The sequence below is a fragment of the Bacillus sp. MN7755 genome (assembly GCF_054771475.1).
This window is the reverse complement of the sequence record NZ_BTRL01000012.1, coordinates 425,803-535,516: the sequence shown is the minus strand read 5'-3', so window position 1 is coordinate 535,516 and position 109,714 is coordinate 425,803. Positions and strand designations below refer to the sequence as shown.

Sequence of the window (109,714 nt, the reverse complement as noted above, 5' to 3'; positions counted from 1 at the left end):
ACAATTGGGGTGCAGTTCAGTAACGCTCTTTTTAGACAGTATCTCGCTCAATTAAATGGAATGAAAGTTCTTTTGCGTTCCCGCTAATTTGCTCACTTTGGATTTGTTTATGGAATAAAGAAAACGCATGTGAGCCCATTGCGAGACCAGGATGTTCAATTGTTGAAATTTCTAACGCCTTTGAAATTTCATGATTATCAAATCCAAGGATAGCAAGGTCTTCTGGTACTCGAATGCCGTGTTTTTTTGCCTCAGTTAATAAACCAGTTGCAACTTGATCATTTGCCGTGAAAATAGCGGTTGGACGATTTTTCATATTTAAAATGCGATGGAGTATTTGTGCTCCGTCCTGCATTGTATAGCATTGATGAAAAATCCATTCGGGATGTAACGTTTTCCCTTCGTTACGAAGTGTATCAGCAAATGCCTTTTCGCGCTCCATAGAATTTGCGCTCGTTTTTCTTGCTAAACAGATTCCGATTTTTTCATGGCCCTTACTTAGTAAATATGTAGTGCCGAGACGGAAGCCTTCATAGTGATCTACGTAGACGGATGAAATGAGGGGATGCTTCATTTTTTCACATGAAATAATGGGGGCAAATTTTGCGAAAGCTTCAATTTGTTTCCACGAACTCGTTCGAGAGCAAATAATCATTCCGTCGAATTGTTTCATTTTCATCATTTCAAGAACGCGAATTTCTTCAATGCTATCGTAATTTGTTTGACATAAATTAATGTGATATCCAGCTGCTAACGCTTCGTTTCCAATTCCTTCAATAATGGTACTGAAGTATGGAAGGTTAATGAAAGGGAGCATAACACCGATTGTATATGTTTTTCCCTTTATTAAATGAATAGCATTTATATTTTTTGCATAGTTCAATTCTTCAACAGCATCTAGAACACGCTTACGTTTTTCTTCTTTTACGTAAGGGTGATTATTAAGGACGCGGGAAACAGTTGATATGGATACACCAGCGGTTTTTGCAATTTGTTTTATATTGGCCATATGTATCACCTCTTACCCTTATTATAAAGGGAAAATAATAAGAATGAAAAAATCTTGACCTGAAAAGCTTTTCACAAACTATGTTATAAATAAGGCTTCCTTTTATTCGCGTAACCTTTTTATTTGGGCGTGAGAATAACAGGAGTCTTTTTTGCGTCTATAAATGAAGTTTTGTCAAAATGTATGAGAATAACGTGGAAATTTTTCAAAGGAGGAGTTTGGTGACAAAGCGAATATGAAGAGCATATAAACGCTTTATTCGTTAAGAAAGCGGTATGAAAGGACGGAAACAAATTGAAAAAAAGAATCATTTGTTTCGTGTTTTCTAGTCTAGTGCTAAGTTCGTGTTCGTTTCAGCAAACGATACAAGAAGAAAAAAACTTTGTGGGAACAACAGGGGGAGCTATGGATCATGTTACGGATCCTATTCCGCTTAAGGAAATCCCGAAATATTTTTCAGTGAAGTTTAAAGTTCCGGCGTTTTTACCGTATGACATTACGAGTGATGTAAAGGGTGAAGTAAGAACGATTGGGAAAAAGAATGCTGTCTTAACGATTAAATATAAACAGCAGGAGCCAGGTAGAAATGAGTATATTGAGTTAAATGTTGCGAACTTTCCTTATAGTTTTCCGAATATCGTGGAAGAGAAGCGATTTCAAGAACAAATGAAATTGAATAATGGAGCATTGGCTTATTTTAAAAATAAGGATGACTTCGAGCGAGGAGAAGAATTTGCTACGCTTATTTGGAAGGAAAAGGAGATTGAATATCAACTGTTGTATCGTAATGTACAAGAGAATGATGAGGATGTCATTAAGCAAAATTTATTATACATTGCCAACAATATGAAATGAAAAAACTAGCTGAATGATTCAGCTAGTTTTTGTATGTTATTATTTCTTTTTAATTTTTCCAGTCCACGTTTTGAATCCACCTTGTAATTGGTAGAAATCTTTGTAGCCTTGTTTCTTTAAGTATTGAGCTGCACGACCTGTACGGAATCCGCTTTGGCAGTATAAGTAAACAGGTTGATCTTGACGAAGTTCTTTATGGCGAAGGCGAATTTGTGATAATGGAATGTTACGTGCGCCTAAAATATGCCCTGCGTTATATTCGTCTGCTTCGCGAATATCGATAAGCTGAGCTTTACGGTAGCCAGCGCGAAATTCTTCTTCTGTAAGAGTTTTAATTAATTTTTTCTGATAGAAATACATCCATACAGTGTAGCCGATGAACGCTACGATTACGGCTAATAAAATAATCCAAGTTGTTGACACGATTCTATCGCTCCCTTTTTTCTTATCCTACTTTCAATATTATAATGCCCATATGTATTTATGCAACAGATTCATTTGCATAATAAGAAGAAATTTCGTATTCTTTCACAAATTTTGTCGAATTTGGTAGACTAGAGAATGTGAAAAATAATTGGTTATATGAGGTGCAGGATGGGAAAAGAAAAATGGTGTTATATTAACTCTGGTCAATGTTCACCGGCATTTAATATGGCGTTAGATGAATGTTTATTAAATTGGCAAAGTGAAAAGAAAATGCCGCCAACCATTCGCTTTTATGAATGGGAAGTACCAACATTAACAGTCGGGTATTTCCAGCGTGTTGAAAAAGATATTAATATGGACGTAGTTAACGAAAAAAAATATGGATTCGTTCGTCGTCAAACTGGCGGCAGGGGTGTATTACACGATAAAGAATTAACGTACAGTGTTATTGTGTCTGAAGATCATCCAAATATGCCAAAAACAGTTACAGAAGCGTATCGTGTTATTTCGCAAGGTTTACTAGATGGTTTTAAAGCATTAGGGTTAGAAGCGTATTATGCAGTTCCAAAAACAGAAGCAGATCGTGAAAATTTAAAAAATCCACGTTCAGGCGTATGCTTTGATGCACCGTCTTGGTATGAAATTGTAGTAGAAGGAAGAAAAATCGCAGGTAGTGCGCAAACACGTCAAAAAGGTGTTATTTTACAGCACGGATCGATTCCATTAGAAATAGATTTAGATGAATTATACGATTTGTTTTTATTCCCGAATGAACGTGTAAAAGAGCGTATGAAGAGTATGTTTTCTTCTAAAGCAGTAGCGATTAATGAATTAACAGACCGCACGTTTACAATTGAGCAGTTAATTAAAGCGTTTGAGGTTGGGTTTGAAAAAGGATTAGATGTAGAGCTTGTTCCGTATGAATTAACGGAAGAACAGTTACATGAAGTGCAAACATTAGCAAAAGAGAAGTATGAAAGTAAGGAATGGAATTATAAAAAATAAAAGGTGGCAATTGCCACCTCTTATTTTTTTATAGTAAATTAAGTACTTTTTCTACTTTGATTCCTTTATCTTGTAAAGAACGAAGGCGATTGACAACGTCCATAATTTCTTTGTCAAATGTAACGCTAATACCTTGGCTTTGTAGCTCTTTTTTTAATCCTTCAATAGAATCATCTATGTCGATGCCAAGCTCGTAATCTTGACAAACTTCAATTGTCTTTTTCACGAGTTTCACATAATTTTCTTGTAGTTTTGAATTTGTTTCAGTCATAGCAGGTTGCTTCGGTTTTGCAGGAGCGACCGGTGCTGTCTCTTGCTTTGTAACTGGAGTTGGTACTGCTTTTTTCACAGGTGCTGGAGTAGATAATTCCACAGCTGCTTCTACACTTACTGGCTTCGGTGTCGATACCGGAGTAGGCTTAGGTGTAAGAGCAGGTGTTTCCACACGTGTAACAGGCTTTGGAGCAGGTGCAACTGCTTTTGGAGCTTCTACAACTACTTCTTTTTTCGGAGTAGCTTCTACAACTGTTTCTTCTTGTTCAGCAGCCTCTTTATTTTCTTTACTCCACATAACGCGTTCTATCTCTAGAGAAACATTATTTTTGTTCATCGCTGTTAATGTAACTTTACCAACTTCAGCGTTTCCAGTGAAATCGACAATTTTATAAATAACACTCTTGTTCCAATCCACGTTTCCGCTCAAAAATAATTCTTCGTTACATTTCGGCGTTAAGCCCTCGATTTTAATTTCTGCGTTTACACCGTTTTCACTATATACCATAATTAGCGAAGCATTTACATCTTCGTCTGCTAACATTAGTTCACGTACCATTTTGCCGGTGCGTACTTGCGTTTTCTTCTTAACTGACATCTAATTTCTCCTCTCAAAAATTCAGTAATAATAAAAAAATCGTATAACGAAAAATAATTGCTCACGAAGATTTATGATACCGATAATAAAAGCATCACGTCAACAATTAACTTTAATTATTTTGCATTTTTCTTATTTTCTTTATGAAATTTTTCAATTTGTAAAATTAGACAGAAGAAAAACAGCCTTTTGAAGGGCTGTTAAAATTTAGATGTTTTATATAAAAATTTGTACAGAATATAAAAAGAAATTGTAATAAGAGCACCTTGCCAAATAGACAAATTATAAAATAAGTATGGTCGTGTTTTGAAAAATACGTTTGCAAAAACTGATAAGACAAAAGGTATAAATACTGATAATAAGAGGAGTGCTTTTTGTTTCCAGGAAACTAAGATTGTAAAAGAGAAACGTCTAAATAAAGAAAAAGTTATGAAAGCACCAATTGTTAAAACGGTAGCAGATACTATTGTTCCAGGAATACTAAATGGAATTCTTGAAGTGTTTGTATCTGAAAATAGTTTTTGTATAAGAGTAGTGAGTGTATCGAATCCAATCTGAATAGCTAATAATAAACTAACTGCAAACCCAATAACAGCAGCTTGTTGGAAAGAATTTTGATGCTCTGAAGAGTTAATTAATTCATCGCAGTAAGCTTTTAAATCCTCTCCGAAAATATCATGTGCATTTTTACCGTATTCTTGTGCTTCTAAAAGATGATCCAATATTTCTAAAAGTAATTCTTCCATTTGCTTTTGTGGAACGTTAGTAAGGCGTAAATATATAAGCATATCACCATAAGTAGCTTCGTTTTCGGCTGTTAATAAATTTCTCTTTTCATTGTTTAACTTAACCATTTCTTTTTCAGTCATCATATCGTTACTCCTTTTTGAAGTCTAAATATTCTTTTTTGTAGAAGAGTTTATATAGTGCATAACAAGAGATGGCCAGTAAAGTGCCGATCCAAGGTGAGATTTGTAATGATGTAGTATAGGGCTGTTTAATAAAGAAAAAGGAAATACCGATTAATAGTATCCATAGGCTATGGTGTATTAAAAAACTTCCTAGTTGCCTCCAAATAGTTGTTTTATTTTTAAATAAATCAGTGTTAATAAAGTCGAAAATAAAACGTATGATGAGATGTATGGACAGTATAAATGCAAGTAGATAAATGAAATCAATGTGTACAAATATAAAACGTGTTTCATTTGAAAATAAGGGGAATACCAATGCAGTTACGGAAGAAATAGCAAAGTATATTGCTAACAAATAACTAGTTATAAATAAAGGGATTGATAATTGTTCCCATAAACTTGGCTTCGGTAGGGCAGCAATTAGTTCGTCACAGTATGCCTGTAAGTCGTCGCCAAAAATATCATAAGCAGTTTTTTCTTCTTGCTGCGCTTCAATAAGGTGATCTAGAATTTCAATTAGCAGTTCTTCCGCATGGTATTCTGGCACTTTAGCCAAGCGGATGTATATTAACATGTCACTATAGGCGGTTTCATTTTCTGTAGTTAATAATTTACGCTTTTGGTTATTTAGTTCGATTAAATCTTTCGCTTTCATTCCTATCACTCCCCTTGTAATAAGTTGTTTACGGTCGTTGAAACCATTCCCCAGCTTTGTTTAAATTCTTCAAGCTGCTCTAATCCTTTATCGGTTACGTGATAATATTTTCGCTTTGGACCGAGTGAGGAGGCTTTTAATGTTCCTTCAATCAATTTTTCTTTTTGCATACGTAACAATAACGGATATATGCTTCCTTCGCTTACGAATGTAAATCCGTGCTTATTTAATTTTGTGCTCAGTTCATATCCGTACACTTCTTCTTGTGAAATGATGTATAGGATGCAACCTTCGAGTACACCTTTTAACATTTGGCTGTGCATGATTTCACCACCTTTTACTCAGCTAACTTGCGTTGCAAGGTAATTGTTATCCAAATTATAACATTCAGTAACTTGCAACGCAAGTTACTGAAGTGGAAAACTTTAATGCGTGTTAATTTTTCAATGTTTCCCATACTAACGAGAGGAGGGAAGCCTATGAAACCGTTTATGCCAAAACTCGTTTACTTTGAACCGAAGGCACTCGAATATCCACTTGGAAAAGAGCTGTATGAGAAGTTTACGAAGATGGGATTAGAAATTCGTGAAACGACATCCCATAATCAAATTAGAAATTTGCCAGGTGAAAATGATCTGCAAAAGTATCGTAATGCAAAGGCGACACTTGTTGTTGGAGTGAGGAAGACATTAAAGTTTGATACGTCAAAACCGTCAGCTGAATATGCAATTCCGCTTGCAACAGGGTGTATGGGACATTGTCATTATTGCTATTTGCAAACGACACTTGGGAGTAAGCCTTACGTTCGCGTGTATGTGAATCTTGATGAAATATTTGAGAAGGCAAAGCAATATATGGATGAAAGAGCACCTGAAATAACAAGGTTTGAAGCGGCTTGTACATCAGATATCGTTGGAATTGATCATTTAACACATGCATTAAAGCAGGCAATTGAATTCATTGGAGAAAGTGAGCATGGGCGTTTACGTTTCGTTACGAAATATTCGCACGTTGATCATTTATTGGATGCAAAACATAATGGGAAAACTCGTTTCCGGTTTAGTATTAATTCTCGTTATGTGATTAAAAATTTTGAGCCAGGGACATCACCGTTTGAAGATCGAATTGAGGCTGCTCGTAAAGTAGCGGGGGCTAACTATCCGCTCGGGTTTATAGTAGCGCCAATTTACATGCATGAGGGATGGGAAGACGGATACCGTGAGTTATTTGAAAGATTGTACAATGCATTGAAGGATATGACGATACCAAATTTATCGTTTGAATTAATTCAGCATCGCTTTACAAAACCAGCAAAAAAGGTTATTCAAGAGCGTTATCCGAATACGAAGCTTGAAATGGATGAAGAGAAGCGAAAATATAAATGGGGACGATATGGCATTGGAAAATACGTATATAAAAAAGATGACGCAGAAGTATTGGAAGAAACGATTAGAGGATATATTCAGCACTTTTTTCCGAACGCAGAAATTCAATATTTTACGTAAAAGGAACTTGTATTTGAAAGCAAGTTCTTTTCTCTTTTGCAGATTTAGGCTCGTTTCTACCTTGTCACGTTATTCTTTCTGGTGTATCATTTTATTGATTGCTTCGTACGGAATGAGCAAAATGAAATTGGATGGAGGAAACCGATGCCTACCCCTAGTATGGAAGATTATATTGAACAAATTTATTTGTTGATTGATGAAAAGGGTTATGCCCGTGTATCTGATATTGCTGAAGCGCTTAGTGTACATCCATCCTCTGTAACGAAAATGGTACAAAAATTAGACAAAGACGAATATCTAATTTATGAAAAATATAGAGGGCTTGTATTAACATCAAAAGGTAAAAAAATCGGAGAACGTCTCGTATATCGTCATGAATTGTTAGAGCAGTTTATGCGCATTATTGGTGTGGATGAAAGTAAAATTTATAATGATGTAGAAGGAATTGAACATCATTTAAGTTGGGAATCAATTGACCGTATCGGTGATTTAGTGCAATACTTTGAACAAGATGAAGTTAGAGTGGAAACACTTCGCGGTGTTCAAAAAGCAAATGAAGAGAAAAGTAATTAAGGGGAACGTATGGCGTTTCCTTTTTTATTTCAATCGAAAAGGATGGGAGAATCATGAAAGCAATTATTTTTGATTTTGATGGATTAATTGTGGACACAGAAACAATATGGTTTCACTCTTTCAGAGAGGCTGTTCGTGAGTACGGCGGAGAGTTACCTTTAGAGGAATTTGCAAAATGTATTGGAACGACAGACGATGTACTGTATACATATTTGAATGAGCAATTAAAAGAGAAGTTTAACAAGCATGCATTAAAAGAGAAAGTTAAAACTTTACATAAAGAGAAAATGAAAATACCAGAAGCTCGTGACGGGGTAAAAGAATATTTAGCGGAAGCGAAAGAGATGGGATTGAAAATTGCATTAGCTTCCAGTTCATCTAGAGAATGGATTATTCCTTTTTTGGAAGAGCTACAAATTCGAGATTATTTTGAAGTCATTAAAACGAGAGAAGATGTTGTGAAGGTAAAACCGGATCCAGCACTTTACCGGGTAGCGATAGACGATTTAGGGATTGACCCGTCTGAAGCTGTTGTATTTGAAGACTCGTTAAACGGATTGAAAGCCGCGATTGCAGCAGGGTTAACATGCGTCGTTGTGCCTAATGATGTGACAAGAAATTTACAGTTCGAAAATCATCACCTTCGAATTGAAAGTATGAGAGATAAAAGTTTGAAAGAAGTGCTTCAAAGTATAAAAAAAGACCGTATTTCCTAAAAGGAAGCACGGTCTTTCTTTTTGTTTTTTTTACCTTCAATGACAGTTAAATGAGATTGTTTTCTTTTTCGTTTCAACGATGGAGAATTACCCTTTTTTCCCTTGTCATCAGAAGCGTTTCGTTTCAAGAAAGAATTGCTTAGGGGTGCTACATTTTGTTTCCCGTGTTTGCGGTTCGATTGTTTTGCAGCACGCTTATATGAGCTTTGCGAATTTGCAGAACCACTAGAGTTTGTAAACATTTTGTAGAGTAAATAAAAGATACCAACGACAGCCAACATGATACCAATATTTCTTAACACTCCCATTGGATCTGTAATAACAGATGAAACAAGGCCGAATATTGCTAATCCGATAATAAGCACAAATATAGCGAATGTAAACGAACGACCGTTCATAAGGGACACCTCCTAAAAACATATATTAAAATTAGTATATTAACGATGAGGAAAGGAGTTGAACACCATTTTTAAATAATTATTGTTTGTTTTCTAAACGTAATAATTCTTCAAACGATGCAACGGCTACTTCCACTTGATCATCTGTTGGTTCTTTCGTTGTTAATAGTTGCAGCCATAATCCGGGATATCCAAGTATACGTAATACTGGAATATCGCGTAATCGATTTGTAAATTGTAACACTTCAAAAGAAATGCCGAGAACGACTGGAATTAATAAAATTCGGTTTACCACTCTGGCCCAAAGTGGATCTGTAGGGACAAGGAAATAAACAAACATACCAATAATGACTGTAAATATAATAAAGCTACTGCCACAGCGATAATGAAGGCGCGTTTGTTTGTGAACATTTTCTACAGTCAGTGAAAGATTATTCTCATAAGCATTGATTACTTTATGCTCCGCACCGTGGTACTGAAATACCCGCTTAATAAGTGGGGTTAAAGAAATAAAGTATATATAGCTCAATAATAGCATGAGCTTAATGACACTTTCGACAATGATTTGCCCTGTATGAGATGGGAAAATCGGTCTCGTTAATTCAGCTAGTAGTGCAGGAACTGCTGTGAAAATGACTTTACCGAATATGAAAGATAAAACGCCGACTGCTGCAACTCCTAATACCATCGTTAATTTCGATTGTTCTTCTTTTTTATTTGCAATTTGTTCGTCTTCTTCTGGATGGACATCAAATCGTTCTGAAGCAAAGTTTAAATGTTTTGCTCCGTTTGCACTTGCGTCCACAATAGCGGCAATCCCTCGTAAAAATGGAATTTTTTTTAGGATAGATAATGCTTTATTACGAACGCGTGGTAATCGATAAAATTCAATCGATTTATCTTTACGACGAACCGCTGTAACAGTATATTCTCTACCGCCAAACATAACTCCTTCTATGACTGCTTGCCCGCCATATATTTGTTTTGACTCTTCTGCCATGTTAACACCAACCTGTATTTGTTTCTCTCTTATGTAGAAAAAGAGGCAATTGTCATACTGGGTTCTGTCATTTTGAAATAAGACAATCACCGAGTTTCTTTTATTTTATCGACAAATACAAGTAGATGACAAGGGAAAATATTACGAGAGTCGGACATTTCCTATTCTTTTTATAGACAAATTTCGCAGTATTTAAACATGGTACAAAATAGTTTCGGGCATACTAGTGAGCGGAGGTGTCGATGTGAGTCAAGAACAATTAGGAACAAGGAATTTTGTACAAATTGGTTTATTTGGTGGAATCTTTTGGGGGGGAATATGGTATTTCCTTCATATATTTTCATTTACGGAAGCGGGACCGAATTATTTCCTATTACCATTTGCCTTTGGAAGCTGGAAAGAAGGGGTATGGGGCAATGTGTCAGGAATTGTTTGTATGGGACTAATTTCGATTTTAATTGCTTTTTTGTATAAAGCATTTTTGGCAAAGTTTGAAGGGATTCTTCCAGGGATGATTTATGGTCTATTTTGGTGGGCGTTACTATTTTTCGGAATAGGGTTACTAGCGCCTACTATTAAAAGTGCACTCCATTTACCAAAAGAAACAATTGTGACGACGATATGCATTTTTATATTGTATGGTGTGTTTATAGCGTATTCTGTTTCCTATGCAGTAAATACGAATAAAGCTGAGCGAGAAGCGGAGGAGAAGACAAACTATTCAAATAAGTAACTCCTATGTTAAAATGTTGTATAGATATTTAATATTAAGGAGTTTTAAGCATATGAAAAAGGTACTCCTCGTAAACGGTCCTAACCTAAATCGCCTCGGTGTTCGTGAGGTAAATGTATATGGAAAGGGCACGCTAGCGACACTTGAAGCAGATATGAAGCAAGAAGCAGAAACAATGGGAGTGGAGTTAGAATGTTTCCAATCGAATCATGAAGGTGCGATTATCGATCGTCTTCATGAGGCGGAAGATATATATGAAGGAATCATTTTAAATCCTGGAGCATTTACGCATTATAGCTATGCGATTCGAGATGCAATTGCGAGCATTTCGATTCCTGTTATTGAAGTACATATTTCTAACATTCACCAGCGTGAGTCGTTCCGTCACGAATCTGTGACGGCAGCTGTTTGTGCGGGACAAATTGTTGGATTTGGTTTTTATGGCTATAAGTTAGCGTTATTTGCATTAATGGAGAAATTTAGGGAGGCATAAAGTAATGGAGAAAATCGAAAGATTAAGAAGTGCATTTGATGAGGCTGGTATTGACGGTATATTGTTAACAAATGAACATAGTCGTAGATATATGGCTAACTTCACAGGAACAGCTGGTGTTGTACTGATTTCGAAAAAACGTGCTCAATTTATTACAGATTTCCGTTACGTAGAGCAGGCTAGTAAACAAGCTGTTGGATATGAGATTGTACAGCATGCAGGATTAATTATTGATGAAGTTGCAAAGCAAGTGAAGGAACTAGGAATTCAAAAGCTTGGCTTTGAGCAAGATACTCTTACATATAGTTCTTATTCAGCTCATAAAGAAGTGATCGATGCTGAATTTATCCCAACTTCTGGGCTTGTAGAAAAGTTACGCTTGATAAAGACTGATTCAGAGATTAAGATATTAAAGGAAGCTGCACAGATTGCAGATGCTGCCTTTGAACATATTCTATCATTCATTCGCCCGGGAGTATCTGAAATTGAAGTGTCAAATGAACTTGAATTTTTCATGAGAAAACAAGGAGCAACATCTTCTTCGTTTGATATTATCGTTGCTTCAGGTCTTCGTTCGGCATTACCGCACGGCGTGGCATCTGAAAAAGTGATAGAAACAGGAGATTTCGTTACATTAGACTTCGGCGCTTATTACAAAGGATATTGCTCTGATATTACTCGTACGATTGCAGTTGGTGAACCATCTGATAAATTGAAAGAAATTTATAATATCGTTTTAGAAGCACAACTACATGGTGTGAACGGTATTAAAGCTGGTTTAACTGGCCGCGAGGCGGATGCGTTAACGCGTGATTACATAACGGAAAAAGGATACGGTGAATACTTCGGACACTCTACTGGTCATGGAATCGGTCTTGAAATCCATGAAGCACCAGGTTTAGCGTTCCGTTCTGATACAGTACTTGAACCAGGTATGGCTGTAACAGTAGAACCAGGTATTTATATTCCAGGTATTGGCGGCGTACGTATTGAAGATGATATCATTGTAACAAGTGAAGGTAATGAAGTAATTACGAAATCACCAAAAGAACTTATTATTTTGTAATACACAGGAGGATTTTTTTACATGATTTCAGTAAACGATTTTCGTACAGGTTTAACAATTTCAGTGGACAACGCCCTTTGGCAAGTACTTGATTTCCAACACGTAAAGCCAGGTAAAGGTGCTGCATTCGTTCGTTCTAAACTACGTAACCTTCGCACAGGTTCTGTTCAAGAGAAAACATTCCGTGCTGGTGAGAAAGTAGAAAAAGCACACATTGAAAACCGTCGTATGCAATACTTATACGCGAGCGGTGAGGCTCACGTATTTATGGATAATGGAACTTATGAGCAAATCGAACTTGGCGAAAAACAAATCGAGCGCGAGCTTAAATTCCTAAAAGAAAACATGGAAGTATCTATCATGACTTACCAAGGCGAAGTACTTGGTGTTGAACTTCCAAACACAGTTGAATTACAAGTTACAGAAACAGAGCCAGGTATTAAAGGAGATACAGCTTCTAACGTAACAAAACCAGCTACATTAGAAACAGGTCTTGTTGTACAAGTACCAATCTTCATTAACGAAGGCGAAATGCTTATCATCAACACTGGTGAAGGTAAATACGTTTCTCGTGCATAGTAGAAAAGCACTCGTGATTATCACGAGTGCTTTTTTTTATAGAAAATAGGGCAAATAATAAATCGCTGTTATAACAAAACTAACTAAGACAAGTGAAAGGGTGCCCATAATATATGGAGTCAAAACAATTTGAAATGGTTTTATCTCGCCAGTCTCAACGCCAGTTAATGTTTTATTTATTGCGTGATCCGTAATGTTGTTTCTATGATTACTCATAATAATGAACCACGTAATTGCAAATATCGCTAAACTACCAAGAAAAAAGGACTCCATAAATGACCAACCGACCAATAATGAAAAAAGATAAATAAGAGCTAATTCTACTACAATAGTTAAACTAATTTTCAATACCTTCATATTTTCTCCCCGCCCTTTTTAATGAATATACCATAAAATACCAATAAAAATAAGGATATTCAAATTAATTGTACATGGTAGAGAAAAAATATGTTTTTACTTCTGAAATAGACAACCTCTGCATATGGTTGTACAAATAAATTCTTTTTTGGAGTGCAGCACTAGTAACCGTTATGGGAGAAGGTGGGAGAATGAAACAGTGGCTAGCGGCAATGGAAACATCCGTGCTTGTGATGGGGTTACTTCGGTTGTTTTCAGGTAGCGCGGAAATATTCGCCGCTTTGCTTATGCTCTATGTGAATGATGCGAAGAAAGCATTGTTTATAAATGGTATGTTGGCGTTTGTTGGACCGACCGTATTAATTTTAACAATGACAATAGGTATAGCAAGTGTGGCAAGTGAGATTTCCTTTTTGAAACTCTTTTTTCTAGCGCTTGGAATTGGCTGTATTTTTATCGCGTTGTTGAAATAGTAAGTCGAGTATAGTGGGGAGAAGCTGATGAAAGAAGTATTAGAAGTTTTACCGAAAACGATGAAGCAGTTAGTGGAAAGTTGTAAGTGGTGCGATGCCCTAGAGGAAATCCGTGTTCGAATTGGAAGACCGCTAGAGTGTATTGCTCATGGTGAAGTGTTTTTTTATGACTATATCGTTACAGCAGAGGATGCTATTTACTTATTGAATAAATTAAGTCAATTCTCAATTTATACGATGGAAGAGGAATTAAAACGTGGGTATGTGACACTGCGAGGAGGACATAGAATCGGCTTAGCTGGAAAAGTCATTACAGAAAAAAGCGCAGTGAAAATGATTCGAGATGTCTCTTCCTTTAATATTCGTATTGCTCGTCAAAAAATAGGAATTGCTGAACCACTTTTGCCGTATTTGTATGAAACACGATGGTTAAACACGATGGTAATAGGTCCGCCGCAAACGGGAAAAACAACACTTTTAAGAGATGTAGCACGCTGCATGAGTCAAGGTGTAAGTGCTTCGAAAATTCCTTCTTGTAAAGTTGGGATTGTTGATGAGCGCTCAGAAATTGCTGGCTGCGTGAAAGGTATCCCGCAATATGACTTTGGCACACGAGTAGATGTGTTAGACGCATGTCCAAAAGCTGAAGGAATGATGATGATGATTCGTTCTATGAGCCCAGATATATTAATTGTGGATGAAATTGGTCGTAAAGAAGATAGTGAAGCAATTATGGAGGCAGTACATGCAGGGGTTCAGCTTTTTATAAGCGCACATGGATTTTCTTATGATGATGTTGTGAAACGTCCATCACTAAAGGCAGTGCTGGAACTCGGTGTATTTGATAGGTTTGTGGAATTGTCAAAAGCAAGAGGGCCAGGAACAGTAATGCAAGTGAAAGATAAAGATGGAAAATCGGTATTGCCTCATAGAAAGGTGCAAGGTGTATGGTGAAAATATTTGGTGCAGTGTTAATCGTTGCGGTCAGCACCTTTTTCGGGTTTTCATACGCTAAAAGGTACAGTGAGAGGCCGAGGCAACTTAGATTATTAAAAGCGGCACTTCAATCACTAGAAGCAGAAATTATGTACGGGCATACACCTTTATCAGAAGCTGCCGAGCGATTAGTGAAACAAATGCCGAAGCCGTTAAATTGGATATTTCAAAGTTTCGCTAGAAGGTTAGAAAGCGGAGAACAAACAGTTAGAGAAGCTTGGATAGATAGTTTGAAAGAAAATTGGAAGTTAACGGCATTTCAACAAACTGAGTACGAGATTTTGCAACAGTTTGGTGAAACGCTTGGACAACATGATCGTGAATCACAACAAAAACATATTCGCTTATGTATTACACATTTAGAGAGAGAAGAAGAAGAAGCGAAAGCATTACAACTGCAATATGAAAAGATGATTAAGAGCTTAGGGGTACTAGCGGGGCTACTTATCGTAATTTTACTGCTATAGGAGGGAGAAAGGCGATGTCCATTGATGTTGGATTAATATTTCAAATCGCCGGAATCGGCATTGTTTTAGCTTTTATTCATACCGTACTAAAAGAATTAAAGCGTGAGGATATTGCAAATTGGGTTATCCTCGTCGGTTTTGTCGTTATTTTATTTCATGTCGCATTTTTAATTAATACGTTATTCGACAAGATTAAAAGTGTCTTTCTCTTCCAGTAAAGGAGGCGGTTCGAATCGAAATTATACAAATTGTCGGATTAGGCCTCGTTGCTACGTTTTTAGCAGCTGTATTGAATCAGCATAAATCTAGCATTACGTCATTATTCATTGTGTTCGTAGGTAGCGTGATGTTCCTTCTTTTGATCGATCAAATTCACGCTATTTTACAAATGATTGAAAGAGTAGCGAGTGAAGCAAAAGTTAGCAACGTATATGTAGAAACGTTGCTAAAAATTATTGGGATTGCTTATATCGCTGAGTTTGGAGCGCAAATTACAAAGGATGCTGGTCAAGGTGCAATCGCTTCGAAAATTGAATTAGCTGGAAAGATTTTAATTCTCGTTATGGCGATTCCTATATTGACGGTTGTAATTGAAACTATTCTCGGATTTTTACCGACGGGATAAGGGGGAGTGAATGTTGAGGGGCTTTGGAGCTAAGCTGCTATTTGCTTGCTTCCTTTTCTTTTCTTTACCGGTTGTTGTACAAGCTTCTCCTGTAGAAACAAACGTCGTTGATCAACAATTGGATAAGCTCGGAATTGAAGATGTGAAGCAATTTTGGGACGGGCTTGTTACAAAATATGGGGGTTACTTACCAGAGAGTCAAAAAGGTAGCTTTATGGAGTTTGTAAAGGGAGAAAAAGAGATTTCTGTAAAAGAGTGGATGCTTGGTTTATTAAAGTATTTATTTCACGAGCTTGTTGCAAATGGGAAGCTACTTGGAACGCTCATTATGCTCACAATTTTTAGTGCATTGTTGCAATCACTGCAATCGGCATTTTCAAAGAGTAGCGTAAGTAAAATTGCTGATGCGGTTGTATATATGGTACTTATTATTTTCGCTTTAAATAGTTTTTATGTCGTCATGACATATGCAAGAGAAACGATACAAACAATGGTAGATTTCATATTAGCGCTATTGCCAATCTTGCTTGCACTCATAGCAACTGGAGGCGGTGTTGTATCTGTAGCGTTTTTTCATCCGATTATCATCTTCTTAATGAATACAAGTGGGCTTCTAATGAATTATATTGTTCTACCACTTTTATTACTTGCAACGATATTAAGTATTGTAAGTACGATGAGTGATCAATATAAAGTTACAAAATTGTCCAAGCTTCTGCAAAACGTTAGCGTTGGGATTATCGGTATCTTTTTAACAATTTTTTTAGGGGTATTATCTGTACAAGGAACAGCGACAGCTGTTGCTGATGGGATCGCTGTGAAAACTGCTAAATTTGTAACAGGGAACTTTATTCCCGTAGTAGGAAGAATGTTTACAGAGGCGGCTGATACTGTTATTAGTGCGTCTGGATTATTAAAAAATACAGTCGGAATTATCGGGCTCGTCATTTTATGTTTAATTGTCGCTTTTCCAGCGATTCAAATTTTTTGTATCGCGTTTATTTATAAGTTCGCAGCAGCAGTATTACAGCCAGTTGGTGGCGGAGCAATTATTCAATGTTTAGATATCATTGGACGGAGCATCATTTATGTATTTGCTTGCTTAGCTATCGTATCGTTTATGTTCTTTTTAAGTATCACAATTATTATTGCTGCGGGGAACATTACACTTATGATGCGGTAGGAGGTGGAGGGTATGCAATTTGTTACAGAGTGGATTAGAAATATTATCGTATTTTTACTCTTAGCGACAATGCTTCATCTTATTCTTCCGAATTCTAATTTGCAAAAGTACGTTAAATTCGTTGTAAGTCTATTATTAGTTGTATTAATTTTAACTCCTCTTTTTAAACTATTGCAAACAGATGTAAATGAAGTAATCGCGAATTTTAATGAAGAGAAGTATTTAGCAGAAGGATCTGTAAAAAATTCAATAGATTCGAAGAAAAAAGAAATACAAGCTCTAACACGTGCATATAGTTTAGAAGAGATGGCTACCAAAATGAAAAAAGAAGTAGGAAAAGAGTTCGAGAAAAAGTATGGTATGACAGTCTCTGAAATACAAATAGTCGCAGCGGAAAGTACAGCGGAAGTAAAGTCAGCGAAAGATATTCAATCTGTTGTTGTGACGTTGAAAGAAAAAGAACCTAGTAAAAATGATGCAATCGAAACAGTAAAGCCGGTTGAAATTAATACGAAAGAACCTCCGAAAAAAGTAGAAGAAACGAATGTAGAAATGAAAGATTTCTTTTCAAGCAGGTGGCAACTAGAGAATAAACAAATCCAAGTTCAAATGGAAGGGAGGACAGGTTGAGTAAATGGACAATAAAGATAAAAATTCTAAGTTCTCATTTTTTCGAAACTTATTGAATGGGGATGAAAAAGAAAGCAATGAGAAGGGGAAAAAGGTAACACCTAAGTTTTTACTTGTCCTACTCATACTTGGAATTTTGCTTATGTTTTCTAGTAGTCTCTTTTCAGGTAAAAAAGAAGAAGTACCTGTATTTAAAGAACAAAAAACTCAAAACCAAGAAAAAGACGTACCAACTTTTGGACAAAAAAATAATAATAATATGTCGAATCTAGAAAAATATGAAAAAGCGTATGAACAAGAATTAAAAGCAGCCTTAGAAGAAATGGCAGGAGTAAAAGATGTAACGATTAAAGTGAATTTAGATTCATCAGAAGAAAAAATATTAGAAAAAAATACAGTGAAACGTTCACAAACAACAGGTGAAACAGATAAAACAGGCGGTCAGAGGAAAGTAGAAGACGAGTCTCTTGATGAAAAGACAGTCATTATACGTGAAGGGGATAAAGAAACTCCCGTTGTTTTACGAACAGAAAAACCGAAAGTGCGAGGTGTTCTTGTCGTAGCAAAGGGAGTGGATAATATACAAGTTAAAGCGATGGTAAAAGAAGCTGTAATACGGCTGCTAGATGTACCAGCTCATCGCGTTTCAGTATCACCGAAAAATTGATAGGGAGGAAATAAAGTGTTAAAAAAACAAACAGTTTGGTTATTAACGATGTTAAGTTTAGTTGTTGTACTATCTGTGTATTACGTAACAACTCCTGACAAAATGAATACAGCATCGCCGGCGACAGGTGAAAAGATTGGACAAGAAAAACAAGGTACTGATAAAGCAGTAACAAACGAAGCACCTAAAGAAACGCCAAAAAAAGAAACTACAAGCAAGGAAACATCAAATAAAGAAACAAATAAAGAAACAGACAAAAAAGAGAGCGCTACAAAAGAAACAAGTAAGAAAGATGCTAACGTAACAGTTCAATCAAGTGATGAAAATTTCACAGCATTACGTATGCAAATGGAAGATCAGCGAAGTGAACAAAAAGCAAAATTACAAGAAGTGATGAATTCAGCAAAATCTTCAGCAACAGAAAAGAGTAAAGCAAAAGATAATTTTGATGCAATCACTACAATGGAAACGAAACAAGAATTACTTGAGACAGTAATTAAGTCTCAAGGAGGATATAAAGATGCCCTTGTAAGAGCTGATGGGACTGACATTAGAGTAACTGTAAAAGCAGCAAAACATTCACAAAAAGAAGCCAATAAAATTATACAACTTGTAAGAAGTGAAGGCGGATCAAAAGATGTAGGTGTGAAATTTGATCCACCAACAAAATAAAAACTAATAATCCGCGGGGAAATCCTCCGCGGATTATTAGTTTTTACGAATCCGAGTGTTTGAAGATAGTTAGATAAAAATAATAATAGAAAAAAGCTATCATTTTCGATAGCTTTTTTCTGTTTCGTCTTTGTAGTTGTTTTTACTATGCTCAACTCGGAACGGAGAAATGCGTTGTGAGTAAAAGATTAGCGGTTCATGGTAGCGATGATTACTTTTTCCGGATTTGACATGGATGAAGAGAACGAATGCCCAGACTATTACGGCAGGTAAGAAGAGAATGAGCCATATCATATGTCCACACCTCAATACGATATATTTTCTATACTTTGAACATACTATTCTTATATGAAGGAATGATGAACGACGTGTAAACAAAAAAATAATATTTGGTAAAAATATGTTATTGACTATGTATGAGGTGAAGAGTGAAACGGTAATTATATGTTTACTCTGTAGCGTTTTGAAAAAGTAAGGAATGTTTTTTAGTAAGTGGTCTTGCCAATTTTGTGTGAAACTTGGTATTATTACTAGGTAATAAATTTTTATTGGAATAATATTTTTACAGGAGTTTCGATTTATTATAAAGAAATATAAATTGGAATGTTTAAAAAATTTATCGTAAGATGGAAATAGTAACTATTTCTATTAGTGAATGAAATGCATTTTCTAATAGAGTACATCGTATTTTTACAGTCAATCTAGTTTTAATGACGATAATCTGTAAAAACGGGACAAACAAGAGTATGGGAGTGGATTTTACATGTTTAAAATTCAAGAAGTTCGTGAATTAATTAAATTAATTGATAGCTCTAATATTGATGAATTTGAATACAAAAAAGATGGTACGACAATCAAAATGAAAAAGCGTGGTAATGAAGTTGTTGCGGTGCAAGCACCTGTAGCAAAACAAGCCGTTCAACCAGTGGCACCTGTTGAAGTTGAAACAGCAGTAGCGGCAGCGCAAGTGGAAGTGCCAAAACAAGAAGAGAAAAAAGCTGTTCAAAATGAAAACCTACATAAAATTACATCGCCGATGGTAGGTACATTCTATTCTTCTTCTTCGCCTGATACACCTCCATATATAAGTGTTGGAGATAGAGTATCAAAAGATTCTATCGTATGTATTGTTGAGGCTATGAAGTTATTTAACGAAATTGATGCTGATGTAGAAGGCGAAATTGTTGAGATTCTTGTTAATAACGGACAGCTTGTTGAGTATGGACAACCGCTATTTCTTGTGAAAGCGTAATAAGGGAGTCTTTGTGATGATAAAAAAAGTATTAATAGCTAATCGTGGGGAAATTGCCGTACGAATTATTCGTGCTTGTAAAGAAATGGATATTGAAACAGTCGCAATTTATTCAGAAGCAGATAAAGAGTCACTTCACGTACAAATTGCAGATGAGGCGTATTGTGTAGGGCCAACCGTTTCGAAAGAAAGCTATTTAAATTTAACGAACATTATTAGTGTTGCGAAGTTAACAGGTTGCGATGCTATTCATCCGGGATACGGATTTTTAGCAGAGAATGCAGATTTCGCAGAGTTATGCCGTGAATGTAACTTAATTTTTATCGGCCCAAGTCCAGAAGCTATTTCAAAGATGGGCACAAAAGACGTTGCTCGTGATACAATGAAAGAAGCAGGGGTTCCGATTGTACCAGGTTCACAAGGGATTATTAAAAATACCGAAGAAGCGATCGAACTTGCTAATCAAATTGGATATCCAGTTATTATTAAAGCGACTGCAGGTGGCGGTGGAAAAGGTATTCGTGTTGCACGCCATGAAGAAGAGCTTGTAAAAGGAATTCAAATTACACAGCAAGAAGCTAGTACCGCTTTTGGGAACCCTGGTGTATACTTAGAAAAGTACGTTGAAGATTTCCGCCATGTTGAGATTCAAATAATGGCAGATACACACGGAAATGCCATTCATTTAGGAGAGCGTGATTGTACAATTCAGCGCCGCTTGCAAAAACTACTAGAAGAAAGCCCATCACCTGCACTTGATGAAAATGTGCGCAAGCAGATGGGTGAGGCGGCAGTAAAAGCGGCGGTAGCGGTTGATTATACAGGTGCTGGTACGGTTGAGTTTATTTATGAATATAAAACGAAAACCTTTTATTTCATGGAGATGAATACGAGAATTCAAGTTGAGCATCCGGTTACTGAAATGGTAACAGGGATGGATTTAATTAAAGAACAAATTCGTGTTGCTTCTGGAGAAAAGTTATCGTTACAGCAAGAAGAAGTACAATTTAATGGTTGGGCAATTGAATGCCGAATTAATGCGGAAAACCCTGCCAAAAAATTTATGCCATCTCCGGGGAAAGTAGAAATGTACTTGCCACCAGGCGGATTTGGTATTCGCGTCGATTCAGCTGTATATCCGGGATATTCAATCCCACCTTTCTATGATTCGATGATTGCTAAATTAATTGTTCACGGAAAAACACGTGAAGAGGCAATTGCAAAAATGAAGCGTGCACTCAGTGAGTTTGTCATTGAAGGCGTACATACAACAATCCCGTTCCATTTGCAATTGCTAGATCATCCTGATTTTGTAAAAGGTGAGTTTAATACGAAATTTTTGGAAGAGCATGAACTTGTGACGCAGTGATACATTAAAGGAGGTTTTTTTTCATGGCTGAACATATGTTAGATATGGGTCAAGATACAACTCTTGGTAAAGTAGAAATTGCACCAGAAGTAATTGAAGTAATCGCAGGTATTGCAGCTGCTGAGGTAGAAGGTGTAGCGGCAATGCGTGGTAATTTTGCTACAGATGTTGTTGAGAAGTTAGGTAAGAAGAATCATGGTAAAGGTGTAAAGGTTGAATTAGCAAACGAAGATATTATCGTTGACCTTTATGTTGTGATGTATTTTGGCGTAGCAATTCCAGTTGTTGCACAAAAGATTCAAGACAACATTCGCCAAGCGCTCTTTACAATGACAGGGCTTGAGCCAAAAGAAGTGAATGTTCACATCGTTGGCGTAACATTCGAAACACAAAAAACAGAAATTGAACCAGTGTAAGAATGGAAAAGGTGCCTAGTAACATAGGCATCTTTTTTATCGTTTCATTTCTTCACAAATTAAAACCCTCTAATTATTATACTATTTCAAAAAAAAAGAAATTTAAAAGAAAATGTTTCGTTTTTCCAAAAAACGTACATTGTGATAAGATATGGAACTTGAAGTTAATCTTTTTATTATTTTTCAGCCTTGTAACCCGTGTATGAAACGATAAATTGTGTTATTATCATTGTATTATAAGGTTGGAAAATCAATGAAAACTGTAAGGGTAAGTGAATTGACGGCTTATAAATTATAATAATATAACAAAGCATAAGGAAAGACTTGAAGCATAAAGGAGAGTTACAATGAAACGTAGGACGGCTAGAGAAAGAGCTATGCAAGCATTATATCAAATGGATATTACAGGTGAATTAGAACCGAAAATAGCGGTGGAAAACACGCTAGATGAAGGTGAAGAAACAAATGAGTTTTTAGAATCACTTGTAGTAGGTTTTGTAGAAAATAAAGAAGTAATTGATGAAGCGATTCGTCAAAACTTAAAAAAATGGAAACTTGAGCGTATTAGTATTGTTGATCGCAGTATTTTACGTCTAGCTGTGTATGAAATGAAATACATGGAAGAAGTTCCACACAACGTAACAATTAACGAGGCAATTGAAATTGCTAAAACATTTGGGGATGAGGAATCTCGTCGTTTTATTAACGGCGTTTTATCTAATATAAAAGATACACTGTAATTTCTTTAAGGGGGAATCTTAAAATGGTAGCAGTAATCATCAAAGGAAATGAAGTTGCGGAGAAAAAACGAACACAATTAACAGAAGAAGTTGTGAAGTTGAAAGAGCAAGGGATTGTACCAGGGTTAGCAGTTATTCTAGTTGGAGAAGATCCAGCATCTCGTTCTTATGTAAAAGGAAAAGAAAAGGGCTGTGAACAAGTAGGAATCTATTCAGAGCTAATTGAATTTCCTGAAACAATTACGGAGGAGCGTTTACTTGCTGAAATCGATCGCTTAAATGGCGATGACCGTATTAATGGCATATTAGTGCAATTACCTTTACCAAAACATATTGAAGAAAAAGCTATCATTGAAAGAATTTCACCAGAAAAAGATGTAGATGGATTTCACCCAATTAGCGTGGGACGTATGATGACGGGACAAGATACATTCCTTCCATGTACACCGCACGGTATTGTAGAATTGGTAAAAGAAACCAATCTCGATATCTCGGGAAAACATGTTGTAGTAATTGGAAGAAGTAATATTGTCGGCAAGCCAGTGGGACAATTGTTCTTAAATGAAAATGCAACTGTCACATACTGTCATTCTAAGACGCAAAATATGAAAGAGTTAACGAAGTTAGCTGATATTTTAATCGTAGCAGTAGGACGACCTAAAATGGTAACAGCTGATTATATTAAAGAAGGAGCGGTTGTAATCGACGTTGGTGTAAACCGTTTAGAAACAGGTAAACTTTGTGGCGATGTTGACTTTGACAACGTGTTAGATGTTGCAGGTTACATTACACCTGTGCCAAAGGGTGTTGGTCCAATGACGATCACAATGCTTCTTCATAATACTGTTGAATCTGCTAAACGTGCAGGTGTTGTTTGTAAATAATTTGATTCGGCTATGAGGAGAGAGAAATGGAGAAACAATATTTAACCGTTACAGCGTTAACGCGCTATATAAAAACAAAAATAGAATATGACCCGCATTTGCAGTCTGTTTGGTTAAAAGGTGAAATTTCCAACTTTAAAAATCATAGCCGTGGTCACATGTATTTTACATTGAAAGATGAAAATGCAAGAATCGCAGCGGTTATGTTTGCGGGTCATAATCGTAATATTAAATTCAGACCTGAAAATGGGATGAAGGTACTCGTGAAAGGGAAAATCTCTGTTTACGAGGCGAGTGGTTCTTATCAAATTTATATTCAAGACATGCAGCCTGACGGAATCGGAAACTTGCATTTAGCTTACGAACAATTAAAGGTTCGTTTAGAGGAAGAAGGTTTGTTTTCTCAAGTTTATAAAAAAACAATTCCTCCTTATGCTAAAACAATAGGTGTGATTACGTCACCAACAGGGGCAGCGATTCGTGACATTATAACAACGATTAAACGTCGTTATCCAATCGGAAACGTTATTGTATTTCCAGTACTTGTACAGGGGGAGTCAGCAGCTCCCTCAATTGTACAAGCGATTCGTACAGCGAATGAAATGGGAGAGATAGATGTCCTAATCGTCGGGCGCGGTGGAGGCTCTATTGAGGAATTATGGGCGTTTAATGAAGAAACGGTTGCAAGAGCCATTTTCAAGAGTGAAATCCCTATTATTTCAGCAGTAGGCCATGAAACAGACTTTACAATTGCGGATTTTGTTGCCGATTTACGAGCGCCAACACCGACTGCAGCCGCTGAGCTGGCAGCGCCTAACATTATAGAGTTACAAGAAAAGGTATTACAAAGAACTTTAAGATTGCAAAGAGCAATGAGAGAGTTAGTACATAAAAAAGAAGAAAAACTACAAGTATTGCAAAAATCTTATGCGTTCCGTTATCCAAGACAAGTATATGAGCAAAAAGAAGAGCAATTGGATAGAGCGTTAGAACAGCTTGTTTTAGCGAAAGAGCGCTATATTGATAAAAAGGTAAATCAGTTAAAACAGCTTTCATTTTATTTAGAGAAGCACCACCCATCTCAAAAAATTATGCAAACGAAGGTAGCAGTTGAAACGTTGCAAAAGCAATTGCAACGTGAAATGCAAACATTACTTCAAACGAAAGAATTTGCCTTTGTAAGAGCTGCTCAAAAACTTGAAGCGTTAAGTCCGCTTAAAGTAATGATGAGAGGGTACGGGCTTGTATATGATGAAGAGAAGCAAGTGTTAAAAAGTGTGAAAGATGTCAGCCTTGGAGATGCTGTTTCAGTTCAATTACAAGATGGAATACTAGATTGTAGCGTATCAGGCATAGAGGAGCGTGAATTGAATAATGGAAAATAAATTAAGCTTTGAAGAGGCAATTTCGCAACTTGAGCATCTCGTTTCTAAGCTAGAGCAAGGTGACGTACCTCTAGAAGAAGCGATTTCTTATTTTAAAGAGGGTATGGAATTATCTAAGCTTTGTGATGAGAAGTTGAAGAACGTACAAGAACAAATGGCAGTTATTCTTGGGGAAGATGGACAGCTTGAACCGTTTACTGCTTTAGGAGATGAAGCATAGTGACAATTGCTTTTGATACTTTTTTGAAAGAAAGTAAAACTTTTGTAGAAGAGAAGCTTGTAAGCTATGCAAATGAATTACAATGTCCAAATGTACTTCGTGAAGCGATGGCATATTCTTTGGAAGCGGGTGGGAAGCGTCTCCGCCCGTTACTTGTATTTGCAACATTACAAGCGTTTGGGAAAGAAAGAAATCTTGGAGTAGGTGCAGCTTGTGCTCTTGAAATGATACATACATACTCGTTAGTTCATGATGATTTACCTTGTATGGATGATGATGATTTAAGAAGAGGGAAGCCCACAAATCATAAAGTATTTGGTGAAGCGATGGCAGTTTTAGCAGGTGATGGTTTATTGACGTATGCTTTTCAAGTTATTATGGCATATGAACAAAAGGAAATCTCTGCTGAGAAAAAAGTAAGACTTGTACTTGAGCTTGCAAAAGCCGCAGGGCCAGAAGGAATGGTTGGCGGACAAGTGGCAGATATGGAAGCTGAAGGGAAACAGCTTACGCTTGATGAGTTGGAGTATATTCATAAACATAAGACCGGGAAACTACTTGAATTCGCTGTACTTGCAGGATCGATACTTTCTGATGCCACAGAAGAACAGGAAGAAAAGTTACTTACGTTTGCAAAATATATCGGCCTAGCTTTTCAAATTCGAGATGATATTTTAGATGTAGAAGGAACCGAAGAAGCGATTGGAAAACCGATTGGTAGTGATGTTTCCAACGAAAAGAGCACATATACGACATTATTTACTGTAGATAGAGCAAAGGACATTTTAGAAGAAACAATTGCAAAAGCAAAAGATGCTATTGGTTCCTTGCAATTACAAGATGAATATTTACTATCTATTTGCGATTTGATTGCAAAACGTAATAACTAATATAACAGCGTTTTCATTTGTTGAGTCATTCATCATTTTATGATATAAATGTAGGAAAAGGTTTTTCTTTTCTTGTTATTGGCAAAAATATATGTAGATTACATTGCCGTTATCACTTCGTGTTAGCGGCTATTTTTTTCATCGCCTCAAGAAATATGGTTTATAATAGGATTAGTGCGCAATAGACTGGTTAATAGCAGGACAAGGTGAAACATAAAAAAAGAGAATTTCTTGTTTTGTGTAAATGTTTTTTATAATATTTGACATGTTGACAGATTATGAAATGAAAGTGAGTGATCCATGTGGATCTAACGCAAATTCAAAACCCTAGTTTTTTGAAAGATATGTCTATCAGTGAACTAGAGGGATTGAGTGAGGATATTCGTAAGTTTTTAATTGAAGAGCTCTCTCAAACAGGTGGACATATTGCACCTAATTTAGGTGTAGTAGAACTCACAATTGCTCTGCATAAATTATTTGATAGTCCGAAAGATAAATTTTTATGGGACGTAGGACATCAATCCTATGTACATAAAATTTTAACAGGACGTGCAAAAGAATTCGGCACATTAAGGCAATATCAAGGTCTATGTGGTTTCCCAAAACGTTGCGAGAGTGAGCACGATGTATGGGAAACTGGTCATAGCTCGACATCATTATCTGCTGCAATGGGAATGGCTCTAGCACGTGATTTAAAGAAAACGAAAGAATATGTTATACCAATCATTGGAGATGGTGCTTTAACAGGCGGAATGGCTTTAGAGGCATTGAACCATATTGGACATGAGAAAACAGACATGACTGTTATTTTGAATGACAATGAAATGTCAATTGCACCAAACGTTGGTGCGCTTCACAATGTGCTTGGACGTCTACGTACCGCAGGAAAATACCATTGGGTAAAAGACGAACTAGAGTATATATTGAAGAAAATCCCAGCAGTCGGTGGGAAAGTTGCTGCGACAGCAGAGAAAATAAAAGACAGTCTTAAATATTTACTAGTATCCGGTGTCTTTTTCGAAGAATTAGGCTTTACATATTTAGGCCCAGTCGATGGGCACGATTATGAAAAGCTATTCGAAACGTTGCAATATGCAAAGAAAACAAAAGGCCCAGTGCTTGTTCATGTTATTACGAAAAAAGGAAAAGGTTATAAACCAGCTGAGAGTGATGTTATTGGAACTTGGCATGGAACTGGACCTTATAAAATTGAATCAGGTGACTTCGTTAAACCGAAAGAAGTTGCACCGGCATGGAGTGCTGTTGTTAGTGAAACAGTACTTAAGCTAGCAAGAACGGACGAGCGTATCGTTGCAATTACACCTGCAATGCCTGTTGGATCAAAACTTGAGAAATTCCAAAAAGAATTCCCGGATCGTATGATTGATGTAGGTATTGCAGAACAGCATGCTACAACAATGGCAGCGGGTATGGCAACGCAAGGTATGAAGCCATTCTTAGCGATTTATTCAACATTTTTACAAAGAGCATATGACCAAGTTGTTCATGATATATGCCGCCAAAATTTAAATGTTTTCATCGGAATCGATCGTTCTGGTTTAGTAGGAGCAGATGGTGAAACGCATCAAGGCGTATTTGACATCTCATTCTTACGCCACTTGCCGAATATGGTACTTATGATGCCAAAAGATGAAAATGAAGGGCAACATTTAGTATATACGGCGATGCAATATGAAGATGGGCCAATCGCATTACGTTATGCGCGTGGTAATGGACTTGGTGTTCATATGGATGAAGAATTAAAGGCGATTCCAATCGGTTCATGGGAAACGTTAAAAGAAGGTACACAAGCGGCTATTTTAACATTTGGTACGACGATACCAATGGCAATGGAAGCAGCTGAGCGTCTTGAAAAGGCTGGAGTTTCAGTGAAAGTAGTGAATGCTCGCTTTATTAAACCGATGGATGAAGCATATTTACATGATCTCTTAGGAAAAAATATACCGATTTTAACGATTGAAGAAGCGTGCTTAATCGGTGGTTTTGGAACGGGAGTAGTTGAATTTGCGTCTGAGAACGGGTACCATAGGGCGTTAATTGAACGAATGGGTATTCCAGACCGTTTCATAGAGCACGGTAGTGTAACAAAATTATTAGAAGAAATTGGTTTAACGACAGATGCTGTTGTAGACCGTATTCATACAATGATTCCATCAAAACAAAAAAGGGCGTAACAAATGAGTGCAAAAAAAGAAAGAGTAGACGTACTATTAGTAGAGCGAGGACTTATAGAAACACGTGAGAAAGCAAAACGCGCCATTATGGCCGGACTTGTATATGCGAATGAGATGAGACTTGATAAACCAGGAGAGAAAATCCCACAAGATACAGAGATTACGGTGAAGGGACAAGTTATGCCGTATGTAAGCCGTGGTGGTTATAAACTTGAAAAGGCATTAGAGACATTTCATCTGGATTTACAAGATAAAGTTATGATAGATATTGGTTCATCAACTGGTGGCTTTACAGATTGTGCGCTTCAAAATGGAGCGAAATTATCTTATGCATTAGATGTAGGATATAATCAACTTGCGTGGAAATTACGTCAAGATGAGCGTGTTGTCGTAATGGAACGAACAAACTTCCGTTACGTAACACCAGCAGACTTAGAACGTGGTTTACCGCAATTTGCTAGTATCGATGTTTCATTTATATCGTTAAAGCTTATATTGCCAGTTTTAAAAACAATGCTTATGCCGAATGGGGATGTAGCAGCGTTAATTAAACCACAGTTTGAAGCTGGAAGAGAGCAAGTTGGGAAAAAAGGTATCGTTCGGGATCGAAAAGTACATGAGGCTGTCGTGGAAATGATTGTCGACTTTGCTTTAAAAGAAGGATACGACGTAGAAGGTTTAACATTCTCACCAATTACGGGTGGGGATGGTAATATTGAATTTTTAATCCATCTGAAATGGCATGGTGAACGTGAGAATGGCGAAAATCATTCTCCAGTTTCTGTTGAGCAAGTAGTTACAGAGGCGCATGATGTCCTAAAACAAAAAGGGAAAGGGGAATAACATATGTTGTTCCTCTTTTTGTTGTAATTGTATAATGATTGTAAAAACAATTGTGTACAAGTAACGAATTATAAGTTAACATAAATAAGTGAAGTATACCAATGTTTAAACTATGGTAAGAGATAGTGTGAGGTGCAAATGTATGAATAAAGGTCAGCGCCATATTAAAATCAGGGAAATTATTGCGAACAAAGAAATTGAAACACAAGATGAATTAGTTGATATTTTACGTAATGAGGGATTTAATGTAACGCAAGCAACAGTATCTCGCGATATTAAAGAACTGCACTTAGTGAAAGTGCCATTACATGATGGTCGCTATAAATATAGCTTGCCAGCAGATCAACGATTTAACCCGTTACAAAAATTAAAACGCAATCTAGTGGATTCATTTGTAAAATTAGACACGGCAGGACATATGCTTGTGCTAAAAACATTGCCTGGTAACGCTCATTCACTTGGGGCACTTATTGATCATTTAGAGTGGGATGAGATCATCGGAACCATCTGTGGTGATGATACTTGCTTAATTATTTGCCGTACACCTGAAGATACAGGTGTTGTCTCTGATCGTTTCTTAAATATGCTGTAACAAAAAAATCTTGTTTGCTTTCCTCTGTAAAGTGGAAAGTGAACAGGATATTTTTATGGGTTAAAAACGTGAATTCTTAATTGTAATATAATATTTTCTTTGAATAAAATTAGAAAATAGGTGGATTGACCCGTAAAACAAATGTTTGGTACAATGGAGCGGTTAGAAAAGTAATTTATACATACAAACATATAGTATGACTATTTGAATAAATAACTGAGAAAAGCCCTTAATAGGGGATTAGTTTATAACGAGGTGAATGGGGCATTGTTATCGGAATTATCGATTAGAAACTTTGCTATTATTGAGGCATTAAATATTTCTTTTCAAAAAGGATTAACGGTTTTAAGTGGTGAAACAGGAGCCGGGAAATCGATTATTATCGATGCGATTAGTTTACTTGTAGGTGGCCGTGGTTCAGCGGAATTTGTTCGATATGGAACAGAAAAAGCTGAGATAGAGGGGCTATTTTATGTAGAAGATGATAAGCATCCATGTATTGAAAAGGCAGAAGAGTTGGATATAGAAATTGAAGACGGCATGATTATTTTGAAGCGTGATATCGCTGCAAACGGAAAGAGTGTATGTCGTGTAAATGGGAAACTGGTTACTCTTAGTGTATTAAAAGAAATTGGAAAAACACTTGTTGATATTCATGGGCAGCATGAAACGCAAGATTTAATGAATGAAGAGCGTCATCTATTTATGCTCGATCATTTTGATGGAGATCGTATCGTTAAACAATTGGATATATATCGAAACGTATACGCTGATTATGAGAAGTTGAAAAAACAGTTAAAATCATTAAGTGAAAATGAACAACAAATGGCACATCGCTTAGATTTAATTCAATTTCAGCATGAAGAAATCCGTAAGGCGGATTTAAAGATGGATGAAGAAAATGACTTAACTGAAGAACGATTGCAAATTTCTAATTTCGAAAAAATTTACAAAGCATTAGGCGATGCATATCGTTCGTTAAGCGCTGATGGACAAGGATTAGACAATGTGCGAAGCGCAATGGGACAAATGGAGAGTATTACACATTTAGATGAAATGTATCAAGAAAATCATGATTCCATTGCAAATAGCTATTACTTATTAGAAGAAGTTGCGTATCAACTGAGAGAAAAGCTCGATATGATGGAATATGATCCGAATCGTTTAGACGAAATTGAAACGCGTTTAAATGAAATTCGTATGCTAAAGAGAAAATATGGAAATACTGTAGAAGAGATTTTAGCGTATGCTGATAAAATTGAACAAGAAATTTTTACGATTGAAAATAAAGACGTTCATATTGAAACGACGAAGAAGCAGTTAAAGGAATTAGAAAGTGTTATTCTGAAAGAAGCAACGTTGTTAAGTAATATGCGTCATGAGCTTGCAGAGCATCTTACAAATGCCATTCATCAGGAATTAAAAGAATTATACATGGAAAAAACAAAATTTGAAGTGAGAATTATGAAGCGAGAAGGAAATGCTGAAGAGCCTCTTGTGGAGGGAGCGCCGGTAAGACTTACGGCGGATGGCTACGATCATGTGGAATTTTATATTTCAACAAATCCAGGTGAGCCGCTAAAACCACTTTCAAAAGTCGCTTCTGGCGGAGAGCTATCTCGTATTATTTTAGCTTTAAAAAGCATTTTTTCTAAGCATCAAGGTGTTGCATCTGTTATTTTTGATGAAGTGGATACGGGTGTAAGTGGTCGGGTCGCACAGGCTATTGCAGAAAAAATTTATCGAGTATCAGTAAACTCGCAAGTACTTTGTATTACGCACTTACCTCAAGTAGCTTCAATGGCGGATTCGCATTTATTTATTCGAAAACAAGTAGCGAATGATCGAACAATTACGTCAGTTACCGTTTTAACTATGGAGGATAAAGTAACAGAAATAGCTCGAATGATTTCGGGTGTGGAAATTACAGATTTAACGACAGAACATGCGAAAGAATTACTTACGCAAGCGCATCATTTTAAACAGACAGCAGAGGCTATCCAGTAATGGATAGCTTTTTTTCTCAAATGATGATTTCTTAATTCTTCCGGTTATAAATAAAGCACTGCAAGGAGAGATTAAAAAGTGAAGCCAAGAGGCTGAATGTGGGGTAGGAGCGAGGAGAGTGAACAAATTGAAATTAGAAAGATTTCGCAAAATAATAGGTATTTTTCTCCTTGTTTCTTTAGTTTTTATAGGGTGTTTTAAACCGCTTCGGACGTTTATTTCATCCCCAAAGCAACTTGTTGTTTTTGAAGGACAACAATCAGAAATAGCTTCATTACCAGTATTTAAAGCTGCATCAACAGATCGTCATGTGTTTACAGTAAGTTCAAATGAACAAAAACAAGGACTTATGGTAAATTCTCATCAAAATGGTGAAGCAGATATGGTGTTTCAACTTGCTGGTTTTCCAGTGAAAAAAGTAAATGTGAAAGTATTAAAAGATTTCAAAGTTATTCCAGGTGGACAATCAATTGGTGTGAAGTTAAACACAAAAGGGGTACTTGTTGTAGGCCATCATTTAATTCAAACTGAAAAAGGGAAAGTATCTCCTGGTGAAACAGCTGGTGTACAAATTGGAGATATGATTACTGAAATTAATGGTAAAACAATTGAAAGAATGAGTGATGTAGCACCATTTATTCATAATAGTGGTGAAACAGGTGAACCACTTAATCTTGTTTTGTTAAGAGATGGAAAACATATCCGCACTAAGTTAACACCACAAAAAGACAGTGGAGAATCGTCTTATCGTATTGGTTTATATATTCGTGATTCGGCAGCTGGAATCGGAACAATGACATTTGTTCATCCAGATTCTATGAAGTATGGGGCACTTGGTCACGTCATTTCTGATAACGATACGAAAAAGCCGATTCAAGTCGAAGATGGACAAATTATGCGTTCGACAGTTACATCAATTGAAAGAGGTAGTCATGGGAATCCAGGAGAGAAATTAGCGAGATTCTCACCAGATCGTGAAGTGATTGGTAATATTACAATAAATAGTCCATTTGGTATTTTTGGCAAATTGAATACAAATATGACAAATGGCGTAATGGATAAAGCAATGCCTATTGCACTATCTCATCAAGTAAAAGAGGGACCTGCAAAAATATTAACAGTTATTGCTCAAGATAAAGTGGAAGCGTTTGATATTGAAGTTGTTAGTACAGTGCCGCAAAAGTTTCCGGCGACAAAAGGCATGGTAATAAAAGTGACAGACAAACGTTTATTAGCAAAAACGGGTGGTATCGTACAAGGGATGAGTGGAAGCCCAATTGTACAAAACGGGAAAGTAATTGGTGCTGTTACACATGTATTTGTAAATGATCCAACATCCGGGTATGGTGTTCATATTGAATGGATGTTACATGAGGCTGGAATTAACATTTATGATCAAGAAAGAAAAGCGAGCTAATTAATAATTAGCTCGCTTTTCTATTGAAAAATTCGTTGAAATTTTGTAAAAGCTCCGCAAGAGGTGTTTTTTGTTGTAAAATAAAAGAAAAGGGTTGAACGTTTCGTTGTATTTCTATGATGGAATGTGTTGCGAAAGGGAATAAATGAACGATAAACATATTTTTTTGTGATTTTATCGGAAAGTAACAAACTTTAAAAGGGAATTTTCACACAATTGTCGAACAATTCATGTAGCCTAGAAGGATACACATGTCGGAGAATCGATTCGGTAAGGGAGGAAAAGCTGTGGAGAAAATTAAAGTATGTCTTGTGGATGATAATAAAGAATTAGTATCAATGTTAGAGAGTTATGTAGCTGCTCAAGATGATATGGAAGTAATCGGTACTGCTTATAATGGTCAAGAGTGTTTAAATTTATTAAAAGATAAGCAGCCGGATGTACTTGTTTTAGATATTATTATGCCACATTTAGATGGTTTAGCTGTACTAGAGAAAATGCGACATATTGAAAGGTTAAGACAGCCTAGCGTAATTATGTTGACAGCATTTGGACAAGAAGATGTGACGAAAAAAGCAGTTGATTTAGGTGCTTCCTATTTCATATTAAAACCATTTGATATGGAGAATTTAACGAGTCATATTCGTCAAGTAAGCGGTAAGGCAAACGCTACTATTAAACGTCCACTTCCATCTTTCCGTTCAGCAACGACAATAGATGGAAAGCCGAAAAACTTAGATGCGAGCATTACGAGTATCATTCATGAAATTGGTGTGCCTGCTCATATTAAAGGATATATGTACTTAAGGGAAGCAATCTCTATGGTGTATAACGATATAGAATTACTTGGATCTATTACGAAAGTATTGTATCCAGATATCGCGAAAAAATATAATACAACAGCAAGCCGTGTCGAGCGCGCAATCCGTCACGCAATTGAAGTAGCATGGAGTCGTGGGAATATTGATTCTATTTCGTCCTTATTCGGTTATACAGTATCCATGTCAAAAGCAAAACCTACGAATTCTGAATTTATCGCAATGGTTGCGGATAAGCTGAGACTTGAACATAAAGCTTCGTAAACGCTGTAGTATCAAGGTGTTAAGCGTATTTCATAATAAAATTTAATAACCAACGAATTACGTATGTAGGCAATAAAGTACATAGGTAATTGGCGGTTAATTTAAAAACCTCTTAATTATTGGGATTTTAATTCCGATAATTAAGAGGTTTTTTGTTGATAAAAAGCACGCAATTATCATATCGAGATTTAGGTGATTTATCCCGCATTAACGGGCGATAAGACTCCTATCTTAAAATTCGGCGGGAAAGGTCTTGATAAGGCTTCTAAACTTGCTAGAGGAGTAGGTATGTACAAAGTAACTGAAGCTTTTCCACCACGTTTACAGCCTGTTTTTGCAGGTGGTGGTCTAACTGGTGAAACAATACTTAATACATTACCACCATCGGGACACTGGGGTAATTATTTAAGTGGTTATTCTATGTTTGCTAGACCATCTTGGAGACAGTCAGAACTTGACGTAGGTAAGGAATATCCTGATTATGACGACCAAGTTGCTTTTAAAGATAGAGAAGAAGTTTCAAAGGTTACAAAAGGTAGTACAAGACCTGATTTTTACACAGAGGGTCACAGCTTAGAAGTGAAAAATTACGACTTGTCTACCTTGTCAAAAAGAAGTAACCTAGTTAGAGTGATTGTTAAACAAGTTAATGATAGGGTTGATAATTTACCTATAGATACAAAGCAAACCGTCATTATTAATATACGAGGGCAAACTGTTCCTGAAGATGCTTTATTTGATATTGTAAGAAAAATAAGAGAAAAGTCTAAAGAAACACCAGAGGTAATATTTAAGCGAGAGGATTGATATTAATGGCAGTAGGATTTAAAGTAGATATATTTTTCTATGAAACAGGACACCCTGATTTTTTACATAGTTTTTTTTCAACAATGTCATATCATACAGAACCTGAAGGTTGGGGCACTAAATACCCAATATTAATGAAGAATTTATATTTTGACAAGTTAAGTTGGGAAGACACAGAGGAAGCACTTCAAAATGTAGAGGAGATAAGAGAAGTTTTAAGTACATTACCTCCAGCGGAAGTCATTTGGGATATTGAGGACGTGGAAAGACAGCCACCTTGGGGGAATAAAATTCCTGATAAAATAACTAGTTTGGCAAATTATCATGCTACTCCAACAGGTACAACTTTCTTAGATTTACTAAGCAATGCTTTAAACGTTGCAAAAAGAAACAAAATTGATGTAACAGTTTCAAATCTAGGTAAATAAATCGTGCTGAATATTTTAGAGTTTTCTTTGAGGGATTTTATAAAAAGAGAGTTTCTGGCTTACGTGATTTTGAAGAAGAATAATCAATTATGAATAAGTTATTTCATAAATATACTAACGAATTAGATTTACACCTACATCATTAGAGGATATCACTTCAATTGAATCTAACGGCGGTAGTAAAAGTTATGTTTGATTTTTTGAAAAAGTGTGTTGCAGCTGATGAAAGTATAAAATCTGACCAAACACCTATTTTCTATCCTTTAAAAAGTGAAGAGATAGAGGAAGTAGAAGATTTATTAAAAATGAAATTTCCTAAAGAATTGAAAAATTTTTATGAAGAAATTGGTTATGGTTTTTTAGAGGCATCAAGTAAGTTCTTTTTTAACAGATTTATGGATCCCTTTTCTGTTGTAGATTTTCGTTTGAGACAAGATATCTATGAATATAACCCTAATATAGATGGTGTAGACGATGAAGAATCATTAGTGTTTTTTGAAGTGACAGAACTTAGCTTTTTAACAATTAAATTTAAAGAGGAAAATGAATTAGGTCAATGTCCTATATATTATAGTTCAACGAAAATAGCGGATTCTTTAGAAGAATTTTTAATGAAAATGGAAGAAAATCCTGATTATTATATTTAATAGATATCAATTCTATTTCTGTAGAGTGGTGCATTATTGGTTCATCCTTTTAAGAGTTGTTTTCTAGCTTATGTGATTGCGAAGACGAATAATAATTAATTATGAATAAAAAAAGTAAGACTTATGTGAATTACGCATAAGTCTTTTTAATATATAATTAGCCTACAGTTAAGAGAACGTCTATTGAATGGTGAATTAAAATTAAATAAACCGAAGAAAGAATAATCTTATAATAGAAAAATAACAAAGGAGAGTAAAAATGAAAATTTGGGAATCAAAGAGTTCATCTGATAACTATGAGTCTTTCCAACTATTAAATTATAAAAAGAATAAGAAATATTTTGAAGGGAAATTCAACTCCACTACAATTTTACTAGATTCATGGGGAGAAATATTTATTGAATGTCTAGAAGAAGGAAATCATAGTGATTTTCCTCATTTTTGGGGAGAAACTGGTGCACCAATGGTTAGCGAACAAGCGAAAAAATTATTAGAACCTTTAATAGGTGCTAATGTTGAGTTTCTTCCACTTATTAATAATACAACAGGTGAAGTATATTATGTAGTTCATGTTTTAAATGTATTAGATGCAATTGATAGTGATAAAGCAATTTTTAAAAAACTAATTACAGGTTTAATAATAGGTTGTGAAAAATTTGCATTTACTCCTAATGTTATTCAAAATGAAATGATTTTTAAATTATATATAAATAAAAGGATTCATCCTACTGCTGTTTTTGTATCAGATGAACTTAGAAATGCAGTGTTAGAAAGTGATTTAAAAGGTTTTGAATTTGTAGAGGTATGGGATTCAGAAGCGAATATGTAAAAGAAAGCCTTAAAATAACTGATAGGAGTTAATAGCATGGACGAAAAGGTTTTAGAAATGCTTGCATATCAACGTTTAAAGCTTTCGGTTATACAGTATCCATGTCAAAAGAAAAACCTACGAATTCTGAGTTCATTGCAATGGTTGCGGATAAGCTGAGACTTGAACATAAGGCTAGCTGAGAGTAAAAGTAGTAAAGGATTTAAGTTTTAGTAAAGTTTAATAATTCTTGAAATTGATGCTCTATATCAAATTTAAAACCAAAGAACTTTTTATTTAAAGACCAATGAATTTTAGAATTCGTTGTTTTTTTTATTTTGTTGAGAAAAAGAAGGAGAAGTAATATTGATTTTATCCCGCTATTTGTAGTCGAATTGTCCGTAACAGCCTGATTGGTGAGGGGGAATAATCAGTCGGAATGAAGAAAATTCTCACTGATTAAAGTTTCACTTTATCAAAATTGTTTGGGTAAATGAAAAGAGGTTACTTAGTTTCATGGAAAATAAACCCTATTTTTAGTAATATTACATATAAGAGAGTTTTTTATAAGACAATTAAATAGGTATAGATAGGGAGAAGAGGAATGAAAAATAAAATATCAACTTGGCTAGGAATAGTAGCAACTATGGGAGTTCTTGTTGTTGCGGTTACATTTGGAATGTTAGAGCTTGCCGATAATCCAGTAGATAAAGAAGTGAGTGCTCAAATAGATAAAAAAGAAGATCTAACGATAATAGGTAGAGAAGTAGATGGAGTCTTTGTTGATGTGTATGTTACGGAAAATTCTACTGAAAGCGAAGTCATTACAGCGATGCATCACATGACTCATCAAAAAGTAGTGGTGGAACGAAAATCGGGGTCTATCCCAATGATTCAAAATAACGCTGAAAAATTAAAAAAAATCATAAATAAGAGTAGTTTTGCGAAGAAAAATGAGCTGTTAGTAATTGCTGATAGATGGGCAAAAAAAGACTTTAGTAAAATTGTAGAAGATCACAATTTTATCTCGGATGCTCAAGAAGGTAACGTTTGTAAAGCCGCTAGAGCGATGGATGCGGTAGAAGAGCAACATTATATTTTAACTACATTCGGGGAGGAAAAAGCGAAAGAATTATACGAATCAGGGGATGCTCCGCATGTTCAATAAAAAATAATATAAAGTGCTTTTAGTTTTTTTGATTATCTTAATTTAGGGGGAATAGGGACTTATAAATAAATACTCTGCTTTCTCAATGATTTGTAACAAAAAAAGAAATATGTAATTCATTATTAGATGATGCAGGACCGGCTAAATCGAATCGTAGCACATCTGTTAAAGGATTTTAGCAGGGAAGTCATCCATGATATAATAGAAAATAATAAAAAGTCCTGGAAAACAGGACTGTATTATTCTTCGTCTTTATTTTGTTTTTCTAATTCAACTAACTTTTGAATTAAAATGTGCTGCGGCATATGCATAAGTTGTTCAAGTGGAACACCTAGTGCTTTTGATAGGCGGACTGCAGTGTCTGGAGAAATTTGTAATGGTCTCATAGAAGTACCTCCTTTTTCGTATAGTATAGCATAAGATTGGGGGAGTGAGGATGACTCTTATATTTGCACATCGTGGTGCAGCAGGAACATACCCAGAAAATACAATGATTTCATTTGAAGTGGCGGAGTCTTTTAGAGCGGATGGAATTGAGCTTGATGTTCAATTAACGAAAGACGGAAAAGTTGTCGTCATTCATGATGAAACGGTGAACCGGACAACAAATGGAAAAGGTGCGGTTCGAAATTATTTATATGAGGATTTATGTAACTTAGATGCGAGTTATAAATTTGGTGATAAAGTAGGGTTTTGTAAAATACCTCTTTTAGAAGAGGTATTAGAATGGATTGAAAAAACACAGTTACTACTTAATATTGAACTTAAAAATAATAAAATTCCATACAGAGGTTTAGAGGAAGAAGTCATAACGCTTGTACGGAAATTTAATCTAGAAGATCGTGTTATATTTTCTTCATTTAATCACTACAGTATGAAAAGGTGTCATATGATGGCACCAGATATTCAAACAGCGATTTTATATCGCGAAGGTTTGCATAGTCCGTGGGCATATGCAAAAAAAATGGGGGCTACAGCAGTGCACCCTAATTATCGTTATCTTCAAGATGCCGTTGCTGAACTAACGATGGAAAGTGATGTAGAGGTTCGGCCCTATACAATTAATGAAGAAACACTTATGTTGAAATATTTTGAGATGAATATATCGGCGATTATTACGGATTATCCTGAAACGGCAAGAACGTTATTGCAAATAAAAAAATGAGACCGCGTGTAACGGTCTCATTTTTTTATTTGTAAATAGTAGGGCTTTCCTATCTTCTAAAGCGAGCTTGTACTTTATTTCGTTTACGATCTCGGTGTAAGACGAAGCCACCAAAAATATAAAACCCGAGCGCGAAGCAGAGAGCGCCGATTAAAAATTGTAACCATAGTATAGAGAGTGGAGGAAATAGAATCCCGAACACAGTATCTCTCATTAACTTAATGCCAAACACAGCTAATGAAATAGGGATGAGTGCTAATAATAGAGCAAGGTAACGCTGCATATAAACGCTCCTTTTCAGATTATTTTGTTTATTTTAATGATGTTATATGAAAAGGGGGTTTGTCAAGAGGGGGCTGAACGAGTAAGATAAGGGTGTGAAAAATTTTGCAGAGATACTTCGAGAGGAAGTGTAATATATGAAACAAAAAGTTTTAATTGTTGGTGCAGGTGAAGGTGGCAGTACACTGCTGAATCTGTTGCAAAGTTCGAATATATTTCAAATTATAGGGATTATTGATATAAATCCGATAGCAAAAGGATTGCAAATGGCTAAGGAATACGGGGTTACAATTGGAGAGAGTGTAACGCCGTTTCTTTCTATGCGCATTGATGTAATGTTTGATATGACAGGTGATGATGATTTACATAAAGAGTTATTAAAGAAAAAGCATAAAGATACTCTTCTTATACCAGGTGATATTGCGAAAATTGTTACGAGATTAGCACATGAGAAGGAAGATTTAATTGGAAAGTTAGAAGAACAGACGCAGCAAGGGGATTTAATTTTAAATTCTACGCATGACGGTATGATTGTGATCGATCGAGAGGGACAAGTTCGCCTATTTAATAAAAGTGCAGAGCGTATTATCGGGTATAAAAAGGAAGATGCGGTGGGGAAATATATTTTAGAAGTTATTCCGACTAGTAAGTTGCTTCGTATTATACGTACGAAACAAATAGAAGTGAATTATGAACTGACGTTAGAAAATGAAAAGAAAATTATTACAACCCGTATTCCGATATTAAAAGAGGGAGGCGAGGTGCAAGGGGCATTTGCGATTTTTAAAGATATAACAGAAGTGGTAGACCTTGCAGAAGAAGTTACGGATTTAAAAGAGATTCAAACGTTACTTGAGGCGATTATCAACTCCTCTGAGGAAGCAATTTCGGTCGTGGATGAAAAAGGAAGAGGGTTAGTAATTAATCCTGCTTATACGAAATTAACAGGTTTAACAGAAGAAGACATTATTGGGAAACCAGCTACAACCGATATTGTAGAAGGTGAAAGTATGCATATGAAAGTACTTCGAACACGTAGGGCGGTACGCGGCATACATATGAAGATTGGGCAGAAAAAGCGAGATGTAATTGTAAACGTAGCGCCAGTTATTGTTGATGGAATATTGAAAGGAAGCGTCGGTGTAATTCGTGACGTATCAGAAATTCAAAAGTTAACAAATGAATTGAATAGAGCAAGGCAAATTATTCGAACGTTAGAAGCGAAATATTCATTTGAGGATATTGTCGGAAATTCAGATGAAACAACGGCTGCTATTGAACAGGCGAAACTTGGGGCGAATACACCAGCAACAGTATTACTACGCGGAGAGTCAGGGACAGGTAAAGAATTATTTGCGCATGCCATCCATAATGGAAGTAATCGAAAATATAATAAGTTCGTTCGTGTAAACTGTGCGGCTATTTCGGAGACGTTGTTAGAAAGTGAATTATTCGGTTATGAGGAAGGTGCATTTTCTGGAGCGAAAAGAGGCGGGAAGCGTGGATTCTTTGAGGAAGCGAACAACGGCAGTATCTTTTTAGATGAAATAGGAGAATTGTCTGCAAATACACAAGCGAAACTCCTTCGCGTGTTGCAAGAAAAAGAGATTGTAAAAGTTGGTGGGACGAAAGCAATCCCGATAAATGTTAGGGTAATTGCGGCGACACATGTGAATTTAGAAAAGGCCATTCTAGAAGGAGAGTTTAGGGAGGATTTATATTATCGGTTAAATAAAATTCCAATTCAAATTCCATCTCTTCGTCAGCGTAAAGGGGATATACCGGCAATCGCAGAAAGATTAATTCAAAAAATAAACCAAGATTATGGCCGAAATATAGAGGGGCTCACTGATTCGGCTATTTCATATTTACAATCATATGAATGGCCAGGGAATGTGAGGGAACTTGAAAATATTTTGGGGAGAGCTATTATCTTTATGAATTATAACGAGACCTATATTGATGTACACCATTTACCACCATTACATAACGAAGAGCAGGTGGAGTCAAAGCAAACTCATTTATTACCTGAGTTAGAAGAAAAGCCACTAGAACATTTAGTAACAGAGTTTGAAGGGAATATCATTCATGAATATTTAGAGAGGTTTGGTGGAAATAAAACGCAAACTGCAAGAGCGTTAGGAATTTCGGTTCGAAATTTATATTACAAACTGGAAAAGTATGAGTGTGCAAAAAATAGCGTGCAATAAATTGCGTACCGTGCAATTTATTGCATGGTATACAAAAAGTGACAAAATAAGACAGAATCTTTTGTTATTTTCCAAAGTATTGATTTTACTGCATTTTGAATGCGTTTTCATTATTGGTAAGACCACTTTTAAAAGTTGGCACGGTATTTGCTTTATAAAAAGACGAGGGACGACGGAAAGGGTTGATTACAAAATATGAAGTTAGAACACTTAATTGATCAAGCGGCAGGCCAGCCTAAAAAAACGGTGGCTGTAGCAGTAGCTGAAGATCATGAAGTAATTGAAGCTGTAGCGAAGGCAATTACATTACAGCTAGCTCAATTTCGTCTATATGGAAATCAAGAGAAAATAATGGGGATGCTACAAGAACATGGTTTACAAACTTCAGAACATATTGAAGTGATTGCAGCAGCATCAAGTGCTGAGGCTGCAGAACTTTCTGTTAAAGCTGTAAGAAATGGCGAAGCAGATGTGCTTATGAAGGGGAACATCCCAACAGCAAATATTTTGAAAGCTGTATTAAATAAAGAGTGGGGACTTCGTAAAGGTAGTGTACTTTCACACGTTGCAGCATTTGAAGTTCCAAATTACAATCGTCTGATTTTTGTTACAGATGCAGCGATGAACATTGCACCTGATGTAACACAAAAAGCTGCTATTATACAGAATACTGTAGAAGTTGCCCGGGCAATAGGAATGGATTTGCCAAAGGTAGCGCCAATTGCAGCGGTAGAGGTTGTGAATCCTGCGATGCAAGCAACAATTGATGCAGCGATGTTAACTCAAATGAATCGTCGCGGACAAATTAAAAATTGTGTCGTTGATGGACCACTTGCTTTAGATAATGCAGTATCACAAATTGCAGCAGAACATAAAGGCATAGTAAGTGATGTAGCAGGTAAGGCAGACATTTTACTCGTCCCAACGATTGAAGCTGGAAATGTGCTATACAAATCACTCGTATACTTTGCGGATGCAAAAGTAGGAGCAATGATTGCTGGCGCAAAAGCACCGATTGTTTTAACATCTCGTGCTGATTCAGCAGAAACAAAAGTATATTCATTAGCATTGGCAGTTGCGACTGCTTCAAAATAAACCAAAAAGGGTAAAACATTAGGGGGAAACGACAATGACATTAGAAATCTTCGAATACTTAGAAAAATATGATTATGAGCAAGTAGTATTTTGTCAAGATAAAGAATCTGGTTTAAAAGCAATTATTGCAATTCATGATACAACACTTGGACCAGCTCTTGGTGGAACAAGAATGTGGACATATGATTCTGAAGAAGCGGCGATTGAAGATGCATTGCGTCTTGCAAAAGGGATGACATACAAAAACGCAGCAGCTGGTCTAAACTTAGGTGGTGCGAAAACAGTAATTATCGGTGACCCACGTAAAGATAAGAGCGAAGCGATGTTCCGTGCATTAGGACGCTATATTCAAGGGCTAAACGGACGTTATATTACAGCTGAAGATGTTGGTACAACAGTAGATGATATGGATATTATCCACGAAGAAACTGACTTTGTAACAGGTATTTCACCATCATTCGGTTCTTCTGGTAACCCATCTCCAGTAACTGCATACGGTGTTTACCGTGGTATGAAAGCAGCTGCGAAAGAGGCTTTCGGTACTGATAATTTAGAAGGAAAAGTAATTGCTGTTCAAGGTGTTGGTAATGTAGCATACCACCTATGCAAACATTTACACGCTGAAGGAGCAAAATTAATCGTTACAGATATAAATAAAGAAGCTGTACAACGTGCAGTAGAAGAGTTTGGTGCGGCAGCAGTTGAACCAAATGAAATTTACGGTGTTGAATGTGATATTTACGCACCATGTGCATTAGGTGCAACAGTTAATGATGAAACTATTTCACAACTTAAAGCAAAAGTAATCGCAGGTTCTGCAAATAACCAATTAAAAGAAGATCGTCACGGTGACATCATTCATGAAATGGGTATTGTATACGCACCAGACTATGTTATTAATGCAGGTGGCGTAATTAACGTAGCAGACGAATTATATGGATACAATAGAGAACGTGCACTAAAACGTGTTGAGTCTATCTATGACACAATTGCAAAAGTAATCGAAATTTCAAAACGTGATGGCATACCAACTTATGTAGCAGCAGATCGTCTAGCTGAAGAGCGCATTGCAAGCTTGAAAAACTCTCGTAGCACATACTTACGCAACGGTCATGACATTATTAGCCGTCGCTAATCATTCATATATAACTTTTACAAAAGGTGTGGTTACCTCTTATGAGGTTTCCACTTCCTTTTAAATTTATTAGTGGAGGTAGCAACATTGTCTGTAAATCGAATTCTTGTTATTAACCCAGGTAGTACATCCACAAAAATTGGTGTTTTTGATAATGAAAGACCTGTTCTAGAAGAAACGATTCGTCATGACGTAGAACAGATTGGAAAATATAAGCGAATTATTGACCAATATGAGTTTCGTAAAGAAACGATTTTAGAAGTTCTACATTCTCATGGTATTAACATTTCAAAATTAAACGCTGTTTGTGGGCGTGGTGGATTACTTCGTCCAATCGAAGGCGGTACGTATACAGTAAACGATGCGATGTTAGAAGATTTGAAAAATGGGTTTAGTGGTCATCACGCTTCAAACCTAGGAGGCATTTTAGCCTATGAAATTGCTTCTGGATTAAATATTCCTGCATTCATTGTGGACCCTGTCGTTGTAGATGAGATGGAGCCAATTGCTCGTATCAGCGGTATTGCTGGTATGGAACGCAAAAGTATCTTCCATGCATTAAATCAAAAAGCGGTTGCTCGTAAAGTAGCTGATCAATTAAATCACAAATACGAGGATTTAAATTTATTAGTTACACATATGGGCGGCGGTATTACAGTTGGTGCTCATAAAAAAGGAAAAGTTATCGATGTAAATAATGGCTTAAACGGAGAAGGACCATTTAGCCCAGAGCGTGCTGGTACAGTACCAGTAGGACAGCTAGTTGAAATGTGTTTCTCTGGTGAGTATTACCGAGACGAAATGGTGAAACAGCTTGTCGGACAAGGTGGACTTGTAAGTCTAATCGGTACAAATGATGCGATTAAAGTAGAACAAATGGTTGAAAAAGGTGATCCTGAAGCAACTCTTATTTATAAAGCAATGGCATATCAAGTTGCGAAAGAAATTGGCGGAGCTAGTGCTGTGCTTCACGGGAAAATCGATGCAATCGTATTAACTGGTGGACTTGCGTACAGTAAAATTCTTGTTGATGAAATAAAAGAACGAGTGGACTGGATTGCAGATGTTATCGTACATCCAGGGGAAGATGAGTTAGAAGCGTTAGCAGAAGGGGCACTTCGTGTATTACGTGAAGAAGAAGCGCCGAAAGAGTATGTTGTAAGAGAAAAACAAACAGTAGCTAGGGGTTGAGATAATGGCAAGAGAATATGATTTAGTCATCGTTGGCGGTGGTACAGGTGGATATGTTGCTGCTATTCGCGCATCACAACTAGGATTAAAAACAGCACTTGTTGAAAAAGAAAATCTTGGTGGTACTTGTTTACACAAAGGATGTATTCCTAGTAAAGCTCTTTTACGTAGTGCAGAAGTATACGCAACTGCTAAAAAAGGAGAAGAGTTCGGAGTTATTGCAAGTAATGTAGAACTAAACTTTGCTAAAGTACAAGAGCGCAAAGAAAAGATTGTAACGCAGCTTCATAAAGGCGTTCAGCATTTAATGAAACAAGGTAAAATTGATGTGTTTGAAGGTATTGGCCGTATTCTTGGCCCATCTATTTTCTCTCCAATGCCAGGTACAATTTCAGTTGAACTTGCAAGTGGAGAAGAAAATGAAATGTTAATTCCAAAAAATGTACTTGTTGCAACAGGTTCTCGTCCAAATTCATTACCAGGTTTAGAGTTAGACGGAGAGTACGTAATGTCTTCCGATCACGCTCTAAAAATGGAAACGCTTCCTAGTTCGATTATTATCGTTGGTGGCGGTGTAATCGGTATTGAGTGGGCGTCTATGCTTGCTGACTTCGGTGTAGAAGTTACAGTGTTAGAGTATGCGAAAACGATATTACCACTAGAGGATCAGGACGTTTCAAAAGAAATGCAACGTCTATTCAAGAAAAAAGGTATTAAAGTGGTAACTGGTGCAAAAGTATTACCAGAAACATTGGTAAAAGATAATGGAGTAACAATTCAAGCTGAACATAACGGTGAGAATAAAGAATTTAAAGCAGAAAAAATGCTTGTATCTGTAGGAAGACAAGCTAATACGCAAAATATTGGTTTAGAGAATACAGATATCGTTGTGGAAAAAGGATACATTCAAACAAATGAGTTTTATCAAACGAAAGAATCTCATATTTACGCAATTGGAGATGTAATCGGTGGCTTACAGCTTGCTCACGTTGCTTCTCATGAAGGAATTGTTGCAGTAGAACATATTGCTGGTAAAGAAGTTACACCAATCGATTATTCTATGGTATCAAAATGCGTATATAGCAGTCCAGAAGTTGCTTCTGTTGGTTTAACAGAACAAGAAGCGAAAGAAAAAGGCTATAAGTTAAAAGTAGGTAAGTTCTCATTCCGTGCAATCGGAAAAGCACTTGTATACGGAGAATCTGATGGATTTGTAAAACTTGTAGTTGATGAAGAAACAAATGACATTCTTGGTGTTCATATGATTGGACCACATGTAACAGATATGATTTCTGAAGCTGGTCTTGCAAGAGTACTTGATGCAACACCTTGGGAAGTAGCACATACAATTCATCCGCATCCATCATTATCTGAGGCGATTGGTGAAGCAGCATTAGCTGTAGATGGAAAAGCGTTACACGCATAAAAATGTGGATTTAGGAGGTTATGAAAAATGGCAGAAGTAAAAGAAAAGCGCCATGAAGAGCTTGGCTTAAGTGATGAGCAAGTATTAGAAATGTTCCGTACGATGTTACTTGCACGTAAAATTGACGAACGTATGTGGTTATTAAACCGTGCTGGTAAAATTCCATTCGTAATTTCTTGTCAAGGACAAGAGGCTGCACAAGTTGGGGCAGCGTTCGCTCTTGATAGAGAAAAAGATTATGCATTACCATACTACCGTGATATGGGTGTTGTACTAGCGTTTGGTATGACAGCTAAAGAACTTATGTTGTCTGCTTTCGCGAAAGCTGGAGATCCAAACTCTGGTGGTCGTCAAATGCCTGGTCACTTCGGTCAAAAGAAAAATCGTATTGTTACAGGTTCATCTCCAGTAACAACGCAAGTACCACATGCAGTTGGTATTGCACTAGCTGGAAAAATGGAGAAGAAAGATTTAGTAACGTTTGTTACATTCGGAGAAGGTTCTTCAAACCAAGGTGACTTCCATGAAGGAGCAAACTTTGCTGGTGTACACAAACTACCTGTTATTTTCATGTGTGAAAATAATAAATATGCAATCTCTATTCCGGTTGAAAAACAATTAGCATGTAAAAACGTAGCAGATCGTGCAATTGGTTACGGTATGCCTGGATATACAATAGACGGAAACGATCCGCTTGCAGTGTATAAAGCTGTGAAAGAAGCGGCAGATCGCGGTCGTCGTGGTGAAGGCCCGACTTTAATTGAAACAGTATCATATCGTTTAACAGCACATTCTAGTGACGATGATGATCGTGTTTATCGTGATAAAGAAGAAGTAGAAGAAGCGAAGAAAAAAGATTCAATTATAACATTTGCAGCTTATTTAAAAGAAGCTGGTGTGTTAACTGAGGAATCTGAAAAACAAATGTTAGACGAAATTATGCATATCGTAAATGAAGCAACAGAATATGCAGAAAATGCTCCGTATGCAGCACCTGAAGATGCATTGAAGCACGTATACGCAGAATAGGGGGGAACGTTTCATGGCTGTAATGTCTTATATTGATGCTATTACATTAGCAATGCGCGAAGAAATGGAACGCGATGAGAAAGTATTCGTTTTAGGAGAAGATGTTGGTAAAAAAGGTGGCGTGTTTAAAGCGACACACGGTTTGTATGATCAATTTGGTGAAGATCGTGCGCTTGATGCACCGCTTGCAGAATCTGCAATCGCTGGGGTAGCAATTGGTGCTGCAATGTATGGTATGCGTCCAATCGCTGAAATGCAGTTTGCTGATTTTATCATGCCAGCAGTAAACCAAATTGTTTCTGAGGCAGCAAAAATTCGTTATCGTTCTAACAACGATTGGACTTGTCCAGTTACAATTCGTGCACCATTTGGCGGAGGCGTTCACGGTGCATTGTATCATTCACAATCTGTAGAAGCGATGTTTGCAAACCAACCAGGTTTAAAAATTGTTATCCCTTCTACACCATATGATGCAAAAGGCTTACTAAAAGCTGCCATTCGTGATGAAGATCCAGTATTATTCTTTGAACATAAACGTGCATATCGCTTAATTAAAGGTGAAGTACCAGAAGATGACTACGTATTACCAATCGGAAAAGCAGATGTAAAACGCGAAGGTGATGATATTACTGTTATCACATACGGATTATGTGTTCATTTTGCTCTTCAAGCAGCTGAAAAGTTAGCACAGGACGGCATCTCTGCACACATTCTTGATTTACGTACTGTATATCCATTAGATAAAGAAGCAATCATTGAAGCTGCTTCTAAAACAGGTAAAGTTCTTCTTGTAACAGAAGACAATAAAGAAGGAAGTATTATAAGTGAAGTGGCAGCAATTATTGCTGAAAACTGTCTGTTTGATTTAGATGCGCCAATCGCACGTCTTGCAGGTCCAGACGTTCCAGCAATGCCATATGCACCAACAATGGAAAAATTCTTTATGGTAAATCCAGATAAAGTTGAAAAAGCAATGCGTGAACTTGCGGAATTTTAATCGGGGGGACTATACATGGCTGTAGAAAATATTACAATGCCTCAGCTCGGGGAGAGCGTTACAGAGGGTACAATTAGTAAATGGCTCGTTAATGTTGGCGATCACGTAAATAAGTATGATCCGCTTGCAGAAGTAATGACTGATAAAGTAAATGCTGAAGTACCATCTTCTTTTACTGGTATTGTGAAAGAGTTAATCGCTGGTGAAGGTGATACGTTAGCTGTAGGTGAAGTAGTTTGTGTGATTCAAGTAGAAGGCGCAGATGAAGTAGCAGCAACAGCTGTTGAGGAAAAAACGAAAGAAGAACCAAAGGCAGAAGTAGCTACGCCTGAAAAAGCACCGAAAGCAAAACAACCAACTGATGGAAAACCACGTTTTTCACCAGCTGTGTTAAAACTTGCGGGTGAGCATAATGTGGATTTAGATTTAGTAGAAGGTACGGGAGCAAATGGCCGTATCACTCGTAAAGATATTTTAAAGCTAGTGGAATCTGGAAATATTCCGCAAGCAGGTGCAAAGAAAGAGGAAGCGGTAGCGGCAGTAGTAGAAGCGCGTCCAGAAGCACCAAAAGCAGCGCCGGTAGCACAAAAAGTAGAAGCTGCAAAACCAGTTTCTGTACCGACAATGCCTGGCGATATCGAAATTCCAGTAACAGGTGTGCGTAAAGCAATTGCAGCGAACATGTTACGTAGTAAACACGAAGCGCCACATGCTTGGATGATGATTGAAGTAGATGTGACAAACCTTGTGTCATACCGTAATTCAATTAAAGGGGATTTCAAGAAGCGTGAAGGCTTTAACTTAACGTTCTTTGCTTTCTTCGTAAAAGCAGTGGCACAAGCGTTAAAAGAATATCCTCAAATTAATTCAATGTGGGCTGGCGATAAAATCGTTCAGAAGAAAGATATTAACCTTTCTATCGCTGTTGCAACAGAGGATGAACTATTTGTACCAGTAATTAAACACGCGGACGAGAAGACGATTAAAGGTATCGCTCGTGAAATTACAGAACTTGCAGGAAAAGTACGTACGAAATCGTTAAAAGCGGACGAAATGCAAGGCGGAACATTTACAATTAATAACACTGGATCATTCGGTTCTGTTCAATCTATGGGTATTATTAATTACCCACAAGCGGCTATTTTACAAGTTGAATCAATTGTAAAACGTCCAGTAATTATGGATAATGGTATGTTCGGTGCTCGCGATATGGTTAACTTATGTTTATCACTTGATCACCGTGTATTAGATGGCTTAATTTGTGGTAAATTCTTAGGACGTGTAAAAGAAATTTTAGAAAATACGTCAGAAAATAATACATCTGTATATTAATAAAAAGCTCGCTTATGCGAGCTTTTTATCATCTCATTTCTTCATTTGCATCCTACTATATGTACAACACTTTTCCCGGTAATCTTACAATGAACGAGAATGTATTAGGAATTTACGAAAATACATTGCTGATATATGGTATATAGATATAAAATAAGGAAAGAATAATTTTTTTGGCAAATCTTACTGATGAAACTGTAGTATAATATATTGTATTGTATGAAAAAGAGAGTTATTCTATATAAGTGTTTTATAGATAATGTGTAATCAGTCGTCAAAACATGAAGAATGTTGACTCCTGGTTTTTTATTTTGCCGTAACAATGTTTCAGGAGGATGTCATGAAAAGAAGTACCGAGTTTCTAAAAAGTTTAGATGTAAAATTAATTTTAATTTTGTTTGCACTATGTGTTACGAGTATAGCTGCTATATATAGCAGTCAGCAAACCGGACAGTATGGAGATGCAAACTTTGCTATGAAACAAGGTGTTAACTACATAATTGGGGTTGTATTGTTACTTCTTGTTGCAAGCATAGACTTAGATCAATTACAAAAATTGTCTTGGCCACTTTATATTGCTGGATTTGGCTCACTTATTCTTTTGAAAATATTACCGGTTTCCACTTTCACACCTGAAAAATTAGGTGCAAAAAGGTGGTTTGTTTTTCCAGTAGCTGGACAAATTCAGCCGTCTGAGTTTTTCAAAATTTCATTGCTTCTCATAGTAGCAAGTATAGCAGTGAAACATAATGCACAGTATATGGCAAGGACATTCCAAACGGATTTGAAATTAGTAGGTAAAATTATGCTAGTGTCACTTCCACCTATGGCTGTTGTATATAGCCAACCAGATACAGGTATGGTGTTCTTATATGCTGCTGCTATTGCATGTATTTTATTTATGTCAGGTATTCAGAAAAAATTGATAGCGTTATGTACAGTTATTCCGGTGACCATATTATCTGCGTTAATATTCATTTACGTAAGATATGAGGATTTCTTCTTTAACAATTTAGTTACTTTACTAAAACCTCACCAACAATCACGTATTTTAGGTTGGTTAGATCCATTTGAACATACAGATCAAGGTTATCAAACACAGCAATCGATTTTAGCTGTAGGTAGTGGAGGAATGGAAGGTAAAGGGTTTGGTGAAGGAAGCGTCTATATCCCAGAGAAGCATACGGACTTTATTTTCGCTACTATTGCCGAAGAAGGTGGATTTATCGTAGCAGCGCTAGTTGTCTTCTTGTTCCTATTACTACTATATCGAACAATTATTATCGGTTATTCTGCTGATAATTTATTTGGTACATTATTATGTGCTGGATCTATCGGTATATTGACAGTTCAAATATTCCAAAACATCGGTATGATTGTTGGACTAATGCCTGTAAAAGGGATTGCATTACCTTTCTTATCATATGGGGGAAGTTCCTTATTCTCAAATATGATTATGATGGGTCTTATATTATCGGTACGAAAAACGTATAAAAAGTATATGTTTTCTGTTAAGTAAAAAAGCTGGTTCGTGTAAAAACGAACCAGCTTTTTTACTTATATGTTAGCTACAGTAGATGAAGCACATAAAATAAATATTTTGTTAAAAAAATGAAAAATATACGCATTTTGTCGTTTCATACATATGATACAATAGTGTAGACAACGAACAAGGAGGCGATACGATGGGATATGTAGAAGAATTACGAAAAATAGTTGGTCATCGCCCTTTAATTTTAGTTGGTGCTGTTGTACTCGTTATAAATGAAAGTGGATATGTTTTATTACAGCAACGGACAGAGCCGTACGGAAAATGGGGGCTGCCTGGCGGGCTCATGGAGCTTGGTGAATCACCAGAAGAAACAGCTTACCGCGAAGTATATGAAGAGACAGGAATAGAAGTAAAGAACCTACGATTAATCAATGTATTTTCTGGAGCGAACTATTTTACAAAATTAGCAAACGGTGATGAATTTCAATCTGTAACGACCGCTTATTATACGGATGAATACGAAGGGGATTTTGTTATGAATAAAGAAGAAGCAGTTCAGCTTAAATTTTTCCAAGTAACAGAACTACCTGAATATATTGTAGGATCTCATAAAAAAATGATTGGTGAATATATGAAGATTATGGAAAAAAAGATATAATAATAGTGAAAGAAATACAAAAACACAGTTCTGGTTGGTAGTCCAGACGCATGATTTCATGTCAGTAACCTTCCCCCTCCGGGATGTCCCGTATTTCTAATTTTTTTAAAGGAGGGGCTGTCAATGGATTTGACAGTATATCACGATGGACAATTTTTTGTAGGAATTATTACATCTAAAGAAAAAGGGAAATTGTATGGAGCGAGGTATATTTTTGGAACGGAACCTTCAGACGAAGAAGTGCTTATATTTGTGAACGGTTCAATGTTAGCGTATTTTCAGCACTTTGCAAAATGTGGTGTGGAAGTGAAAGAAAAACAGCGTCCCAAAAATATAAAGCGAATCATACGACAAGCAGCAAAAGAAGTAAATGTAAACCGTTTTACTAAGGCGCAAGAGGCAATTAGCTTATCTTATGAACTGCATAAACAAGAAAAGAAAGTGCAATCTAAAGAGGAGCGAGAAGCTGAAAAACAAAGAATGCGTTTAATCAAATTACAAAAAGCAAAGCAAAAACATCGTGGTCATTAAAAAAAAGGTGTTAGAGTCCTGCTCTAACACCTTTTCTATACCTAAATACAAGTAAACTTACTTGTATTTCATAAACATTAACTGGTAAGATACAAATAGATAGTTTTAGAGGAGGGAAAAGATTGATTAATTTTAACTTTTTTATGAATGATGTTGTCCGCCAAGCGCGTGAAGAGATTGTCTCTGCTGGATATACAGAATTAACGACGCCGGAAGCAGTAGAAGAAGCGTTTAAAAGAAATGGAACAACACTTGTAATGGTAAACTCTGTATGTGGTTGTGCAGGTGGCATCGCTCGTCCTGCTGCTGCGCATTCCGTACATTATGATAAACGTCCTAACCATCTTGTAACGGTGTTTGCAGGTCAAGATAAAGAAGCAACAGCAAGAGCTCGTGAATATTTCGAAGGGTATCCACCTTCTTCTCCATCATTTGCGTTATTAAAAGATGGAAAAATTGTAACGATGGTAGAGCGTCATGAAATTGAAGGTCATGAACCAATGCAAGTCATTGCGAAACTACAATCTTATTTCGAAGAGAATTGCGAAGAACTATAAATAATTGAAAAGGCGCTATGCTCACAATTAAGTGGGGGTAGCGCCTTTTTTATTTATTATTCAAAACGATAGGATATACATTAGTTGGTTAATTTATGCATTTTTTTATGCATAATAAACATTGATTTAAATGATTTTTTATTTATTTTTATTTTATATATTGCATAAAAATTAAAGTGCTGATACAATACAAGCATCGAATAAATATTCTATTAAACTTTTAAATATACATTATTAGGGGGAAGAAAGATGAAGAAGTTAGTATCAATATCGTTTGCACTTATTTTAATTGTAAGTATGTTCAGTGCTTGTAGTAATGGGGAAGAAAAGGATACGGGAAAAAATAAAAAAGTACTGGTTATGGGGACTTCAGCAGATTATAAACCATATGAATACGTGGAAGCTTCAAAAAGTGATGAAATTATCGGCTTTGATGTTGATGTTGCTAAATATATCGGAAAAGAACTTGGTTATGAAGTGAAAGTGAAAGATATGGATTTTGGTGGTTTATTAGCATCTCTTAGCTCAGGAAAAGTTGATTTCGTAATGGCAGGAATGACACCAACTGCAGAGCGTAAAAATAATGTTGATTTCACAGATATTTATTTTGTTGCGAAAAACATGGTCGTTTCTAAAAAGGATTCTAACATTAAATCTGTAGAGGATTTAAAAGGGAAAAAAGTAGGGGTACAAACAGGATCTATTCAAGAAGAGAAAGCAGCAGAATTTAAAAAACAAGTAGATTTCAAAGTTGAGGGACGTGACCGTATACCAGAAATCGTACAAGAAATTAAAGCAGGTCGTTTTGATGCTGCAATTATAGAAGACACAGTTGCTAAAAATTATTTAGAGAAAATGAAAGATTTACAAGGAATTGAAATTAAAGAAGCGCCAGAAGAAGTAGGAGCAGCAATTGCCCTTCCGAAAAATAGTGATAAAACAGCTGAATTTAATAAAGTAATTAAAAAAATGCAAGAAAATGGAGAAATGGATAAATTAGTGAAGAAATGGTTTGGCAGCGAAAAATAAGCTGCCTTTCACTTTTCTGTGAGGGGAATGAAAAGAATGAACTTAGATTTTTCGGCGATTACGCCTTCGATACCGTATATATTAAAAGGTCTAGAAGTTACTTTGAAAATTGTAGCAGTGTCAGCTTTAGCGGGATTTATTTTAGGAACGTTATTAGCGCTTTGTAAAATTGCTAGAATACGAGCATTAAATATAGCGGCAGATCTTTATACATCAATTTTCCGTGGTACACCACTTGTATTGCAATTAATGATTATTTATTTCGGTGTACCGCAAATAATTGGTTATGAAATACCGGCCTTTTTAGCGGCTGTACTAGCATTTAGTTTGAATTCAGGTGCATACATGTCAGAAGTAATCCGTGCCGGCATTCAAGCAGTTGATAAAGGACAAACAGAAGCAGCAATGGCTTTAGGGATTCCTTACGGGAAAATGATGCGAAATATCATTTTTCCTCAAGCATTAAAAAATATATTACCAGCGCTTGTGAACGAGTTTGCGACACTTACGAAAGAATCGGCTGTAGTAACAGTAATAGGAGCAACGGATTTAATGCGCCGTGCTTACATTGTAGGCGGTGAGACGTTTAAATATCTGGAACCATTACTTTTTGTTGGACTCATTTATTATATGCTAGTCATTATTCTTACATTAGTCGGGAAGGCAATTGAAGGGAGAATGAAGAAAAGTGATTAAAATTGAAAACCTTCATAAATCATTTGGAAAAAACGAAGTATTAAAAGGAATTACAACAACGATTGAAAAAGGGGAAGTAGTAGCAATCATTGGACCGTCTGGATCAGGGAAATCAACATTTTTACGTTGTATGAATGTGTTAGAAGCACCGACAAATGGTCACATTTGGATTGGAACGGAAGAAGTAACGAATCCGAAAACGAATATTATGCACGTTCGTGAAAATGTCGGAATGGTATTTCAGCATTTCCACCTATTTCCTCATATGACTGTATTAGAAAATATTACGTATGCTCCTATCAATGTAAAAGGAGTAACGAAACAAGAAGCTGAAAAGAAAGCCGAAAAACTTTTAGAAAAGGTCGGTTTATTAGATAAAAAAGATACGTATCCGAATCGTCTTTCGGGAGGACAAAAGCAACGTGTAGCAATTGCGAGAGCGTTAGCGATGGAACCAGAAGTAATGTTATTTGATGAACCGACATCAGCACTAGATCCAGAAATGGTAAAAGAAGTGTTAGAAGTTATGAAATCATTAGTTACGACAGGAATGACAATGGCGATTGTTACACATGAAATGGGATTTGCAAAAGAAGTAGCAGATCGTGTTCTCTTTTTAGATGGTGGAAAACTTGTAGAAGATAGTGCGCCAGCAGAATTTTTTGCAGCACCGAAAAGCGAGCGTGCGCAACAATTTTTACAAAAAATATTGTAATATGTAAAGGTTAAGTGAATAATAAGTAGAAAAGGATGACATTGTGTCATCCTTTTTTTATACTAACTGTAAATAAGTTTATACATATAGGAGCAATGCTATGTTCAAAATTGGATACCGTACAGTAAAAACAGCAATAGGGACAGGCGCAGCAGTTTTTATTGCTCAGTTATTAGGGTTAGAATTTTATAGTTCAGCGGGTATTTTAGTTATATTATGTGTACAAAATACGAAACGTAAATCACTTCAAGTGTCGTTACATCGTTTTTTAGCTTGTGTACTATCAATGGTATTCGCGTTTTGTATATTTGAAACAATTGGTTATACACCACTTGCAATTAGTGTATTATTACTTACATTTATTCCGACTGCAGTTATGCTTAAAATTCAAGAAGGTATTGTCACGAGTTCAGTTATTGTTATGCACCTGTATTCATTGAAACAAATTACATGGCTTATTGTTGGGAACGAAATTGCGATATTAACGATAGGGATTAGCGTGGCTTTATTAGTGAATATGTATATGCCAAGTAGTGAAAATAAACTAAAAGAGTATCAGGATAAAATAGAAAGTAATTTTAAAACAATTTTGTTTGAAATGGTTGTGTATTTACGAAACAGGGAAAGTAGCTGGAGCGGGGCAGAACTTATTGAAACTGAAAATATGTTAAATGAAGCAAGGGATTTATCGTTTAAGAAACTTGAGAATGCATTTATGCGAGAAGATAGTTATTACTACCGCTATTTTAATATGCGTATGCAACAATTCGAAATTTTAGAGCGAATGATACCATTAGCTGCTTCTTTATCATGGACATATGAACAAGCTGACATGATTGCGGATGTGGTTGAAAACATTGGAAATGCCATTAGCCCGGAGAGTACTGGGGTTATTTCCTTAAGACAGCTTCAAGAAATGCGAGAGTTATTTAGAGACATGCCATTACCAGTTACACGTGAAGAATTTGAGATACGTGCGAAACTTGTTCAACTTGTGTATGAAATGGAGCAATATTTACTCATTAAAAGCCGCTTTAAGGGAAAGGATAATATAAAAGAACTTATATAGAAGGTAGGAATTGTTTATGCCGTATCTTCTCTCTTTCATATTATGCCTTTCTTTATCGCCTATTTGGCCTCTTGGTGATAATCCACGTGCCGGAGATCCTTTCATTATTGTAAATAAAGCGACAAATAAATTAGCTTATATTGACGATGGGAAAATTCAGAAGGTTTTTCCAGTAGCGACAGGGAAAACAAACGAACTAACTCCAGAGGGAACTTTTGATATTGTAATGAAAGCGAAGGACCCATATTATATTGCGAAAAATATTCCAGGTGGATCACCAAAAAATCCACTTGGATCTAGGTGGATGGGATTTAATGCCAGAGGAACTGATGGGAGTAAATATGGAATACATGGTACAAACCAACCTAGTTCAATTGGAAAGTATATTTCACAAGGGTGTATAAGAATGAAGAAAAACGATGTGGAATATTTATTTGATCGCATTCCAATTGGAACGAAAGTATGGATTGTAAAATCGAAAAAATCATTTCAGCAATTGGCAAAAGAAAAAGGAGCCATTGCATATGAAAAAGCCAACGAAAAGGTTGGCTTTTTCTATTGTAATAAGTTGTCTTGACATGTGTACATAACCATGCGTTAATGAGAGTATAGAAAGGTAAAGTGAAACTTTAATCAGTGGGAGGTTATTACCCGCTCATTATTAGCCCACACCAATCGGAGTAAAATTAGATAAAGGGGTTGCTCATATGTACTTGAATCCAAAACTTTCGTATATGCAGTTTTTTATGGGATTTCTATTTGTTATTACATTCATATTGGCAACTTTTAATATATGTTCTTATCTTGTAGCGATTGTATGTATGGCATTACTCAATCTTACTTTTGTTATTGGGGCATTTCAGCAGAAACAATATACAAGTTTTGTAATAGCGCTTGTAATGTCATTTTCCTTTAGTATTGTAGCGATTGTGCTTTATACAAAATAAACCATCTCGATTTCGAGATGGTTTATTTTTATTGTGTGTAAAAGTAAAAAAAGGACGAACACATCGTCCTTTTTACCAAAACATACTTGCGCCAGCAAGTAATGTTGTTACAAGCATAGAAATTAGCATTACATAAATCATAACTTTTTGAGCTTTTTTATGCATCGTTATACCTCCTTGCAAATCAGTACAATATCATTGTAACGAGAAATGATATTGTGGACAAGAGGAGAGAAATGACAAAATTCGAGAAGTGTGTGTAAAGTATAACAGGAAATTTGTATGTAGGTAGAGAATATATAAAATGATGGAGTATAAGTTTTTTGTTATGCAAGCTGGAGAATGGAGATACGATGATGAAAATATACGAAACAAATCGTTTGCATTTAAGAGAAATTGATGAGTCGTATGCTGAAAAAGTTCTTCAATATTACGACAGAAATCGTGAATTTTTAAAAGCTTGGGAAGAGTATAGACCGGATGATTTTTTTACGTTAGATTATCAAAAGAAAAAGTTACAAAAGGATAGAAGAGAGTTCGCAGAAGGTAAAATCATTAGGCTTTGGATTTTTAAAAAGGGTGATGATACGAAAATAATTGGGTGTATTTCATTTAATTTAATTGTTCGTGGAATTTATCAATCTTGTGTACTCAGTTATAAATTAGATAAAGCAGAGTTAAACAAAGGTTATACGACAGAAGCGCTTAGAAAAGCTATTCAAGTTGCTTTTGAAGAATTTCAATTACATCGTATAGAAGCACCTATTATGCCGCGAAACTTAGCATCTATACAAGTAGTGACGAAGATAGGCTTTCAATATGAGGGCGTGTCTAGAAAGATGTTAATGGTTAATGGAGTGTGGGAAGATCATATGCGCTGGGTATTGTTAAATGAGTAATAGAAAGCAGATGGTTATCTAGACATATAAACCGTCTGTTTTTTGTCTTGTATTTCGAAACTTTTGCGAAATTCTGTTATAATTAATAGTGTTACATACATAATGGTAGTGCAGGAGGCGCAGTCTTATGATTAATCAAGAACGTTTAGTAAATGAATTCATGGAATTAGTACAAGTAGATTCTGAAACGAAATTTGAAGCAGAAATTTGCAAAGTATTAACAAAGAAATTTACAGATTTAGGTGTAGAAGTATTTGAAGATGACACAATGGCTGTTACTGGGCATGGTGCAGGTAACTTAATTTGTACATTACCAGCAACAAAAGATGGTGTTGATACAATTTACTTTACTTCTCATATGGATACAGTAGTTCCTGGTAATGGAATTAAGCCTTCTATTAAAGATGGATATATCGTATCAGATGGTACTACGATTTTAGGTGCGGATGATAAAGCCGGATTAGCATCAATGTTCGAAGCAATCCGTGTTTTAAAAGAAAAAAATATCCCTCATGGTACAATTGAATTTATTATTACAGTTGGAGAAGAATCTGGTCTTGTTGGTGCAAAAGCATTAGATCGTGAGCGTATTACAGCGAAATACGGTTATGCATTAGATAGCGATGGAAAAGTTGGTGAAATCGTTGTTGCAGCTCCAACACAAGCGAAAGTGAATGCAATTATTCGCGGAAAAACAGCTCACGCTGGTGTAGCACCAGAAAAAGGTGTATCTGCAATTACTATCGCAGCGAAAGCAATTGCGAAGATGCCACTTGGTCGTATTGATTCTGAAACAACTGCAAATATTGGACGTTTTGAAGGTGGTACACAAACGAATATCGTTTGCGATCATGTACAAATCTTTGCAGAAGCGCGTTCTTTAATCAATGAAAAAATGGAAGTACAAGTTGCGAAAATGAAAGAAGCATTTGAAACAACTGCAAAAGAAATGGGCGGTCAAGCAGACGTTGAAGTAAACGTTATGTATCCAGGATTTAAATTTGCTGATGGAGATCACGTTGTAGAGGTTGCAAAACGTGCAGCTGAAACAATTGGTCGTACACCTTCTCTTCACCAAAGTGGTGGCGGAAGTGATGCAAATGTAATTGCAGGACACGGTATTCCAACAGTTAACTTAGCGGTTGGTTATGAAGAAATTCATACAACAAACGAAAAGATTCCTGTTGAAGAATTAGCGAAAACAGCAGAATTAGTTGTTGCAATTATTGAAGAAGTAGCGAAGTAATGTAATAGAAAAAGCGTGTAAATCAATTGTGATTTACACGCTTTTTATTTTGATTCGATTGCTTTTACAAGGCGGATAAGCCAATACAAGAAAATCCATGGCAGTATGTAAGTTGTTACTACATGGATTAGGCGAGGAAGGAAACCAGCTATGTTCATATCAAAAATAGGAAGAAGTAAATAATTGATTGCGACGATTAGTATAATTACGAGGAACGTATAGTTGAGTTTATCAGTAGATCTCATAGTAATCACTCCTAATTACAAATATATCCACTTTATTTAAATTATAGCAATAAACATGATAGAAAAGAACAAGTAATTATTATAATTATTGTGCAAAATTTGATATAATAAAAGAACGAACGTTCTGATTAGGGAGTGAGTACTATGCGAGAAATGTATCCGAAAAAGGGTCGTGTTATTTTACATGTAGATATGAATTGTTTTTTCGCATCTGTTGAAATTGCTCATGACTCATCATTACAAGGAAAGCCGTTAGCGGTTGCTGGAAATGAAAAAGAAAGAAAAGGAATTATCATAACATGTAGTTATGAGGCGAGAGAATATGGAATACGTACAACGATGCCTCTTTGGGAAGCGAAACGGTTATGCCCACAATTAGTTATAAGACGTCCTAATTTTACATTATATCGCGAAGCTTCATTTCAAATGTTTCAAATTCTTTCCCGTTTTACAGAAAAAATACAACCAGTCTCAATAGATGAAGGGTATTTAGATATTACAGATTGCTACGCACTTGGTTCACCTCTTGAAATAGCAAAGATGATTCAGCAAGCGTTATTAACAGAGTTACAGTTGCCGTGTAGCATCGGAATTGCTCCAAACCTTTTCCTAGCAAAAACAGCTTCTGATATGAAAAAGCCTCTCGGTATTACGGTGCTTCGAAAACGAGATATTCCAGAAATGATTTGGCCACTTCCAGTTGGAGCGATGCATGGAATTGGAGAAAAAACAGCTGAAAAATTAAATGCTATTCATATACAAACCATTGAGCAGTTAGCAAAGGGAAACGAACATATCATTCGCGCTAAAATTGGAAAGCACGGTGTTGATTTACAAAAGCGGGCAAAAGGTATGGATGATAGGGAAGTTGATCCGAGTCAAATGGGACAACATAAAAGCGTTGGTAACTCGATGACTTTTTCAAAGGATATGGATGAAGAGAAAGAATTACTTGATATGTTAGAACGGCTATCAAAATCAGTGAGTAAAAGGTTACAAAAGCGAACTCTTGTCAGCTATAATATTCAAATTATGATTAAATATCATGATAGGCGAACAGTAACGCGGAGTAAGCAATTGAAAAATGCCATTTGGGAAGAACGAGATATTTTTCAAGCAGCTTCTCGTTTATGGAAGCAACATTGGGATGGTGATTCCGTTCGTTTGCTAGGTGTTACAGCTACTGAAATAGAGTGGAAGACAGAATCGGTGAAACAATTAGATTTGTTTTCATTTGAAGAAGATGCGAAAGAAGAACCATTACTTGCTGTCATTGATCAAATTAATGATAAGTATGGAATGCCAATTTTACAACGAGGTAGTCAACTACTACGTAAGCAAGAAAAGTCTTTTCAGCAAAAATTAGAAAATAAGTTTATGTAGAAGGTGTCATGAAGCAGTACATATCATGACCCTTTTTATTATAAAGTTTTTATAGAAAACCAATTGTCTCTTTTGCACTACAAGCAAAAGAATTATTTAATAACTCAAGTGAAAAGATAATTTTAGATGAGTTTGATCAAAGTATGTATACAAATTTGGGACGGAATATGCCGATTTGCTATATAAGTATAAATAAAAAAGCACTGTAACCAGTGCTTTTTATGATAGATTAAGAGATTGTATGATTTTCAAAAATAACAATTTCTGAACTGTTTGTTGTTGAAACACGTTGTGCATAATATGTGAAAGCTGAAGAAATATATGTTGGTAACGAATCATTTGTATGTGTTGTTGTATATTCATGGATTAACTCTTTCAAAGTCGTCCATTCTAATTGTGCTGGGTGATCAGACACGAAAGAACTTACCCAGCGATCAAATGAAGATGAAAAATCAGTTTGTAAACGAAATGCTTCTTTCATAATAAAACGCTCCCTTAAAATGTAGTATAATCATTTTAGCATAAAACACGAACGATTGCTAAGTTTTTCGAGTATAACGTTCGTGATATATAGTCGTCTAGATGATTGGTTATGTAAAATCGATTTGCCATTTGAAATAACATTCCGTAAGATGGAAGGTAGATTATATAAAGAGCTGGAGGAAAGAAAGTGGAATTTGTATTTTTAGGAACTGGTGCAGGTGTTCCTTCGAAAGGAAGGAACGTTTCGGCAATTGCTTTGCAATTGTTAGAAGAACGAGGACAGACTTGGTTATTTGATTGTGGCGAGGCGACGCAACATCAAATATTACATACGTCAGTACGTCCACGCCGCATTGAAAAAATATTTATTACGCATTTACATGGTGATCATATTTTTGGATTGCCTGGTTTATTAGGAAGCCGTTCGTTTCAAGGAGGGACTACACCTTTAACAGTGTATGGACCAAAAGGAATTAAACAATTTATTGAAGTGGCATTATCAGTAAGTACGACACATGTAAAATACCCACTTGAAATTGTTGAGATAACAGAAGAAGGTACTGTGTTTGAAGATAATGAATTTCACGTGGAAACGAAAAGGTTGTCACATGGTATTGAATGTTTTGGGTATCGTATTATAGAGAAAGATATACAAGGTGCTCTTTTAGTCGATAAATTGCTGGAGATGGGCGTGAAACCAGGTCCACTCTTTAAACGTTTAAAAGATGGAGAAGTAGTTGAATTAGAAAATGGTACGATACTAAATGGAAAAGATTTTATCGGTCCGCCTCAAAAGGGAAGAATTATTACCATTTTAGGTGATACGAGATATTGTGAAGCGAGTAGAGAGCTGGCACAAGACGCTGACGTACTTGTTCATGAAGCAACTTTTGCGGCAGAAGATGAACAACAAGCGTATGATTATTTTCATTCTACATCTAAGCAAGCTGCAAGTATTGCACTTCAGGCAAATGCAAAACGATTAATATTGACTCATATTAGTTCTCGTTATCAAGGAGATACATATAAGGAATTATTGAAAGAGGCAAGAGAGCTATTTTCTAATACAGAAATAGCTACAGATTTGAAATCATTTCCAGTGGAAAGATAATAATGTTATGAAAAAATGGTGACGAAAGGTTGCCATTTTTTTATTTCTAAAAAAAATTTAAAATAAAGCTGTTATCATTTTATGCTTATATTGGATGAAACAGAAAGTTTTAATGATGTGAAGATATAGGATGAAACTACATAGTATCGATTATTTAGAAAAACTGTTATATAAGTCAGACGACATACGAGTGATACAAATAGCAAAAACGGATTTTTATTCAGAACTTTTAAAATTCAATAAAAGTAAGCGTTTTATTAAAAACAAGCTATAATGAGGACAGATTATAATTTACTGTAGGCTACATGTGTTTGATTCATTTATCATAACAAGTGAAGTTGAATAAATCGTGAGAGAGCAACATGGAAATTATAATAGGAAGGATATTACTATTATTTGTATTAAGTCTTTTTCACTTTTTAGCTTTAAGGCATCAAAAGGTATGAAATCAATGGGTGTTTCACTTGTTTGTGCTATGCTTGTAAGGGGTTCTGTGTTAAACTTTGGATTGCTACAAGACTTTACCGTAGATTATCTTATATTATTTTTAAATGAAGGTAATGCTAAGTTTCTTATTTAATATTATAACTGGTATTATTTCAGGATATATTGCTTCACTGTTATTCAAAAACAATCCAATTCGTACAGCGGAACAAATTCGTAATACAACTGGAAAAGCAACCGATTTGGTAGCTTAATAGAATAGTAAAAATTTTTTTCATAGAGGTTTAGGGGGAGTTATGATGAAGTATCGCTCAGTATTTGATATTATTGGTCCAGTTATGATTGGTCCATCAAGTTCACATACAGCAGGGGCAGCAAGAATGGGGCAAGTTGCTCGCCAGCTGTTTCGTCATGAACCAGAAAGAGTAAGCATTTCATTATATGGATCATTTGCAAAGACGTATCGAGGGCATGGTACGGATGTAGCGTTAATTGGTGGAATATTAGGATTTGAAACAGATGACTTACGTATTCCAGAAGCGCTAGATATAGCAAAAGAGCGCGAAATTGAAGTGGAATTCATTGAAGAGGATGCAAATGCACCTCACCCAAATACAGCGAGAATTCGTTTGTATAAAGGTGAAGAAGAAATTGAAGTTGTAGCTTGCTCAATTGGTGGCGGTAAAATTGAAGTTGTAGAATTAAACGGATTCGATCTTCAATTATCAGGCACGAGTCCAGCACTACTTATTGTAAATAACGATCGCTTCGGTGCTATTGCAGCAGTAGCTTCAATCCTTGCGAAACATGAGATTAACATTAGTACAATGAGTGTTTCTCGTAAAGAAAAAGGAAGAAGAGCGCTGATGGTTATCGAAACAGATGAATTATTAGCAAATGAAGTGATTGAAGAAATAAAAGCGCAACAAAATATTTGTCAAGTAACTATTATGGAATAATTGCAGGGGGGACACACCATGTTTCGGAACGCAGCGGAACTAGTGGCGCAAGCTAAAGAACAAAATGTAAAAATCGCAGAAATTATGATTCAATGTGAAATGGAAACAAGAAGTATTTCACGTGAAGAAGTAATTGCGGGTATGGAAAAGAATTTAGTCGTGATGGAGCAAGCAGTAGAACGTGGTATTCGCGGTGTGAAATCACCAACTGGTTTAACTGGCGGAGATGCTGTAAAAGTTCAGGCGTATATGGAGAGCGGAAAAGGCTTATCTGGAGATACGATTTTGGATGCAGTGAGTAAAGCTGTTGCAACAAATGAAGTAAACGCAGCGATGGGAATTATTTGTGCAACACCAACGGCAGGGTCTGCTGGAACAGTGCCAGGTGTACTATTTGCACTAAGAGAAAAATTGCAGCCTACACGTGAAGAAATGATTGAATTTTTATTTACAGCAGGAGCTTTTGGTATGGTTGTTGCGAATAACGCTTGTATTTCTGGTGCGGCAGGAGGATGCCAAGCTGAAGTTGGTTCAGCAAGTGGAATGGCAGCTGCAGCTGCAGTTGAGATGGCTGGTGGAACACAAGATCAAGCAGCTACAGCGATGGCAATTTCATTAAAGAACATGCTTGGTTTAGTATGCGATCCTGTTGCAGGACTTGTAGAAGTACCTTGTGTAAAACGTAATGCAGCAGGAGCTGCAAATGCGATGATTTCAGCTGATTTAGCATTAGCTGGTGTAACGAGTACAATTCCATGTGATGAAGTAATTGAGGCAATGTTTAGAATCGGACAAACAATGCCAGTAGCACTTCGTGAAACAGCTGAAGGTGGACTTGCAGCAACACCGACTGGTCGCCGTCTGCAAGAAGAGATTTTTGGAAAGACTAATAACTAAAAAATATATGTTTATAAAAAAATGGAGCTCAAGTAAGATTGAGCTCCATTTCTTATTTTTCTTTTGTTAGTTGTTCTAATGTTTCCCCGAGATTATGTGATCGTTGTGTAGCCTGTGTAATACAAGAAATAAGGGCTTGTTGAAATTGATGTTCTTGTAATACTTCAATGCCAGCTTCGGTCGTTCCACCAGGAGAAGTAATTTCCTTTCGCAAAATAGAAGGGTGTTTTTCACTTGCTTTTAGCATTTCAGCAGCACCAATCATCGTCTGAAGAATAAGTGACTTTGCAACATCTTCTTTTAAACCGATTTTTTTTGCGGCTTCTTCCATCGCCTCTACTACGTAATAAATATAAGCAGGGCCACTTCCGGATAATGCAGTGACAGCATGCATATCTTCTTCCTCTACAACAGAGACGAGACCAATCGTTTCAAATAAAGCTGTTGCAGTCTGAATATGTTCCGCTTTTGCATGTTTTGAAGGCGAGATAGCAGTAGCTGATTTTAAAATAGCAGCAGATGTATTTGGCATGGCGCGAATAATCGGAACATCTTTTTGAAGTAGGTTTCTAATCGAGTGAGTAGAAACACCTGCTAATAACGAAATAATAAGCAGGTTATTATGTATATATTCTTTAAAAGGGATAAGCGCTTCTGCAACATCCTTTGGTTTCATCGCTAGAAAAAGAATATTTGTATCAGTAAGTAGTTCTTTTTTATTATGTGTACCTTTGACACCGTATTTTTTATGTAGCTCCTGTAACCTTGTCTCGTTAGAACGATTACTTACGGTAATTTGTTCGGCTTTCACAACATTTGCATGTAACAAGCCACCAATAATAGCTTCAGCAATAGAGCCTGCACCGAGAAAGGAAATGTTTTGAATAGACATGATGTTCCTCCTTTAAATTTGGTAGAAATTCTTATAAATGTACATACATTCGTTTTTAAATAGGAAACACCTCTTTTTATCTGAAAATAATGACAAATATATATAGAAGTTGTAAACTGAAGAAGTATTCATTTTTGAACCGGAAAGAGACAGGGGGGCTAAGCATGACGGCGATTCACCGAATGGAGATTCCTGTGCCATTTGCAGTTGAAACTGTGAATGTGTTTTTAGTTGAGGGGGAGACATTAACATTAATTGATACAGGGACGAATACAGAAGAGGCAAGAAATGCGTTAGAAAGTCAGTTAGGTGCATTAGGATATACGATAGAAGATATTGAAACAGTAGTCATTACGCATCATCATGCGGATCATTGTGGGCTTTTAAATATATTTTCTGAGAAAACAAGCATTATTGGACACCCTTGGAATGAGCCTTGGATTACGCAAAATCCAGAATTTTTAAAGCGGTATCATGAGTTTTTTAGAGAGACAGCTTTGCAATTTGGTGTTCCAGCAGCATTTTTGAAAGACGAGGCGTTATTAACGACAAGAACACTTAAATATTCTTGTAATAGATCGTTAACGCATACTGTGAGAGAGGGAGATCGTATTGATTCCTTACCTGGGTTTACAGTAATCGAAACACCAGGTCATGCTTCCACTCATATTTCATTATATAGAGAATCTGATGGAATATTAATTGGCGGTGATGCTCTCATTAGTAATATTTCTTCGAATCCAATATTAGAACCACCATATGAAGGACAAACAGAAAGGGCACGCCCGTTATTACAATATAATCAAACGTTAAAGCGTTTAAGTGAAATGAATATTTCACGCATTTTATCAGGACATGGAGCAGATGTCCTAAATGTGAAACAACTTATTGAAACGAGATTACAAAAGCAAGAAACACGTGCGTTTAAAGTGCTTGAGTTATTAAAGGAAAAACCAATGACAGCATTTGAAGTATGTGTAAAACTATTTCCGGTATTATATAAAGAGCAATTACCACTTACTATTTCAGAAACGGTTGGACAATTAGACTTTTTAGCATATAATCAACAAGTGATGATTGATGAATCTTCGCAACAATTGATTTATTATGCAAAGTAGGTGACAGCAATGACGGGACGTTTACAAAATAAAGTAATCGTCATTACAGGTGCTTCTAGTGGAATTGGAGAGCAAGTTGCAATGCAAGTTGCAGAGCAAGGGGCGACTCCAGTATTAATGGCTAGAACAGAAGAGAAATTAAAAGTGTTAGCAGAAAAAATTAAAGAAACTTATAATACGCCTTGCCATTATTATGTATTAGATGTAAGTGAAGAGACGGAGGTACAATCTGTTTTTTCAAAGGTATTACAAGAAGTGGGACGTATTGATATATTAGTAAACAATGCGGGATTTGGTATTTTTAAAACGTTTGAAGATGCGTCAATGGATGAAGTGAAAGATATGTTCCAAGTAAATGTATTTGGATTAGTAGCTTGTACGAAAGCGGTACTACCTTATATGGTAAACAGAAACGAAGGACATATTATTAATATTGCTTCACTTGCTGGGAAAATTGCGACTCCAAAATCAAGCGCATATGCAGCGACGAAACATGCCGTATTAGGGTTTACGAATAGTTTACGCATGGAGTTGTCTAGTACGAACGTTTTTGTAACAGCGATTAATCCAGGTCCGATAGATACGAAGTTTTTTGAAATAGCTGATCAATCCGGTACATATGTGAAAAATATGGGACGATACATGTTAAAGCCAACTTATGTAGCAGAACAAATTGTAAAATCAATGAAAACGAAAAAGCGTGAAGTAAACTTACCGAAGTGGATGGGCATGGGGCCGAAACTTTATGCTCTATTCCCAGGTTTATTTGAGCGTGTTGCAGGCAAATCATTAAGCAAAAAATAGGAGATTTCCATATGGAAATCTCCTATTTTTTTTATTTTCCAGTCACATAATCGTAAACAATATCCTCAACTGCTTCGTATACATCAATTTCAGTATTTGAATGAATTATCGTTTGAATCTGTTTAATTAGCATCTCCTGATCCTCATTTGACATAGGATTACATTGGTATTGTTGAAAACTTTTTATAATCATTTTCTCAATTAATTTTTCATTCATGTTTTCCCCGCCTGTATGTACGTATGTATTGTTTTATTGTACTTGAAGTGAAATGAAAAAACTACTATACATTATTTGTGTATAAAAATTCGGGTGTGTATATTATTTTTCTAGTAAAATTAAAGTTTTTTAAGTTTAAAAAATTATAAATATTTAATTGACTCTATAAATATACAATATTATAATCATACTTAATTTAAAGAATCGATATGAGGAGGAGCGTATGAAAGTCGCGATTATTGGAGCAACTGGGTATGGAGGTATTGAATTAATTCGGTTATTAGAGCAACATCCATATTTTTCGATAGCATCTCTCCATTCTTTTTCACAAGTTGGCGAGTGCATAACAAATGTATATCCGCATCTTCGAAATATTCTTGTTCATACGTTACAAGAAATTGATGCGGAGGAAATAGAGAAGGAAGCAGACATTGTATTTTTAGCAACCCCAGCAGGAGTATCGGCAGAGTTAACTCCCAAATTATTAGCAGTAGGTTTAAAAGTAATTGACCTATCTGGAGACTTTCGTATGAAAGATCCTTCGACATATGAACAGTGGTATAAAAGGGCAGCTGCAAAAGAAGAAGTTCTTAGTGAAGCTGTATATGGGTTAAGTGAATGGAAAAGGTCCGAGATTCAAAATGCAAATTTAATTGCAAACCCAGGATGTTTTGCTACAGCTGCATTATTAGCGATATTGCCGTTAGTACGTAGCGGCATGATTGAAGAAGATTCAATTATTATTGATGCAAAATCAGGAGTATCTGGAGCAGGCAAAACACCAACAACGATGACGCACTTTCCTGAGTTATACGATAACTTGCGTATTTATAAAGTAAATGAGCATCAACACGTTCCTGAGATTGAGCAAATGCTTGCAGAGTGGGATAGGGAAACGAAGCCAATCACGTTTAGTACACATTTAATACCGATATCACGAGGGATTATGGTTACACTGTATGCGAAAGTAAAACGAGAAATGGAAATAGAACAACTTCAAAAGTTATATGAAGAAACGTATGAACAATCGGCTTTTATTCGAATTCGCACGCAAGGAGAGTTTCCGAGTCCGAAAGAAGTGAGGGGCTCAAATTATTGTGATATGGGGATAGCTTACGATGAAAGAACAGGAAGAGTGACAGTCGTTTCTGTTATAGACAATATGATGAAAGGCGCGGCTGGGCAAGCGATTCAAAATGCAAATATAGTAGCGGGACTAGAAGAAACTACAGGTTTACAATATATGCCGCTTTATCTATAAGGGGGACATGATGATTAAAGTAGCGTCTATTACAAAAGTAGAAAATGGTTCGATTGTAACTCCGAAAGGTTTCTCGGCCATTGGTACTGCAATTGGTCTGAAAAAGGAGAAAAAGGATTTAGGGGCAATCGTTTGTGATGTACCGGCACCATGTGCTGCTGTTTATACAACAAATCAAATACAAGCAGCCCCCTTGCAAGTAACAAAAGATAGTATAGCGGCTGAGGAGAAATTACAAGCTATTATCGTCAATAGTGGAAATGCAAATGCTTGTACAGGAATGAAAGGATTACAAGATGCTTACGAGATGCGAGTATTAGGAGCGGAACATTTTGGATTGAAAGAAAATTATGTTGCAGTAGCTTCGACAGGTGTAATTGGTGTTCCTTTACCGATGGATATAATTCGAAAGGGAGTTGCAACTCTTATACCGACGAAGGAAGAAAGTGAAGCGCGTTCTTTTTCTGAAGCGATTTTAACGACGGATCTTATAACGAAAGAAACTTGCTATGAAATGATTATTGATGGGAAAAAAGTGACGATTGCTGGTGTTGCTAAGGGCTCAGGGATGATTCATCCGAATATGGCAACGATGCTGAGCTTTATTACGACAGACGCTCATATAGAGCATGACGTATTGCAAACAGCATTATCGCAAATAACGAATCATACATTTAATCAAATTACGGTGGATGGAGATACTTCTACGAATGATATGGTCATCGTTATGGCAAGTGGATTATCAGAAACGAAACCAATTCATATGGAACATCCGGATTGGGAAACTTTCGTATTTGCTTTACAGAAGGTATGTGAAGATTTAGCCAAAAAAATTGCACAAGATGGTGAAGGTGCTACGAAGTTAATAGAAGTAAATGTGCTAGGAGCGAAAGCGAGTGAAGAGGCAAAGAAAATTGCAAAGCAAATAGTCGGTTCAAGTCTTGTGAAAACAGCAATACACGGTGAAGATCCAAATTGGGGGCGAATTATTAGCGGCATTGGACAAAGTGAAGTAGTGATTAATCCAAATACAATTGATATTACTCTTCAATCTATCGTTGTGCTAAAAAATAGTGAACCTCAAATGTTTTCTGAAGAGGAAATGAAAAAGAGATTACAAGAACATGAAATTATGATTGATGTGTATTTACATTTAGGAGAAGAAGCAGGATCAGCTTGGGGCTGTGACTTAAGCTATGAATATGTGAAAATAAACGCTTGTTATCGTACATAAGGAGAGGGAAGATGAGCGATTATATTGTAGTGAAATGCGGCGGTAGTATGTTGGAGCAATTAAATGATGTGTTTTTTGATTGTATAAAGAAATTGCAGCAGAAGTATAAGGTAGTGATTGTCCATGGTGGTGGTCCAGAAATTGATACCAACTTAAAAAATTGTAATATCAAAGTAGAAAAAAGAGATGGATTACGAGTGACACCAAAAGAAGTTATGGATATTGTTCAAATGGTGCTATGCGGGAGTACGAATAAAAAGTTTGTAATGAATTTGCAAAGGCATAATTTACTTGCGGTAGGTTGTTCAGGGTGTGACGGCAAATTACTTCAAGTTCAACCTGTCAGCGAGGAGATAGGATATGTGGGAGAAGTAAGCTATGTAGAAACAGCCTTACTAAAAGGATTAATAAATATGAATTATATTCCTGTTATCGCTCCAATCGGGATCCATGATAATGAGATTTATAACATAAATGCGGATACCGCTGCAGCTGGGATTGCGGCCGCACTATCCGCAAAAGAACTCATTTTTATTACGGATGTAGATGGGATATTACATGAAGGGAAATTGGTAAAGAAAACAGATGAGTCTGAAATTGCAACTCTTATAGAAAAAGGAGTTATTACAGGCGGAATGATTCCGAAAGTACAGGCGGCACTAGCTTCATTAAAAATGGGAGTGCACAAGATAAGTATCGTAAATGGTACAAAAGATTTTACTAAAGATACAGGAGAATGTATCGGAACGACGGTAACGAGAGGAGTGAGTATCGTATGACAACTCATCTTTTTCAAACATATGGGAGAAGAACTGTTGAGTTTGTAAAGGGAAAGGGAACGAAAGTTATTGATAATAACAGTAAACAATACTTAGATTTTACGTCAGGAATTGGCGTATGTAATTTGGGACATAGTCACCCTACAGTTATGAAAGCTGTACAAGAACAACTTGATGATATATGGCATATATCTAACCTATTTACAAACAGTTTACAAGAAGAAGTCGCGTCATTATTAACAGAAAATATAGCATTAGATTATGTGTTTTTCTGTAATAGCGGAGCAGAGGCGAATGAAGCAGCTTTGAAGCTAGCTCGTAAGCATACTGGAAAATCTCTCGTCGTAACATGTCTGCAATCTTTTCACGGTAGAACATTCGGAACGATGAGTGCGACGGGGCAAAATAAAGTGAAAGAAGGATTTGGTCCACTCCTTCCGTCTTTTTTACATATCCCCTTTAACGATATAAAAGCATTAGAGGAAGTAATGAATGAAGAAATTGCGGCGGTAATGGTAGAAGTTGTTCAAGGAGAGGGAGGAGTCATACCTGCTGATCTATCTTTTTTGCAAGCGATTGAAGCATTATGTAATAAGTTCGGTTCCTTATTTATTATAGATGAAGTACAAACAGGGATCGGAAGAACAGGTACATTATTTGCTTACGAACAAATGGGAATAAAACCTGATATCGTTACCGTCGCAAAGGCACTTGGAAACGGGATTCCTGTCGGAGCGATGATTGGCCGGAAAGAACTTGGAACATCGTTTACTGCAGGATCACACGGTTCAACGTTTGGTGGAAATTATATTGCGATGGCTGCAGCGAAAGAAGTATTGCAAGTAAGCAAAAGACCATCGTTTTTAAAAGAAGTACAAGAAAAGGGCGAGTATGTATTACAGAAGTTGCAAGAGGAATTACAACATGTCGAATGTATTCAAAATATACGTGGTAAGGGGCTTATGATTGGAATTGAATGTACGCATGAAGTTACAAGTTTTATAGAACAACTAGAAAAAGAGGGACTTCTCGTATTACAAGCAGGGCCTAATGTTATAAGGCTATTACCGCCACTTATTGTAACGAATGAAGAGTTAGAACAGGCAGTATATATGATAAAAAAAGTAGTTTGTACAAAAAACGTATCGATCATATAAGGGGGAAATTTCATGTCAACTGTACAAGTACCGAAATTAAATACGAAAGATCTTTTAACACTAGAAGAATTAACGCAAGAAGAAATTATTTCTTTAATTGAGTTCGCTATATATTTAAAAAAGAATAAGCAGGAGCCTTTATTACAAGGCAAAATATTAGGGCTTATCTTTGATAAACATTCAACTCGTACTCGTGTATCTTTTGAAGCGGGAATGGTACAGCTCGGGGGACATGGTATGTTTTTAAGTGGGAAAGAGATGCAAATGGGAAGAGGAGAAACCGTTTCAGATACTGCGAAAGTATTATCGCAGTATATTGACGGGATCATGATACGTACATTCTCACATGCGGATGTAGAAGAGCTTGCAAAAGAATCGAGCATACCTGTAATTAACGGTTTAACGGATGATCATCATCCTTGTCAAGCATTGGCAGACCTAATGACAATATATGAAGAAACAAATACATTTAAAGGAATAAAATTGGCTTACATAGGTGACGGAAATAATGTATGTCATTCATTGTTGTTAGCGAGTGCGAAAGTCGGAATGCATATGACTGTTGCAACGCCTGTAGGGTATGAACCGAATGAAGAGATTGTAAAAAAAGCGTTAGCGATTGCCAAGGAAACAGGAGCTGAAATTGAAATTTTGCATAACCCTGAATTAGCGGTGAATGAAGCAGATTTCATTTATACTGACGTTTGGATGAGCATGGGGCAAGAGGGCGAAGAAGAGAAATATACTTTATTTCAACCATATCAAATCAATAACAAACTTGTTAAGCATGCGAAGCAAACATATCGTTTCTTACACTGCTTACCTGCCCATCGTGAAGAAGAAGTAACAGGCGAGATTATAGATGGACCACAGTCTATTGTCTTTGAGCAAGCTGGTAATCGATTGCATGCGCAAAAAGCCTTATTAGTAAGTTTATTTAAAAATGTAGAAGAGCCTTCCTAAATAATGTACATCTCCAGTTGTTAGACACGAATAACAATTGGAGGTGTATTTTTTTATGTCTAAACTCTTACTAGAAGAAAAGGTAAATGAAAAAAGGTATTCCCTTCAGTATAAAATGAAAGTGCTTAATTATATGGATAGACAAGGGACATCTAATAGAGAAACAGTTGGTTAATTTTTTGTCTAACTTTTTGGGTCCAGTTCACTAAGAAGGTTCTTTCCTTTACTTCACATACACATAGGCTTTATTTGCTGTTAAGCAGTTTTTATGTTATATAAAGATTTTTAGATTTCCTGAAATTTCTATATTTACATTTTTTCCTTTTATCTCATAATTTTAATTGGGAGAGGGAGGAAAAAAATGGTTCAAATTGAAGTAACACCTGAAATGCTAGAAGAAGTTGCGAATCGTGCAAGTAATACCCGAATCGCGTTGATGTGTTAAAAGGTATTGATGAAGCCTATCAAAATAAAATACAGGTAGGTTCATACAAGTATAAAGGCGTAACATCATCAGGAATTAAAATAGAAATGTACTTGAATACAGATGGTTCAATAGCTACGGCATATCCATTATATAAAAAATAATATAGAAGGTGATTAAGGTATATGAGATATTCATATGAATTTAAGGAAGACCCATTTGGTGATTTAGGGATAGTTTTGCCAGAAGAAATAAGTATTTTCTCGGATTTTATTCAAGATATTTCAACAGAAGAAGAAGTGGATGAGTACATAGGATACATTAAGAAAGTTTTAGAAGGGGGATATGAAGACTTTGAAATTACATTGAATACTACGAGTGTAAAAATCAAGAAGGATGTGACAATAGCTGAACATCATTATCGGATTGATGAACCTTCTGAAAATAAAATTGAAACGGAGGAGTTTATAGAGCTGTTGTTAATATGGAGAGAGAAGATTACAGAAATATTCAAAGGTTGAATAGGGAGTAACATAGTTGTACATGCGTTATTAAGTAGTTAGTTGTTACTGAGATGCTTACAGTTTTGGCTATGACTTATTTTATACACAAATAAGCACATGCACAGGTAATTAAAAAGCATATGTAAAGTGGATAGAAAAAATAATAGGCTGTTTGAAAATATATACTCCATGATGGTTGTACCATCATGAAGTACTGTGTGCAATGATAGAATAGAAAACAAGGTACGGGCTTAGGTGAGAGGGGCAATTCCAAAAGGAAAATGCTCTTTTTTTATCTAGATGTGTAGAAAGTATGTAGTTTTTTTATGAAGATTTATGTTTGAGAACAGGTGGAATATCATAATTAAAGTAAATAGTTTTACAATAGGTTTATCAAATCAGAAGAAAAACCTAATAAAATTAGAAAAGTAGTATAGTTAAAGATACGAGAAAAATAGGTTTTTATTTAAAGAAGGATTACAAAGAAATCAATCTTTTTTATAAAAGAATAATTCGATTAAATACTATAAAAGCATGTTTTGATTAATCTTTTTTCAAAACATGCTCTTTTCTTTCGTTCTTTTATCACGGTTAATAGCATTAAATGGTACGAAAGGTATCAACTATACGACTCAATTCCCTGATGGGAAATTGGCTAAAATAAAAAATAGTACAATATTTCCAGATAGTTGGAGTGATACAAAGTTTTTAGGTAGTATAATTGATATAGGTAACTCTTTCCCGTTAAGTATTAGAGGAAGGGATGGAGCAACTTTTCATAGGGAAAGTATTGACGGCCTAGAAATTGATGTCATAAAAATAGGTGACAATGTGGTTAGTGGATAGCCAACAGGTCAAATTAATGCACTATTATCAGGTGGAGTTATCAAATAGAGGAGGGACATAAATGTATGAAAAAGTAGATGCAGTATTATCTGGAAATAGCTCAGATAATTACTTCTATGATGATGAATTTATGTATGTACAAAAATTGATAAGTGAATTTACTGAAAATGATTGGGATAAATTGCTTCAACAATTAAAGAATAGAGATGACAAATATAAAATTAGATTAGTATATTGTATAGATGAAGATACTGGGATGAATGGATTCAATTTATTACTAGATTTACTGAATGTGAATGATGAAATAGCTGAATATGTAATAGATTCTTTGCGTTCTTTTAACAATGAAGAATATAAAAAAATAATCGCTTCCAACAAGCGAATAATGGATAAAGCAGAGAGTCTACTGAAAAGATCGAGTCTGCCAGTTAAGAGAATTTTAGAAGCATTTTTACAACAAAATACACAGTCTTAGTATGTATATCTTTAGAAACAGAATTGTTTAAACTAAATATAAAGGAACTCTATTATTCGATTGGCGTCAAATAATAGAGGAGTGACTAGTAAGAATCAACTGCCTCCATTAGTCGGTGGTTGGTAGAGTATGGCCAAAATTCCAAACTTATTAAGTAAGAGAGGATAACGAATTAAATGATTAAGCCTTTATATGCAGAAAATATTATAGTGGGTGTAAAATATAAAAATAAGTTCAATTGGTATATAACTGAACCGGATTTATGGTATTTAGATTATGATCAAGCTGGGTACGCTCCTAGTGAATATCCAGAAGAAAGAAAAGGCATTCGTATTTTAAACGAGACTACAATATCTGATTTTTTAGAAAGAATAGAAGAATATGAAAGGTTTACAGAAGATATTAGATTAGAATTTTTAAGGGAACTAAGAACTAATAGAGAAGAAGTCTATTATGATTATAACCCATGTTTTTTGATAGATTTTGATCGTTTAATTTTTTATTCTAATTATCCGGAATCAATATCTTTTGAAGAATATATTCCGAATAACTGGGAAGGTTATTTACAGCGATTTGATGAACAAGTACTCTATGAGTATAGATACTGGGAAGGTAAGAATAAAAGCCATTTAGTTCGAGAGGATTAAGTTATGCAAGAAAATAAATGAACTACGCTAAAAGAAACATTTTAAAATGAAGAAACTGGTGGGAGACATCGTGAAATGTATATGGTCTATCAAGAGAAAATCAAAGGAGTATTTAAACTTTAGCTCATAATAGTTTGGATGCTCGAAGAATTTATATAAAAGATGGTTTATATACTGGAGAGATAAGAGAAGGTTTACGAGGAGTTATAAAAAGAAACAAAGAGCTGTATCAGCATTTATTTGATAAATAAAACATGGAAAGGACGATCATCTTTGGATATAAAGAGCCATTTAAAAAGGTTATACGATAATCGTTTATTAGAAAGTGAGAATGAGATACGAGATTTTAATGAGTCATTAATGGAAGTAATAGCGTATAACGACGTCTCTGTTATTACAGATTTATGTTTAGTTCTGGATGATGAGACTGAGCAATTTGAGGTTATGTTTGATTTGATTCATGGAATAGAGAGCTTGTATAAAAATAATATAGAAGAAGGACTTGTATGTATTGCTAAAGCTTTTCTGAAGATGATTAACGCAGCTAAAGAATGGGTAGAAATTTTACATTATAGAATTCTTAATCACCCTCAAGTAAGATTAGCATATGGAAAAGTTCTTTCGGGATTTGATCCATCAATTACGATTAGTATTAAAGAATTATTGATTGATATAAAAAATGAAGACCCTGATATGTTTAGTGAATCTGTTAATGAGGTAATTAAGAGCATCTAATGTTTAAAGTTGAAAGGACATATAAGTAAATAAGGTCAAGCTAACAGAAAAGAATTTATTATTGGAGTGGAAAGAATAAGCTACTAAAAAATACATACCTCATGATGGTTGTACCATCATGGAGTACAATGTGCAATGATAGAATAGAAAAAGAAGTACGGGTTTAGGCGAAATGATATTTTACGTGGCGATGAATATAAACCATGGAATGTATATTAAATTAACGAACTCGTAAGTTTTAACGTAGTAGTTGTCACGACATATAAAGGCTGTCAAACTGTTACTACAAAACTTAAAAATAGATGAACTTAAAGCGCTGGGTTGTAGACTAAAGGCAACGAGTGCTTTTTTGGTTTTAGCGTAGAAATAAGTTGATACACGTATAATTTTATAAGTGTATGAAGTGTTGCATTTTATAGACTGTAATTTATGGCAATGTTCAAGGTAGCGATAGTAAAGAGCTAATTTTAGTTGATAATGATGGTGTAATTTCTTTAAATAGTAAATTGAGGGGGAGAATAGCCTAAATGTATCTACTGGAAAAGGTCACTCTACATATTTCAAAAATAAAAGATAAGACTCATAAATATTGTGGGATTTGAAGTAATATAAGTATATAGATAAATTGATTAAAGAAAGTGGGAAGAGCTAATTTAATGAAAGTAGGTGCATTTATGGGAGAAACAAGAAATTTAATGAATAGTAAATGGTTTGGAGAAAAAACGACGTTAGCTCAATCGGAAATTAAAGAAAAAATTTTAAAATCTGTAACAGAAACGGAAGTTTTATTTAACTTAATAGAATTATTTAAAACAGGGGATTTTACGCAAAAACCACTATTCGTTCAATTAATGAATCAGACTAAAGATGAAGCGGTTCTGAATTTATGTATTAGAGTATTTTTATCTGTCGCAACACATGAAGACTTAAGGGATTCAAATAATCTCCGTTTTCTTAGTGAGGTAACTGAAGAAACAGTAGACACTTTTGCATCAGCAGCCACAACCTCACTTTCTCTTGAGGTAATTCCATATTTATTGGCTTTACTTGAAGAGTGGGAGGAATTCAGTGATACAGCTACTATTATAAGAGACTCTATTGATTCTTTTATTAATTTTGAAGAGCAAATTGGTGAAGATGCAACTATTGATGAAATTGGAAGTTTTTGTTTTATATATTGTCAGGAAAAGGATACAGATAGATATTATTTCCAACAGAATTTAGCTTTTCCAGGAGACTTATCTAAAAAAATGATTCAGCGTGTTATGATTGCTGCAAATAATAACGAACCATTAAAAATGGAATTAATACCATCTTTATTATCAATTTGGACTGGTGAAAGAGTGCCTGCGGGTTACACCACTATTATTAGTGCAAGCAATTATAAAGATTTTATTGACTATATAAATGAACTTTCAAGTGAAAACTGGGAAAAGGGACAAAAATATTTTTATGGATATAAGCTTTGACTATAGTATATGACCTTAAAGTACTTACTTGCCCACAAAAGGAAACAAGTGCTTTTTTCGTCTTGACATAAAAACAAATGACATGGGACAAACATTAGGAGAATAAATAAGAAACAAGCCGCCCAACTAAAGTGCACCTCAAATTGTTAGACACAAATAACAATTTGAGGTGCACTTTTTTATATTGAAATGTCATATGTATATTTAGTTAACCATTTTGATATCATCTATAATAAAAGAGAAATTGAAATTTGTTTTTCGGAGTGTGTAAGGGCATACTAGGTATAAAAATATAGTTAAAGAGATGATGAGAGTGAAAACAACTAAGAAAACATATTCGTTTTTTCAGCGGATGTGGAGAATATTAAAGTTTCAATATTATAAGTTACTTCGATCGCCAGAAGGAGCAAAGAAAGTATCGCTAGGTTTTGCTATAGGATTTGGTTTAGAAATGTTAGTCATTTATACGGCATCGCTCGTATATGTAATATTTTATCCGATTGTTCGATTAGCAAGGGGATCTTTTCCTGCTGCGGTTATTGGCAATATTATTGGGAAGATTTCGTTTCTTCCAGTAGTTTTATTCCCACTTGCTTATGCATTAGGGAAAATGATTTATCCATTTCATGTACAGAAAATACATCATGAACCATTTACAATATCTGATTTGTTTTCGAGTCATATTTTTACGATATTGAAGGGGTTATTACAGAGTGAAGTGTATGTATTAATTGGAATGACCCTTTTAGGAGTTGTATTTGGTGTAGTTTCATATTTCGTTGTGCATTATTTATATGAAAAGAACCGTAAGTTACGCCTGAAGAATAGAAAGAAACGAGTGAGAGAACCACTCATGCAAATATAAAGAGTGTCACATTCATTTTCTCCTTTGAATATGTTTAAGAAAAAGGGGGAGAGAATGAATGTATTATTATTACGTACCGCAAGTATATCCATATGTAAATTATCATCCGGTTTATGATATGAATAGACAATACGAATTATATCGACAACAACAATTACAGCAATTACCACAAATACCATCACAACAACCTACGCAAGATCAAAAACCATATTTAACGACATGGCCGTATTCAAATGTATACTATGGTAATTATTACGAATCATAAAGCTGCTTCTATTTAGAAGCAGCTTTATGCGTTTGTTTTCAAAATTAAATTTTGAATGGTTTGAAGAGAATGGATGAGCTTCTCACGCTCTTCCTCAGATAATGTTTGGAAATTTTCTTTTAATTTGTCTAAAATGAATTGTTGATACTGATTTACTAACAATTTCCCTTCACTTGTTAGGGAAATTAAAATGACCCGTCGATCTTTTTCGCTATAATGACGCTCTATTAGTTCTTCTTGAATCAGTTTGTTTAATAGAGGTGTCATGTTAGGCCTTGAAATCGCTAGCCGCTTGCCGATTTCGGAAACTGCTAATGTGCCATTCTCATGCAGAAGCAGTAATACTTGTGTATGTGATGGCGGCATATGTCTTTGAGAAGAAAATTCTCCAGGAAGCATAAATTTGCGATAAAAAAGAGGCACTAGCGAAAGAAGATGATCAACAATACGTTCCCACTCGCGTGATTCCATATAAAGGCCCCCTTCCACTCTCATTGTAACAAAAAAGACATGTTATAAAAATAGAATTGTTTCATGGAAACTTTAATATTTGTAGGCTAACACTTTTTTTGTAAATGAATCGGCAATAATCGTATAGCCTTTATCATTTGGGTGTACTTGGTCAAAGAGTAATTCTTTTTTATCATTCGATATTAATTTACGAATTGGTAAAACGATAGATGGTTGATTTGCTTTTGAAATGGAATAAACGGATTCATTCCAGCCATCTAAAAACATATCTGCATAACTTGCGATAGAGTCATCGAGTTGTAACGGGTTATAGAGTTCGGAAAGAATGAGTAAAGCATCCGGATTTTGATCTCGAACTGTCTTTACAATATTTTTTACATCCGCTTCAAAATGAGCTTTTTCTTTATTTAACATTTTAATACCATCTATAACACCGACATCACGATTTAAGCGAAATAAATTATTTCCCCCAATATTAATCGTAATTATATTTGCTGCTCTAATTTTTTGCTTTACATCTTCTGATTGAACCTTTTTAGCGAGACGATCTGTTGTAAGACCGTTTATCCCAAGGTTTTCTACAGTAATTGGTTTATGAATTTGTGCTTCTATTTGTCTAGAGGCTAATTCAGCAAATCCCCCTTGTGTCGATCCATATCCTTTGGCGAGCGAATCACCTAGTACGAGATGATAAAAGGAATCGTTTGTTTGCTTATCAATCCAACTTGGAGTAGATGTTTTTTCTGTTTTTTCTTCGGGTTCATTTTGTTTTGTCTCATCGTTCTTTTCAAAATAAGAATAAGAAATGATTAGAAGGAGGAGACAAACAATTGTTAAGATGACTTTTTTCATAATTCATCCTCCTTGTAATTGGTAATTGTATCATATTCAGCAGTATTAGCAATGTAAGGGCATATTATATGTTTATGAAAAGTTTACAATAACTTTACAGAAAATTTGTAGAAGTATGTCAAAAAATATTGACGATATGAAAGGACATTATATATGATAATGTCAGATAAGGTAAAATTCTACATAGTGGGAGCTTTATCTCCCGTTAATTGCTAGTCTCCATCAATTGATCGTTTAAGGAGACTACTCGTTAGCGCAGGATGAAATGAAAATCGTGTATCTACTAGAAGAAAAAAGGTATGTGGTTAGAGACTAATAGAAATTCATTTCATTATTCTTTGGTAATTGTATAAGGGGGATTTTTTGTGAAAAAGTCAAAAAAAATGCTAGCTGGAGCAACTCTTGCTATTGGCGTAATAGCGCCGCAAGTATTGCCAACAACAGCTCATGCGGATGAGAAAGCTGGGGAGAGTACAGTTAACTTACGAATTCTAGAAACATCAGATATTCACGTTAACTTAATGAATTACGATTATTATCAAACGAAAACAGATAATAAAGTAGGTCTCGTGCAAACGGCAACACTTGTTAATAAAGCACGTGAAGAAGCGAAGAACTCTGTCCTATTTGATGATGGGGATGCATTACAAGGGACACCGCTTGGAGATTATGTAGCGAATAAAATAAACGATCCGAAAAATCCTGTGGATCCTAGTTATACACATCCATTATATCGTTTAATGAATTTAATGAAGTATGACGTCATCTCTCTTGGGAATCATGAATTTAACTACGGTTTAGATTATTTAAACAAAGTAATTAGTAAAACAGAGTTCCCGGTTATTAACTCGAACGTCTATAAAGATGATAAAGATAATAATGAAGAGAACGACCAAAATTACTTTAAACCATATCATGTTTTTGAAAAAGAAGTAGAAGATGAATTAGGTCAAAAACAAAAGGTGAAAATTGGCGTAATGGGATTTGTTCCACCTCAAGTTATGAACTGGGATAAAGCAAATTTAGAAGGAAAAGTTAAAGCGAAAGATATAGTTGAAACAGCGAAGAAAATGGTGCCAAAAATGAAGGCAGAAGGTGCAGATGTTATCGTTGCACTAGCGCATTCCGGCGTTGATAAGAGTGGATACAACGTTGGCATGGAAAACGCGTCGTATTATTTAACAGAAGTTCCTGGTGTAGATGCAGTATTAATGGGACATTCACATACTGAAATGAAAGATGTATTTAATGGTGTTCCAGTTGTAATGCCTGGTGTCTTTGGAAGTAACTTAGGTATTATTGATATGCAATTGAAAAAGGTAAACGGAAAATGGGAAGTACAAAAAGAGCAATCGAAGCCGCAACTTCGTCCAATTGCTGATAGTAAAGGAAACCCACTAGTAAAATCCGATGAAAAATTAGTTAATGAAATTAAAGATGATCATCAAGCGACAATTGATTATGTGAATACAGCTGTAGGAAAAACGACAGCGCCAATTAATAGTTATTTCTCATTAGTACAAGATGATCCTTCTGTACAACTTGTGACAAATGCACAAAAATGGTATGTAGAAAAGTTATTTGCTGAAAATGGACAGTATAGCAAATATAAAGGAATTCCAGTTTTATCTGCAGGTGCACCATTTAAAGCAGGTGGACGAAACGGTGCTACATATTATACGGATATTCCAGCTGGAACGTTAGCAATTAAAAACGTTGCAGATTTATATGTATATCCAAATACGTTATATGCTGTAAAAGTAAATGGGGCACAAGTGAAAGAATGGCTTGAAATGTCTGCAGGTCAGTTTAATCAAATAGATCCAAAGAAAACAGAAGAACAGCCGTTAGTAAATATAGGCTATCCTACATATAACTTCGATATTTTAGATGGCTTAAAATACGAAATTGATGTAACACAACCGGCGAAATACGATAAGGATGGAAAAGTTGTAAATGCAAATACGAATCGTATTATAAATATGACATATGAAGGTAAACCAGTAGCTGACAATCAAGAGTTTATCGTCGCTACAAATAACTATCGTGGAAGTAGCCAAACGTTCCCAGGTGTAAGTAAAGGGGAAGTTGTATATCAATCACAAGATGAAACACGTCAAATCATTGTGAAGTATATGCAAGAAACACCAGTTATTGACCCAGCAGCAGATAAAAATTGGACGTTTAAACCAATTGTTGCAGATAAATTAAATACAACATTTGATTCTTCACCAAATGCACAAAAGTATATAAAGAAAGATGGGAAAATATCGTACGTTGGACCATCTGAAAATGAATTTGCTAAATATGCAATTGATATAACGAAGAAGAATGATGATAAGGAAACTGGTGGAGAGAATCCAACAACACCGCCAACAGGTGAAGGAAACAATGGAGAGAATCCAACAACACCGCCAACAGGTGAAGGAAATAATGGAGGAAATCCAACGACACCGCCAACAGGTGAAGGAAATAATGGAGGAAATCCAACGACACCACCAACAGATGAAGGTAAAAATACAGGATCTGGACAAACTACAACTGACAATCAAAACGCAAAAGAAACAACAACTGTGAGTGAAAATAAAGAAGAACGTGATTTACCGAAAACAGGTACAAGTGTTGTTTCTACAATTGGAGCAGGTTTGGCATTTGTTGGAGCGGGATTACTTCTGTTATTTAGAAGAAAAAAAGCAAATAGATAGTCGAGAAATATAAAAAGGATTACCGATTAAGGTAATCCTTTTTATTATATTATGAAATTGTTACTGCTTTTTCTTTCTTCCATGAAAGACCAAATCCAGTAAAGCCGACGATAATCGTTAAGACTGGACAAGCTAAACAGAAGATAGCGTATGGCAGGTAATCAAATGTTGGAACGCTAAGGACGTTTGTTAAGAATACACCACTTACTCCCCATGGTACGAGCGGGTTAATAACTGTACCTGCATCTTCTAATACGCGTGATAAATTACGACGTTCTAAACCGACTTCATCGTATTTCTTAGCAAATGCTTGTCCTGTTAAAACGATGGATAAGTACTGCTCACCAAGTAAGAAGTTTACACCAATTGCAGTTGAAGCAGTAGAAATAATTAAGCGTGTGCTATTTTTTACGAAGCTAGAGATGATATTCATCAGCTGCGCTATAATACCCATTCCTTGTAATAAACCTCCCATACAAAGAGCTAGGAAAATAAGGGCAATCGACATCATCATACTTTGTAGACCACCGCGAGATAGTAAGCTATCAATGTCTTTAATGCCAGTTTTAGAAACGTAGCCATCTTGCATAATTTTCATTAAATCAGCTAAAGAAGTGCTAGGTTTAAAAATAAAGAGAATAATAATTCCTACCACAATTCCTGCGAGTAATGTTGGAACTGCTGGAACTTTTTTAAATGCGAATAGGAACAGTAATAAAATTGGAATAAGTGTAACGATAGAAATCGTTGCATTTTTCTCTAATGTGCTAATAAAGTTTGTGAAGTCAACGTTTCCACCAGTACCGCTTCCTAAAATGAAAAATGCGATAAAAGCAATAATGAAAGCAGGGACTGTTGTCCAAAGCATGTTACGAATATGCTCAAATAAATCTACACCCGTTACAGCAGGAGCTAAGTTTGTTGTATCAGATAAAGGAGACATTTTATCTCCAAAGAATGCACCAGAAATAATTGCACCAGCGATTAGAGCCGGATCGTATCCGAGAGCACTACCCATGCCCATAAAGGCAAGTCCTACAGTTGCAGCAGTTGTAAAGGCACTACCGATACTTGTTCCAACAATTGCACAAACAACAAAAACAGTTGGAATGAAAATTTTTGGAGATACAAGCTGGAAGCCGTATACCATTAAAGTTGGAATTGTTCCAGCAGCGATCCAAACACTAATTAATACGCCTACAAGTAAGAAAATAAAAATAGATGGAATACCAGCTGAAATACTACTTATCATTCCTTTTTCCATAGTAGACCAAGAGATTTTTTTCATAAATCCAAATGCTAATAAAAGAACGATACCGAATAAAATCGGGATGTGTGGTGAAACTTCTAATTTGATAACACTAAAGCCAATGCAGAAAAAGATAAAAATTGTTAAAAGAACAGATTCAATTTTTGAAACCATTGTTTTTCCCTCCTAAGTAATCTAAAATAGCTCTTTTTTATATAAAATTCGCCAATATTGTTTATTTCCTTCTAAAATTTAGAATTTTGTGACAAATTACCGGTAATTGTCCATATCTCAATATGATGCGGAAATAATTGGATAAAAAAACGTCCCTGCATATAATTATGCAGGGACGAAGAAATCGCGGTACCACCCTAGCTTGTGAAATGAATGTATCACAAAATAAAGGGTCGTATGATATGCGTTAATAAAATAAAAAACGCCCCTGCAATATATGCAGGGACGAAAAATTCGCGGTACCACCCTAAATTGTGAAACAGTTTCGTTTCACCACTCTTTAGACATAACGGTCTATAACCGTCTTTCACTACTCCTTACGTTTCGCAAAAGAAGCTCCAGGGGGTAATTCATAATTCGCTCTGTACTGGTTCGCACCGACCACCAGCTCTCTGAAATCAGAAATCGAAATACTACTAAATCCTATCAACGCCGATTCATATGATGTTAGTTAAATTTTTATCATATATTCGTCTTACATGTCAATAAAAATGTTCAATAATTTTTTTAGGAAAATAAAGGAGAAAGATTTTCATACTGTGAAAATGTGCGTTATAATGAATTCGAAAGGGGAGGAAAGAGTGAAGAAAAAAATAATTCTTTTTACCACCTTACTAGTCATTGGCGGAAGTGCTGGAATTTATACAGCTTTTGCAGCTGAATCAGAGCAGTCAAAACAAAGTCGAACAAAGCAGTCAGAAGTGAAGAAAGTAAAAGAAATAGAAGAGAAGAAATCGATGGAAAAAGTAGCTGAAAAACTAGAGATTTCTACTGAAGGGAAAACAAAAGAAGAGGTTAAGAAAGAAGTAAATACTGCAAGATTTGAAAAACGTCACGATCTATTAATTGAACATGCAAAACAACTTGGAATTGATACAGAAGGAAAAAAAGATGAAGAGATTATTTTAGAAATTGGAAAGATACAGCACGGAAGATAGAGCAACTTATCATATGATGAGTTGTTCTTTTTTAAGAACCATTTGATTTAAAAATAATTGACAGTCTTTTGGATTTAATGTTAACTATATTTATAAACAAGTTGACATTAGGGGTGACAATTGTGACTGTTAATAGTAATACGACTGAAAAATCGTCTTATACATATGAAGAGCTATCGGAAAAAAATAAAGCCTATGTATGGCACCCATTTACACAAATGAAGGATTATTTAGAAGAAGATCCTGTCATTATTGAACGCGGAGAGGGAAGAAAGCTATACGATGTAAATGGAAATGAATATTGGGACGGTGTTTCGTCTATTTGGTTAAATGTTCATGGACATCAAGTACCGGAACTAGATGAAGCAATTCGTGAGCAATTAAATAAAATTGCTCATTCTACTATGCTAGGACTTGCTAACGTTCCATCTATTTTATTAGCAGAAAAAATAATCGAAGTTGTACCAGAAGGTTTGAAGAAAGTATTCTATTCTGACTCCGGTTCTAGCGCTGTTGAAATTGCAATTAAGATGGCATTTCAATATTGGCAGCATAAAGGAAAACCGAAGAAACAAAGATTTGTTACATTAAAAGAAGCGTATCACGGTGATACAATTGGAGCTGTTTCAGTAGGAGCAATAGACTTGTTTCACCAAGTGTATAGTTCACTTTTATTTGAGGCAATTAAAATGCCTTATCCATATACATATCGTTCTCCTTACGGAAATAATAAGGAGGAAATTGTAAAAAAACATTTAGAAGAAATGGAAGAGCTGCTGAAAGATAAACATGAAGAAATTGCAGCGATTATTGTAGAACCTTTAATGCAAGGTGCTGGCGGTATGATTACAATGCCAAAAGGATACTTAAGAGGACTACGTAATTTATGTACAAAATATAACGTTTTATTTATTACAGATGAGGTAGCGACTGGGTTTGGGCGTACCGGGAAAATGTTTGCATGTGAACATGAAAATGTAACGCCGGATATTTTAACAGCCGGAAAAGGTTTAACAGGTGGATATTTACCAGTTGCAATTACCGTAACGACAGATGAAATTTATAATGCCTTTTTAGGAGACTATGAAGAACAAAAAACATTTTTCCATGGTCATAGTTATACAGGGAATCCGTTAGGGTGTGCGGTAGCAATTGCGAATCTAGAACTATACGAAAAAACAAATTTAATAGAAGAAGTAGCACGTAAAACAGAATATGTGGCGACGCAATTAGAAGCACTCTTTACATATAAACATGTAGGGGATATTCGTCAGTGCGGGTTGATGGTTGGAATTGAACTTGTGAAGAATAAGGAAACGAAAGAAGCGTTTGAATGGACAGAGAGAGTCGGTGTTCAAGTATGTAAACGCTCAAGAGAGCTGGGCATGATTTTGCGGCCGCTCGGCAACACGATTGTATTTATGCCTCCTCTTGCTTCTACAATTGATGAGATTGATGAGATGTTACGTATTTTATATAAAGCAATCTCGGATGTTACGGAGGGAGAGTAATGGGCGGTTTTTTTATAACAGCAACGGATACTGAAGTGGGGAAAACTGTAGTTGCAGGTGCATTAGCAGGTGTATTTAGAGAATTAGGATATAACGTAGGGGTATATAAACCGTTGCAAAGTGGACATGTTGCATCAAATCCAGAGGGAGATGCAGCAAGGTTAAAAGCATTATCGGGTGTATCGACAAAAGAAAATGAAATTTGTCCTTATTCTATTGAAGAACCGCTTGCTCCGAGACTTGCCATGAAAAGAGCTGGAAGAGTAGTACGTTTAAAAGACATTATTGATCACTATAATGAACGATTGAAAGAGTTTAATAGTCTATTTGTAGAAGGAGCAGGTGGACTAGCTGTTCCATATACAGAAGACGCTTTAGTAATTGATTTCGCAAAAGAATTACAGCTTCCTCTTATTATAGTAGCACGTCCTACATTAGGAACGGTAAATCATACAGTTTTAACGATTGCTTATGCAAAGGCACATGGCTTAAAGGTAGCAGGTGTCATTTTATCTGGTTGCAAAGAATGTGAAATGGAAAGAGTGCAAGAAAATAAAGAAATGATTGAAGAGCTGAGCGGGGTACCAGTTTTAGGTTTATTACCATTTTTTGCAGGTAACTTTACAAAAGAAGAAGTATTGGAATCTGCTAAAGAATATATAATGATTTCAAAATTAGAGGAGTTCATTCAAAATGAATCAAACGTGGCACGCACATCTTCAATCTAAATTACAACAATTACATGAGCAAGGGCAGTATCGTAATTTGTACGTAACAGAACAAGCAGAAGAGACATGGCTTATTCGAGATGAGAAAAAGATGCTAAATTTAGCGTCAAATAATTATTTAGGGTTAGCTGGAGATGCGAGGTTAAAAGAGGCTGCTATTGTGTGTACAAAAAAATATGGAACTGGTTCGACTGCCTCTCGTCTCGTTGTAGGAAATTATCCATTGTATGAAGAGGTGGAGAGAAGTGTATGCAACTGGAAAGGTACTGAAAGAGCATTAATCGTAAATAGTGGGTATACAGCAAATGTAGGGGCAATATCTTCTTTAGCCTGTCGTCACGATATTGTATTTAGTGATAAATTAAATCACGCAAGCATTGTTGATGGAATTATATTAAGCGGGGCAGAACATAAAAGGTATCGGCATAATGATTTGGAGCATTTAGAGAAGCTGTTGAAAACAGCATCTCCTGAAAAGCGGAAATTAATTGTAACTGATACTGTTTTTAGTATGGATGGTAATACTGCGTATTTGAGGGAGTTAGTGCAGTTAAAAGAGAAATACGGGGCAATCATTATAGTTGATGAAGCGCATGCGAGTGGAATATATGGAATCGGCGGAGCTGGATTATCTCATATAGAAAAAGATCTTGCTCAAAAAATTGATATACATATGGGGACGTTTAGCAAGGCTTTAGGGTGTTATGGTGCGTATTTGACAGGTGATGCAATTTATATAGAGTATTTACAAAATATGATGAGAAGCTTTATTTTTACTACTGCTTTACCACCAGGGACTTTAGGAGCGGTACAAAAAGCAATTGAAATTGTGAAAGAAGATAATGAAAGAAGAGAGAGACTTATAGAGAATGGAGCTTATTTCAGAAACCATTTACGAGAAGCTGGTTTTGATATTGGGAATAGCTCAACTCATATTGTACCGATTGTGGTCGGTTCAAATGAAACAGCTTTACGGTTTAGTAAAAGGTTACAAGAGGCAGGTATTGCAGCTATTGCAATTCGTCCGCCAACTGTACCAGTCAATAGTTCTCGAATTCGCTTTGCAGTTACATCGCAACATACAATAGCTGATTTGAAATGGGCTATTGACCGAATTATTCACATTGCGAAAGAAGAGGAGCTTTTCGTATGAAAGAGCTGAAGATTATTTTTATCCCTGGATGGGGAATGGAAGAAAATATTTGGGATTTAGTACTTCCGCATTTTAAAGAATATCCTGTTCAATGCATTGATTGGCGTAACGTGAAAGAACAAAGTGAATTTGCGGGGCGAATAATAGATGTAGCAAAGGATGAAAATATAATTTTAGTTGGATGGTCACTAGGAGCGTTAGCGGCAGTTCAAGCTCATAAAAAGATTAAGGCAAAAGGTATTGTACTAATTGGTGGTACTGCCAAATTTACAAATACGAGCGACTATACAAGTGGATGGAATGCTTTGCATGTGGAACGGCTGAAAAAGAATTTGACTAGAAAGAAAGAAGATACGCTCAAGCGGTTTTATGAAAATATGTTTACGAAAGATGAGCTGAAAGAGAATAAAAGTTTTGAAGACATCGTAAAACATTTTAAAGGTGATTCTATCCAGTCTTTACAATTAGGTTTGGATTATTTAATAGAAACAGATATGAGAGAAGAACTGAAAGAAGTGAAAGTACCTATACTACTTATTCATGGGGAGAAGGATGTAATATGTCCATTGTCTGCAGCGCGTAGTATGGCTGAGAATGAGACTGCCATGCTCAAGGTAGTAAGTGAGGCTGGACACGCATTATGCGTAACGAATTTCGAATATTGCGCAAATGAGATAATTCAATTTATAGAGGGGATACGACATGATCAATAAAACGTTACTACAAAAACGGTTTAACGTGGCAGCTGTATCCTACGATCAATATGCAAATGTACAAAAAAAGATGGCACATTCATTACTTTCTAAATTGAATCGGCGATATAGTGCAAATTCATCGATACGTATTTTAGAACTTGGATGCGGGACAGGTTATGTAACAGAAAGAATATCAGAGTTATTTCCGAAAGCACATATTACAGCCATTGATTTTGCTGAAAGTATGATTTCAGTTGCGAAAACTAGACAAAATGTGAAAAATGTAACGTTTTACTGTGAGGATATAGAAAGGTTACGACTAGAAGAAACATATGATGTCATTATTTCAAATGCAACATTTCAATGGCTAAATGATTTAAAACAAGTGATAAGAAATTTATTTCATCATTTGTCTATAGATGGGATATTACTTTTTTCAACGTTTGGACATGAAACATTTCAAGAGTTGCATGCTTCGTTCCAGCGGGCGAAAGAAGAAAAAAATATACAAAACGAAACATCGATTGGACAACGTTTTTATTCGAAAAATCAGTTGCACCATATATGTGAGATAGAAACAGGGGATGTGCATGTTTCTGAAACATGTTACATAGAGAGTTTTACAGAAGTTAAGGAGTTTCTGCATTCTATTCGAAAAGTAGGAGCGACCAATAGTAATGAAGAATCATATTGTCAAAGTCCCTCACTCTTTCGTGCGATGCTTCGCATATACGAAAGAGACTTCACGGGAAATGAAGGGATAATGGCAACGTATCATGCTTTATTTGTGCATATAACAAAAGAGGGGAAGAGATGAAATGAAACAAGTACAAACAAAAAGGGATTGGAACAAACTTGCATACGACGTAGTAGAAGAGAAAATGATTACGAAAGAAGATGCAATAGCGATATTGGAGGCTGACGATACAGAGATTTTAGAAATTATGAATGCAGCTTACATCATTCGCCATCATCACTTTGGTAAGAAAGTAAAATTGAATATGATTATTAATACGAAGTCTGGATTATGTCCTGAAGATTGTGGATATTGTTCTCAGTCTATTATTTCAGAGGCACCGATTGATAAATATGCATGGTTAACGCAGGAAAAGATTGTAGAAGGAGCACATGAAGCGATTCGCCGTAAAGCGGGTACATATTGTATTGTAGCATCTGGTCGTCGTCCGACGGATAAAGAGGTGAATCATGTAATTGGAGCAGTTAAGGAGATTCGTGAAACGACAGATTTGAAGATTTGTTGTTGTTTAGGTTTCTTAAATGAAGATCAAGCAGGACGTTTAGCGGAAGCAGGCGTACATCGTTATAACCACAACTTAAATACACATGCAAATAATTACGAAAGTATTTGTTCAACGCATACGTATGACGACCGTGTTGATACAGTTCAAAAAGCGAAACAAGCGGGTATTTCACCATGCTCTGGGGCGATTTTTGGGATGGGGGAGACAATAGAAGAGCGTGCTGAAATTGCATTTGAATTACAACGTATAGATGCAGATTCAATCCCATGTAATTTCCTTGTTGCTGTAAAGGGTACGCCGCTTGAAGGACAAAAAGAGTTAACACCAGTAGAATGTTTAAAAGTGCTGGCGATGATGCGTTTTGTAAACCCAACGAAAGAAATTCGTATTTCAGGAGGACGTGAAATCAATTTACGTGCTGTACAGCCAATCGGTTTATTTGCAGCAAACTCTATTTTTGTTGGGGATTACTTAACGACAGCTGGACAAGAACCGACTGCAGACTGGGGTATGATTGAAGATTTAGGATTTGAGATTGAAGAATGTGCGTTATAAGATAGAGGAAAAAGCAAACTTGTAAAAGAGTTTGCTTTTTTTGTAAATAAAATGTAATAAAAAGCTGTTAACGCTTGATATGAATGGGTTTTGAGTGAGAAATATAATTTTTACGGACGAATTTTCCAAGCCCTAATTGTACATAGTAAATATGTAATTTATATTGGGTTGGAGGATTTTATATGCACAAATATATATTAGCGATTATGACTTGTCTCATTTTACTAAAAGCAATAAGTGCTGATCCAGTTAAGGCCGCTGAAAATCCTGAACAAAAAGAGATGCAACAACGAATTGAACAACATTTTCGAACGAAAGCTGAACATTTTGGATTGAAAACAGAAGGGAAAGATTTAAAGGAAGTACGAAAAGAAATTACTATTATAGAAGAAGCGAAGAAAAGAGAGAATGTATGGAGAACAGCACAAACGCTTCATATACAAACAGAAGGAAAAACAATGAATGAATTAATAAAAGATGTACGGAAAAAAGTAAAAAAATAAAAAGAGGCCGCAGCCTCTTTTTATTTTTTTATGCCCATTGTTTTGATAAGTGAGCCATTTCAATGGCAGCAACTGCAGATTCATAGCCTTTATTACCAGCTTTCGTGCCCGCGCGTTCAATCGCTTGCTCAATCGTTTCTGTCGTTAATACACCGAAAATAACTGGAATGTCTGTTTGAAGTGATAAAGATGCAACACCTTTTGCTACTTCATTACAAACATAATCGTAATGTGTTGTAGCACCACGAATTACAGTGCCTAACGTAATAACAGCATCATATTTTCCACTATTCGCCATCTTTTTAGCGATTAAAGGAATTTCGAATGCGCCAGGAACCCAAGCAACATCAATATCGTTTTCTTCTACACCGTGACGCTTTAATCCATCTAAAGCTCCGCCTAGTAACTTACTTGTAATAAATTCATTAAAACGTCCAACAACAACCCCAACTTTTAATCCTGTACCAACTAAATGACCTTCGAATACCATAATAAATCTCTCCTTTGATTATAAGTTTAATAAATGTCCTAATTTGTTTACTTTCGTTTGTAAATACGTTTTATTCTCTTCTTTTGTTGGCATTTGCAACGGTACGCGCTCCGTAACTTTTAAATCATAACCTTGTAAGCCAGCAATTTTTCTTGGATTATTCGTTAATAATCGTAAATGTTGTAAACCTAAATCTTTTAATATTTGAGCGCCGATACCGTAATCACGAAGGTCAGCGGGGAACCCAAGTTTTTCGTTTGCTTCTACAGTATCGAAGCCTTCTTCTTGTAACTTATAAGCGCGAAGCTTATTAAGAAGGCCAATGCCTCGTCCTTCTTGTCTCATATAAAGAAGAACGCCTTTTCCTTCACGCTCAATTTGAGCAAGTGCAGCATGGAGTTGTGGTCCGCAATCACAGCGGCACGAGCCAAATACATCTCCTGTTAAGCACTCTGAATGAACGCGTACAATTACAGGCTCACCTGTTGAAATATCACCTTTTACGAGTGCGATATGTTCTTTCGTATCTAATGAGTTAGAATAGCCAATTGCTTGAAAAGTACCGAAATCTGTAGGTAATGTAATTTCCACTTCTCTCGTCACAAGTGTTTCATGGTGGCGGCGATAAGCGATTAAATCTTCTATTGTAATCATTTTTATATCAAATTGTTTTGCACACTGTAGTAAATCAGGGACGCGTGCCATCGTACCGTCCTCATTGATAATCTCGCAAATGACTCCAGCTGGTTCTGCTCCGCAAAGCTGTGCTAAATCGACAGCAGCTTCTGTATGACCAGCACGACGCAGGACACCGCCTTCTTTCGCGATTAATGGAAAGATATGTCCAGGTCGATTAAAATCAGCGCCTTTTGATGCAGGGTTTAACAATTCTTGTATCGTAGTTGCACGTTCGTGAGCGCTAATCCCTGTTGTGGTAGAAACATGGTCAATGCTCACTGTAAATGCAGTATGATGCGAATCTGTATTATGAGATACCATTGGTTCTAGTTGTAGGCGTTCTGCGTACCCTTCCGTAATCGGTACACAAACGAGACCGCGTCCATGTGTAATCATAAAATTAATCGTTTCTGGCGTAATATACTCTGCTAAAGCGATAAAATCGCCTTCGTTTTCACGGTTTTCATCATCACATACGATAACGACTTTTCCTTGTTTTAAATCTTCTAGAGCTTCTTCAATACGATGAAACATAATGCTTCCCCCTTATAGAAATCCGTTTTCTTGTAAAAAGTTTTCGGTCATTGAACCTTTTCGTTTTACAGGCTTAGTAATAAAGCGTTCGATATATTTACCAATCATGTCACACTCAATGTTTACGATGTCACCGGCATTCTTTTCTCCGATAACAGATTCGCTTACTGTGTGCGGGATGAGTGAGATTGTAATGGAAGATTCGTCTATATCAAATATTGTCAAACTCGTTCCATCAACAGCAATGGATCCTTTATGCAAACAATAGCGTAGCAGTTCATCCGAAATAGCTATTTTGTAATAGATGGCATTATAGTGTTGTTTTTTGTTTAATATCGTCCCGATGCCATCAATATGTCCTGAAACGAAATGTCCACCGAATCGTCCATTTGCAGCCACTGCTCGCTCTAAATTTACTTTAGAGTGTGATTTGAGTAGGCGAAGTGATGTTGATTTCATCGTTTCGGGCATTGCATCAACTGTAAATGAAGTAGGTGTAAAGCTCGTTACAGTTAAGCAAATACCGTTAACCGCTATACTATCGCCTAAATGAACATCTGATAAAATTTCATTTGCATGTATCGTTAACTTCATTGCTTCCCCGCTTTGTTGCATATTTGTTATCGTTCCTAATTCTTCTACAATTCCTGTAAACATTTCGTCACCTCGTTTCGGGCATTCGCAACGATTTTTATATCATCGCCAATTTGTTTCATCTCTTGAATTTTTAAGGAAAGCGCATCTTGTAATTTTGAAAAACCATTTCCGCCAAATAAAGTAGGGGCATCTTTCCCGCCAATTAATTTTGGACTTATATAAGTTACAATTTCATTGAAATTATTTGTTTGTAAGAAGCTTGCATGAACCGTTTGACCACCCTCAACGAAAAGAGATAGGATTTGTTTTTCACCGAGTAGGTCTAAAACATCTTGAATTTCAATTTGTTTCGTTTTCATTTGGAATATAAATATATTTTCAGATTCATAAGAAGCTATTTTCTCTTTATTTACATCCTTACCAATCATAATCCATGTCGGTGCTAAACAATCTGTTATGACATGAGAAGATGGTGGGGTTTTTAAATGAGTATCTAAAATAACGCGTATTGGATTTTTACCCCCATTAGGAATTCTTGTTGTTAAATGCGGATTATCAGCTATAACTGTATTCACTCCAACAAGAATTGCATCGTGTGTATGGCGATATTGATGAACATCAGCTCGTGCTTCTTCACCTGTAATCCATTTACTGTCACCAGTTACAGTTGCTGTTTTTCCATCTAAGCTCATCGCTGTTTTTATTGTTACAAATGGGCGTTTCGTTTTCATGTAGTGAAAAAAGTAGCGATTTAATAAAACTGCTTCTGCTTCAAGGACACCGGTAGTTACTTCGATTCCAGCTTCTTCTAATCTCCTTTTTCCATTACCAGAAACGAGCGGGTTACAATCAAGGGTAGCAATTACAACGCGCTTAACTCCCTTTTCGATGAGCAATTCACAGCAAGGTGGTGTTTTTCCAAAATGGCTACACGGTTCCAGTGTTACATAAACGGTAGCGCCTTTGGCGTTCTGACCAGCCATTTGAAGGGCATGAACTTCTGCGTGTTCTTTACCAGCACGTAAATGAGCCCCCATACCGACGATGTTTCCATCTTTTACAACAACAGCACCAACCATAGGATTTGGACTTGTTTGTCCTGATGTTCCTTCTGCTAACTGCAGGGCAATCCTCATATATTCTTGATCTGTCATTTTCTTCACCTCTCCTAAAAAAATCAAAAAACCCCAAGGATTTAATATCCTTGGGGTTTGGGAGACGTGATTTCTAGAAATATAGTTCGAATACGAAAGCATAGGAAAGAAACCTAACGATAATCGATATTTCTGCATAAGGAAAAAACCTAGCAAAATATCGGATTTTTTAAACGCTAGTTGTCTCTTTTTATTTCAGTATAAAAAATGAGTATAGAAAACTAAACATATATAAAGAATCAAAATGAATCTTTAAAAATATGCATACTGAAATAAAAGTGTATTCACTATATAAAAAACTAGAAACATATCCTTCTCCCATCCAGACTATACTGTCGGCCCTAGAGTTTCACTAGATCCACCGTTTTCGAGTTGAAAACGGGTCACGGACTTAGAAGCTTTCGCTTCATCACCGCCGGTTGGGAATTTCACCCGACCCCGAAGGATGCTGTTTGGTCAAATTATAGCACAAAAAAAATAAAAGGCTAGTAAAAAGTATTCGAATGTGAAGAATTGTGTGAAAATATATGTAGGCTGGAATGGAGACAAAAGTATTAGAAATGTTGTAAGGAGAAGGGATATAGCGGAGTTGATAAAAAGAAAAAACATGCACAAAAAAATGTGCATGTCACATGTAAAATTATTCTGCCTCTGGTGCTCTAATAACAGACTCAAATTTACCTTTATGCGAAGCATCGCAATAAGGCATATTTTTTGATAAACCACAACGGCATAAAGAAAATGCCGGTTTTGCTGGGAATACATTCCCCTGTGAGTCGACTAATTCCACGTCCCCTGTAACGCGAAAAGAGCCATTGTCATTTACTTTAATTTGTACTTTTGCCAACACTATCCCTCCTTCCCAAACGCTTAATTCCATCATATAATCAAGAGAAGTACTTGACAATATAAAGTGAAACTTTAATCAGTGGGGGAGGCATCCCCCACTGATTATTAGTTGAACCAATCGGGCTTTTAGGGGCAGTTAATCTCACACCTAACGTCTTTGTTTCAGCTGAATTTTGAGGTAGGATTTTTACTGCCCGCAAATAGCGGGGCAAAAAGAGCACTTTGTTCGAAAGAGAAGAGAGTGTTATAATGTTTTTTATAACTGACTAGAGTAAGGTGACGAAAGATGGATAAACAATTACGTACATTACGAAATATTGCAGATGAGCGCACGTGGGCATCATTTTTGAATGATAATCATCCATATAGTTTGTTACATTGGTCCATTGCAGGTGTAGGACAAGAATCGAAGGATGTTTGGTTACTTCAAGATGAAGTAACATTTCAAACGACAGAATTTCCAACGTTAGATGATGCAATGCAATGGATTTCTGAAAATATGGAACAAGTTACAGACGTTTTAGCGCAATAAAAAAACAGGCTTATGCAAGCCTGTTTTTTGTTTCTTTCACATATGTGTTTAAAAATTGATCGACGGCTGCTTCATACTCTTCTTTATTTTCGTTATAAGAGCAAGCATGTGCACCGTGTTCTGCAATATAAAGTTGTTTCTTATTCTCTTTTGCCTCATATAACGCTTTTGTCATATCAGCTAAAATATAATCGTCATCTTTACTATGAATAAAGAGAACGGGATTGTTAATGTTTTTTATACAGTCGATTGGTGACACTTCACGAATTGTATAACCGTCGCGAACTTTTAAAAATGCGTTTGCTAAAGGTAATAAAGGCCATTTTGGTAAATGGAATTCCACTTTTAAACGGTGCTGCAATTGCCCGTAAAAATCAGAGAAAGGACAATCCGCAATATAAAAATCAGCCCCATCTTCTACAAGCCCTGCGTATTGAAGAAGTGTTGCAGCTCCCATCGATTCACCATGAATACCAAGGGTTATATTTGTGCCAAAACGACTTTTTAGCCAGTCAACTACAGATTTTAAATCATGTTTTTCATAATATCCATAGCTTGTTGTTTTTCCACCAGTTCTACCATGACGACGATGATCATAAATAACGACATTATATCCTCTGTTTAAAAATAAGTTTGCATATTTTACAGAGTTCATTTTATTTACAGTTACGCCGTGACAAAAAACCATAAACTTATTGGAATGACCAGCAGGAATGTAATACCCGTGAAGATCATATCCGAATTGCGAAGGGATATGAATTTCTTCTTTATGAAGAGCATCAAAATCCTCTATACGAAAATGTTTTTTCGTTTCTCTTTCGAGTACTTCTTCCTCTGTTTTTTTCTTTAAGTACATCACTTTATTTGTAAAGAAAATCCCAAGGGCAGTTATCGCACCTAGTATAGTAAACAATGCTGCAAAAAAACGTTTCATACTTTACCTCATCCTCCAAATACCGTTACATGTGATACACTTATATTGTATCACAATGATAGAAAAGGGGAGAAATAGGAAATGCTGCATATACAAAAAATTACACCAGCGATGAAAGAAACAATCCGAATGTTCATGTGTGCGAACTGGGGAAGTTCATTGATGGTTTCGCGTGGTAAGGGGCATCGGTTAGAAGAGTTGCCAGGATTTGTTGCGCTCTCAGATGACAGAATAATCGGAATTATAACATATGAAGTGAACGGAAATATGTGTGAAATTGTATCGTTAGATAGCTTAGAAGAAAGAAAAGGAATAGGGACGAAGCTTGTAGATTGTGTATTACAAGTTGCAGAAGAAGAACGGTGCAGGCAGGTTTGGCTTATTACAACAAATGATAATATGAATGCGTTACGTTTTTACCAAAAACGTAATTTTGTGATGACTCATTTATATGTGAACGCAGTGGAAGAAGCACGAAAGATAAAGAAAGAAATTCCGCGTATTGGATATGACGGTATCTCAATTTTGCATGAAATTCAATTAGAGTATCATTTAATGAAATGATGTAACAATTTTCAGAAATATAAGTTATTAACCTTGACGAATAGTAGAATATAGGTTACCGTAAAATTGTAATCTATTACCATATTAAGGGGTGACGATGTGGCAACTATACGTGATGTGGCAAAATTAGCAGGTGTTTCAGTCGCAACCGTTTCACGAGTTATGAATGAAAAAGGATACGTTCATGAGGACACAGTAAAACAAGTAAAGGAAGCAATTGAAGAATTACGTTATAGGCCAAATGTTACAGCGAAGCCATTGTTTAAACAAGATTCAACGATAATTGCATTACTTGTAGATAATTTATATGACCCATCAAACATCACTTTGCTACATTGTATTGAGGAAATAGCATATAACGAAGGATATCAAATCATTGTTTGTAATATAGAGAATAAAGATAGATACATACATATGTTGAAGGAAAATAATGTTGCAGGTGTTATTTTGACAAGAGCCGTTTTTAAAAGTATAGGAGAAATTCCACTTCCGTTTGTTGTGGTTGATGAAAAAAAATCACATACAAATTATTATGAAAGTGGACAAAGAGCGGTTTCTTTATTAAAAGAGAAAGGCTGTCACTTCCTTGCTTATTTCGGTGAGGGAGAAGATAGTGAAGAAATAGAAGAGCACATATCAGGATTTTTAGATGCTGTTTGGGAGGAAGGAGTCTCTTATCGAGAAGAATGTGTACAAGGGTATACGAATAAACAGTTTATTACATTATTGCAAAACAATCCGTATATAGATGGAATTGTAACTTCAAGTGATAAGATTACTTTTGAGTTAATTCGAGCAGCGAAAAATTTAAATATCTGTATACCGAATAAATTGAAAATTATTGGACTGAACGGGAGCATAGACAGTGAATGGATAGGCCCATCACTCATGAAAATTGAAAGTTGTGTCGAGGAAAATGGGAAAATAGCTTTGCAACAATTAAAAGGAAAAATAAAAAAGTAAAAGGTGCGTATAAAACGCACCTTTTATAATGTAATTGCGGCAATAAAGCCAAATATAAGTAACGGTATATTATAATGCAGAAAAGTTGGTACACATGTATCCCATATATGATGGTGTTGACCATCAGCATTTAAACCGGATGTTGGTCCAAGTGTACTATCTGATGCTGGAGATCCTGCATCGCCTAGCGCTCCGGCTGTACCGATAATTGCAATTGTAGCCATTGGACTAAATCCAAGTTGAATGCAAAGAGGTACAAAAATTGTTGTTAAAATAGGGATGGTTGAAAAGGATGAACCAATTCCCATCGTAACGAGAAGTCCAATAACGAGCATAAGAAATGCAGCGAGTGGTTTGTTATTCCCAATCATATGTGCACTCGTTTGTACAAGGGATTCAACATGTCCTGTTTTTCGAAGGACAGCACCGAACCCAGCGGCAGAAATCATAACAAATCCGATAAAGGACATCATACGCATTCCGCTTGTTAAAATTGCATCTGCTTCTTTAAGAGGTAGACTACCACTAACTGATAAAACGATAATCCCCGCTAGAGCACCGAAAATCATTGATTCTGTTGCTAATTGAACAGTCAATGTAGCTAAGATAGATACTAACCCGAAAGTAATGCTTCGTTTTGTATAGGGAACGATTTCATTTTCGGTAGTATGAACTTGTTCAGTTTCATACGTACGAGGTTTTCGGTACGTAATAAATACCGCGACACATAATCCGATAATCATACCGATTGCTGGAATAGTCATCGCTTTTGGAATAAGCGTAACGTCAAATGTAAGACCACTTTGCGCGGCATTTGTTTGCAATACGTCATGATAAATTTTTCCGAATCCTGCAGGAATCCACATATAAGGAGTAATTAATCCGAATGTAATAATACATGTAACAAGCCTTCTATCTACTTTCAGCTCGTTTAATACTTTTAAAAGTGCTGGAATTAAGATGGGGATGAAAGCGATATGAACAGGAATAATATTTTGTGAGAAACAAGCCATCGTTAAAATGATAAATAAAATAAGTATTTTTGAATAAACTTGTTTTTTTGTGTCTTGTTCATTGCCAATCCATTTTAATGCCGTTTGAATCATGGCATCTGGAAGTCCTGTTTTGGAAAGGGAAATAGCGAAACCGCCAAGCATTGCATAACTTAAAGCGATTGGAGCACTGTTTCCAAGACCAGTGGTAAAAGTGTTAATAGTTTCTGAAATACCGAGTCCGCCGATAATTCCGCCTATTAAAGCTCCAACAATGATGGCGACAATGACCTGGACACGTAACAAACTAAGCAATAGCATAACTGCTACTGCGACGAGTACAGCATTCATAATAAATGTAATCTCCCTAAATTTTTTATTCTGTTAAGGCAAGTAAATATGAAGCACTTTGCTAGATTTATACATAGTTGCGACATATTATTATAAAATGTTTTTTATGAAATGTAAAAGAGCCCTTTGTTACTAATGCTGAAAAGTTAGCTCTTGTTTAATTGATTGTAAAGAATTAGCAAATAAATCCGGTTCTTCTAAATCAGGAGAATGTGCTGAATTTGGAAACCAAATCATCTTTTTTATAGGTGCTTCCATAACATCACAATATTCCTGAACGAGTGCATAAGGAGTTTGATAATCATAGCGGCCAGAACAAAAGTAAACAGGAATAGATAAACTTGAAATGGACGAAAAGAAATCAATTGTCAGCATTTCTTCCCATAAAACACCAGATTTTAAGTTTCCTGCGAGAAACTTGAACCAATCTAATAGCGTATATTCAGGAGAAAAGAAACCTTTTCGTATGAAAGAAAAGGAAGATCCGTTTTGGATTGCTCCTCCGAATGTGCCAAGCCACTTTCTTTGAATAATGAGACGTCTCGTATCTAAAAATGGTGGTTTACCTAATTTTAAAAGAGAAGCTAATGCTTTTTTATGATCATGCTTTTTGGCAGAACGAATTAAATGTTGATATAGTAATTCTTCGTTTTGTTTCATATGTACAATTTGCCCAATACCGATGTAGGCCTCGATATACTGTGGATATTGATGTGCTATGTTAAGCCCAATAATGCTTCCCCAAGAATGACCAGCGAGAAAGAGTTTTTGTTTGTTGAACTTTTTCAGTACATATTGAATCACTTCTTTTGCATCGGAAACGAATTGTTCGATTGTAAAATTTGCTCCGAAATCTTTCATTGAAAAGGATTTGCCTGCCCCGCGTTGGTCCCAATTAATAACGATAAAATGTTTCTCCAATTCTTTTTGAAAATGGCGAATAAATCCGATTTGTGCCATGCCAGGTCCACCATGACAGCACAATAAAATAGGCTGCCCTATGTTTTGCCCGCGCATAAGGAGGATTTGTTTTCGATTGTTAATCATAACGCTTTCCATCGTAGCGATACTATTAGGAATGAGTTGTTTATTTTCATTATAGAACTGCGGAGTATAGCTACGAAAAAGCATATTGAAAACCTCCTTTTCTAAAATCGTATGAATCGCACAGGCTATTCGTTTTGCATATACTGTTAGAAAGTCATTGTAACATACCATACTAGTGTCATTTCAACACGGGAGGTGGGAAATTGTGACGATTGGAGAAATTATAGATTGTTTAAATAGACGTGAATCCATCGCTATTATAGCAAAACGTCTTGAAATAAGCCCGTATACATTATCAAAGAAATTAAGGTTGATTGGATACGAATATGATGGAGAACAGAAAAAACGTATTTTTGTAGGAGATGGAGAAGAACCGCGTCACTTACAACTCCAAGAAGCGACAGCCCTTCAATATGCGACAACGGATTATCAATTATTAATTTATGAGCAATTACAAAGTATTTATGAGCTATTAAGAAAGAGGGAAGAAGTAATTGCGCCCATTATGAATATAAGTACAGAAAAAAAGAAACGTACCTTTTCTATTAATAAAGAAATATTAGCAAAATTAGACGCTATATCAGAATCGAAAGGAATTCAAAAATCTAAACTTGTAGAAGAGGCGTTACAACAATTTTTACAACAATATGATTTTAACAAAACATCAAATTTTGATAACTAAAGAAAAGGATACTATGTTCATTGTAAGAACGAGTATCCTTTTCTTTGTTTCTTGTATATTACGGATAATATACAGGATAAGTGCATATCCTTTGCAGTGAAAAAATTGGATTGTTTATTAGGAAAATACTTAATTTACTTTTTGAATTCTTCCATCAATAACTGGCTGAATTGGTTCTTTTAATTGTTTTACGTAATCGACTAGTGCTTCAAAGTCGTTTGGACCAGTTTCTGAATCCTTCCCATTTTTAAATGATACAAATCCATCACCACCAGAAGCTAAGAAAGCATTCGCTACTACGCTATACGTTTTAGATGGAGATAATTCTTCTCCGTTTGTTAAACGTATATTTGTAACTTTTTCACCGTTTGGTTTGTTTGCATCCCACGTATATTGAATACCTGAAATTTGAAGCATTCTTGTCGTTCCTTTTTGCCATTGCTGATTTAAAATGTCGCGAATATCTTGACCTGTTAAATCTACTTTAATCAATTGGTTTCCAAAAGGCTGAATACCATATAATTCGCCCCATGTAATATCGCCAGCATCTAAGTCATTACGAATGCCGCCCGGATTCATAAGTGCGATTTGAGTTTGCATCGTTTGGCGCTGGGCATCGGCAACTAAATTTCCAAGAGTGGACTCACCAGCAGCATTTTGTTTACGGTCGATAGGTGCTGTAGATTTTCCGACAACTTCATTTACAAGTGGTGCGATTTTTTCTTTATATTGATCTAGTTTTTTCTTTACTTGTTTATCAGGTTCTACGCCTTCATGGTATGTTGTAACAACTTCAGCTTTTTTCTTCACAATATCTTTTGTTTTTCTATCAATCGTTACATCCACATCAGAGAAAGCCATTCCATAAGAGTTCGCTTGGACAATTAGTTTATTATTTACTGTACCATTTACATACGTATGACTATGTCCACCGAAAATAATATCAACTTCCGGGTCTGTTTCATTTGCAATTCGAGTAAGGTCTCCATTTGTTATACCAGATTCATCTGTTGTTCCACCGACATGAGCAAGGACGACAATAGATTTAACACCGAGACGCTTTAATTGTTGCGCTGATTTATTAATTGCTTCTACTTCGTCAGTGATTTCTACATTTTTAAGCATAGTTGGCATAACGACATTTGGTGTATCAGTTGTAACAACGCCAATGAATCCTACAGGCACACCGTTTACCATTTTTACAGTAAATGGGGGTAAAAATAGGCGACCAGTTGATTTGTTATAGAAGTTTGCAGCGACATAAGGGAAGTTAGCGCCTTTGAAATTTCCTGTTTTTTCGTGATATCCACCGTAAATGAGGCGTTTCATTTCATCGATACCTTCATCAAATTCATGGTTTCCGATTGTACCAACATCAAACTTTAAGTCATTTAAAAATTCAATTGTAGGCTCATCTTGTAATAATGCTGAAACTGGTGGACTAGCACCTACAATATCACCAGCATGTACGAGAAGTGTATTCGGGTTTTGTTTTTTCCGTTCTTTTAAATAAGTAGCTAAGTAATCAGCGCCACCAGCTTCTTTATTATTAATTTTTTTAACAGTATCTAGTTGTCCATGAAAATCATTAATACCAAGCATTTGTACGTCTATGTAGCGGTTTTGTTCAGCTGGAGTCTGAGATGGGGGAGCGGCAAATACGCTTGAAAAAGTAATGGTGCTTAAAACGGCAACAGCAGGAATAATTTTTTTCCACATAATTTAATTCTCCTTTTTTTATAATCTGACATCATACGACATAATTTTAATAGATTCATAGGATTATATCTATATAAAAATTTAGTTTTTTCGAAAAATTAACATATTTACAAAAGATGAATAATAGAGTAATGACCCTTTTTTGTTGTCGATTTCATCGTGTATCTACTATAATGGAGAAAAAAGTAAAAGGTGAGCAGCATGAAGAAAAAGAAACAAAGACAAATGCAAAGACAATCTCAAGTGAATCAACCAAAGAAAGAATCTCTTACATTAGGTGATCAATTAAATGATTCACTTATGCAGCAATTAAAGAATAAGAAGAAAGAATTGCAAGTGAGAGAAGAGAAAAAAGAGGCAGCAGAACTGGAAAGAAAGCGCCAAGAACAAAAAGAACGTGAAAAGAATAAATCATTTGAAGAACTGTTAAGTGAAAGTAGCCTTACTTGGAAAGACTTTAAATAATAAAAAAATGATCAGTGATATTTCACTGATCATTTTTTTTGACGAGCTTGTAAGAAAGGGGGAGTTAGAATGAGGAAAATTGTAGTTGTTCCGCATGAAAATCATTGGGGTGAAAAATTTCAAATAGAGGCTGAAAGATTAAAATCAGCGATGCCAGAAACGGTGAAAATTCATCATATTGGAAGTACGTCAGTGCCAGGACTGGCAGCTAAACCAATTATAGATATGATTATGGAAGTAGAGAGTATCGAAAGAGTAGATAGGTGGAATGAACGATTTATAGAGCTTGGTTACATCGCAAAAGGAGAAAATGGTATTTCAAGACGCCGCTATTTTATTCATGGAACGGAGGAAAAACGTTCGTATCATTTACACGTGTTTGAAAAAGGAAATCCAGAGATAGTAAGACATTTAGCATTTCGTGATTATATGATGGCTCATTGTGAAGAAGCAGAGGCATATGCAACTTTAAAGAAAGAATTAGCTGAAAAGTATACATATGATGGTGCGTTATATTCGGAAGGGAAAACTGAGTTTGTACGTAATGTGGATGAAAAAGCGAAGAAATGGATAGAAAATAGCGTGAATGAATGAGTTCGCATTATTTTTGAAGGTGTATAAATTTATTATGTAAACTGTACATATGTTTTGACTTTTTGCTTGAATCTTGTTGAAATAAAGTGGTGGCTTATAAAAATGTAACAATGAAAGGGAGAACGAATGTGCATATTCCAACAACTACACTTCATAATGGCGTGAAAATGCCAATGATTGGTCTAGGCGTTTATAAAGCAACAGAAGGCGACGAAGTAAAACAAGCAGTAAAAACAGCGTTAGAAGTTGGATACCGTTCGATTGATACAGCAACTGTATATGAAAATGAAAGCGGTGTCGGAGAAGCGGTTCGTGAATCAGGGATTCCGAGAGAAGACATCTTTATTACAACAAAAGTTTGGAACGACGATCAAGGATACGAGGAAACACTTGAAGCATTTGAGAAAAGCCTAAAGAGATTACAAATGGACTATGTAGATTTATATTTAATACATTGGCCAATAAGAGGGAAGTATGTCGATACGTATCGAGCGTTAGAAAAACTGTACGAAGAAGGTAAAGTGCGCGCGATTGGTGTTTCTAATTTCCATAAACATCATTTAGAACTGTTATTACCAAACTGTAAAGTGAAGCCAATGGTAAACCAAGTGGAACTTCATCCAATGTTAACACAATTTGAATTGCGTAATTTCTGTCAAGGTGAGCAAATTCAAATGGAAGCATGGAGTCCATTAATGAGAGGCGGGGAAGTATTTCAGCACCCGATTATTCAGGCCATTGCTAACAAATATGAAAAAACACCTGCGCAAGTTATATTAAGATGGGATATTCAAAGTGGAATAGTGACGATTCCTAAATCTGTTACACCATCTCGCATTCAGGAGAATTTTACTATCTTTGATTTTTCACTAACGGAAGAAGAAATGAATCAAATTAATACATTAAATCGTAATTTACATGTAGGAACGAATCCTGATAAATATGATACGTTATAAAAAGACGCTACCAGTATGGTAGCGTCTTTTTAACGATGTAAAGCATAGGTATCACATTTAGCAATTTGCTGAAGTTGTATATATTGTGCTGTTGTTAACTGTGTTTGTTTACAAGCCTGTACATTTTCTTGTAATTGTTGAATAGAGCTTGCACCAGGTATAACAGCTGCAACAGTTTCGTTATGTAAGCAATATTGAATAGCTGTTCCGGTTAAAGAGCTTTCTCTGATTACTTCTTTTACACTTGCGAGTGTCGCATATAATTCATCGTAAGAATAAGAAAGGTAATCCTTTTCTTTTACTCTTTCTATCTTTCTTGCATTATTATCAGCTAGAATTCCTTTTGCAAGTGGTCCGCGAGCAATGACACTAATTTGATGTTCATTAAGAAGCGGGAACCATTCTTCAGGGCGACGATTTAAAAGGCTATATTCCATTAATATACTAACGATATTTGAACGTTTTGCATATTCACGGATGACATTTGGACGTATAGAAGAAATACCGTAATGGCGAATGATACCTTCTTTTTTTAATTCTTCAAAGGCTTCAATTGTTTCATCTATAGGATCTTCAAGCGTCCCGCCGTGAAGTTGATAAAGGTCAATGTAATCAGTTTGGAGTCTACGTAAACTTTCTTTCACTTCAGCCTTTATGTAATCTTTAGAAGGATCCCAAGACCAGCCGTTTTTTTCGTCTGTCCATCGATTTCCAACCTTTGTTGTAAGAACGATTTGGTCTCGTTTCCCTTTTAAGGCTTTTCCAACAAATTCTTCGTTTAATCCATAATCATATAAATCTGCTGTATCAAAAAAATTGATTCCTAAATCGATTGCTTCATCGATAATACGCATAGCTTCTGTTTCAGATGTACCGAGAGACATACAGCCAAGTCCCATTTCTGTCACAAATAAATCCGAGTTTCCTAATTGACGTTTTTTCATAAGTCAACCTCCTTATCTTTATTGTACGCAAGGGAAAAGAGGTTGACAAACTTTTACTTTTTATCCCGATTGGTGAAGAGAAATAATCAGAGGGGATGCCCCCTCTGATTAAATTTTCCCTTTATTTGCTGTAATCCACTCTTGTACAGTTGTGTACTCTTTGCCATATTGTTTTAGCTTATGGCGAATTTGCCACGCTTTTCCGACTAAAGTGACGCGATTTGGTAAAATATAAACTTTCATTTCTATCACGCTCCTTTCAATGTGGTAAAATGTATGAGGAAAGAATAGGAAATAGAACAGGGAGATGAAGTAGTATGAGTAATCTTGCAGAGAGAACCGTAAAAACTGAACCAATTTTTGATGGTAGAGTTATAAAAGTTCGTGTTGATGATGTAGTATTACCAAATGGAGCAATGAGTAAACGTGAAATTGTAAATCACCCTGGTGCAGTTGCTATTATTGCTATTACTGATGAGGGGAAAATTGTGCTTGTTGAGCAATATCGTAAAGCGCTTGAAAAGGCGATTATAGAAATTCCAGCCGGCAAGTTAGAACCTGGTGAAAAACCTGAGGTGACAGCAGTTCGTGAATTAGAAGAGGAAACAGGATATGTATGTGAAAATATGGAGCTTATTACTTCTTTCTACACATCTCCAGGGTTCGCGGATGAAATTTTATATGTATATAAAGCGACAGGTTTGACGAAAAAAGAAAATAAAGCTGAGTTAGATGAAGATGAGTTTGTGGAATTGATGGAAGTATCGTTAGAAGAAGCGGTTATTCTTATGAAAGATCTTCGTATTCATGATGCGAAGACGATGTTTGCAGTACAATATTTACAACTACAAAAATAAACACTCGCCAAAGGCGAGTGTTTTTTAATTGATTTTTGCATATACGCGTGCATCACGTAAGCTACCATCTGGTGCTATGAAATCATTTTCCATTGTACCTTCTAGAATAAATTCTAAACGTTCTGCTAGGTTACATGCATTTGTATTTGTTGCATCAATACGAATTTCAATTCTTCTAGCACCTAGCTTATCAAAGGCAAATTGAATGGCACCTTTAACAGCTTCGGTCATATAACCTTGTTTTGTATAAGCACTATGCAGCCAGAAGTGAAGTGAAAACTTTGGAATATCCCAGTTTTCAGGCTTGAGCGTTATAGCTCCGATGAATGTACCAGATACTTTATCGTATAAGTGAAAATCAAGTGTTTCACGAAGTAAAAACTGTCCGTGAGCGTTACGAACGATTTCTTCAGCACTTTCTTCTGTTTCAGCGTTAATTGGCATCCACGGTACTAAGTCTTCTAGAGAAGCTTGGATTGCTTCATACACTTCTGCACCATCACCTGGAAATGGCTTACGAACTTGTAAGCGTTCAGTTTGAAATAATGTTGGAAAATCTAATAATAATGGTTTCAAGAGAAATCCCTCCTATTCTCTACTTTTTAGTTTAGCAAAGTAGAGCGGAATTTCAATGTTAATTCGTCATACTTTTTTCTTTCTTTCATACATTTTTAGTAAGAGTGTGAACGGAGGGAAGAAAAATGTGGCGAAAAACTTGGCAAGACCGTGTAATGTCTCACATACAGGAAAACTCTTCATTATATATATTTAACGCTGTTTTATTATTGATGGGAGTAATATTTGGGGCCATTCTTGTAAATAGTTTACAATTAAATCAAAAACAAGATTTATCATTTTATTTACAACGTTTTTTTGGACAAGTTTCTAAAGGAGAATTTGCTATTGCAAGCGAAATGTTTCGAGAAAGTTACTTTTCGCAATTAAAATACATTGGATTTATTTGGATTTTGGGAATTTCAATTATTGGATTGCCACTTATTTTTATTTTATTATTTGTAAAAGGAGTAGTTGTCGGATTTACAGTAGGTTTTTTAGTAAGTCAG

General features: G+C 35.8%; 128 protein-coding genes, 3 pseudogenes, 1 riboswitch and 1 other annotated feature (1 of these 133 cut by a window edge). Of the genes and pseudogenes, 99 read left to right on the top strand and 32 right to left on the bottom strand.

What is annotated here, in order from left to right; genetic code table 11:
* Positions 1–31 precede the first annotated feature (31 nt).
* On the bottom strand, positions 32–1,009 hold the full coding sequence (locus tag ACYVEC_RS14965) for a LacI family DNA-binding transcriptional regulator (protein ID WP_098556102.1): 978 nt from the start codon (positions 1,007–1,009) through the stop codon (positions 32–34).
* 318 nt (positions 1,010–1,327) lie between these two features.
* Here ACYVEC_RS14965 and ACYVEC_RS14960 point away from each other — a divergent pair, with 318 nt between their 5' ends.
* On the top strand, positions 1,328–1,864 hold the full coding sequence (locus ACYVEC_RS14960) for a hypothetical protein (RefSeq protein ID WP_063223165.1): 537 nt from the start codon (positions 1,328–1,330) through the stop codon (positions 1,862–1,864).
* Between the two features lie 39 nt (positions 1,865–1,903).
* Here the strand turns inward: ACYVEC_RS14960 and ACYVEC_RS14955 are convergent, their stop codons facing one another.
* The gene (locus ACYVEC_RS14955) at positions 1,904–2,287 is read right to left on the bottom strand and encodes a rhodanese-like domain-containing protein (protein WP_060632246.1); all 384 of its coding nucleotides are present in this window, start codon (positions 2,285–2,287) and stop codon (positions 1,904–1,906) included.
* 171 nt (positions 2,288–2,458) lie between these two features.
* Between ACYVEC_RS14955 and ACYVEC_RS14950 the strand changes: the two genes are divergently transcribed.
* Positions 2,459–3,295, top strand: a complete 837-nt coding sequence (locus tag ACYVEC_RS14950; RefSeq protein ID WP_000514079.1) for a lipoate--protein ligase family protein — start codon at positions 2,459–2,461, stop codon at positions 3,293–3,295.
* A 28-nt stretch (positions 3,296–3,323) separates the two neighbouring features.
* On the opposite strand, the gene ACYVEC_RS14945 is transcribed toward ACYVEC_RS14950, so the two are convergent.
* From ACYVEC_RS14945 to ACYVEC_RS14930, 4 genes are all read right to left on the bottom strand, one after another.
* Positions 3,324–4,166, bottom strand: a complete 843-nt coding sequence (locus ACYVEC_RS14945; RefSeq protein ID WP_063222980.1) for a hypothetical protein — start codon at positions 4,164–4,166, stop codon at positions 3,324–3,326.
* A gap of 200 nt (positions 4,167–4,366) precedes the next feature.
* Positions 4,367–5,035 carry a DUF1129 domain-containing protein gene (locus tag ACYVEC_RS14940; protein ID WP_460507072.1) on the bottom strand — a complete coding sequence of 223 codons (669 nt, stop codon included), beginning with the start codon at positions 5,033–5,035 and terminating at the stop codon, positions 4,367–4,369.
* A gap of 7 nt (positions 5,036–5,042) precedes the next feature.
* Positions 5,043–5,732 (bottom strand): DUF1129 domain-containing protein, encoded by a 690-nt coding sequence (locus ACYVEC_RS14935; RefSeq protein WP_460507069.1) that lies wholly within the window; start codon positions 5,730–5,732, stop codon positions 5,043–5,045.
* A 5-nt stretch (positions 5,733–5,737) separates the two neighbouring features.
* Positions 5,738–6,055: a PadR family transcriptional regulator gene (locus tag ACYVEC_RS14930; protein ID WP_000556083.1), complete on the bottom strand. Its 318-nt coding sequence runs from the start codon at positions 6,053–6,055 to the stop codon at positions 5,738–5,740.
* A gap of 156 nt (positions 6,056–6,211) precedes the next feature.
* Here ACYVEC_RS14930 and splB point away from each other — a divergent pair, with 156 nt between their 5' ends.
* The 3 genes from splB (at position 6,212) to ACYVEC_RS14915 (ending at position 8,526) form a co-directional block, all read left to right on the top strand.
* Complete coding sequence (gene splB, locus ACYVEC_RS14925) at positions 6,212–7,237, top strand: spore photoproduct lyase (protein ID WP_063222982.1); 1,026 nt, start codon at positions 6,212–6,214, stop codon at positions 7,235–7,237.
* Between the two features lie 144 nt (positions 7,238–7,381).
* A complete protein-coding gene (gene mntR / locus ACYVEC_RS14920) occupies positions 7,382–7,810 on the top strand; it encodes a transcriptional regulator MntR (RefSeq protein WP_001143080.1) in 429 nt (142 codons plus the stop codon).
* Positions 7,811–7,863: 53 nt separating this feature from the next.
* Positions 7,864–8,526 carry an HAD-IA family hydrolase gene (locus ACYVEC_RS14915; protein WP_142332714.1) on the top strand — a complete coding sequence of 221 codons (663 nt, stop codon included), beginning with the start codon at positions 7,864–7,866 and terminating at the stop codon, positions 8,524–8,526.
* Here the strand turns inward: ACYVEC_RS14915 and ACYVEC_RS14910 are convergent.
* Together ACYVEC_RS14910 and ACYVEC_RS14905 are read right to left on the bottom strand one after the other, a co-directional pair.
* A complete protein-coding gene (locus ACYVEC_RS14910) occupies positions 8,523–8,924 on the bottom strand; it encodes an SA1362 family protein (RefSeq protein WP_063222984.1) in 402 nt (133 codons plus the stop codon). The genes ACYVEC_RS14915 and ACYVEC_RS14910 overlap by 4 nt on opposite strands.
* Positions 8,925–9,003: 79 nt before the next feature.
* On the bottom strand, positions 9,004–9,924 hold the full coding sequence (locus ACYVEC_RS14905; protein WP_275719443.1) for a DUF1385 domain-containing protein: 921 nt from the start codon (positions 9,922–9,924) through the stop codon (positions 9,004–9,006).
* Between the two features lie 244 nt (positions 9,925–10,168).
* Between ACYVEC_RS14905 and ACYVEC_RS14900 the strand changes: the two genes are divergently transcribed.
* From ACYVEC_RS14900 to efp, 4 genes are read left to right on the top strand one after another with little or no spacing between them, the layout of a single operon-like run.
* Positions 10,169–10,657 (top strand): YqhR family membrane protein, encoded by a 489-nt coding sequence (locus tag ACYVEC_RS14900; RefSeq protein ID WP_063222986.1) that lies wholly within the window; start codon positions 10,169–10,171, stop codon positions 10,655–10,657.
* Between the two features lie 52 nt (positions 10,658–10,709).
* Positions 10,710–11,150 (top strand): type II 3-dehydroquinate dehydratase, encoded by a 441-nt coding sequence (aroQ, locus tag ACYVEC_RS14895; protein ID WP_063222987.1) that lies wholly within the window; start codon positions 10,710–10,712, stop codon positions 11,148–11,150.
* A gap of 4 nt (positions 11,151–11,154) precedes the next feature.
* Positions 11,155–12,216 (top strand): Xaa-Pro dipeptidase, encoded by a 1,062-nt coding sequence (gene pepQ, locus ACYVEC_RS14890; protein ID WP_063222988.1) that lies wholly within the window; start codon positions 11,155–11,157, stop codon positions 12,214–12,216.
* 21 nt (positions 12,217–12,237) lie between these two features.
* Positions 12,238–12,795 (top strand): elongation factor P, encoded by a 558-nt coding sequence (gene efp, locus ACYVEC_RS14885; protein WP_063222989.1) that lies wholly within the window; start codon positions 12,238–12,240, stop codon positions 12,793–12,795.
* Between the two features lie 36 nt (positions 12,796–12,831).
* Here the strand turns inward: efp and ACYVEC_RS14880 are convergent, their stop codons facing one another.
* Positions 12,832–13,152 (bottom strand): hypothetical protein, encoded by a 321-nt coding sequence (locus ACYVEC_RS14880; RefSeq protein WP_063222990.1) that lies wholly within the window; start codon positions 13,150–13,152, stop codon positions 12,832–12,834.
* Positions 13,153–13,343: 191 nt separating this feature from the next.
* Here ACYVEC_RS14880 and ACYVEC_RS14875 point away from each other — a divergent pair, with 191 nt between their 5' ends.
* The 9 genes from ACYVEC_RS14875 to ACYVEC_RS14835 are packed head-to-tail and all read left to right on the top strand — an operon-like array spanning position 13,344 to position 18,865.
* A complete protein-coding gene (locus ACYVEC_RS14875) occupies positions 13,344–13,625 on the top strand; it encodes a YqhV family protein (protein ID WP_000816054.1) in 282 nt (93 codons plus the stop codon).
* Between the two features lie 27 nt (positions 13,626–13,652).
* Positions 13,653–14,579: a stage III sporulation protein AA gene (gene spoIIIAA, locus ACYVEC_RS14870; RefSeq protein WP_063222991.1), complete on the top strand. Its 927-nt coding sequence runs from the start codon at positions 13,653–13,655 to the stop codon at positions 14,577–14,579.
* Positions 14,573–15,088, top strand: a complete 516-nt coding sequence (spoIIIAB, locus tag ACYVEC_RS14865) for a stage III sporulation protein SpoIIIAB (RefSeq protein ID WP_016086319.1) — start codon at positions 14,573–14,575, stop codon at positions 15,086–15,088. Before spoIIIAA ends, spoIIIAB begins: the two co-directional genes overlap by 7 nt.
* Before the next feature lie 14 nt (positions 15,089–15,102).
* Positions 15,103–15,306: a stage III sporulation protein AC gene (spoIIIAC, locus tag ACYVEC_RS14860; RefSeq protein ID WP_000020914.1), complete on the top strand. Its 204-nt coding sequence runs from the start codon at positions 15,103–15,105 to the stop codon at positions 15,304–15,306.
* Between the two features lie 23 nt (positions 15,307–15,329).
* Positions 15,330–15,713, top strand: a complete 384-nt coding sequence (gene spoIIIAD, locus ACYVEC_RS14855; protein ID WP_077317075.1) for a stage III sporulation protein AD — start codon at positions 15,330–15,332, stop codon at positions 15,711–15,713.
* Positions 15,714–15,723: 10 nt separating this feature from the next.
* On the top strand, positions 15,724–16,896 hold the full coding sequence (gene spoIIIAE / locus ACYVEC_RS14850; RefSeq protein ID WP_098555490.1) for a stage III sporulation protein AE: 1,173 nt from the start codon (positions 15,724–15,726) through the stop codon (positions 16,894–16,896).
* A gap of 12 nt (positions 16,897–16,908) precedes the next feature.
* On the top strand, positions 16,909–17,526 hold the full coding sequence (spoIIIAF, locus tag ACYVEC_RS14845) for a stage III sporulation protein AF (protein ID WP_063222992.1): 618 nt from the start codon (positions 16,909–16,911) through the stop codon (positions 17,524–17,526).
* A gap of 4 nt (positions 17,527–17,530) precedes the next feature.
* Complete coding sequence (gene spoIIIAG / locus ACYVEC_RS14840; RefSeq protein ID WP_063222993.1) at positions 17,531–18,193, top strand: stage III sporulation protein AG; 663 nt, start codon at positions 17,531–17,533, stop codon at positions 18,191–18,193.
* Between the two features lie 15 nt (positions 18,194–18,208).
* Positions 18,209–18,865 (top strand): SpoIIIAH-like family protein, encoded by a 657-nt coding sequence (locus ACYVEC_RS14835; RefSeq protein ID WP_063222994.1) that lies wholly within the window; start codon positions 18,209–18,211, stop codon positions 18,863–18,865.
* Positions 18,866–18,964: 99 nt separating this feature from the next.
* Here the strand turns inward: ACYVEC_RS14835 and ACYVEC_RS14830 are convergent, their stop codons facing one another.
* A complete protein-coding gene (locus ACYVEC_RS14830; RefSeq protein WP_080468491.1) occupies positions 18,965–19,159 on the bottom strand; it encodes a DNA recombination protein RecO in 195 nt (64 codons plus the stop codon).
* Between the two features lie 469 nt (positions 19,160–19,628).
* On the opposite strand from ACYVEC_RS14830, the gene accB reads away from it, so the two are divergent.
* From accB to ACYVEC_RS14730, 20 genes and pseudogenes are all read left to right on the top strand, one after another.
* Positions 19,629–20,117, top strand: coding sequence for an acetyl-CoA carboxylase biotin carboxyl carrier protein (accB, locus tag ACYVEC_RS14825; protein ID WP_063222995.1), 489 nt, complete (start codon positions 19,629–19,631; stop codon positions 20,115–20,117).
* A 16-nt stretch (positions 20,118–20,133) separates the two neighbouring features.
* Positions 20,134–21,486, top strand: a complete 1,353-nt coding sequence (gene accC / locus ACYVEC_RS14820) for an acetyl-CoA carboxylase biotin carboxylase subunit (protein ID WP_063222996.1) — start codon at positions 20,134–20,136, stop codon at positions 21,484–21,486.
* A 23-nt stretch (positions 21,487–21,509) separates the two neighbouring features.
* On the top strand, positions 21,510–21,902 hold the full coding sequence (locus ACYVEC_RS14815; RefSeq protein ID WP_000807630.1) for an Asp23/Gls24 family envelope stress response protein: 393 nt from the start codon (positions 21,510–21,512) through the stop codon (positions 21,900–21,902).
* A gap of 347 nt (positions 21,903–22,249) precedes the next feature.
* Complete coding sequence (nusB, locus tag ACYVEC_RS14810; RefSeq protein WP_063222997.1) at positions 22,250–22,642, top strand: N utilization substance protein NusB; 393 nt, start codon at positions 22,250–22,252, stop codon at positions 22,640–22,642.
* A 23-nt stretch (positions 22,643–22,665) separates the two neighbouring features.
* The gene (gene folD, locus ACYVEC_RS14805; protein ID WP_063222998.1) at positions 22,666–23,526 is read left to right on the top strand and encodes a bifunctional methylenetetrahydrofolate dehydrogenase/methenyltetrahydrofolate cyclohydrolase FolD; all 861 of its coding nucleotides are present in this window, start codon (positions 22,666–22,668) and stop codon (positions 23,524–23,526) included.
* A gap of 26 nt (positions 23,527–23,552) precedes the next feature.
* The gene (xseA, locus tag ACYVEC_RS14800) at positions 23,553–24,911 is read left to right on the top strand and encodes an exodeoxyribonuclease VII large subunit (RefSeq protein WP_063222999.1); all 1,359 of its coding nucleotides are present in this window, start codon (positions 23,553–23,555) and stop codon (positions 24,909–24,911) included.
* Positions 24,901–25,131: an exodeoxyribonuclease VII small subunit gene (gene xseB, locus ACYVEC_RS14795; protein WP_063223000.1), complete on the top strand. Its 231-nt coding sequence runs from the start codon at positions 24,901–24,903 to the stop codon at positions 25,129–25,131. Before xseA ends, xseB begins: the two co-directional genes overlap by 11 nt.
* Positions 25,131–26,021, top strand: coding sequence for a (2E,6E)-farnesyl diphosphate synthase (gene ispA, locus ACYVEC_RS14790; protein ID WP_063223001.1), 891 nt, complete (start codon positions 25,131–25,133; stop codon positions 26,019–26,021). Before xseB ends, ispA begins: the two co-directional genes overlap by 1 nt.
* 302 nt (positions 26,022–26,323) lie before the next feature.
* A complete protein-coding gene (gene dxs / locus ACYVEC_RS14785; protein ID WP_063223002.1) occupies positions 26,324–28,216 on the top strand; it encodes a 1-deoxy-D-xylulose-5-phosphate synthase in 1,893 nt (630 codons plus the stop codon).
* A gap of 3 nt (positions 28,217–28,219) precedes the next feature.
* Positions 28,220–29,059, top strand: a complete 840-nt coding sequence (locus ACYVEC_RS14780) for a TlyA family RNA methyltransferase (RefSeq protein WP_001274744.1) — start codon at positions 28,220–28,222, stop codon at positions 29,057–29,059.
* A gap of 142 nt (positions 29,060–29,201) precedes the next feature.
* Positions 29,202–29,651 (top strand): arginine repressor ArgR, encoded by a 450-nt coding sequence (gene argR, locus ACYVEC_RS14775; protein WP_001032581.1) that lies wholly within the window; start codon positions 29,202–29,204, stop codon positions 29,649–29,651.
* 267 nt (positions 29,652–29,918) lie between these two features.
* Positions 29,919–31,658: a DNA repair protein RecN gene (gene recN, locus ACYVEC_RS14770; protein ID WP_063223003.1), complete on the top strand. Its 1,740-nt coding sequence runs from the start codon at positions 29,919–29,921 to the stop codon at positions 31,656–31,658.
* Positions 31,659–31,776: 118 nt separating this feature from the next.
* The gene (spoIVB, locus tag ACYVEC_RS14765) at positions 31,777–33,075 is read left to right on the top strand and encodes a SpoIVB peptidase (RefSeq protein ID WP_063223004.1); all 1,299 of its coding nucleotides are present in this window, start codon (positions 31,777–31,779) and stop codon (positions 33,073–33,075) included.
* A gap of 287 nt (positions 33,076–33,362) precedes the next feature.
* Positions 33,363–34,157 carry a sporulation transcription factor Spo0A gene (gene spo0A / locus ACYVEC_RS14760; RefSeq protein WP_033686380.1) on the top strand — a complete coding sequence of 265 codons (795 nt, stop codon included), beginning with the start codon at positions 33,363–33,365 and terminating at the stop codon, positions 34,155–34,157.
* A gap of 240 nt (positions 34,158–34,397) precedes the next feature.
* A pseudogene (locus tag ACYVEC_RS14755) lies at positions 34,398–34,964 on the top strand (T7SS effector LXG polymorphic toxin); the annotation flags it as partial.
* A 5-nt stretch (positions 34,965–34,969) separates the two neighbouring features.
* Positions 34,970–35,392, top strand: coding sequence for an immunity 70 family protein (locus tag ACYVEC_RS14750; RefSeq protein WP_063223005.1), 423 nt, complete (start codon positions 34,970–34,972; stop codon positions 35,390–35,392).
* 188 nt (positions 35,393–35,580) lie between these two features.
* On the top strand, positions 35,581–36,039 hold the full coding sequence (locus ACYVEC_RS14745; RefSeq protein WP_063223006.1) for an SMI1/KNR4 family protein: 459 nt from the start codon (positions 35,581–35,583) through the stop codon (positions 36,037–36,039).
* 259 nt (positions 36,040–36,298) lie between these two features.
* Complete coding sequence (locus ACYVEC_RS14740; protein ID WP_063223007.1) at positions 36,299–36,868, top strand: imm11 family protein; 570 nt, start codon at positions 36,299–36,301, stop codon at positions 36,866–36,868.
* A gap of 83 nt (positions 36,869–36,951) precedes the next feature.
* Positions 36,952–37,050, top strand: a pseudogene (locus tag ACYVEC_RS14735) (sporulation initiation factor Spo0A C-terminal domain-containing protein); the annotation flags it as partial.
* Between the two features lie 401 nt (positions 37,051–37,451).
* Positions 37,452–38,015: a PRK06770 family protein gene (locus ACYVEC_RS14730; RefSeq protein ID WP_063223008.1), complete on the top strand. Its 564-nt coding sequence runs from the start codon at positions 37,452–37,454 to the stop codon at positions 38,013–38,015.
* A gap of 239 nt (positions 38,016–38,254) precedes the next feature.
* Here the strand turns inward: ACYVEC_RS14730 and ACYVEC_RS14725 are convergent, their stop codons facing one another.
* A complete protein-coding gene (locus tag ACYVEC_RS14725; protein ID WP_001247671.1) occupies positions 38,255–38,401 on the bottom strand; it encodes a YycC family protein in 147 nt (48 codons plus the stop codon).
* Between the two features lie 50 nt (positions 38,402–38,451).
* Here ACYVEC_RS14725 and ACYVEC_RS14720 point away from each other — a divergent pair, with 50 nt between their 5' ends.
* Positions 38,452–39,180: a glycerophosphodiester phosphodiesterase gene (locus tag ACYVEC_RS14720; protein WP_275719458.1), complete on the top strand. Its 729-nt coding sequence runs from the start codon at positions 38,452–38,454 to the stop codon at positions 39,178–39,180.
* A 49-nt stretch (positions 39,181–39,229) separates the two neighbouring features.
* Here ACYVEC_RS14720 and ACYVEC_RS14715 read toward each other — a convergent pair whose 3' ends face one another.
* A complete protein-coding gene (locus tag ACYVEC_RS14715; RefSeq protein ID WP_001190187.1) occupies positions 39,230–39,463 on the bottom strand; it encodes a DUF2627 domain-containing protein in 234 nt (77 codons plus the stop codon).
* A gap of 136 nt (positions 39,464–39,599) precedes the next feature.
* On the opposite strand from ACYVEC_RS14715, the gene ACYVEC_RS14710 reads away from it, so the two are divergent.
* The 18 genes from ACYVEC_RS14710 to ACYVEC_RS14625 all read left to right on the top strand — a co-directional run bounded on the left by ACYVEC_RS14710 (position 39,600) and on the right by ACYVEC_RS14625 (position 57,571).
* Entirely contained in the window at positions 39,600–41,672 is a 2,073-nt protein-coding gene (locus ACYVEC_RS14710) for a sigma-54 interaction domain-containing protein (protein ID WP_199677493.1), read from the top strand.
* Positions 41,673–41,867: 195 nt separating this feature from the next.
* On the top strand, positions 41,868–42,767 hold the full coding sequence (gene yqiS, locus ACYVEC_RS14705; protein WP_063223011.1) for a phosphate butyryltransferase: 900 nt from the start codon (positions 41,868–41,870) through the stop codon (positions 42,765–42,767).
* Positions 42,768–42,801: 34 nt separating this feature from the next.
* Positions 42,802–43,902, top strand: a complete 1,101-nt coding sequence (locus ACYVEC_RS14700) for a leucine dehydrogenase (RefSeq protein ID WP_063223012.1) — start codon at positions 42,802–42,804, stop codon at positions 43,900–43,902.
* 87 nt (positions 43,903–43,989) lie between these two features.
* Positions 43,990–45,093, top strand: coding sequence for a butyrate kinase (buk, locus tag ACYVEC_RS14695; RefSeq protein WP_060632217.1), 1,104 nt, complete (start codon positions 43,990–43,992; stop codon positions 45,091–45,093).
* A gap of 4 nt (positions 45,094–45,097) precedes the next feature.
* Complete coding sequence (gene lpdA / locus ACYVEC_RS14690) at positions 45,098–46,519, top strand: dihydrolipoyl dehydrogenase (RefSeq protein ID WP_063223013.1); 1,422 nt, start codon at positions 45,098–45,100, stop codon at positions 46,517–46,519.
* 27 nt (positions 46,520–46,546) lie between these two features.
* Positions 46,547–47,548 (top strand): 3-methyl-2-oxobutanoate dehydrogenase subunit alpha, encoded by a 1,002-nt coding sequence (bfmBAA, locus tag ACYVEC_RS14685; RefSeq protein WP_063223014.1) that lies wholly within the window; start codon positions 46,547–46,549, stop codon positions 47,546–47,548.
* A 13-nt stretch (positions 47,549–47,561) separates the two neighbouring features.
* A complete protein-coding gene (bfmBAB, locus tag ACYVEC_RS14680; protein ID WP_000290070.1) occupies positions 47,562–48,545 on the top strand; it encodes a 3-methyl-2-oxobutanoate dehydrogenase subunit beta in 984 nt (327 codons plus the stop codon).
* Between the two features lie 15 nt (positions 48,546–48,560).
* Positions 48,561–49,877 carry a dihydrolipoamide acetyltransferase family protein gene (locus ACYVEC_RS14675; protein WP_000257655.1) on the top strand — a complete coding sequence of 439 codons (1,317 nt, stop codon included), beginning with the start codon at positions 48,561–48,563 and terminating at the stop codon, positions 49,875–49,877.
* A gap of 340 nt (positions 49,878–50,217) precedes the next feature.
* On the top strand, positions 50,218–51,396 hold the full coding sequence (locus tag ACYVEC_RS14670) for an FtsW/RodA/SpoVE family cell cycle protein (protein ID WP_063223015.1): 1,179 nt from the start codon (positions 50,218–50,220) through the stop codon (positions 51,394–51,396).
* Between the two features lie 166 nt (positions 51,397–51,562).
* Positions 51,563–52,027, top strand: a complete 465-nt coding sequence (locus tag ACYVEC_RS14665) for an NUDIX hydrolase (protein ID WP_063223016.1) — start codon at positions 51,563–51,565, stop codon at positions 52,025–52,027.
* Between the two features lie 123 nt (positions 52,028–52,150).
* On the top strand, positions 52,151–52,558 hold the full coding sequence (locus ACYVEC_RS14660; RefSeq protein WP_063223017.1) for a YjdF family protein: 408 nt from the start codon (positions 52,151–52,153) through the stop codon (positions 52,556–52,558).
* A gap of 143 nt (positions 52,559–52,701) precedes the next feature.
* Entirely contained in the window at positions 52,702–53,115 is a 414-nt protein-coding gene (locus ACYVEC_RS14655; protein WP_001979317.1) for a BrxA/BrxB family bacilliredoxin, read from the top strand.
* Between the two features lie 249 nt (positions 53,116–53,364).
* On the top strand, positions 53,365–54,144 hold the full coding sequence (locus ACYVEC_RS14650) for a transporter substrate-binding domain-containing protein (RefSeq protein WP_063223018.1): 780 nt from the start codon (positions 53,365–53,367) through the stop codon (positions 54,142–54,144).
* 36 nt (positions 54,145–54,180) lie between these two features.
* The gene (locus ACYVEC_RS14645) at positions 54,181–54,840 is read left to right on the top strand and encodes an amino acid ABC transporter permease (RefSeq protein WP_001046917.1); all 660 of its coding nucleotides are present in this window, start codon (positions 54,181–54,183) and stop codon (positions 54,838–54,840) included.
* Positions 54,833–55,555, top strand: coding sequence for an amino acid ABC transporter ATP-binding protein (locus tag ACYVEC_RS14640; protein WP_000590218.1), 723 nt, complete (start codon positions 54,833–54,835; stop codon positions 55,553–55,555). The genes ACYVEC_RS14645 and ACYVEC_RS14640 overlap by 8 nt, the downstream gene beginning before the upstream one ends.
* A gap of 100 nt (positions 55,556–55,655) precedes the next feature.
* Positions 55,656–56,624, top strand: coding sequence for an aromatic acid exporter family protein (locus tag ACYVEC_RS14635; RefSeq protein ID WP_063223019.1), 969 nt, complete (start codon positions 55,656–55,658; stop codon positions 56,622–56,624).
* A gap of 16 nt (positions 56,625–56,640) precedes the next feature.
* On the top strand, positions 56,641–57,201 hold the full coding sequence (locus tag ACYVEC_RS14630) for a L,D-transpeptidase (protein WP_063223020.1): 561 nt from the start codon (positions 56,641–56,643) through the stop codon (positions 57,199–57,201).
* Positions 57,202–57,331: 130 nt separating this feature from the next.
* Complete coding sequence (locus ACYVEC_RS14625) at positions 57,332–57,571, top strand: DUF3894 domain-containing protein (RefSeq protein WP_029439874.1); 240 nt, start codon at positions 57,332–57,334, stop codon at positions 57,569–57,571.
* Between the two features lie 72 nt (positions 57,572–57,643).
* Here ACYVEC_RS14625 and prli42 read toward each other — a convergent pair whose 3' ends face one another.
* Complete coding sequence (prli42, locus tag ACYVEC_RS14620) at positions 57,644–57,736, bottom strand: stressosome-associated protein Prli42 (RefSeq protein ID WP_000549038.1); 93 nt, start codon at positions 57,734–57,736, stop codon at positions 57,644–57,646.
* 188 nt (positions 57,737–57,924) lie between these two features.
* On the opposite strand from prli42, the gene ACYVEC_RS14615 reads away from it, so the two are divergent.
* A complete protein-coding gene (locus tag ACYVEC_RS14615; RefSeq protein WP_063223021.1) occupies positions 57,925–58,470 on the top strand; it encodes a GNAT family N-acetyltransferase in 546 nt (181 codons plus the stop codon).
* A 127-nt stretch (positions 58,471–58,597) separates the two neighbouring features.
* The gene (locus ACYVEC_RS14610) at positions 58,598–59,716 is read left to right on the top strand and encodes a tripeptidase T (protein ID WP_063223022.1); all 1,119 of its coding nucleotides are present in this window, start codon (positions 58,598–58,600) and stop codon (positions 59,714–59,716) included.
* A gap of 44 nt (positions 59,717–59,760) precedes the next feature.
* Here ACYVEC_RS14610 and ACYVEC_RS14605 read toward each other — a convergent pair whose 3' ends face one another.
* Positions 59,761–59,961, bottom strand: coding sequence for a hypothetical protein (locus ACYVEC_RS14605; protein WP_063223023.1), 201 nt, complete (start codon positions 59,959–59,961; stop codon positions 59,761–59,763).
* Positions 59,962–60,105: 144 nt separating this feature from the next.
* On the opposite strand from ACYVEC_RS14605, the gene ACYVEC_RS14600 reads away from it, so the two are divergent.
* Complete coding sequence (locus ACYVEC_RS14600; RefSeq protein WP_063223024.1) at positions 60,106–61,344, top strand: DNA polymerase IV; 1,239 nt, start codon at positions 60,106–60,108, stop codon at positions 61,342–61,344.
* A 229-nt stretch (positions 61,345–61,573) separates the two neighbouring features.
* Here ACYVEC_RS14600 and ACYVEC_RS14595 read toward each other — a convergent pair whose 3' ends face one another.
* Positions 61,574–61,825 carry a DUF3932 family protein gene (locus ACYVEC_RS14595; protein WP_063223025.1) on the bottom strand — a complete coding sequence of 84 codons (252 nt, stop codon included), beginning with the start codon at positions 61,823–61,825 and terminating at the stop codon, positions 61,574–61,576.
* Between the two features lie 189 nt (positions 61,826–62,014).
* Between ACYVEC_RS14595 and rnz the strand changes: the two genes are divergently transcribed.
* From rnz to sdaAA, 4 genes are all read left to right on the top strand, one after another.
* Positions 62,015–62,938, top strand: a complete 924-nt coding sequence (rnz, locus tag ACYVEC_RS14590) for a ribonuclease Z (protein WP_029439868.1) — start codon at positions 62,015–62,017, stop codon at positions 62,936–62,938.
* Positions 62,939–63,498: 560 nt separating this feature from the next.
* Positions 63,499–63,636, top strand: coding sequence for a hypothetical protein (locus ACYVEC_RS14585; protein ID WP_161940519.1), 138 nt, complete (start codon positions 63,499–63,501; stop codon positions 63,634–63,636).
* A gap of 45 nt (positions 63,637–63,681) precedes the next feature.
* Positions 63,682–64,341 (top strand): L-serine ammonia-lyase, iron-sulfur-dependent subunit beta, encoded by a 660-nt coding sequence (sdaAB, locus tag ACYVEC_RS14580; RefSeq protein ID WP_060632200.1) that lies wholly within the window; start codon positions 63,682–63,684, stop codon positions 64,339–64,341.
* 18 nt (positions 64,342–64,359) lie between these two features.
* Positions 64,360–65,238, top strand: coding sequence for an L-serine ammonia-lyase, iron-sulfur-dependent, subunit alpha (gene sdaAA / locus ACYVEC_RS14575; RefSeq protein WP_063223027.1), 879 nt, complete (start codon positions 64,360–64,362; stop codon positions 65,236–65,238).
* 52 nt (positions 65,239–65,290) lie between these two features.
* Here sdaAA and proI read toward each other — a convergent pair whose 3' ends face one another.
* Complete coding sequence (gene proI / locus ACYVEC_RS14570; RefSeq protein ID WP_242252169.1) at positions 65,291–66,130, bottom strand: pyrroline-5-carboxylate reductase ProI; 840 nt, start codon at positions 66,128–66,130, stop codon at positions 65,291–65,293.
* 164 nt (positions 66,131–66,294) lie between these two features.
* Here proI and ACYVEC_RS14565 point away from each other — a divergent pair, with 164 nt between their 5' ends.
* Both ACYVEC_RS14565 and ACYVEC_RS14560 read left to right on the top strand, forming a co-directional pair.
* Positions 66,295–67,248 carry an MBL fold metallo-hydrolase gene (locus ACYVEC_RS14565; RefSeq protein ID WP_275719472.1) on the top strand — a complete coding sequence of 318 codons (954 nt, stop codon included), beginning with the start codon at positions 66,295–66,297 and terminating at the stop codon, positions 67,246–67,248.
* A 9-nt stretch (positions 67,249–67,257) separates the two neighbouring features.
* Positions 67,258–68,052, top strand: coding sequence for an SDR family NAD(P)-dependent oxidoreductase (locus ACYVEC_RS14560; RefSeq protein WP_275719474.1), 795 nt, complete (start codon positions 67,258–67,260; stop codon positions 68,050–68,052).
* A gap of 31 nt (positions 68,053–68,083) precedes the next feature.
* On the opposite strand, the gene ACYVEC_RS14555 is transcribed toward ACYVEC_RS14560, so the two are convergent.
* Complete coding sequence (locus ACYVEC_RS14555; protein ID WP_063223031.1) at positions 68,084–68,269, bottom strand: YqzH family protein; 186 nt, start codon at positions 68,267–68,269, stop codon at positions 68,084–68,086.
* A gap of 223 nt (positions 68,270–68,492) precedes the next feature.
* On the opposite strand from ACYVEC_RS14555, the gene argC reads away from it, so the two are divergent.
* The 15 genes and pseudogenes from argC to ACYVEC_RS14480 all read left to right on the top strand — a co-directional run bounded on the left by argC (position 68,493) and on the right by ACYVEC_RS14480 (position 79,892).
* Complete coding sequence (gene argC, locus ACYVEC_RS14550; protein ID WP_063223032.1) at positions 68,493–69,530, top strand: N-acetyl-gamma-glutamyl-phosphate reductase; 1,038 nt, start codon at positions 68,493–68,495, stop codon at positions 69,528–69,530.
* 10 nt (positions 69,531–69,540) lie between these two features.
* Positions 69,541–70,764, top strand: coding sequence for a bifunctional glutamate N-acetyltransferase/amino-acid acetyltransferase ArgJ (gene argJ / locus ACYVEC_RS14545; protein WP_063223033.1), 1,224 nt, complete (start codon positions 69,541–69,543; stop codon positions 70,762–70,764).
* An 11-nt stretch (positions 70,765–70,775) separates the two neighbouring features.
* A complete protein-coding gene (gene argB / locus ACYVEC_RS14540) occupies positions 70,776–71,543 on the top strand; it encodes an acetylglutamate kinase (RefSeq protein ID WP_063223034.1) in 768 nt (255 codons plus the stop codon).
* Complete coding sequence (argD, locus tag ACYVEC_RS14535) at positions 71,540–72,700, top strand: acetylornithine transaminase (protein ID WP_063223035.1); 1,161 nt, start codon at positions 71,540–71,542, stop codon at positions 72,698–72,700. Before argB ends, argD begins: the two co-directional genes overlap by 4 nt.
* A 12-nt stretch (positions 72,701–72,712) precedes the next feature.
* The gene (argF, locus tag ACYVEC_RS14530; protein WP_275719476.1) at positions 72,713–73,663 is read left to right on the top strand and encodes an ornithine carbamoyltransferase; all 951 of its coding nucleotides are present in this window, start codon (positions 72,713–72,715) and stop codon (positions 73,661–73,663) included.
* 340 nt (positions 73,664–74,003) lie between these two features.
* Positions 74,004–74,099 (top strand): annotated as a pseudogene (locus ACYVEC_RS14525) (WXG100 family type VII secretion target); the annotation flags it as partial.
* 2 nt (positions 74,100–74,101) lie between these two features.
* The gene (locus ACYVEC_RS14520; protein WP_235613029.1) at positions 74,102–74,251 is read left to right on the top strand and encodes an EndoU domain-containing protein; all 150 of its coding nucleotides are present in this window, start codon (positions 74,102–74,104) and stop codon (positions 74,249–74,251) included.
* A gap of 21 nt (positions 74,252–74,272) precedes the next feature.
* Positions 74,273–74,608 (top strand): hypothetical protein, encoded by a 336-nt coding sequence (locus ACYVEC_RS14515; RefSeq protein WP_063223037.1) that lies wholly within the window; start codon positions 74,273–74,275, stop codon positions 74,606–74,608.
* 543 nt (positions 74,609–75,151) lie between these two features.
* On the top strand, positions 75,152–75,436 hold the full coding sequence (locus ACYVEC_RS14510; protein ID WP_063223038.1) for an EndoU domain-containing protein: 285 nt from the start codon (positions 75,152–75,154) through the stop codon (positions 75,434–75,436).
* A 61-nt stretch (positions 75,437–75,497) separates the two neighbouring features.
* A complete protein-coding gene (locus ACYVEC_RS14505) occupies positions 75,498–75,911 on the top strand; it encodes a hypothetical protein (protein ID WP_063223039.1) in 414 nt (137 codons plus the stop codon).
* A gap of 176 nt (positions 75,912–76,087) precedes the next feature.
* On the top strand, positions 76,088–76,558 hold the full coding sequence (locus tag ACYVEC_RS14500; RefSeq protein WP_275719477.1) for a hypothetical protein: 471 nt from the start codon (positions 76,088–76,090) through the stop codon (positions 76,556–76,558).
* A 273-nt stretch (positions 76,559–76,831) separates the two neighbouring features.
* A complete protein-coding gene (locus ACYVEC_RS14495; protein WP_063223041.1) occupies positions 76,832–77,293 on the top strand; it encodes an Imm30 family immunity protein in 462 nt (153 codons plus the stop codon).
* Between the two features lie 656 nt (positions 77,294–77,949).
* A complete protein-coding gene (imm47, locus tag ACYVEC_RS14490) occupies positions 77,950–78,762 on the top strand; it encodes an Imm47 family immunity protein (RefSeq protein WP_063223042.1) in 813 nt (270 codons plus the stop codon).
* Positions 78,763–79,066: 304 nt separating this feature from the next.
* Positions 79,067–79,627 (top strand): DUF2062 domain-containing protein, encoded by a 561-nt coding sequence (locus ACYVEC_RS14485; protein ID WP_063223043.1) that lies wholly within the window; start codon positions 79,067–79,069, stop codon positions 79,625–79,627.
* Positions 79,628–79,685: 58 nt separating this feature from the next.
* Positions 79,686–79,892, top strand: a complete 207-nt coding sequence (locus ACYVEC_RS14480) for a hypothetical protein (RefSeq protein WP_060632192.1) — start codon at positions 79,686–79,688, stop codon at positions 79,890–79,892.
* Positions 79,893–79,916: 24 nt separating this feature from the next.
* On the opposite strand, the gene ACYVEC_RS14475 is transcribed toward ACYVEC_RS14480, so the two are convergent.
* The gene (locus ACYVEC_RS14475) at positions 79,917–80,363 is read right to left on the bottom strand and encodes a MarR family winged helix-turn-helix transcriptional regulator (RefSeq protein WP_060632191.1); all 447 of its coding nucleotides are present in this window, start codon (positions 80,361–80,363) and stop codon (positions 79,917–79,919) included.
* A gap of 72 nt (positions 80,364–80,435) precedes the next feature.
* A complete protein-coding gene (locus tag ACYVEC_RS14470) occupies positions 80,436–81,215 on the bottom strand; it encodes a GDSL-type esterase/lipase family protein (protein WP_016086392.1) in 780 nt (259 codons plus the stop codon).
* 365 nt (positions 81,216–81,580) lie between these two features.
* On the opposite strand from ACYVEC_RS14470, the gene cpdB reads away from it, so the two are divergent.
* Complete coding sequence (gene cpdB / locus ACYVEC_RS14465; protein ID WP_063223044.1) at positions 81,581–83,920, top strand: bifunctional 2',3'-cyclic-nucleotide 2'-phosphodiesterase/3'-nucleotidase; 2,340 nt, start codon at positions 81,581–81,583, stop codon at positions 83,918–83,920.
* Between the two features lie 49 nt (positions 83,921–83,969).
* Here the strand turns inward: cpdB and nhaC are convergent, their stop codons facing one another.
* Positions 83,970–85,343 carry a Na+/H+ antiporter NhaC gene (gene nhaC / locus ACYVEC_RS14460; RefSeq protein WP_063223045.1) on the bottom strand — a complete coding sequence of 458 codons (1,374 nt, stop codon included), beginning with the start codon at positions 85,341–85,343 and terminating at the stop codon, positions 83,970–83,972.
* Between the two features lie 278 nt (positions 85,344–85,621).
* Positions 85,622–85,842, bottom strand: a binding site (T-box leader).
* Between the two features lie 142 nt (positions 85,843–85,984).
* On the opposite strand from nhaC, the gene ACYVEC_RS14455 reads away from it, so the two are divergent.
* The 8 genes from ACYVEC_RS14455 to ACYVEC_RS14420 all read left to right on the top strand — a co-directional run bounded on the left by ACYVEC_RS14455 (position 85,985) and on the right by ACYVEC_RS14420 (position 92,748).
* Positions 85,985–86,341 carry a hypothetical protein gene (locus ACYVEC_RS14455; RefSeq protein ID WP_063223167.1) on the top strand — a complete coding sequence of 119 codons (357 nt, stop codon included), beginning with the start codon at positions 85,985–85,987 and terminating at the stop codon, positions 86,339–86,341.
* A gap of 77 nt (positions 86,342–86,418) precedes the next feature.
* The gene (bioA, locus tag ACYVEC_RS14450) at positions 86,419–87,852 is read left to right on the top strand and encodes an adenosylmethionine--8-amino-7-oxononanoate transaminase (protein ID WP_063223046.1); all 1,434 of its coding nucleotides are present in this window, start codon (positions 86,419–86,421) and stop codon (positions 87,850–87,852) included.
* Positions 87,852–88,580: a dethiobiotin synthase gene (gene bioD, locus ACYVEC_RS14445; protein ID WP_063223047.1), complete on the top strand. Its 729-nt coding sequence runs from the start codon at positions 87,852–87,854 to the stop codon at positions 88,578–88,580. The genes bioA and bioD overlap by 1 nt, the downstream gene beginning before the upstream one ends.
* On the top strand, positions 88,546–89,733 hold the full coding sequence (bioF, locus tag ACYVEC_RS14440) for an 8-amino-7-oxononanoate synthase (protein WP_063223048.1): 1,188 nt from the start codon (positions 88,546–88,548) through the stop codon (positions 89,731–89,733). Before bioD ends, bioF begins: the two co-directional genes overlap by 35 nt.
* Positions 89,730–90,446 carry an alpha/beta fold hydrolase gene (locus tag ACYVEC_RS14435; protein WP_063223049.1) on the top strand — a complete coding sequence of 239 codons (717 nt, stop codon included), beginning with the start codon at positions 89,730–89,732 and terminating at the stop codon, positions 90,444–90,446. The genes bioF and ACYVEC_RS14435 overlap by 4 nt, the downstream gene beginning before the upstream one ends.
* On the top strand, positions 90,436–91,245 hold the full coding sequence (gene bioC, locus ACYVEC_RS14430; RefSeq protein ID WP_063223050.1) for a malonyl-ACP O-methyltransferase BioC: 810 nt from the start codon (positions 90,436–90,438) through the stop codon (positions 91,243–91,245). The genes ACYVEC_RS14435 and bioC overlap by 11 nt, the downstream gene beginning before the upstream one ends.
* Before the next feature lies 1 nt (position 91,246).
* Positions 91,247–92,245 (top strand): biotin synthase, encoded by a 999-nt coding sequence (gene bioB, locus ACYVEC_RS14425; protein ID WP_063223051.1) that lies wholly within the window; start codon positions 91,247–91,249, stop codon positions 92,243–92,245.
* Positions 92,246–92,427: 182 nt separating this feature from the next.
* Positions 92,428–92,748 carry a hypothetical protein gene (locus tag ACYVEC_RS14420; protein ID WP_097950637.1) on the top strand — a complete coding sequence of 107 codons (321 nt, stop codon included), beginning with the start codon at positions 92,428–92,430 and terminating at the stop codon, positions 92,746–92,748.
* 28 nt (positions 92,749–92,776) lie between these two features.
* Here ACYVEC_RS14420 and ribH read toward each other — a convergent pair whose 3' ends face one another.
* From ribH to ACYVEC_RS14395, 5 genes are all read right to left on the bottom strand, one after another.
* Complete coding sequence (gene ribH, locus ACYVEC_RS14415; RefSeq protein WP_000230892.1) at positions 92,777–93,238, bottom strand: 6,7-dimethyl-8-ribityllumazine synthase; 462 nt, start codon at positions 93,236–93,238, stop codon at positions 92,777–92,779.
* 18 nt (positions 93,239–93,256) lie between these two features.
* A complete protein-coding gene (gene ribBA, locus ACYVEC_RS14410; RefSeq protein ID WP_063223053.1) occupies positions 93,257–94,450 on the bottom strand; it encodes a bifunctional 3,4-dihydroxy-2-butanone 4-phosphate synthase/GTP cyclohydrolase II in 1,194 nt (397 codons plus the stop codon).
* Positions 94,451–94,462: 12 nt separating this feature from the next.
* A complete protein-coding gene (gene ribE, locus ACYVEC_RS14405; RefSeq protein ID WP_063223054.1) occupies positions 94,463–95,107 on the bottom strand; it encodes a riboflavin synthase subunit alpha in 645 nt (214 codons plus the stop codon).
* A complete protein-coding gene (gene ribD / locus ACYVEC_RS14400) occupies positions 95,089–96,201 on the bottom strand; it encodes a bifunctional diaminohydroxyphosphoribosylaminopyrimidine deaminase/5-amino-6-(5-phosphoribosylamino)uracil reductase RibD (protein ID WP_275719491.1) in 1,113 nt (370 codons plus the stop codon). Before ribD ends, ribE begins: the two co-directional genes overlap by 19 nt.
* Before the next feature lie 306 nt (positions 96,202–96,507).
* Positions 96,508–96,651, bottom strand: a riboswitch (FMN riboswitch).
* Between the two features lie 190 nt (positions 96,652–96,841).
* A complete protein-coding gene (locus ACYVEC_RS14395; RefSeq protein ID WP_460507009.1) occupies positions 96,842–97,048 on the bottom strand; it encodes a CDGSH iron-sulfur domain-containing protein in 207 nt (68 codons plus the stop codon).
* 288 nt (positions 97,049–97,336) lie between these two features.
* Between ACYVEC_RS14395 and ACYVEC_RS14390 the strand changes: the two genes are divergently transcribed.
* Entirely contained in the window at positions 97,337–97,582 is a 246-nt protein-coding gene (locus tag ACYVEC_RS14390; RefSeq protein WP_060632177.1) for a DUF2552 family protein, read from the top strand.
* 10 nt (positions 97,583–97,592) lie between these two features.
* Here the strand turns inward: ACYVEC_RS14390 and ACYVEC_RS14385 are convergent, their stop codons facing one another.
* Positions 97,593–98,516, bottom strand: a complete 924-nt coding sequence (locus ACYVEC_RS14385) for an alpha/beta hydrolase (protein WP_063223056.1) — start codon at positions 98,514–98,516, stop codon at positions 97,593–97,595.
* An 81-nt stretch (positions 98,517–98,597) separates the two neighbouring features.
* On the opposite strand from ACYVEC_RS14385, the gene ACYVEC_RS14380 reads away from it, so the two are divergent.
* Complete coding sequence (locus ACYVEC_RS14380) at positions 98,598–99,080, top strand: GNAT family N-acetyltransferase (RefSeq protein WP_098556060.1); 483 nt, start codon at positions 98,598–98,600, stop codon at positions 99,078–99,080.
* A 99-nt stretch (positions 99,081–99,179) separates the two neighbouring features.
* The gene (locus ACYVEC_RS14375) at positions 99,180–100,043 is read left to right on the top strand and encodes a LacI family DNA-binding transcriptional regulator (protein WP_063223058.1); all 864 of its coding nucleotides are present in this window, start codon (positions 99,180–99,182) and stop codon (positions 100,041–100,043) included.
* Between the two features lie 23 nt (positions 100,044–100,066).
* Here the strand turns inward: ACYVEC_RS14375 and ACYVEC_RS14370 are convergent, their stop codons facing one another.
* Complete coding sequence (locus tag ACYVEC_RS14370; RefSeq protein WP_098556062.1) at positions 100,067–101,386, bottom strand: Na+/H+ antiporter family protein; 1,320 nt, start codon at positions 101,384–101,386, stop codon at positions 100,067–100,069.
* Positions 101,387–101,518: 132 nt separating this feature from the next.
* Positions 101,519–102,517 (bottom strand): alpha/beta fold hydrolase, encoded by a 999-nt coding sequence (locus tag ACYVEC_RS14365; RefSeq protein ID WP_063223060.1) that lies wholly within the window; start codon positions 102,515–102,517, stop codon positions 101,519–101,521.
* Between the two features lie 121 nt (positions 102,518–102,638).
* On the opposite strand from ACYVEC_RS14365, the gene ACYVEC_RS14360 reads away from it, so the two are divergent.
* On the top strand, positions 102,639–103,115 hold the full coding sequence (locus tag ACYVEC_RS14360) for a ribbon-helix-helix domain-containing protein (RefSeq protein ID WP_048562375.1): 477 nt from the start codon (positions 102,639–102,641) through the stop codon (positions 103,113–103,115).
* Positions 103,116–103,244: 129 nt separating this feature from the next.
* On the opposite strand, the gene ACYVEC_RS14355 is transcribed toward ACYVEC_RS14360, so the two are convergent.
* A complete protein-coding gene (locus tag ACYVEC_RS14355) occupies positions 103,245–104,834 on the bottom strand; it encodes a bifunctional metallophosphatase/5'-nucleotidase (RefSeq protein ID WP_275719489.1) in 1,590 nt (529 codons plus the stop codon).
* A gap of 201 nt (positions 104,835–105,035) precedes the next feature.
* Here ACYVEC_RS14355 and ACYVEC_RS14350 point away from each other — a divergent pair, with 201 nt between their 5' ends.
* The 3 genes from ACYVEC_RS14350 to ACYVEC_RS14340 all read left to right on the top strand — a co-directional run bounded on the left by ACYVEC_RS14350 (position 105,036) and on the right by ACYVEC_RS14340 (position 106,849).
* A complete protein-coding gene (locus ACYVEC_RS14350; RefSeq protein WP_060632170.1) occupies positions 105,036–105,299 on the top strand; it encodes a YqkE family protein in 264 nt (87 codons plus the stop codon).
* A 69-nt stretch (positions 105,300–105,368) separates the two neighbouring features.
* Positions 105,369–105,893 carry a GrpB family protein gene (locus ACYVEC_RS14345; protein ID WP_063223063.1) on the top strand — a complete coding sequence of 175 codons (525 nt, stop codon included), beginning with the start codon at positions 105,369–105,371 and terminating at the stop codon, positions 105,891–105,893.
* Between the two features lie 128 nt (positions 105,894–106,021).
* The gene (locus ACYVEC_RS14340) at positions 106,022–106,849 is read left to right on the top strand and encodes an aldo/keto reductase (RefSeq protein WP_063223064.1); all 828 of its coding nucleotides are present in this window, start codon (positions 106,022–106,024) and stop codon (positions 106,847–106,849) included.
* A 29-nt stretch (positions 106,850–106,878) separates the two neighbouring features.
* Here the strand turns inward: ACYVEC_RS14340 and lolS are convergent, their stop codons facing one another.
* Together lolS and mciZ are read right to left on the bottom strand one after the other, a co-directional pair.
* Positions 106,879–107,793: an aldo/keto reductase gene (gene lolS, locus ACYVEC_RS14335; RefSeq protein ID WP_063223065.1), complete on the bottom strand. Its 915-nt coding sequence runs from the start codon at positions 107,791–107,793 to the stop codon at positions 106,879–106,881.
* Between the two features lie 108 nt (positions 107,794–107,901).
* Positions 107,902–108,036, bottom strand: a complete 135-nt coding sequence (mciZ, locus tag ACYVEC_RS14330; RefSeq protein WP_063223066.1) for a Z-ring formation inhibitor MciZ — start codon at positions 108,034–108,036, stop codon at positions 107,902–107,904.
* A 74-nt stretch (positions 108,037–108,110) separates the two neighbouring features.
* Between mciZ and ACYVEC_RS14325 the strand changes: the two genes are divergently transcribed.
* Entirely contained in the window at positions 108,111–108,650 is a 540-nt protein-coding gene (locus ACYVEC_RS14325; RefSeq protein ID WP_060632166.1) for an NUDIX hydrolase, read from the top strand.
* A gap of 24 nt (positions 108,651–108,674) precedes the next feature.
* Here ACYVEC_RS14325 and ACYVEC_RS14320 read toward each other — a convergent pair whose 3' ends face one another.
* Positions 108,675–109,226 carry a GNAT family N-acetyltransferase gene (locus ACYVEC_RS14320; RefSeq protein WP_063223067.1) on the bottom strand — a complete coding sequence of 184 codons (552 nt, stop codon included), beginning with the start codon at positions 109,224–109,226 and terminating at the stop codon, positions 108,675–108,677.
* A gap of 155 nt (positions 109,227–109,381) precedes the next feature.
* Here ACYVEC_RS14320 and spoIIM point away from each other — a divergent pair, with 155 nt between their 5' ends.
* Positions 109,382–109,714, top strand: partial view of a stage II sporulation protein M gene (spoIIM, locus tag ACYVEC_RS14315; RefSeq protein ID WP_229200852.1) — the 5' portion only. It continues 285 nt past the right edge of the window; only the first 333 of its 618 coding nucleotides appear in the window; it begins with the start codon at positions 109,382–109,384; the stop codon falls past the right edge of the window.

Excerpts from the sequence above, each read along its gene's own strand:
- xseB (WP_063223000.1), top strand. The coding sequence starts at position 24,901 with ATGGAAAATAAATTAAGCTTTGAAGAGGCAATTTCGCAACTTGAGCAT.
- argJ (WP_063223033.1), top strand. The coding sequence starts at position 69,541 with ATGATTAAAGTAGCGTCTATTACAAAAGTAGAAAATGGTTCGATTGTA.
- ACYVEC_RS14935 (WP_460507069.1), bottom strand. The coding sequence starts at position 5,732 with ATGAAAGCGAAAGATTTAATCGAACTAAATAACCAAAAGCGTAAATTA.
- nhaC (WP_063223045.1), bottom strand. The coding sequence starts at position 85,343 with ATGGTTTCAAAAATTGAATCTGTTCTTTTAACAATTTTTATCTTTTTC.
- ribE (WP_063223054.1), bottom strand. The coding sequence starts at position 95,107 with ATGTTTACAGGAATTGTAGAAGAATTAGGAACGATAACAAATATGCAA.
- ACYVEC_RS14355 (WP_275719489.1), bottom strand. The coding sequence starts at position 104,834 with ATGTGGAAAAAAATTATTCCTGCTGTTGCCGTTTTAAGCACCATTACT.
- ACYVEC_RS14655 (WP_001979317.1), top strand. The coding sequence starts at position 52,702 with ATGAATGATGTTGTCCGCCAAGCGCGTGAAGAGATTGTCTCTGCTGGA.
- argC (WP_063223032.1), top strand. The coding sequence starts at position 68,493 with ATGAAAGTCGCGATTATTGGAGCAACTGGGTATGGAGGTATTGAATTA.
- ACYVEC_RS14390 (WP_060632177.1), top strand. The coding sequence starts at position 97,337 with ATGGATAAACAATTACGTACATTACGAAATATTGCAGATGAGCGCACG.
- ACYVEC_RS14930 (WP_000556083.1), bottom strand. The coding sequence starts at position 6,055 with ATGCACAGCCAAATGTTAAAAGGTGTACTCGAAGGTTGCATCCTATAC.
- ACYVEC_RS14470 (WP_016086392.1), bottom strand. The coding sequence starts at position 81,215 with ATGAAAAAAGTCATCTTAACAATTGTTTGTCTCCTCCTTCTAATCATT.
- bioB (WP_063223051.1), top strand. The coding sequence starts at position 91,247 with ATGAAACAAGTACAAACAAAAAGGGATTGGAACAAACTTGCATACGAC.
- lpdA (WP_063223013.1), top strand. The coding sequence starts at position 45,098 with ATGGCAAGAGAATATGATTTAGTCATCGTTGGCGGTGGTACAGGTGGA.
- ACYVEC_RS14435 (WP_063223049.1), top strand. The coding sequence starts at position 89,730 with ATGAAAGAGCTGAAGATTATTTTTATCCCTGGATGGGGAATGGAAGAA.
- ACYVEC_RS14730 (WP_063223008.1), top strand. The coding sequence starts at position 37,452 with ATGAAAAATAAAATATCAACTTGGCTAGGAATAGTAGCAACTATGGGA.
- ACYVEC_RS14380 (WP_098556060.1), top strand. The coding sequence starts at position 98,598 with ATGCTGCATATACAAAAAATTACACCAGCGATGAAAGAAACAATCCGA.
- spoIIIAF (WP_063222992.1), top strand. The coding sequence starts at position 16,909 with ATGCAATTTGTTACAGAGTGGATTAGAAATATTATCGTATTTTTACTC.
- ACYVEC_RS14625 (WP_029439874.1), top strand. The coding sequence starts at position 57,332 with ATGTACTTGAATCCAAAACTTTCGTATATGCAGTTTTTTATGGGATTT.
- ACYVEC_RS14370 (WP_098556062.1), bottom strand. The coding sequence starts at position 101,386 with ATGAATGCTGTACTCGTCGCAGTAGCAGTTATGCTATTGCTTAGTTTG.
- ACYVEC_RS14910 (WP_063222984.1), bottom strand. The coding sequence starts at position 8,924 with ATGAACGGTCGTTCGTTTACATTCGCTATATTTGTGCTTATTATCGGA.
- ACYVEC_RS14660 (WP_063223017.1), top strand. The coding sequence starts at position 52,151 with ATGGATTTGACAGTATATCACGATGGACAATTTTTTGTAGGAATTATT.
- bioC (WP_063223050.1), top strand. The coding sequence starts at position 90,436 with ATGATCAATAAAACGTTACTACAAAAACGGTTTAACGTGGCAGCTGTA.
- ACYVEC_RS14720 (WP_275719458.1), top strand. The coding sequence starts at position 38,452 with ATGACTCTTATATTTGCACATCGTGGTGCAGCAGGAACATACCCAGAA.
- ACYVEC_RS14510 (WP_063223038.1), top strand. The coding sequence starts at position 75,152 with ATGCTCTTTTCTTTCGTTCTTTTATCACGGTTAATAGCATTAAATGGT.
- ACYVEC_RS14875 (WP_000816054.1), top strand. The coding sequence starts at position 13,344 with ATGAAACAGTGGCTAGCGGCAATGGAAACATCCGTGCTTGTGATGGGG.
- spoIIIAB (WP_016086319.1), top strand. The coding sequence starts at position 14,573 with ATGGTGAAAATATTTGGTGCAGTGTTAATCGTTGCGGTCAGCACCTTT.
- ribH (WP_000230892.1), bottom strand. The coding sequence starts at position 93,238 with ATGGTATTCGAAGGTCATTTAGTTGGTACAGGATTAAAAGTTGGGGTT.
- ACYVEC_RS14780 (WP_001274744.1), top strand. The coding sequence starts at position 28,220 with ATGAGTGCAAAAAAAGAAAGAGTAGACGTACTATTAGTAGAGCGAGGA.
- ACYVEC_RS14565 (WP_275719472.1), top strand. The coding sequence starts at position 66,295 with ATGACGGCGATTCACCGAATGGAGATTCCTGTGCCATTTGCAGTTGAA.
- prli42 (WP_000549038.1), bottom strand. The coding sequence starts at position 57,736 with ATGCATAAAAAAGCTCAAAAAGTTATGATTTATGTAATGCTAATTTCT.
- lolS (WP_063223065.1), bottom strand. The coding sequence starts at position 107,793 with ATGAAAAAACGTCAATTAGGAAACTCGGATTTATTTGTGACAGAAATG.
- accB (WP_063222995.1), top strand. The coding sequence starts at position 19,629 with ATGTTTAAAATTCAAGAAGTTCGTGAATTAATTAAATTAATTGATAGC.
- ACYVEC_RS14665 (WP_063223016.1), top strand. The coding sequence starts at position 51,563 with ATGGGATATGTAGAAGAATTACGAAAAATAGTTGGTCATCGCCCTTTA.
- xseA (WP_063222999.1), top strand. The coding sequence starts at position 23,553 with ATGGAGAAACAATATTTAACCGTTACAGCGTTAACGCGCTATATAAAA.
- ACYVEC_RS14725 (WP_001247671.1), bottom strand. The coding sequence starts at position 38,401 with ATGAGACCATTACAAATTTCTCCAGACACTGCAGTCCGCCTATCAAAA.
- ACYVEC_RS14365 (WP_063223060.1), bottom strand. The coding sequence starts at position 102,517 with ATGCTTTTTCGTAGCTATACTCCGCAGTTCTATAATGAAAATAAACAA.
- ribBA (WP_063223053.1), bottom strand. The coding sequence starts at position 94,450 with ATGTTTCATCGTATTGAAGAAGCTCTAGAAGATTTAAAACAAGGAAAA.
- sdaAB (WP_060632200.1), top strand. The coding sequence starts at position 63,682 with ATGAAGTATCGCTCAGTATTTGATATTATTGGTCCAGTTATGATTGGT.
- ACYVEC_RS14610 (WP_063223022.1), top strand. The coding sequence starts at position 58,598 with ATGATTAATCAAGAACGTTTAGTAAATGAATTCATGGAATTAGTACAA.
- ACYVEC_RS14675 (WP_000257655.1), top strand. The coding sequence starts at position 48,561 with ATGGCTGTAGAAAATATTACAATGCCTCAGCTCGGGGAGAGCGTTACA.
- ACYVEC_RS14715 (WP_001190187.1), bottom strand. The coding sequence starts at position 39,463 with ATGCAGCGTTACCTTGCTCTATTATTAGCACTCATCCCTATTTCATTA.
- ACYVEC_RS14945 (WP_063222980.1), bottom strand. The coding sequence starts at position 4,166 with ATGTCAGTTAAGAAGAAAACGCAAGTACGCACCGGCAAAATGGTACGT.
- spoIIIAA (WP_063222991.1), top strand. The coding sequence starts at position 13,653 with ATGAAAGAAGTATTAGAAGTTTTACCGAAAACGATGAAGCAGTTAGTG.
- ACYVEC_RS14345 (WP_063223063.1), top strand. The coding sequence starts at position 105,369 with ATGAGGAAAATTGTAGTTGTTCCGCATGAAAATCATTGGGGTGAAAAA.
- ACYVEC_RS14710 (WP_199677493.1), top strand. The coding sequence starts at position 39,600 with ATGAAACAAAAAGTTTTAATTGTTGGTGCAGGTGAAGGTGGCAGTACA.
- argB (WP_063223034.1), top strand. The coding sequence starts at position 70,776 with ATGAGCGATTATATTGTAGTGAAATGCGGCGGTAGTATGTTGGAGCAA.
- ACYVEC_RS14650 (WP_063223018.1), top strand. The coding sequence starts at position 53,365 with ATGAAGAAGTTAGTATCAATATCGTTTGCACTTATTTTAATTGTAAGT.
- ACYVEC_RS14745 (WP_063223006.1), top strand. The coding sequence starts at position 35,581 with ATGTTTGATTTTTTGAAAAAGTGTGTTGCAGCTGATGAAAGTATAAAA.
- ACYVEC_RS14830 (WP_080468491.1), bottom strand. The coding sequence starts at position 19,159 with ATGATATGGCTCATTCTCTTCTTACCTGCCGTAATAGTCTGGGCATTC.
- ACYVEC_RS14595 (WP_063223025.1), bottom strand. The coding sequence starts at position 61,825 with ATGAAAGAAGCATTTCGTTTACAAACTGATTTTTCATCTTCATTTGAT.
- ACYVEC_RS14630 (WP_063223020.1), top strand. The coding sequence starts at position 56,641 with ATGCCGTATCTTCTCTCTTTCATATTATGCCTTTCTTTATCGCCTATT.
- ACYVEC_RS14950 (WP_000514079.1), top strand. The coding sequence starts at position 2,459 with ATGGGAAAAGAAAAATGGTGTTATATTAACTCTGGTCAATGTTCACCG.
- argR (WP_001032581.1), top strand. The coding sequence starts at position 29,202 with ATGAATAAAGGTCAGCGCCATATTAAAATCAGGGAAATTATTGCGAAC.
- ACYVEC_RS14635 (WP_063223019.1), top strand. The coding sequence starts at position 55,656 with ATGTTCAAAATTGGATACCGTACAGTAAAAACAGCAATAGGGACAGGC.
- ACYVEC_RS14585 (WP_161940519.1), top strand. The coding sequence starts at position 63,499 with ATGCTAAGTTTCTTATTTAATATTATAACTGGTATTATTTCAGGATAT.
- spoIIIAG (WP_063222993.1), top strand. The coding sequence starts at position 17,531 with ATGGACAATAAAGATAAAAATTCTAAGTTCTCATTTTTTCGAAACTTA.
- ACYVEC_RS14325 (WP_060632166.1), top strand. The coding sequence starts at position 108,111 with ATGAGTAATCTTGCAGAGAGAACCGTAAAAACTGAACCAATTTTTGAT.
- folD (WP_063222998.1), top strand. The coding sequence starts at position 22,666 with ATGGTAGCAGTAATCATCAAAGGAAATGAAGTTGCGGAGAAAAAACGA.
- ACYVEC_RS14915 (WP_142332714.1), top strand. The coding sequence starts at position 7,864 with ATGAAAGCAATTATTTTTGATTTTGATGGATTAATTGTGGACACAGAA.
- ACYVEC_RS14475 (WP_060632191.1), bottom strand. The coding sequence starts at position 80,363 with ATGGAATCACGCGAGTGGGAACGTATTGTTGATCATCTTCTTTCGCTA.
- argF (WP_275719476.1), top strand. The coding sequence starts at position 72,713 with ATGTCAACTGTACAAGTACCGAAATTAAATACGAAAGATCTTTTAACA.
- imm47 (WP_063223042.1), top strand. The coding sequence starts at position 77,950 with ATGAAAGTAGGTGCATTTATGGGAGAAACAAGAAATTTAATGAATAGT.
- ACYVEC_RS14600 (WP_063223024.1), top strand. The coding sequence starts at position 60,106 with ATGCGAGAAATGTATCCGAAAAAGGGTCGTGTTATTTTACATGTAGAT.
- bfmBAB (WP_000290070.1), top strand. The coding sequence starts at position 47,562 with ATGGCTGTAATGTCTTATATTGATGCTATTACATTAGCAATGCGCGAA.
- ACYVEC_RS14670 (WP_063223015.1), top strand. The coding sequence starts at position 50,218 with ATGAAAAGAAGTACCGAGTTTCTAAAAAGTTTAGATGTAAAATTAATT.
- ACYVEC_RS14940 (WP_460507072.1), bottom strand. The coding sequence starts at position 5,035 with ATGACTGAAAAAGAAATGGTTAAGTTAAACAATGAAAAGAGAAATTTA.
- ACYVEC_RS14350 (WP_060632170.1), top strand. The coding sequence starts at position 105,036 with ATGAAGAAAAAGAAACAAAGACAAATGCAAAGACAATCTCAAGTGAAT.
- ACYVEC_RS14815 (WP_000807630.1), top strand. The coding sequence starts at position 21,510 with ATGGCTGAACATATGTTAGATATGGGTCAAGATACAACTCTTGGTAAA.
- ACYVEC_RS14965 (WP_098556102.1), bottom strand. The coding sequence starts at position 1,009 with ATGGCCAATATAAAACAAATTGCAAAAACCGCTGGTGTATCCATATCA.
- accC (WP_063222996.1), top strand. The coding sequence starts at position 20,134 with ATGATAAAAAAAGTATTAATAGCTAATCGTGGGGAAATTGCCGTACGA.
- bioD (WP_063223047.1), top strand. The coding sequence starts at position 87,852 with ATGGGCGGTTTTTTTATAACAGCAACGGATACTGAAGTGGGGAAAACT.
- ACYVEC_RS14645 (WP_001046917.1), top strand. The coding sequence starts at position 54,181 with ATGAACTTAGATTTTTCGGCGATTACGCCTTCGATACCGTATATATTA.
- ACYVEC_RS14750 (WP_063223005.1), top strand. The coding sequence starts at position 34,970 with ATGGCAGTAGGATTTAAAGTAGATATATTTTTCTATGAAACAGGACAC.
- ACYVEC_RS14385 (WP_063223056.1), bottom strand. The coding sequence starts at position 98,516 with ATGAAACGTTTTTTTGCAGCATTGTTTACTATACTAGGTGCGATAACT.
- ACYVEC_RS14515 (WP_063223037.1), top strand. The coding sequence starts at position 74,273 with ATGAGATATTCATATGAATTTAAGGAAGACCCATTTGGTGATTTAGGG.
- sdaAA (WP_063223027.1), top strand. The coding sequence starts at position 64,360 with ATGTTTCGGAACGCAGCGGAACTAGTGGCGCAAGCTAAAGAACAAAAT.
- ACYVEC_RS14555 (WP_063223031.1), bottom strand. The coding sequence starts at position 68,269 with ATGAATGAAAAATTAATTGAGAAAATGATTATAAAAAGTTTTCAACAA.
- ACYVEC_RS14560 (WP_275719474.1), top strand. The coding sequence starts at position 67,258 with ATGACGGGACGTTTACAAAATAAAGTAATCGTCATTACAGGTGCTTCT.
- bioF (WP_063223048.1), top strand. The coding sequence starts at position 88,546 with ATGAATCAAACGTGGCACGCACATCTTCAATCTAAATTACAACAATTA.
- ACYVEC_RS14500 (WP_275719477.1), top strand. The coding sequence starts at position 76,088 with ATGATTAAGCCTTTATATGCAGAAAATATTATAGTGGGTGTAAAATAT.
- ribD (WP_275719491.1), bottom strand. The coding sequence starts at position 96,201 with ATGACAGATCAAGAATATATGAGGATTGCCCTGCAGTTAGCAGAAGGA.
- ACYVEC_RS14700 (WP_063223012.1), top strand. The coding sequence starts at position 42,802 with ATGACATTAGAAATCTTCGAATACTTAGAAAAATATGATTATGAGCAA.
- mntR (WP_001143080.1), top strand. The coding sequence starts at position 7,382 with ATGCCTACCCCTAGTATGGAAGATTATATTGAACAAATTTATTTGTTG.
- bioA (WP_063223046.1), top strand. The coding sequence starts at position 86,419 with ATGTTAACTATATTTATAAACAAGTTGACATTAGGGGTGACAATTGTG.
- ACYVEC_RS14485 (WP_063223043.1), top strand. The coding sequence starts at position 79,067 with ATGATGAGAGTGAAAACAACTAAGAAAACATATTCGTTTTTTCAGCGG.
- proI (WP_242252169.1), bottom strand. The coding sequence starts at position 66,130 with ATGTCTATTCAAAACATTTCCTTTCTCGGTGCAGGCTCTATTGCTGAA.
- pepQ (WP_063222988.1), top strand. The coding sequence starts at position 11,155 with ATGGAGAAAATCGAAAGATTAAGAAGTGCATTTGATGAGGCTGGTATT.
- ACYVEC_RS14420 (WP_097950637.1), top strand. The coding sequence starts at position 92,428 with ATGCACAAATATATATTAGCGATTATGACTTGTCTCATTTTACTAAAA.
- spoIIIAE (WP_098555490.1), top strand. The coding sequence starts at position 15,724 with ATGTTGAGGGGCTTTGGAGCTAAGCTGCTATTTGCTTGCTTCCTTTTC.
- argD (WP_063223035.1), top strand. The coding sequence starts at position 71,540 with ATGACAACTCATCTTTTTCAAACATATGGGAGAAGAACTGTTGAGTTT.
- bfmBAA (WP_063223014.1), top strand. The coding sequence starts at position 46,547 with ATGGCAGAAGTAAAAGAAAAGCGCCATGAAGAGCTTGGCTTAAGTGAT.
- spoIIIAC (WP_000020914.1), top strand. The coding sequence starts at position 15,103 with ATGTCCATTGATGTTGGATTAATATTTCAAATCGCCGGAATCGGCATT.
- mciZ (WP_063223066.1), bottom strand. The coding sequence starts at position 108,036 with ATGAAAGTTTATATTTTACCAAATCGCGTCACTTTAGTCGGAAAAGCG.
- aroQ (WP_063222987.1), top strand. The coding sequence starts at position 10,710 with ATGAAAAAGGTACTCCTCGTAAACGGTCCTAACCTAAATCGCCTCGGT.
- ACYVEC_RS14505 (WP_063223039.1), top strand. The coding sequence starts at position 75,498 with ATGTATGAAAAAGTAGATGCAGTATTATCTGGAAATAGCTCAGATAAT.
- yqiS (WP_063223011.1), top strand. The coding sequence starts at position 41,868 with ATGAAGTTAGAACACTTAATTGATCAAGCGGCAGGCCAGCCTAAAAAA.
- nusB (WP_063222997.1), top strand. The coding sequence starts at position 22,250 with ATGAAACGTAGGACGGCTAGAGAAAGAGCTATGCAAGCATTATATCAA.
- ACYVEC_RS14605 (WP_063223023.1), bottom strand. The coding sequence starts at position 59,961 with ATGAGATCTACTGATAAACTCAACTATACGTTCCTCGTAATTATACTA.
- ACYVEC_RS14880 (WP_063222990.1), bottom strand. The coding sequence starts at position 13,152 with ATGAAGGTATTGAAAATTAGTTTAACTATTGTAGTAGAATTAGCTCTT.
- ACYVEC_RS14905 (WP_275719443.1), bottom strand. The coding sequence starts at position 9,924 with ATGGCAGAAGAGTCAAAACAAATATATGGCGGGCAAGCAGTCATAGAA.
- ACYVEC_RS14480 (WP_060632192.1), top strand. The coding sequence starts at position 79,686 with ATGTATTATTATTACGTACCGCAAGTATATCCATATGTAAATTATCAT.
- efp (WP_063222989.1), top strand. The coding sequence starts at position 12,238 with ATGATTTCAGTAAACGATTTTCGTACAGGTTTAACAATTTCAGTGGAC.
- ACYVEC_RS14740 (WP_063223007.1), top strand. The coding sequence starts at position 36,299 with ATGAAAATTTGGGAATCAAAGAGTTCATCTGATAACTATGAGTCTTTC.
- splB (WP_063222982.1), top strand. The coding sequence starts at position 6,212 with ATGAAACCGTTTATGCCAAAACTCGTTTACTTTGAACCGAAGGCACTC.
- ACYVEC_RS14615 (WP_063223021.1), top strand. The coding sequence starts at position 57,925 with ATGATGAAAATATACGAAACAAATCGTTTGCATTTAAGAGAAATTGAT.